Genomic DNA, 113727 nt, shown 5'->3' on the forward strand with positions numbered 1-113727 from the left:
CCGCTCTGATCGGTGAATCTGGGATAGGTGTCGCGCAGGGTCCTGATGCCGTCGGCCGCCGCCCTGCGCGCGGCATCCGTGCTCCCGCCGCACATGGCGGCGATCTCCTTGTACGGCAGGCCGGCCAGGTAGTGGTAGGCCACCGCCTGGCGCTGCCGGTCGGGCAGCGCCTTGAGCGCCCGCCACAGGTCGCCGTCCCAGTCCTCGGGGCGGCCCGCGAGGCCGGCACGCTCAGGAAGCGACTCCACGGGCGTGGGTCTGCGCGCGGCGGCGCGGGTGACGTCGACGGCCTTCCTGTGGGCGATCGTCACCAGCCACGCCTCGACGTTGGCGTCCGCCGGCAGGTCCGGATAGGCCTTCAGCGCCGAGACGAACGTCTCGGACCAGGCGTCCTCCGCGTCCTGAGGCCCGAGTACGGCCCGGCACACGCGCAGCACCACAGGCCCGTATTCGGCCACGATCTGCTCGAACGGTCGTCGCATGGTCACCTCTGGTAGACGCGCGGGCGCCTGGGAACGTGAGATCCGCGGCTCAGAACAGCCTCGCCGCCTTCCGCTCCGCAGGCTCCTCCAGGTCGAGGAGGAAGCGCTTGCGGTCCAGCCCCCCGGCGTACCCGGTCAGGCCGCCGTCCGCGCCGACCACCCGGTGGCAGGGGACGATGACGGAGATGGGATTGCGGGCGTTCGCCGAGCCGACGGCCTGCGCCAGCGAGGCGTCGCCCAGGTGCCGGGCCAGGTCCCCGTACGTGCGGGTCTCGCCGAAGGGGATCTCCGTCAGCAGGCGCCACACCCGCTGCTGGAACTCGTTTCCCCGCGGCGCCAGCGGAAGGTCGAAGCGGGTCCGCGGGCCCGCGAAGTATTCGCCCAGCTGGCGCCGGACCTCGGTGAAGTCCGCGTCGTCGCGGGCTCCCCACTCCCCGGGCCCGGGGCCGCGCAGGTGGCCTTCGAAGTACAGGCCGCACAGCGTGCCGCCCTCGGCGACCGCAAGCAGGTCGCCCACGGGTGACGCGATGACGGTATGGGTCCTGGACATGGTGCTCCGCCCTTTCCGCGGTCCGGGCCGCCTGCGCGGCCGTCTCACACCCTGAAGACGCCCGGCGGCGCAGGAACGTGAGCCTCGGGACGCGAGTTTCCGGACGCGGGCCCCCGGGAAGCGTGACGCCGCGGAGAACGCGACGCCGCGGACGCGCGACCGGCGGCGGTCAGCCGCCGATCCCGGCGTCGCGGGCGCGGGCGATCGCCTCGCCGCGGTGCCGGGCGCCCAGCTTGAGCAGCACGTTGGACACGTGGTTCTGCACGGTCTTGACGCTGATGCCCAGACGCAGCGCGATCGCGTCGTTGTCGAGCCCCGCCGCCATCCGCTCGAGGATACTCAGCTCTCTTTCTGTGAGCTGGGGGAACGGGCCGGGGTCCGCCGCGCCGGCGAACACGCGATCGGCGACCGAGGCGTCGAGGATCGCCTGGTCGGCGTGGACCGCGGCGAGCGCGCGCAGGATCTCCTCGGAGGAGGCGTCCTTGAGCACGTAGCCCCGGGCGCCCGCCCGTAACGCCCTTCTGACCAGCGCGGTGTCGGAGTGCATGGTCAGGACGAGCACGCGGACGTCCGGCGTGCGCCGCCTGATCTGCTCGGTGGCCTCCACCCCGCCGCCGCCCGGCATGTGCAGGTCCATCACCACGACGTCGGGCCGGGTCGCGGCGACCGTCTCGACGGCGGACGCGGTGTCCCAGGCCTCTCCGACGACCTCCGCCTCCGGCACGCTGTCGAGCAGCCGGCACAGGCCCATGCGGAACACCGGGTGGTCGTCGGCCACCACGACCCTCATCGCGCCTCCAGTGGGAAGACGGCCGTGACCGTGGTTCCGTGATCCGTCGTGATCGCGAATTCGCCTCCGATCGAGGCCACGCGCCTGCGCATGGACGAGATCCCGACGCCCGCGACGTAGCCGGGCCCGATGCCGAGGCCGTCGTCGCGCACCTCGATCGTCAGGGATCCGCCGGCCTGTTCCATTCGCACGGCGCAGGTTCGAGCGTCCGCGTGGCGGAGCGCGTTGGTGACCGCCTCGAGGACGACGAGGTAGGCGGCCTCGGCCACGGCGGGCGGCGGGTCGACGATCCCCGAGACGGTCAGCGTGCAGCCGATGTCGAGGGCCGCGCACCGCTGGACGTGCTCGCGCACGGCCGTCACCAGACCGAGGTCGGCGACCGGGCCGGGCCGCACGGCGTCGATGATGCGGCGCACCTCGCGCGCGGCCAGCCGCACCTGGTCGCTGATGATCCGCAGGTCGCGGCCTTCCCGGCTCCCCGGCTCGAACTCCCTGCGTACCCCGTCGAGACCGAGCCCGGCCCCGGAAAGCAGCGGACCGAGGCCGTCGTGCAGATCCTGCCGGAGCCGGCGCCGTTCCTCGGCCGTGGAGTGGATCGTCATCTCCCGTGCCCGGTCGAGTTCGGCCGACAGGCGCGCGGCCGCGAGGGCGGCCGCGATGTGATGGCCGAGTTCGGCGATGAGCCGGCGGTCCTTATCGTCGTACGGCTCCCGCCCGGCCCGCGGGCCGACGACCAGGGCGCCGAGCCGCTCGTCCTGCGCCACCAGCGGCGTGCTGATCGGATCGGGTCCCGGTTCGCCTGCTCGGGCGATCTCCTCCGGCACCCCGTCGGTGAGCAGCGTGATCGTGACGCCGGGGCTGCGCAGCGCGGTCGCCGTCACGGACGCGGACCGGCGGGCGATCTCGCTCACCGTCGACGCCCCCGCCAGCTCCGTCCGCAGCTTCGCCAGCGCGTCGAGCGGGCGGTCGCGGTAGCCGTACAGCAGGGCGCTCATCCTGCGCTGGAACAGGCGGCGCCCGGACTCGACCAGGGCCGCGACGACGCCGGCGGCGAGCAGCGCCACCTGCGGGGAGACGACCTGGCTGAGGGCCGTGCCGAGCACCGCCACCGCGACGAGGTACGCGGAGAACGCCAGGCCGGTGACGGCCAGGTAGACGAACGTGCGCCGGATGACGAGGTCGATGCCGTACAGCCGGTATCTGAGGATCGCGAGGGCGATCGCCACCGTGGGCGCGATCGGGATGAGCAGGAACGCCGTCTGGAGGACGTGGTGGGGCAGCAGATCGACGACGGCCTCGACCAGGACCGCGTAGCCGGCGGCGTACAGCAACAACCTGATCTGCCTGCGGGCGACCTGGCCCGACCTGATCCACCGGACGACCAGGGAAGCGAGGCTGAGCAGTGCGACGACGACCACCAGCAGGCCGACGAGGTCCGTCGTGTCGAAGACGGCGACCAGGATCGTGGCCGCCACACCCGCCCAGACCACCGGCCACCACCGGGGGGTGACCGGGCGGCCGTCGGGGAACAGCGCGGGCAGCACGGTGAACAGCGGTACGACGGAGAACGCCCAGATCCAGCGCGTCACCCAGTCGGCGGCCTCCCATCCGGGCCAGTGGCCGGCCGCGTATCCCCAAAGGAGCACCTGCAGGCCTGCGGCCGCTCCCATGGACAGCAGGACCAGGCCGATCCGGTCGCCCCCCCGGGACCGGATCAGCGCGACTCCCGCCACCGTGTGCACGACGGCCTGCGAGGTGTTCTGGGCGAGCGCCCAGCCCGCACCGGTCGCCCGAAGTACGAGAACGGTGCCGACGGCGGTGAGCACCAGGACCACCGCCGCCACGACCTGGGCCGCCCTTTTCACGGGCTCAGCGTGCGCCGCTGGTCTCGGGCACGGCCAGCGGGGCCGGACGCCGCAGGCCCTGCACGATCAGGGCGACGCCGAACACGGCCAGGATCACGGAGTCGGTGTACTGCACGACGAAGCCCAGCACGAGCCCTCCGATCACGGCGGCGCCCCACCAGCGCGCGCCCTTGTCGAGCAGGAAGGCCACGCCGCTGACCAAAACGCCCAGATAGAAGACGTACGTTAGCATTTCGATCACCATGAAGGCGTCCGGTAGGTCGCCCCTGCCCAGCACGCCGCCCCAGACGATCGCGGCCACGGTCACCACGATGTGTGCGAGCGGCGCGGACGTCTGCATCGCCGCTCCGACGCTTCCCAGACGGCGCTCGCGGTCCCTCCTGCGCGCCCACAACGCGATGAAGGCGAAGGGGAAGAGCACCCAGTACCACTGGACGGTGACCCGGCCGATCCACTGCTCCGGCTCCGGCAGGCCGGCCGAGTGGACGTGGTCGACGATCGCGTACTGCGCAGTCATCAGTGCGGCGCCCAGCAGGAGCGCCGCACCGACGGCCTGCAGAGGGACGCCGGCGAGCCGGTTGACGAGGTTTCGCATCGTTGGCCTTCCTTGTTCGGTTGGCTCCGATGTTGCGTGCGGCCCTTCCCGGGAGGCATCGGGCAGAACTCCCGGCCGTCCGGGAGCTTCCACCGGCTCGCCGCGACTTCCCCCGGGCCTTCTCTGCGCCTGCGCGGGTTCGTTCCCATGAACCGCAACAAATGTTGACAAGCGTCCATTAGGCAACATATGTTGCGTGCCCGTGACCTTGATGGGAGAAGACGAGCAGGCCGGCCGTACCGCGGACGATGTGGCCGGCGAGGGCGGGTTGGCGGCTCTTCGGCGGTTGACCAAGACGATCTCCGCCATGGAGACCCGGCGAACAACGATCATTGAGGAACTGCGCCGCCAGGAGCGGGCAAGCTGGGAAGAAATCGGCCGGGCGTGCGGCATGACCCGGCAGGGCGCGACCCGCCGCTGGTCCCGCCGGCTCCAGGCGGGCTCGTTCGGCGCCGCGGCGGAGGCCTACCATCGGGGGCGTCCCGGATACCCGCTGTCGTCGCTCGAGTGGCTGATACCGCGCGCCGCCAGGCGGGTCCTCGACCTGGGCGCGGGCACAGGGAAGTTCACGCGGCTCCTGGTCGAGGCCGGCCTGAAGGTCTTCGCCGTCGAACCCTCCGAGGGCATGCGCGCCCGGTTGTCCGCCGCCGTCCCTGCCGCGATCGTCCACGAGGGCTCCGCCGAACGCATCCCGCTCCAGGACGGCAGCGTCGACGCCGTCGTCGTCGCACAGGCCTGGCACTGGGTCGACCCCGATCTCGCGCTGCCGGAGGTGGCGCGCGTCCTCGTCCCCGGCGGGACGCTGGCTCTGCTCTGGAACATCCGCGACAACGCCGAGCCATGGGTCGCCGACCTCGACGGCATCCTGCACCAGCACACCAGGCAGGCGATCGACACACAGCCGCCGATCGGCGAGCCGTTCAGCCGCCCCGAACGGCTGGAGATCCGATGGAACCAGGTCATGACCCGGGCCGAACTGCTCGACATGGTCGCGTCCCGCAGCTACGTCATCACCCTTCCCGATCCCGACAGGCTGCGACTGCTGGGCGAAGTGGAGGCACTCCTCGACTCGCATCCCGACCTCAAGGGCCGGAGTGAGATCACCATGCCGTACCTCACTCGGTGCACCCGTGTCCGCCGCCACTGACCGACAGGCCGATCACATGACCGCGTACCCGCTCCCGCCCGAGTCCTTCACCGTCCGCAGGCTGACCGCCGAGGACGCCGAGGAATACCGCGCCTTCCGCCTGGAGGCGCTGCGGCACGCGCCCACGGCGTTCACCTCGACCTTCGGCGAGGAGAGCGCCAAGCCGTTGTCGGCGACGATCGACCGGCTGGCCGCCGCCGGGAGACCCCACGACGCGGTGGTCGGCGCCTACGACCGCGGCCGGAACCTGGTCGGCGTCGCCGGCCTGGCGGTGTCCGCTCGTCGCCAGGAGCGCCACAAGGCGACGCTGTTCGGCATGGCCGTCGCGCCACACGCCACCGGCCAGGGCATCGGGAAGATGCTGGTGAGGCGGATCCTGGACCTCGCCGCCGCCGTCGACGACCTCCTTCAGGTGGGCCTGACCGTCTCCGAGGGCAACCTCCCCGCCGAACGCCTCTACCGCTCGTGCGGGTTCCAGGTCTGGGGTCGGGAGCCGCGGGCGGTCATCAACGACGGAACGGCCATCGCGAAGCTGCACATGGTCCGCATGCTCGACGAACCGGTCCTGCCCTCGGCGATCCGGCCCGGCGCGTTCGCAGTAGCGCAGGGTGTGTGCCCAACGTCGAGGTCATGAGTGCTGCTGAAGGGCACGGCCCGGCGCACGCGGGCCGTTCGCAGGACGGAGGTTTTCCGCGACAGGAACGGTGGCCGGTGAGACGGGGGGCCCCGTCGTCGACGGCATGCCGCCCAGGAGGGAACCTGGGCGGCGTCATCTCACACACAGGGCGAACGTCGCCTGAGAAGGCACTAGACGAGGCGGCTGCGGATCCGCCAGACGGCCAGGAAGAGCAGGAGCGCGGCCAGAGCCGTGAACAGGCCGGCCTCGATGAACTGGAGCGGCCAGAAGTTACCGGCCGGCTGGTAGAGCTGGAAGTTGTAGGCGCCCGGCTCGAAGTCGGCGCAGGGCCCTCCGGGCTGGCCGACCACAGTGGGGGAGCACTGGATCTGCTGGCCTGACGAGACCACCTCACCCGCGGCGTTCTTGATCCCCACCGAGAAGATCCAGTCGCCGAGCGAGGGGTTGGGGCGCTGACCGCCTATCACGGGGAAGGTGCGCTCCAGAGCAGGCAGCACGTGCCCGCGCACCTGCTGGAGCACGACGAAGCGCAGGACGAGGAAGCCGGCGAGCGCCGCCGCCATCGCCGGGAGCACCCGCTGCCAGACGGTTCCCGCGAAGACGCCGAGCGCCACCGCGAAGAGCGCGTACGCCACCGGCACGACGCCCTGGACGTCGAAGCTGAGCTCGCTCAGCCGCCCCCGGCCCGCGTCGTTGAGCGGTTCGAGCCACCACGACACCAGCAGCGCGTAGCCTGCGGAGACCACCGTGGTCGCGGCGATGATCAGGCCGAACTTGACCCAGGCCCAGCGCATACGGCTCACCCCCTGGGTCCACACCAGGCGGTGGGTGCCGTGCTCCAGTTCCCTGGCGACCAGCGGGGCACCCCAGAACAGCCCCGCCAGCAGTGGCAGGAAGACGAGCAACATGCTGAACGTGGTCGCCGTTTCGTAGCGGGTGGTGAAGACGTCGGCGAGGGAACCGCAGTCGGTGCTCCCCGTGAGGAACTCCGCGCTGCCCACCTCGCGCAGGCAGCGCGCGAGCCCGCTGTCGGTGAAGGCGTTCCGCATGGAGATGCCTGTCGGGACCAGCACGGCGGCCAGCGCCGCCAGGCCCAGCGCGGCGACGAGCGCCTGTCTGCGATGCTGCCGCCAGGTCAGCCAGATCATTTCGCGACTCCCAACACGGGCCGGCCGGGAGCCGGCTGGGCGAGATAGGCCAGGACGAGGTCTTCCAGGGTGACGTCGTGCACGGTCCAGGCGGGGTCGGGGATCGGCCCGCTCGTCCGGACCAACAGGGTGGTCTGCTTGTCGGTGTGGCTCTCCCGGATCACCGCCGCCACGCCCGCGATGTCGGCTCGTTGGCGGCGGGGACCGATCAGCGCCTTGTGCTCGCTCACCAGCTCGTCCACGCCGCCGAGCAGCTGCACGTGTGCGGTCTGGAGCACGATCAGGTAGTCGCAGACCCGCTCCAGATCGCCGAGCAGATGGGACGACAGCAGCACGGTGGTGTCGCCGTCGGCGACGGCGCCCATCAGCACCTGCATGAACTCGCGGCGGGCCAGCGGGTCCAGGCTGGCGACCGGCTCGTCGAGCAGGAGCAGTTCGGGCCGCTTGGCCAGCGCCAGGGCCAGCGCGACCTGGGCGCGCTGGCCGCCGGACAACGTCTCGACCCTGCGGTCGAGCGGGAGGCCGAGCCGCTCCATCCGGTCCCGGGCGAGCGGGGTGTCCCAGCGACGGCTGAGCCGGGCGCCCATGGTGATCAGCTCGGCCACGGTGAAGTCCGGGTAGAGCGGGGTGTCCTGGGCGACGAATCCGACGCGGTCCAGCAGGTCGCGGTCGCCGTACGGGCTGCGCCCCAGTACGTGCAGTTCGCCTTCGGTCGGATGGAGCAGGCCGACGGCGAGGTTCAACAGGGTGGACTTGCCCGCGCCGTTCGGGCCGACGAGGGCGGCCACGCGTCCGGCGGGAACATGTAACGAGCAGTCTTTGAGCGCCCAGTTGCGCTTGAACCGCTTGCCGAGGCCGTGTGCCTCCAGAGCCGTGCTCACGCTATTTCCTCCCTTTTCTCGTCGTCTTGAAAGGTGGCGCGCATCGTGGTCTGGATCAGTGCGACCACGTCCTCCTGTTCCAGCCCTGCCGTACGGGCCCTGCGCAGCCAGCCGACCAGTTCGCGGCGTAACTCGGCCTGCCCGGCGAGGGAGGGGCCCGCCAGGGTGCGGCGGACGAACGTGCCGACCCCCGGCCTGCCCTCCACCAGGCCTTCCGCTTCGAGATGGCGGTAGGCCTTCAGCACGGTGTTGGGGTTGATCGCCAGCGACTCGGCCACAGCGCGCACCTTGGGCAGCTGGTCGCCCGGCTCGATCAACCCGGTCCGCAGCCCCTGTTTGACCTGCTGAACGAGTTGCATGTACGGCGCCACCTGGGAGTGGCCGTCAAGCAGGAACTCGATCACTCGGAGATCCTCCTCTCTATTGTCTTATGACAATAGGACAATGAGACAACGATGCGATCGCGAACCTCGGCTGTCAAGGGGTGTTCCGCTGATCGCCGGGCGGGCGTACGGCCGCCAGGCCCGCGCGTGACCGGACTGCCTGCCCGTCAGGTCTGGCCGTATAGTGACATCACGCGTCGTCCGTATCGATCAAAAGGGAGCCATGGCCAAGGTCGGAATCAGCGACGTCGCCGCTCGTGCCGGGGTCAGCGAAGCGACCGTCAGCCGTGTGCTCAACCGCCGTGGCGTGGTCGCCGCCGGCACGCGCAGGGTCGTGGAGGACGCGATCCGCGAGCTCGGATACGACCGCGGAGGGCAGAGCCAGCTGGTCATCGTCTTGACCCCCGGCCTCGCCCAGCCCTTCTTCGGGCGCCTCTGCGAGCTGATCGAGTCGGCGCTGGCTCCCCAGGGGTTCAAGGCGGTCGTGTGCTCCACGACGGTCGGCGGGTTCCAGGAGATCGACTTCATCACCTCCACCATGGACCTGGGGATCGCGGGCGCCGTGTTCGCCTCGGCGAGCAACACGCTGATCGGCGCCGACCCCGCGCCCTACCGGCTGCTGCAGGAACGCCAGATCCCGTTCGTCTCGATGAACGGCGCGATCGAGGGCGTGCCCGCCCCCAGCTTCTCCACGAACGACAAGGTGGCGGCGGCGCTCGCCGTCGACCATCTGTGGAACCTCGGCCACCGCGAGATCGGCATGATCGTCGGCCCGGTCGGGAACCGCCCGAGCGAGCGCCGGCTCGACGGGTTCGTCGAGTCGATGAACGCGCGCGGAGTCGAGGACCCGCAGCGGCTGGTCGCGCACCAGGTCTACACCGTCGAGGGCGGGATGTCGGCCGCAGAGACCCTGCTCGACCAGGGCGCCACCGCGATCGTCGCCGCGAGCGACTACATGGCCCTCGGCGCCATCCGCACGGCGGTCCGCCGCGGCCTGTCCGTGCCGGGCGACGTGTCCATCGTCGGTTACGACGACTCCCAGATCATGGGCTTCGTCGACCCGCCTCTCACGACGGTCAGGCAGCCGATCGAGCGGATCGCCCAGGCGATCTCGTCCACCATGGTGCACCTGGTCAACAGGCGGCCGGTGCCGGCGGGGGAGCTGATGTTCGACCCCGAGCTGATCATCCGCGGCTCGACGGCCGCACCCCGCGCGTAGACCCCCACAGGCCTTCCCTGTTCCGAGGACGGCCCTCGTCACCGTCGCCCGATTCGCCCGCGCCGTGCTCGGCGTGGGCGGCGACCGCCCCCTGCGAGCGTCGCCGTCCTCGGATACGCAGCCGAGGTGTACGTCGGCTGACTGCATGACCTCTGCCGGGCCGTGACGCGAAGTCCTTCTCTGCCACCCGTGCTGCGAAAGACCTGCTGACCAGGCCGTCCGCACGATGCCACGGAACATCCGACGCCATGTTGCCGTCTTGTAATGCACACCTTTGTCGTGCCGTTGACGTGTTTATGACGTGTATGTAACACTCACTTTCCATGACAGGGAAGACGCCGCCCGGCGCGCATGCCGCAGGGCGGGATCTGAATCGCCTATCTGGACATGTTCGGGTTGATTCGAGCATGCGTGATCTTGTCGAGTCTTTCATTTGGGCGTCAGAACGTTCCAATGAGTGGGTTCAGACGGGACGAGATCCCAGATATCTCCCGAGTTACTGGGCCGGCCTCACGGACCGGCCGATGTTCTATTCGAGAGACCTCGCCCACCAAATGCTCGGCGCCCATCTGCTGGGATTGGACGCGGAGAACCTTTCGATGCTCCGGCATTTCGCCGGATCGTCGAACGGCGAACGCGTCTGGTATCCGTTGTGGGCGTTCGAGTTCGACGGCACGCCCGCCGCCATCGACTATCACTCCGACGACGACTTCGTGCGCGAGGTCCCGGCGCCTTTCGAACTCGTGGAGAAGGCGGTCGAGCAGTACCGCTGGACGGCGGACGACAGGTTCCTGCTCGCTCCGGAGATCGCGTCGTTCGTGCGCACCACGATGACGTCGTTCGTCGAGGCCCATGACCCTCTCGGCACGGGCGTCGCCGGCGAACGCGGCACCGGGGACATCTTCCAGGGGACGGCCACCTACAACGAGGTGGACCGGCCGCCGTACCTGCAGGTCGCGGCCGACGGGATCGCGAGCCAGTGGGCGGCGCACCGGGCGCTGGGCTCCGTCACGGGGTCGGCGCTCGACGAGGACTTCGCCGCGTGGAACCGCGAGCGGGCCGGGCGACTGGGCGAGCATTTCTCCAGCTCATGGTGGCTGCCGGACGACCGGCACTACGCGGCGGGCTTCACCGCCGACGGGCCGGTCGGCGGGTTCCGTCTGGAGAGCACGTGGTTCCCGGCGGTCAAGGGGATCATGGGCGTCGACCGCCGATCGGACGCGCACCTCGACTTCCTGCGATCCGGGCTCGAGACGGCGCCGCCGTCGAACATCGAGGCCTTCACCTACCTCCCTGAGGCCTTCCTCCGTTACGGCCGGGACGACGAGGCGCTGCGGTGGATCCGGTTCCTCGCCGGCTCCCGCGCGGACTACCCGGAGGTCCCCTTCACGCACGTCGCCCACGTCGCGGTGGGCCTGACCGGTCTGGAGCCGGGCGCGAAGGAGGGCGTCGTCCACACCCGCTCCCATCTTCCGGCCGGCGAATGGATCGAGGTCGCGGACGTACCGGTCGGCGCCTCCGTCGTCGGAGTGCGCCATGAGGGCAGGCGGAGCACCGAGTTCCAGGTGACCGCGGGACCAGGCGTGACCTGGTCCTCCACCTGGGACGGCGGGCGTGTCACCACGGTCGACGTGCCGAACGGTTCACGCGTACGCGCAGGCGCGGACGGCAGCGTCGTCGTGCTCCGTGAGCAGTGACAGATCACTAACAAAGGAGACCCCCTTGCAGGGAAAGGCACTCGCCACCGTCACGGCCGCCGCCTCGTTACTCGCGCTCGCCGCGTGCAGCAGTGAGCCGAGCGGAGACTCGGCCGGCGCCGGGACCACCACGATCACCTACGCCTTCTGGGGCAACAACGACGAGTCCGCCACCATCAAGTCGATGATCACGGCGTTCGAGAAGGCGAACCCCACGATCAAGGTCGAGGCCAACTGGATCCAGAGCGACTACGAGCAGAAGCTCCAGACGTCGATCGCCGGCGGCGATGCCCCGACCGTGGCACAGATCTCCAACACCGCGTTGCCGAGCTTCGCCAACGCGTTCACGCCGGTCCAGGTCGACTCGGGCGTCTACTACTCTCAGGCCGTCGCGAAGGCCGGCAACGTCGGGGGCACAGACTACGCGGTCCCCTTCGTCGCGAAGAGCAAGGTCATGGCGGTCAACAAGGCCATGTTCGACTCGGCGGGCATCACCGTTCCGTCCGGATCGGCGCCGATCAGCACCCAGGACTTCGTGTCCGCGGCCAAGAAGCTGACGTCCGGGTCGGGGGAGAAGAAGGTCTATGGCTCCGCGCCGCTGTGGTACGACGGCTGGCTGATCGCGGAGGGCGGTTCGTACTACAGCCCGGACGGCCAGACGTGCACCATGGGCAACGCCGACGGAATCCGCGCCGCGCAGACCGTGGTCGGCTCCACCAGGCCCGACGGGTTCGCGCCCAACCCCACCGACGCCCAGGGCCAGGACATGTTCCAGTGGTTCGCGGACCAGAAGGTCGCGATGTTGCCCGACTTCGGCCCATGGAACATCGCCAAGATCGCCGCGCTGGACACGTCGAAGTTCCTCATCGTGCCGATGCCCGGCAAGGGGGAGCCGATGGAGGTCGACAGCCTCGGCATCGCGAAGTCGGCGACGGAGGCGGAGGTCGCCGCGGCGAAGACCTTCACGAAGTTCATGAGCACGAGCCCTGACGCCCAGAACCTGCTGGCGTCGACGACGTCCGCGCTCGGCGTCCCGGTCATCCAGGGATCCCTCGAGTCCTTCAAGGCGATCGCACCGCGAGTGAACCTCCAGGCCTTCACCGACGCGGTCACCAACGCGGTCACCACGCCCTATGTGAAGGACAAGGTGAAGATCGAGAGCACGTTCTCCACCGATCTGAACTCCCGCACCGCGATCGGCTCGGGCAACGAGGACCCGGCGACCGTGCTGCCGGAGCTTCAGTCGCAGTGCCAGCAGATGCTCGACGCGACCAAGTAGTCACCGGAGCCGCCCACAGGTGGCGTAGAGAGAGAAAATCGACATGTCGGACATCGTGCAGAGCCTCGAGGGAGTTCTCGAACGGCTGCACATCGATGTGGGACTTAGGCCCATCCTGTCCTTCGTCATCCTGCTGGCCGCCGTGTTCGCCGTTGTCTACGCCGCCCTGTGGGGGGCCGTCCGGGCACGCTGGATCACGCGGAACACCGCGGCGTTCTGGGTCTTCGTCTCGCCGTGGATCGTCGGCTTCCTCGTGTTCACGGGAGGGCCGATGGTGTACTCCCTGGTTCTGTCGTTCACGGACTGGAACCTCATCGACCCGGCGAAGTTCGTCGGGATCGCCAACTACAGGGAAGCCTTCTCCGATCCCGATCTCGGGCAGGCGCTCAAGGTCACGCTCACGTACGCGGTCGTCAGCGTTCCGCTGCAGACGGTGCTGTCGCTGGCCGTCGCGCTGCTGATGAACATCAAGGTGCGTGGCATCCACGTGTTCCGCACGATCTGGTACCTGCCGTCGCTGGTCACCGGCGTGGCCCAGGCGGTGCTGTTCATCTGGGTGTTCAACCCTGGCTACGGCCTGGCCAACGGGCTGCTCCGCGTGTTCGGCATCGAGGGACCCAAGTGGCTCTTCGACGCGCACTGGGCTCTGCCGACAGTGATCATCATGAGCCTCTGGACGGTCGGCGGGAACATGATCATCTATCTCGCCGGACTGCAGGACATCTCCAAGGAGCTCTACGAGGCCGCGGAGATCGACGGCGCCAACCGGTGGCGCTCCCTGTGGAACATCACGATTCCGCAGGTGAGCCCGGTCATCTTCTTCAACGTGGTCACCGGGCTCATCTACGCGATGCAGACGTTCACCCAGGGGTACGTGGTCACCCACAACGGGGGCGGCCCGGCCGACTCGCTCCTGTTCTACGTGCTTTATCTCTACAACAACGCGTTCTCCTTCTTCCGGATGGGATACGCGTCGGCCCTGGCCTGGATCTTCTTCATCATGATCATGGTGCTCACCGCGGTGGTGTTCCGGGGAAGCGCCTTCTGGGTCTACTACGAATCGCAACGACCGAAGGAGCGAAGGCGGCGTGTCCATGTCGGCTAGCACGAGGGCGCTGACTGCGAAAGGCGGAGGAGGGCCGCGACGCGAGCCGCTCGGGACCCGGATCCTCGCGCTCACCTTGCTCGTGGTCGGGTCGATCGGCTTCGTCTATCCGTTCCTCTGGATGATCGCGACCGCGCTGCGTACGCCGGAGGGCGTCTCGCACGGGGGAGTGTCCCTCTGGCCCATCCAGTGGCAGTGGTCCAACTTCGCCGACGGTCTCGGGTCGTTCCCCTTCTGGGCGTACCTCCGCAATTCACTGCTGAGCACGCTCGTGCCGGTCGCCGCGGTGGTCTTCTCCTCATCGCTGGTCGGATTCGCGTTCGCGCGGATCCGGGCCCGGGGATCCGGCGTGCTGTTCGCGATCGTCCTGTCGACCCTCCTGCTGCCGCAGGAGGTGACCATCGTGCCGCAGTTCATCCTGTTCAAGGATCTCGACATGATCGACACACTGTGGCCGATCATCGTGCCGACCTTCTTCGGGTCCGCGTTCTTCATCTTCCTTTACCGGCAGTTCTATCTGCGGCTGCCGGCGGCTTTGACGGACGCCGCCCTCATCGACGGGGCGGGCTGGTTCCGCATCTGGTTCTCCATTTATCTGCCGCTTTCCCGTCCGATCATCATCGCCACCGCGGTGCTGCAGTTCATGTCGTATTGGAACAACTTCTTCCAGGCCGCCATTTACCTGACGACGGACCGGTGGAAGACGCTGCCTCTCGCCCTGGCCGGATTCCAGTCGGTCAACGGAACGAACACTCCGCTATTGATGGCCACCGCACTGGTGGTGACCCTTCCATGCGTCCTGCTTTTCTTCATCGCCCAGCGTCACATCATCGGCGGAATATCTTTCACGGGGAGCAAATGACCGACGTCGCATCGCCGTCGACCGTTACCTTCTGGCTGCCTGGCACGGCGCAGGCGCCGCCAGAGACGCCCGTCGTGCTGGCCGGGAGCAGTCCCGGCGTCGGGCTCCGATTGCAGGCGACCCGTTCGGCCGGTGTGCGCGTGCGGGAACTCCGCGACGGCGTCTTCGAGATCGTGTTCCCCACGCGCGGTGAGCCGCTCGGCCTCACCGCGACGATCCCCGCGACCGACGCCGCCGCGTGGTGGCGTCCCGGCAGCACGGTGCCGCACGCCACCATTCCGCCGTCATGGGCGGAGTCGGTCGACACGACCGCCCTGCAGGGACTTCCGGTCGGGGCTCTGCTCGCGACGCACGACGTGACGAGGCTGGTCTATGCGGTCGACGCCGGCACGAACGTGACCACCGTGCGGGCCGGTCTCGTGGAGGAGACCGCCGATTTTGCGATCATGGTCGCGGTCGGCGCCACGGATACGTCGGAGCAGGTGAGGCTGCTGCTGGACGCGTCCGGCCGCGGCTTCGCCGAGGCCGTGCCCGAGGCGGGACGGTGGCTCCAGGGAGCGGAGGGCCACCGTGCGGCACCGGGGGCGGAGGATCCGGTCCTGTGCACCTGGTACTTCGCGCACCAGCACGTCTCCGCCGACGCCGTCCTCGCGCAGGCCGACCGCGCCACGGCGATGGGATTCGGCACGGTGATCATCGACGACGGCTGGCAGACGACGTCGCACGGCCGGGGATACGGATCGTGCGGCGACTGGGAGGTCGCCGAGGAGAAGTTCCCCGACGCGGCCGGTCTGGTCGAGGAACTGCGCGGCCGGGGCCTGCGCACCGTCTGGTGGGTCGGCACCCCCTTCCTCGGGAATCAGGCGAAAGCCCGCGGCCTGGGCCTCGCGACGCTGCGCGACCGGCCGGAGCTCGAGGCGGAGGTGCTGGATCCGCGGGATCCGCCCACTCGCGCCTACCTGGTCGGGCGGATCCGCGACCTCGTCGCACGGACGCGGGCCGACGGGCTCAAGCTCGACTTCCTGGAGGAGTTCGCCGACCCCGGAGCGCCGGGGTCCGTCGCCGCGGCCGCCGACACCGTGGCCGAGATCGTCGACACGCTGCGGGCCCTCGGCTCGGAGCCGCTGATCGAGTTCCGTGAGCCGTACGTGCACCCCGCCGTCGGGCGGTCCGCCTCGATGATCCGCGTCGGCGACTGCCCGCTGAACGCGGTCCAGAACCGCATCGGCATCCTCGACCTCCGCCTCGCGCGGCCGGGCACGCCGATCCACAGCGACCCGATCATGTGGGCGGAGGGCGACAGCCCGGAGCGGGTCGCCCATCATCTGATCAATGCGCTGCTGGGCGTGCCGCAGGTCTCCATGGATCTGGCGCGGCTTCCCGAGGACCAGTCCGACGCTCTGGCGTTCTGGCTCGGCGTCTGGCGCGAACACCGCGACCTGCTCCTGCACGGCCGCCTGGTGCCGGAGCGCCCCGACCTGCTGTATCCGGTCGCCGGCGCGCACGAGGGCGGCAGGCACCTCGTCGCGAGGTACGCGCCGCACGCGATCCGGGTTCCCGAGGGGGACTGGACGGAGTTGCTGGTCGCGAACGCCGACGACAGCCCTCCGATCCTGCTGAACGAGGCGGGCGAGATCCGTGCCGGCCTGGAGATCTGGGACGCCAGGGGTCGGCTGCTCGCAGACGGCGACGTCGTCCTGGCCACCGGGCCCCAGGCGCTGACCGTTCCCTCCGGAGGACTCGCCCGGCTGCGCCGAGTCGTCGAGTCGCCCTCGCCGTACCCCGAGCCCGGAAGCGGGGGCGCGTGACGGGAGCCCGCGAGAACGTCAGCGAGGAGGCCCGGCCCGTGCCGGTCCTGCTGGACGTCACCGGTTTCGGGGCGGTTCCCGGGAGCCGGTCGGATGCGGGGCCTGCGGTGGCGGCGGCTTTGGCGGCCGCCGCCGCCGTGGGCGGGCCTGTGGTGGTGCGGTTTGCGCCGGGGGAGTATCACCTGTGGCCGGAGGGTGCGGCGCGGCGTGAGTTGTATGTGTCCAACACGGTGGGGGACGATCCGGCGTTCCGGGTCAAGACGATCGCGTTGTTGATCGAGTCGGTGGACGATCTGGTCATCGTGGGGGAGGGTGCCCGGCTGGTCCTGCACGGGGTGCAGACGACGTTCGCGGTGATCGATTCGCGGCGAGTGCGCCTGCAGGGTCTGGAGTTCGACTTCGCGGTGCCGACGGTGGTCGACGCCACGGTGGTGGATGCGGGCATCGCGGCAGGGCGGGCGTTTCGGGTGATCCGGGTGCCGGAGGCCACGCTGTTCGCTGTGGAGGGTGCTTCGGTCCGCTGGCACGGTGAGGTCGTCGGCTCCGGTGGGGTGGCGTGGCAAGGGTGGGACGCGCTGGATTACACGCAGATCCACGATCCCGCCGTGGGGCGGACGTGGCGCGGTGCCAATCCCCTGTTCGAGCACGTCCGGTCGATCCGGTCGGTGGGGGAGCGTGAGATCCGGATCGATTATGAGCATGCCGAGATGCCGGCCGATGGGGGGCTGGTCTATCAGATGCGGTCGACGACGCGTGATCATCCGGGTGGGCTGGTGCTGGACAGCTCTGAGGTGACGTTGTCGGGGGTGCGGTTCCGGTTCCTGCATGGGTTCGGGGTGGTCGCGCAGATGAGCCGGGACGTCACCGTCGAGCAGTGCGAGTTTCAGACTCCGCCGGGTAGTGGGCGGCACAGTGCGGGGTTCGCGGATTTCGTGCAGTTCTCCGGCTGTTCGGGACAGGTGGCGGTGCGGGATTGTGTGTTCGATGGGCCGCATGATGATCCGATCAACATCCACGGCACCTACCTGCGTGTCGCGGGGCAGCCGGATCGGCGGACTCTTGCGTTGGAGTATGTGCATCGGGAGACGGCGGGGTTCGCGCAGTTCGCGCCGGGTGATGTGGTGGAGGTCGTGGATCGGGCCACGCTCGAGCCGGTCGCGTCGGCGACGGTGGAGCAGGTGTGGCAGCCGAGCGGGCGTGACCACGATCGGCCGTTGCGCGGCATCGTGGTGAGGGTCGATACCGAGTTGCCGGGTGATCTGGCCGGGTGGGCGGCGGTGGAGAACGTGACGCGGACGCCGGCTGTGCATATTGCTCGGAATGTGTTCCGTAATGTGCCGACGCGAGGGGTGTTGGTGACCACCCGGCGTCGTGTCGTCATCGAGGGCAATCGGTTCGAGCGGATGGGGATGGCCGGGGTTCATGTCTCGGGGGATGCGGATGAGTGGTGGGAGTCGGGGCCGGTGCGGGATCTGACGATTCGGGGTAACGAGTTCGTCGAGCCGGGTGGTCCGGCGGTATTTGTGGATCCGAGGAACTCCCGGAGCGGTCCGGGGTGTGCGGTTCACAGTGGTGTGGTCGTCGAGGGCAACCGGTTCGTGCTCGATGGTGTGCCCGCGCTCGATGCCAAGAGCACCCGCGGCATCCGGTTCACGGGCAATCACATCGTCAGGCATGGCCGGGCGATGCCCGACGTGGTCCTGCGCTCGTGCTCCGACGCGGACATCGAGGCGGGCGCCGGGGAACGGCCGCCCCGGGTCACCGAGATCGGATGAGCGGCGCCGGCCACCGGCCGGGGCGTACGGGCGTCACCACGGCGCGTCGCCCGCAAGATCGAAGAAGGTGCCGGTGGGACCGCCAGGGCCGATGATCGCGGCCTGGACGATCACCTCCGCGCCCTGCTCGACCGTCTGGATCCCGTGGCCGCTCAGGCCGTGGAGGTCGGTCGCGGTGAGGCCGGGTTCGACGGCGTTGACGCGCATCTCCGGGAGCCCCTTGGCGTACTGCACGGTGAGCATGTTCACCGCCGCCTTGGACGACGCGTAAAGGGGAAGCGTGTAGGCGCTCTGGGCGCGGCCGGGGTCGGTGACCACTCCGAACGAGCCCAGGTAGGTGCTGACGTTGACGATCACGGGGGACGCGGATCCACGCAGCAGAGGCAGGAACGCCTGGGTGACGCGGACGACGCCGAAGACGTTCACGTCGTAGACGGAGCGGGCGGCGCCGATCGAGACGTCGCCGGGCCCCACCATGCCTTCGAAGATCCCCGCGTTGTTGACCAGGACGTCGAGCCGGCCCTCCGCACGGGCGAGCTCCTCCGCCGCCGCGGCGACGGAGGCGTCGTCGGTGACGTCGAGGAGCACGAACCGGGCGCCCAGTTCGGCGGCGGCCGCACGGCCGCGGCCGGCGTCGCGGGCCCCGATGTAGACGGTGTGCCCGAGCGCGAGGAGCCGGCGGGCGGTTTCGCGGCCGAGGCCCTTGTTGGCCCCGGTGACGAGCGTGACGGTCATCGGTGATCTCCTTCGGTCGCGGATTCCGGCCTCGAGTCTCGATCCCCCGCCTGACCTGCAGGGGAGGCCCCGCTCATCCTGGGATTGGCAGGGACAGTCACGCCCGGCGGAAGGCGGTTAGCCTCGACTCGTGGACACGACCAACGCGCTGGGCGCCTACCTGCGCGCACGACGCGATCTGGTCCGGCCCGAGGACGTCGGCCTGATCGCCGGCGGGCGGAGGCGGGTGCCCGGCCTCCGCCGCGAGGAGCTGGCGATGCTGGCCGGCATCAGCTCCGACTACTACCTGCGTCTGGAGCAGGGACGTGGCCGGCATCCGTCCGCCCAGATACTCGACGCGCTCGCCGGGGCACTGCGGCTCGACGCGGCGGCCACCGCTCACCTGCACCAGCTGGCCCGGCCGAGGGTCCGCCGCAGCCCGCGCCCGCGCGCCGAGCGGGTCCCCGCCGGGATCGCGCAGCTCGTCGACCAGTTCCCCATGCCCGCCTACGTGTACGGCAGATACATGGACGTGCTGGCGGCCAACGCCCTCGCCCGTGCGCTGTCGCCCAACTTCAGGCCCGGCCGCAACGTGCTGCGGCAGGTGTTCCTCGATCCCGGCGATCGCGAGCTGTACCTGGACTGGGAGCGCGCGACGGCCGGGGTTGTGGGCGGTCTGCGCGCCGCGGCGGGGGCAGACCCCGAGGATCCGCGCCTGGCGGCGCTGGTCGGCGAGCTGTCGATCCGCAGCGATCGTTTCCGGACCCTCTGGGCCCGCGCCGAGGTCGGGCATCGCCGGGACGGCACGAGCCACCTGATGCATCCGAAGGTCGGCGAGCTGCACCTGCGGCACGAGAAGCTCGTCATTCCCGGAGCGGACGGGCTGCAGCTCATCATTTACCACACCGAGCCCGGGACGGAGTCGGCCCAGGCACTCGCTCTCCTCGGGTCGATCGCGGCCACCGAGGAGCTCGAGGCGGCCGCGGGAAAGGATGACGCCGTCCGTGGAACGCCGCGGGCGCCGGTCAGTGATCCCCGGGACGCCGGCGCAGCGGGATCGACGTCGTGAGCACGGCGGCGATCGCGAAGCACGCGCCCCCGATCACGTCGACGGGGTAGTGGTAGCCGCTGCCGACGAGTCCGATCCCCGCCATGACGGTCACGACGGCGGCGACGGCCGCGGCCACGGCCCGTGCCGTCCCCGGTGCCGCCAGTACGGCGAGCACGGTGAGCGCGGCGACGAGGCTGACGGTGTGGCCGCTCGGATAGGCGAGGTAGCCATTGAGCGGGCGGTCGAACAGCGGTTTGAGCACCCAGGTGTTCAGCGCCACCGGGAGCAGCGTTCCGGCCAGGCAGAAGGCCGCCGCGTCCCATCGGCGCCGCACCGCGCAGGCGAGGGCCGTCAGTGCGATCAGGGGGATGAGGACGTACGGCTCCGTCGGCAGGAGGAGCAGGCGGAGCAGCAGGGTGTCCCGCGAGAACTCCTCGACGATCCAGCGCTGGAGCCCCCCTTCGACGGGGCCGGGCCGATCTCCGGCCACCCACAAGCCCAGTCCCAGCGTGACCGTCGCCGTGACGGCCGCGCCTGCGCCTTTCCCGCTCATCACGCCTGGACCTTATCCGGGGCGTCGCGGCGCGAAAACGTGGGTGTGACGCGCCCACCTTTCCTGCCGCCGTCTCACCTAGCGTGTTGCGAAGACGCCGCCGTGACGCCGGGCAGCGGGCGGGGCCGACCAGCCCCCGCCAAGGCGCGGCCGCGCGGGTGGGGGAGTCCTTGTTCGAAAGGATCGGCGATGGCGGATTTCAGCATTACCAACGCGAGCGCGGAGGACATCAGACGCATCGGCGGATGGGCCGCCGACGAGGGCTGGAACCCGGGCAGGTCGGACGGGCAGGCCTTCTTCTCCGCCGATCCGCACGGCTTCTTCATCGGGAGGCTCGAAGGAGAGGCCGTGGCGTCGATATCCGCCATCAGGTACGGAACCGATTTCGGGTTCATCGGGTTGTACATCGCCCGGCCGTCGGTCCGCGGGCAGGGCTACGGGATCCAGGTCTGGCGGGCGGGCATGGAACACCTGGCCGGCCGCAACATCGGGCTCGACGGGGTGGTCGAGCAGCAGGACAACTATCAGACGTCGGGGTTCAGGCGCGCCTGGAACAACCTCCGCTTCGAGGGCGTCCCGCTGGGCGCGGACGCGCTGGGCGACGTCACGCTGATCGACGCGCGGGCGGTTCCGTTCGACCGGATCGCCGCCTACGACCGCCGGTTCTTCCCCGCGCCGCGCGACGCGTTCCTGTCCTCGTGGATCGGCCTGCCCGACCGTACGGCTCTCGCGGCCGTGCGCGACGGACGGCTGCACGGTCTCGGCGTCATACGGGCCGCGGGCACGGCGCCGCGCGTTGGGCCGCTCTACGCCTCCTCTCTGGACGTCGCGATCGCGCTGATGAACGCGCTGGCGGCCAGCGTGCCGGGGTCGCCCGTCGTCGTCGACGTCCCCGACATCAACAAGGCGTCGGTGCAGATGATGGAGCGGCTCGGACTGGAGCCGGTCTTCGAGGCGGCCCGGATGTACACCGGTCCCGTGCCCGACGTCGACCTGCCCGGAATCTACGCCGTCACCAGCATCGAACTGGGCTAGGTCCTAGCCGGCCGGTTGTCTCGCGGGCCGGCGCCGGGCGCGGGACCGGATCGCCGCACCGGCGCTCACAGCGAACACCAGCACGTACAGGACGCCCGCGAGCAGCCGTGCCGTGCCGTAGTCGTCGAGCCATCCGGCGCTCCAGCTCAGGAAGGGCAGGTAGACGGCGGAGAAGGCCGCCGGCAGGACCACGAGGTGTCGCCGGCTCGTCTTGGGCCGTTTGGAAGCGAGCATGCCGGCGGCCCCGCCCATCGCGGTGAACAGACCCATCCCCCAGAACACGATCGTCATCAGGCTGTCCTCGGGCGTCCTCGGGCCGGACCCCAGCCACCAGGGCACCAGCAGACTGGCGATCGTGATTACGACCGGCGCGATCGCCCATCCGGTGATCGCCAGGACGACGAGCAACATGACGATCGCGCCGAGGACGGCCATGCCGGTCTCCGCGAGGATCTGAGAACCGGTGGAGGACAACGGCGGGGCCGACGACTCTGACAGGTTGTCCCGGTCGTCGGCGAGCGAGAGCCGGCGCCACTGTCCTGACGGGTCGCGAAGGGCCACACCGTCGGCCCCGTCGGCGACCGCGACGACGTGCCCCCCGGGCACGGGCAGGACGGCCACGGCCATCGAGGCGACCGGGAGCGCCTTCGCGTTCAGGTAAGGAGGCTCGTGGTTCCTCTCCAGCCAGCCCTGCCGGCCCGGTGAGATCTGCCAGTCCACCGACCAGGTCGCTCCGCCGTCGGCGGACCGCTCGACCTTCAGCCGGGGCGGCAGCACCCGATAACACAGCCGCGGCTCACCGGGGACGCAGGCGCGGGTCTGAGGCGGTGCCGAGGGGCGGTCCTCCATACGACGCCACGACCGGCCCTGGTCGTTCGTGACAAGGGCTTCCCTCTGCGGGTCCAGGAACGCGAAGATCTGCCCGTCGTCGGCCTCCACCTGCACGACCGAGGAATCGGAAGGGGCGCCGGCAGCGGAGGTGGCCGTCACCGCCAAGACGGCGGCCGGCAGGGCGAGCACGACCCGGATGGGCCGTACCGTGCGTTCTGCCTGACGCACCGTTCTATCCGAGAAGGCGGGCCGGACGCGTCTCCAGACCAGCCAGGCGAGGGTGAGAGCAGGAAGAGCCGCGAGGTCGGTGGCGTCGGCGACGACCGTGGCGGAGGGGGTGAACACCGCCCACACGCGCTCGGCCGTCTCGGCCCCCGCCGCGGTCGCCTTGACCAGAGCGAAGGCCGCACCCGTCAGCATGATCGCCGCCAGAGCCGCCCAGTCATCAGACCTGGAACGGGACACAGGCACGGGAGGGACACGGTCCGCCGTGAGACGGGCCTTCAGGACCGGAAACCGGGCCGCGGCCGACACGATCGGCGAGAGCAGGAGCGCCAGAAGCGGCGGCGTGACCAACATCCCGGCCACATCGCTGAGTTTGCCGGTGACCGCTCCCGGCCACACGCGTTTGAGCAGGTGGTCGTTGACGATCAGCAGGGCGACCGCGACCAGGGTCACCGGGTGACAGAGCCATGCCACCGGCGTCGCAGGACCTTTAGCGGACATGCCCGCCTCGCTTGCCCTCGTGTGCTCCGGTTACGGACGTAGCCAGATCATCGAGTCGGCCGACGAGACTTTCAAGGGCCGGTCCGACCTTGAACGGCACCGTGATCGTCCGCCGTGCCCGTCGTGCCCGACGACGCGTGGAACGCGTCGAGGGCGATCTCCAGGTCGAGGGACCCGCCCGCCTCGTGCCCGTTGAACTCCCAGGCCCGGATCTCCTTAGGTCCCGCGTAGGCGTGGAAGGCCGCGAAGGCGGTCGCCGGCGGGCACACCTGGTCCATCAGCCCGGTCGAGAACCACGCAGGCGCGGTGGCGCGCTGCGCGAAGGCGATCCCGTCGAAGTACGCCAGGGTCGCGAAGACGTCCGCCACCGCGCCGCGGTGCGTGCCCAGATACCCGGCGATCTCGAGATACGGGCCGTCGGTGCTCTGCCGGACGCCCTGCCGGATGTCGCACAGCAGCGGCGCCTGGAGATGAACCGCGCGCAGATCCGGCACCAGGCCGGCCGCGGCCAGCGCGATCCCGCCGCCCTGGCTCGCCCCGACGACCGAGACCCTCGCGGGATCGACCAGGTCGACGGCGCGCACCGCCTCGACCGCGCGGACGGCGTCGGTGAACACGCGCCGGTAGAAGTACGTCTCCTTCGCGGTGATGCCACGGGTCATGAACCCCGGGTACGACGGACCCGAGCCGACCGGGTCGGGGGTGTGGCCGCCCGCCCACGCCCCGCCCTGGCCCCGGGTGTCCATCAGCAGGTGCGCGTATCCGGCGGAGGGCCACAGCAGGTCCTCCAGCGGGTGGCCGCGGCCGCTGGCGTAGCCGTGGTACTGCACGACCGCGGGCAGCGGGCCGCTTCGGTGGCGGGGGACGCGCAACCACGCCCTGACCGGGTCGCCGCCGAATCCGCGGAAGGTCACATCGAACACGTCGATGGTCCGCAGCCTCGTGGCGACCGGCGCCAGCGTCAGGTCGAGGGGGTGGGACGCCGCGGCGTCGAGGGTGCCGCGCCAGAACGCGTCGAAGTCCGCCGGCGTCTCGTAGCCACTGCGGTACGTCCAGAGATCGGCCTGCTCAGGTCCGGCGGTCATCGGCCCGGTGTCCTCTCACGAATGTCCAGCGACGGCCCGAGGAGGACCTCCTCACCTCCGGCGAGGGTCCGCTCCACGGTCCTGCCGCCCAGGCGGACGCGCACGGTCCGGGTCTCCGCGAGGGCGTTGCGAAGGGTCAGCGAGGTGAGCGCGCCCTGCCGCCAGTCGAGGCCGGCGATCCAGCCGCCGCGGCAGCGGACGCCGTGGGCGGATCCCTCGCTCCACTCCCCGGGGAGGGCGGGAAGGACCCGGATGACCCCGCCGTGGCTCTGCACGACCATCTCCAGCAGCGCCGCCGTGAACCCGTAGTTGCCGTCGATCTGGAACGGCGGATGGGTGCTGAACAGGTTGGGCAGCAGCCCGCCCCACTGCGAGCCGTCGACGGCGACGTTCACCTCGGGGTCGTCGCTGTACGGCCGGGTCGCCTCAAGGAACAGGTCCCGCGCGGCGCGGCCGTCGCCCAGCCGTGCGCGCAGCGCGATCTTCCACGCCCAGGACCACCCCATTGCGCCGGGACCCCGGGCGTCCATCGACCGCTCGGCCGCCGCCGCGAGGTCCGGCGTCTCGACGGGATCGATCTGCCCGAGCGGGTAGACGCTCGCCAGGAACGACAGGTGCCGGTGGTGGGGGTCCTGTTCCTGATGGTCCTCGACCCATTCCCGCAGCCGCCCGTCGGGCGCGATCTGCGGTGGCCGCAACCGCGGCATGGCCGTACGGATCCGGCCGAGGATCGGGTCGTCGAGCCCCAGCGCGTCCGCCGCCTCGAGGCAGTGCGAGAACACCGCGCGGATCAGCGCCATGTCCATCGCGGTGGAGTACGACAACGACTCGGGGGTGCCCCGGCGGGAGAGGAACAGGTTCTCCGGCGAGGTGGAGGGGATCGTGTCCAGCCGGCCGTCCGGGCCGTCGACCAGCCAGTCCAGGCAGAACTCGGCGCAGCCGCGGAGCAGCGGCCACCCCCGGTCGCGGAGGAACGCCAGATCCCGGCCGAACTCGAAGTGCTCCCAGAGATGGTGGGACAGCCAGACCCCGCCCATCATCCAGATCGCCCAGGAGGGGTTCCCGTGGCCCATCCCCACGGGGAGCGCCCAGCCCCACATGTCGGTGTTGTGATGGGTGACCCAGCCGCCTGTGCCGTACAGCTCCCTGCTGACCCTCCCCCCGGTCTGGGCGAGCCGTTCGATGAGGTCGAACAGCGGCTCGTGGCACTCGGGCAGGCCCGCGCTCTCCGCGCCCCAGTAGTTCATCTGGGTGTTGATGTTGACGGTGTAGTTCGACGACCACGGGGGACGCATGTCGGCGTTCCAGATGCCCTGCAGGTTGGCGGGCGGCCCGGCGTCCGGCCGGGACGACGACGCGAGCAGGTACCTGCCCAGCTGGAACATCACCGTGGCGACCAGGCCGTCGTCCTCGCCGCTGAGGACGTCCTTCTCGACGTCGAACGTGCCCGACCGCCGGTCGCCGATCGTGAGCCGCGCCGGGCTCAGCAGGCCGTGCAGGTCGCGCCGGTGCGCCCGCAGCAGTTCCCCTGCCCCGGCCGCGACCGCCGCCTCCGCGTCGCGTACGGCACGGGCCAGGTGGTCCTCCCTGGACGCCGAGCGGACGTCGTCCGCGGGATCCGCCCAGTAGTCGGCGGCACTGGTCGAACTGGTGATGACGATCAGAGCCCGGGACATGCCGCGGACCGACCAGACGCCGTCGGAGGCGGAGACCTCGCCGTCGGCGGCGACGCGCACGGCGGCCGCGGCGAACGGGTCGTAGCCGCCGTCCGCGCCGGCGGCGTACCGCAGGGGCTCGGCGACGTCGGGCTCGTGCATCGGCGCGCCGTCGACGGGGACCTCGACGCCGAGCGTGAGCCCGGCCGCGCCGGCGGCGAGGTGCACCACGCGCAGCGGGGAGGACATCTCCAGCCGCATGTCCGCCGTACCGCCGTCGACGGTCACCTCGACGCAGACGGCCCGTGCCGGCCGGCTCGCCCAGACTCTCCGGCGTACGGAGCGTCCGCCGAGTTCGAAGGACTCGGCGGCCACACCGTCGTCCAGGTTCAGCCTGCGCCCCAGGTAGGCGGCGTCGCCATCGGCCTCCAGAGTCGTCCACAGGTCGAGGAAGGGCAGGTACTCCTGGCTGTAGTCGCCCTCGAAGGACATCAGCAGATCTTCGGCGCGCCGGTGGTCCTCGGCGCGGACGGCGTGTCGCACCTCGGCGAGCCGCTCCGGGCCCGCGCCGGAGGCGACGACCGCGGCGAGGGCCTCGGCCGGGCCCTGCGGGCGTCCCGACCAGATCGTGGAGTCGTTGACCTGGAGCCGGCTGCGGCCGTGCCCGCCGAAGACCATCGCGCCGAGCCGCCCGTTGCCGACGGGCGCGGCCTCGAACCAGTTCGCCGCCGGCCGCGGCCAGGCCAGCACGAGGTCGTCGCCGGCCGCCTTTTCCTCGTCGCTGTGTTCCATGTGGTGCCCCCAGGGAGTGCGATGAAGTCGATGATGCAGGGGCCCGGAACGGCCGCACCCGTTCCGGGCCCCTCTGAGGTGATGGCTACCGGACGCTCAGCGGGTCGCGCCGCAGAGCGGACAGGTCGACGGCGTCGGCCATCGCCCGCATGCCCTTGTCGTTCGGGTGAAGATGATCGCCGTTGTCGAACAACGGGAGCAGCTGGTGCTGGTCGCATGGATCGCGCATGACCTTGTCGAAATCGCTCACGGCGTCGAACTCGCCGCTGGTCCTGATCCAGTCGTTGACGCTCTGGCGTACGGCCTCACCGGCGGCGTCGTACTCGTACCAGCCCTGGTACGGCAGCACGGTCGCGCCGACGACCCACTTGCCCGCCGCGCGGGCCCGATCGATGATCTGCCGATAGCCGGCGATCATGTCGTCCACCGTGACGCCGGTGTGGGCCTTGATGTCGTTGATGCCTTCGAGCAGGAACACCGTGCTGACCCCGGGCTGGGAGAGCACGTCACGCTGCAGTCTGTTCAGCGCGGCCTGGCCGGCGCCGTCCGCGAGCACCTTGTTGCCCGAGATGCCTTCGTTCGCCACTCCCTTCACGGTGATGCCGGACGCGGCCTGGAGTCGCCGGGAGAGATGGTCGGGCCAGCGGCGATTCCGGTCCGCGGTCGACGCCCATCCGTCGGTGATGGAGTCGCCGAGAGTCACCACCGAGCTGATCGCCGTGGACGTCTCCACACTGATGGCGTCCAGCCAGTACCAGGAGCCGATCGGGTCGGTCCAGTTGGCCGCGCCCTCCTCGGCGGCGTGGTCGCCCGCGGCCGCGTAGGAGGTCTGCATGGCCATGCCGTGACCGGTGGTCGGTCCCTGGGCGCCCGTCACATACAGGCTGACGACCAGATCGCTCTGGGCGGCAAGCTCCCCGGGCAGCGGATCGCTGAGCACGGTCTCACCCGCCGGGACGGTGACGGACGCGGCCCCGCGGAAAGTCAGCCGGCGATTGGTGCCGCGAACCAGTTCCGCACCCTGCTTCCGCAGCCCCGCGTAGGCGCTCGCGAAGGTCACGGGGTGCTCACCGAAGGCGTTGGACAACCGGATGCGCATGTCCGTGCCGCCGACGCTGGTGCGCACGATCATCCGGTAGCCGCGGTCGGCCGGCCCGGCATCCTGCCGCTCGGCGCCGGCGCCCCAGGTCACCACGGAGTGCCGGGTCCGCCCGGCCGTGGTCGCCGCGCGTACCCCCTGTCCGGTGATGTGCACCGGGCCCGACCCCATCAGAGGCTCCTCAGCGTGACGGACTCACCGGGCTCGAGGTCGATCCGCCGCGATTCGCCGCCGGCGACGACGGTCGTACTGCGGCCGCCGACGCTCGTCAGCGTCGCCTCGGTGACCTTGCCGTCCTTCCACCTGAGGTCGGCGACGAAGCCCCCTCGGACGCCCACGCCGGACACCGAACCGGAGGCCGCCCAGGCGGCGGGCAGCGCGGGCAGCAGTTCGACGTGGCCGGGCCGGGAGTAGACCAGCATCTCGACGACCGCGGCGGAGGTGCCGAGGTTCCCGTCGATCTGGAAGATGCCGCGGCCCGGGTCGGTCTCGTAGATGTCGAAGAGGTTCATCGCGGTGCCGTTGCCGCCGTTCACCGACGGCTTCAGGTTGGTGATGAGAAGCCGGTACGCCTTCTCCGCGTCCTTCAGCCGGGCCCAGCACAGGCTTCGCCACGCGTTGGCCCAGCCGTAGCTGTCCATGCCTCGCGCGGTGAGCAGCGCGGTCGCGCCGGCGACGACGTCCTTCGAGGTGGAGTCGTCCGGGCGGATCCGGTCGCCGGGGAAGAGGCCGATCAGCGGGGAGAGGTGCCGGTGGGCGGCCTCACCGAGGTCGTCGGCCGACATCCACTCCTCCAGCAGGCCGGTCGTGGGGCTGACCACCGGCAGGTACAGCCGGCCGCGGAGATCGTCGACGGCATCGGCGTGGCCGGTGTCCCTGCCGAGTACCTGGGTGGCGGTGCGGTAGTTCGTGAACAGGGCCCACACCAGTTCCTGCGCGTAGGTGTTGCCCATGGCGTCCTGCGGGCCGTGTTCGGGCGACCAGTCACCGTCGGCGACCAGGACCTCGCGCGCGGCACCGGACGCGTCGGTGACGGTCGCGCTGACGAGGCGGGTCTCCCAGAACTCCACGGCGCCCTTGATGACCGGGTAGACCTTCGCCAGGTAGGCGCGGTCCTGGGTGTACTCGTAGTGCTCGAACAGGTTCTGGCAGAGCCACGCGTTGCCGGCCGGGTGCCACCACCAGCCGCTTCCGCCGAAGGGGTTGGTGGAGAAGCCGACGGCCCAGCCGGCGATCCTCCCGCTGGAGTTGCGGAACCTGTTGGCCGGGTCGCCGAACACCCGCTGGGTGACATCCGTCCAGCACGGCAGCTGCGCGACGCAGTAGTCCGCGAAGGCGTCGAAGCAGTCGGACAGTCCGGCCCGGTCGGCCGGCCAGTAGTTCATCTGGATGTTGATGTCGGTGTGGTAGTCGCCCATCCAGTCTGGGTCGTTGTCGTCCAGCCACGGGCCCTGCAGGCCCATCGGCAGGCCGCCCCGCGACCCGGAGATCATCAGATAACGACCGAACTGCAGGTACGCGGCCTCGAGTTCCGGGTCGGGGACGTCGTCCCGGTGGCGCGCCTGCGTTCGTTCCCAGGTGTCCAGTTCGCGCTGCGCGACGGACGACGTGCCGAGGGCGATGCCGAATCGTTCGAACACCGGCCGGAAGTCGGCGACGTGGGCGCGCAACAGATCGTGGGCGGACTTCCGGGTCAGCGCCCCGGCCTTGGTCCGGGCCAGGTGCTCGGGGTCCAGTGACGGGTCGCGAAACCCGGTGGTCGAGTCGGGGGCGTAGTCGGTGCCGCCCGTGACGACGACGGTGAGATCCCGGCAGCCGGTGAAGGAGATCGACGTGCCGTCGACCGCGATCTCTCCGGTGCCGCTGTACGCGGTGACCGCGGCGCCGTACCGCAGGCCGTTGGCGAGGGAGGCGCCGAACGACGCGGAACGGCCCGCGCCGTCGACGGTGGTGGACTCGCCGTGGGCGCCCGCCAGGGAGACCGTGCCGGTGTACGCGCCGTGGCCCTGCTGGGAGAAGTGCAGAACGAGGGCGTCGTCGGGGCGGCTGGCGAAGATCTGCCGCCGGTAGGTGACACCGTCGACGTCGTACTCGGCGGTGACCAGGCCCTGGGCCAGGTCGAGGGTGCGGCGGTAGTCGCCGACGCCGCCGAGGTCGTGACCGGGGATGTCGACGGCGAGCGTGGCCAGCATGGTCAGGGAACCGAAGTCGTCCCGGCCGTAGGGGAGCTGGCCGTCGCTCTGCGGCGTGTCGTTGAGACCCCCGGTCCACAGGGTGGCATCAGTGATCATCAGGAGTTCACGGGCGGGATCGTTGCTCACGAGCGCCCCGAGGCGCCCGTTCCCGATGGGCAGTCCCTGCTCGATCATGGAGGTGGCGGAGCCGGGCGCCCGCCACCAGAGCTGGTGCTCGGCGGCGTCGTCCGTCGCGAGCAGGGGCGACTCGGTGTTCCGGATGTCCACTTCGGTGCTCCAACTGGGGGTCCGGCAGGCACGGCCCGGCGGGATCGCCGTGCCGCGCCGGGTAGGTCAGGGGGTCGCGGTGCGCGGGGGTGGTGCCTGTTGCGATGGGGCCGGCCGGGTGGGCTCAGGGAGCCACGAGCGACTGGATGCTCACCGCGGCCGCTCCGCGTGCCCATTGCTCGAAGGGCAGCGGGCGGATGGACAACGGGCACTCGACGGCGGCGCCGAAGGCCTGACGTTCGAAGCCGGTACGGATGTGCCGCTCGAACAGGTCATAGGCGGCGAGGCCCTCGCCGGAGACGACGATCCTGGCCGGGCCGACCAGGTTGGCCACGGCCGCGATGCCGAGCCCGATCGCCTCGCCTCCGCGGGCGAAGACGGCGCCGATCCGCTCGTCGCCGGCGCGGGCGAGGGCGACGGCGTCGTCCATGGTGAGGTCGGACCGGCCCGAGGCCTGTCTGGCCTGCCGGACGATGGCGGGTGTGCCGGCGATGGCCTCGACGCAGCCCCGGCTGCCGCAGTGGCACTCGGGGCCGGTGGCGTCGACGCCGATGTGGCCGATCTCGCCGGCGACGCCGTGTGAGCCCGAGACGATCCGGCCGTTGACGACCAGGCCGCAGCCGATGCCGCTGCCCACGGTGACGAGGGCGAACGACTCGGCGCCCACGCCTTCGCCGAACCAGTGCTCGGCTGTGGTCAGCGCCTTCACGTCGTTCTCCACCGTGACGGTGAGCCCGGTGACCTCCGCCGCGCGCTCGCGCAGCGGCACGTTGTGCCACTGGAGGAACGGCGAGTACCTGACCAGGCCGGTGGCCCGGTCGACGTCGCCGGAGACGGCGAGTCCCAGTCTGCGGGTGCGGGGCCGGTAGCCGCCCGGGCCGTCAAGGAGGTCGCCGACGAGGTGGCCGAGTTCGGTCAGGACGGCGTCGACGCCGGGGTCGGTCAGCGGCCGGTGGGCCGAGGCCCGCACGTCCGCGCACAGGTCGATGACCACGCCGATCAGCTCGTCGCCGGTGATCTTCACGCCGACGAAGTACTCGCGGTCGGCCTGCACGGCCAGCGGGCTGGCGGGCCGTCCCGCGCCGGGACCCGTCCGTTCGGTGGCGGCCAGCTCCTGCAGGTAGCCCATCTCGATGAGCGGCCGCGCGGCCTTGGTGACGGCGGCCGAGGACAGTCCGAGCCGCCGCGCTAGGCTGACCCGGCTGAGCGGCCCCTCGGTCAGGACGGCCGTGAACACGGCCGTCGCCGCCGGAGTCTCCGTGAGAGCGCCCGTGCCGGACTCGGTAAGCATGGCCCGAAACGTAGGCGTAATAATTTCCTTCGTCAAGTATTGATTTGCCTGCCGAACGAGTCCTACGCTCGGCGGCACTCACCGGCCTGCCCGCTCGATTCAGAGGACCAGATGCCCTCAGTGCTGTTCCACCCCGACCACCGCCTGTGGCTGTTGCGCGGCGCGACCTCGGCGTACGCCATCCGGCTCGCCGAGGACGACAGCGTGCGGCACGTCCACTGGGGTGCCGTGCTGACGCTCGACCAGGCGGCCGAGCTGCCCGAGCGCGTGTCGCCGGCGGCGAGCAGTTTCGAGGCTGAGGCCGGCGTGGACGAGCTGGCGGTGGAGGGCGGGGCCCGCTTCGGTCCGCCCAGCCTACTGGTCAGGTTCGCCGATGGCACGCGTGGCGTCGAATGGCGCTACACGGGCCACGACATCGACGGCGGCCACCTGCGCATCCACCTGCGCGATCGGCACTACCCCCTGCACGTGACCCTGAACTACCGGATGCACGGCGACGGCGACGTGATCGAGCGGTGGACGAACGTCGAGAACCGCGGCGACGACGCGCCGGTCACGGTGCTGCGGTGCGACTCGGCCGCCTGGGCGGCGCCGCACCGGCCGCACTACCGGATGAGCCACCTCGTCGGCGGCTGGAACAGCGAGTTCCAGGTCAGGCGCACCGACGTCCCCGTGGCCGAGACGGTCCTGACCAGCCGGCGCGGCATGACGAGCCACCACGCCAACCCCTGGCTCGCGGTCGACGACGGCACCGCGTGCGAGGACCACGGCGAGGTCTGGAGCACCGCGCTCGCCTGGAGCGGAAGCTGGCGGATCTCCCTGCACCGCGACCCTGTCGGGCGGACCACCTGGACGGGCGGGTTCGGCCATGAGGGCCTCAGCTGGTCGCTGGCGCCCGGCGAGGCGCTGGAGACCCCGGTCTTCGCCGGCCTCTACACGGCGAACGGGTTCGGCGCGGCCAGCCGAGCCTGGCACGCCCACGTCCGCGCACACGTCCTGGCCCACCCCGACGAGACCCGGCCCGTGCTCTACAACTCCTGGGAGGCGACCGGGTTCGACGTCGACGAGGCCGGTCAGCTGGCGCTCGCCGCACGTGCCGCGAGCCTCGGCGTCGAGATGTTCGTGATGGACGACGGCTGGTTCGGCGGGCGCAGGAGCGAACGCGCCGGCCTCGGCGACTGGACGCCCAACCCGGACGGCTTCCCCTCGGGCCTGGGCCCGCTCGCGGCGGAGGTGCGCCGCCTGGGCATGCGCTTCGGCATCTGGGTGGAACCCGAGATGGTCAACCCCGACAGCGACCTCTACCGGGCACACCCCGACTGGGTGCTGCACATGGCCAACCGCGACCGTACGGAGATGCGCCACCAGCTGGTGCTCAACCTCGCCCGGCCCGACGCCGCCGCGTGGACGCACGCCTGGCTGGACCGGCTGGTGGCCGAGCACGCGATCGACTTCCTCAAATGGGACGCCAACCGTCCCTTCACGGAGGCGGGCTGGCCCGGCCACGAGGACCCCGACCGGTTGTGGATCGAGCACACGCGGTCGGTCTACCGGATCATGGACAGGCTGCGGGCCGACCACCCGGGCCTGCGCATCGAGGCGTGCTCCGGGGGCGGCGGCCGGGCCGACCTGGGCATCCTGGCCCGCACCGACCAGATCTGGGCGTCGGACAACACCGACCCCGTCGACCGGATCGGCATCCAGCACGGCTTCAGCCAGCTCTACCCGGCGCAGGTCATGAGCGCCTGGGTGACCGACAGCCCGAACGTGGCCACCGGCCGGCGGACTCCGCTCCGCTTCAGGTTCCACGTCGCCATGGCAGGCGCCCCCGGCATCGGCGGCGACCTCACCACGTGGACGCAGGAGGAGCTGAAGGAGAGCGCGGAACTGGTGGCCGCGTACAAGCGCATCCGGCACGTCGTCCAGCACGGCGAACAGCACCGGCTGCGCGGCGACGGCACGCTGGCCGGCGTGGAGTACGTCCGGGAGGACGAGCACGTGGTGATCGCCTGGTGTCCCACCCGGGCGTTCGGGCACACCCCGGCCCCGTTGCGCCTGGCCGCCGTACGGCCGGACGCCGTCTACCGTGACCTGGACACCGGGGCGACGTACCCGGGAGCGCTGCTGCTGCAGTCGGGGCTGCCCCTCGGGCTGCCGCCGGGCGACCACGCCAGCGCCCTCGTCCGCCTGCGACGGGCGGACCAGGTATGAAAGCTCCTCAGGGACGCACGCCCCTCACCACCATTGGAGATCCCATGGCATCGCACAACCCGACGCCGTTCCTCGAGTCCCGGCTGGATCGGCGCACGTTGTTGAGGGGGATCGGCGGCGGGGCCGCCGCGCTCGCCGCGGCGCCACTGCTCGCGGCCTGCAGCGGCGGCCCCGCACCGACTGACCCGGCGGCCAGGGCGACCTCGCTCGGGTCGGGGCTGTCCGACCCGGTCCCGAGGAGCGCCATCCAGGCGATGGTCGACGCGTTCACCGGCAAGTCCGGCGCGACCGTGAAGACGAACGTGATGCCGCGCGCGCAACTGGTCGACAACATCAGCTCGTACCTGCAGAGCAACCCCGAAGACGTGATCACCTGGTTCGCCGGCTACAAGATGCGCTACTACGCGGCCAAGGGCCTGCTCGCGCCGGTCGACGATGTGTGGGCGCAGATCGGCGGCAACTTCTCCGAGGGCCTGACCAAGGCGTCCGAAGGCGAGGACGGCAAGAAGTACTTCGTGCCGAACTACAACTACCCGTGGGGCTTCTACTACCGCAAGAGCGTATGGCAGGAGCGCGGCTACGAGATCCCGGGCACCTTCGACGCCTTCCGCGCACTGTGCGAGCAGATGAAGAAGGACGGCCTGATCCCGATCGCCTTCGCCGACAAGGACGGCTGGCCGGCGATGGGCACGTTCGACTACATCAACATGCGCACGAACGGCTACCAGTTCCACCTCGACCTGTGCGCCCACAAGGAGTCCTGGGACCAGCAGAAGGTCAAGGACGTCTTCGACAACTGGAAGGCGCTGCTGCCGTACCAGGACGAGGCCGCGCTCGGCGCCACCTGGCAGGAGGGCGCCCGCACGATGACCGGCAAGAAGGCGGGCATGTACCTGATCGGGGCGTTCATCGCGCAGGACGTCACCGACAAGGAGATCCTCGCCGACCTCGACTTCTTCCCCTTCCCCGCCATCGCGGTGGAGGGCACGGACGCCATCGAGGCCCCCATCGACGGGTTCGTCCTGGCGAAGCGGGCCGGGTCCAACAAGACGGCCAAGGACATGCTGGCCTTCTTCGGCAGCGGCGCCGGTCAGGACGCGTACGCCGCCAAGGACTCCTCGAACCTGCAGACCGCCAAGGACGCGGACACCGCGTCGTTCAGCGAGCTCAACAAGAAGGGCGCGGCGGCGATCGCCGGCGCCAAGTACATCAGCCAGTTCTTCGACCGCGACGCCCTGCCCGCGATGGCGAACAACGTGATGATCCCCGCGCTGCAGGGCTTCATCAAGGACGGCACCATCGACACCCGCGCCATCGAGGCGCAGGCCAAGTCCCTGTACGCGGCCGAGTGAGCCGATGAGCGTCATGCCGCAGACGACCCTGCGCTCGGCTGCCGCCGCACCCGGTGTGACCGCGCCTCCCGCGCGGTCACGCCGGGTACGGCGGCTGTCGGGGCGGGATCGCCTCGTGCTCGGCCTGATGGTGGGCGTGCCCACGCTGATTCAGGCCGTGCTCGTGTGGATCCCCACGCTCCTGTCGGTCGGGTTGTCGTTCACCAGGTGGAACGGGCTCGACCTGGCCGACATCCGGCCCGCGGGCCTGAGCAACTACACCTACGCCGTGGAGGAGTACCCGCCGTTCTGGCCGGCGCTGGCGCACAACATCATCTGGCTGGTCTTCCTCGCCCTGATCGCCACCCCGATCGGGCTGCTGCTCGCCGTGCTGCTCGACCAGAAGATCCGCGGCACCCGGCTCTACCAGAGCGTGTTCTTCACGCCGGTCATGTTGTCGATGGTCATGGTCGGGATCATCTGGCAGCTGGTCTACGCCCGCAACGAGGGCCTGCTCAACCACCTGCTCGGCACCGCGGGCACGTCCGGCGCCGTCGACTGGTTCGGCGACTCCGACGTCAACCTGTGGGCGGCCCTCGTGGCGACCACCTGGCGGCACGCCGGCTACGTCATGGTGCTCTACCTGGCCGGGCTGAAGGGCATCGACCCGAGCCTTCGGGAGGCCGCCGCGCTCGACGGAGCCAACGGCCGGCAGACGTTCTTCCGGGTCGTCCTTCCGGCGATGCGGCCCATCAACATCGTGATCGTCGTCATCACGATCATCGAAGGGCTGCGGGCCTTCGACATCGTCTACCTGATCAACAAGGGCACCAACGGGCTCGAACTGCTCAGCGTCCTGGTCATCCAGAACCTGGTCGGCGCGGGCCAGGTGATCGGCGTCGGGTCGGCTCTGGCGGTCATCCTGCTGGTCATCTCGCTGGGCCCCATCGTCTACTACCTGGTCCGCACGTTCCGGAGGGCTGACTGATGACGGCGACAGCGCCGATCGCGCCGGCGCCCGGCCGACTCCGCCGGCACTACGGCACCCACCTGTTCCTGGTCGTCATGGCGATCATGTGGCTGGTGCCGCTGCTGTGGACGCTCTACGCCGCCCTGCGCCCGAAGGCGGTCACCGACAAGTACGGGTACTGGAGCCTGCACGGACCGATCAACCTGGACAACTTCACGGCCGCATGGAGCCAGGGCGGCATGGCGACGTACTTCGGCAACACGCTGCTCATCACCGTCCCGTCGGTGGTGCTCACCCTCGGGTTCGCCTCGATGATGGCCTTCGCGGTGAGCCGTTTCACCTGGAAGTTCAACCTGACGCTGCTGATCCTTTTCACCGCGGGCAACATGTTGCCGCCACAGGTGCTCGCGGCCCCGCTGTTCGAGATGTTCAAGCACACGCCGCTGCCGTACTCGATCAGTTCGTCGGGCACCCTGCTGGACACCTACTACGCCGTCATCGCCGTCGAGGTGGCCTTCCAGATGGGCTTTTGCACGTTCGTGCTGTCCAACTACATGAAGGCGCTGCCGTCCGGCCTGACCGAGGCGGCCCGGGTGGACGGCGCGAGCGTGTGGCAGCAGTACAGCCGCATCATCATGCCGCTGACGCGCCCGGCGCTCGCCGCGCTGGGCACGCTGGAGGTGGTCTGGCTGTACAACGACTACTTCTGGCCGCTGTTGTTCATCCACAGCGGCGACCGGCTGCCGATCACCACCGGCATCACGAACCTGCAGGGGCAGTTCCTGCTCGACTACAACATGATCGCGGCGGGGGCGACGATCACCGTCATCCCGACCCTGGCGGTCTACCTGGCCCTGCAACGGCACTTCGTCGCCGGTCTCACCCTCGGCGCCGGCAAGGGCTGAGGCCTGGGCGCCTGACGGCGCGGCCGGCCTGGATCAGTGGCCGTCCGCGGCCCGGTGGGCGTGATCGGCGTGCTTGTCATGTTCGGCGTGGTTGGCATGGTTGGCCGCGGCGATCACCTGCGTCAGCATCTGGTGGAGACGCTGAAGCTCGGACAGCTCCATTCCCAGGCGCCCGACGATCGCCGGGGGGATCTTCTCGGCCTCGTCGCGCAACCGCCGCCCCTCCGGGGTGAGGGTCACCGCGAGAGAACGCTCGTCGCCGCTGGCGCGCAGTCGCTGCACGAACCCGTTGGCCTCAAGGCGCTTGAGCAGCGGTGAAAGCGTGGCGGGCTCCAGCTGGAGCAGTCGGCTGAGGTCCTTGACCGACAGCGGCGCGTGTTGCCACAACGCCAGCATCACCAGGTACTGGGGATGGGTCAGCCCCATCGGCTCCAGCAGGGGGCGGTAGACCGCGATCACGCTGCGTGACGCGACGGCCAGGGCGAAGCAGACCTGGTTCTCCAGGGCCAGCGGGTCGGGAATGTCGCCAAGGTCACTCAAGAGGCACCTCCATGGGCGGCGGACTGCCATGCTATAACAGTTAGTGTGCAAACAGTTAGTGCACTAATCATAGGTCGGTCAGCGGCGGCATCTTTCTCCGATGCCGCCGCCCGTCGTCGGAGAGAGATGCCATGACCCGCTCCAACGTGCTCGTCGACGCCGCCTGGGTGCTGGAGCGTCTCGACGACTCCGGCGTCGTACTGGTCGAGGTCGACGAAGACACCAGGGCCTACGACAGGAGCCACATCCGCGGAGCCGTGAAGATCGACTGGAGGGACGACCTCCAGGACCCGATCCGCCGCGACTTCGTCGACAGGAGCGGATTCGAGGCCCTGCTGTCGCGTAAGGGCATCGCGAACGACGACACGGTCATCCTCTACGGAGGCAACAACAACTGGTTCGCGGCCTACGCCTACTGGTACTTCAAGATCTACGGCCACCGGGACGTCCGCCTGCTCGACGGGGGACGCAAGAAGTGGGAGCTCGACGGCCGCGAGTTGTCCGGCGAGCCCGTTCGGCGCCCCGCCACGGACTACCGCGCCCAGGAGCCCGACACCTCGATCCGTGCCTTCCGTGATGAGGTCATCGCCTCCATCGGCGTCAAGGCCATCGTCGACGTGAGATCTCCGGACGAGTTCTCCGGCCGGATCCTCGCTCCCGCGCACTTCCCGCAGGAGCAGCCTCAGGTGGCCGGCCACGTTCCCACGGCCAGGAACGTCCCGTGGTCCAAGGCCGCCAACGACGACGGGACCTTCAAGTCCGACGAAGAACTCCGGCGCCTGTACGGCGAGGCGTCGGTCGACCTGGAAGCAGCGGAGACCATCGTCTACTGCCGCATCGGCGAGCGCAGCGCCCACACGTGGTTCGTCCTGAGCGAGTTGCTCGACCGGCCGGGAGTCAAGAACTACGACGGCTCATGGGTCGAGTACGGCTCACTCGTGGGCGCCCCGGTCGAGCGCGGGCCCGCAGCCTCGTGACGCCGTCGTCCCGCACCAGCGTCCGGGAGGACGGCTGGATGAGCACTCACTCCACCAAGGGAGCCGCCATGCCTCTGCAGAGAAGGAAGCCGCTGGAGGAGCGGATCGCCGAACGCCAGGCGCGACGGCCTCCGCTGCGCGAAGGGAAGGACTTCGAGCACGGACCCGCCAAGTTCCTGTTCATCTTCCTCATCGTGTTCGTCGTCGTGCTTCACTTCATCGGCCTCGCGGTCCTCATGGTGCTGGACATGTGACCGCTCATCGCGTGCCGGACAGGGGACGGCCCGCCTCCTGGGGGTCGGGGCCGGGATCGGGCGTCACGGGCTCACTCCTGCCGGCCCGGCCGGCCTCCAACTGGGCGGCGAACGCCAGGCCGAGCAGCAGGGCCGTCGAAGTGAGGAACGACCACAACAACAGCGCCATGACCGCGGTGAGCGGGCCGTACATCGCGCCGAACGTCCCGCTGCCCGCCGTGTAGAGCGCCAGCAGGTAGGTGAGCGCCATCCAGAGGAGCACGGCGACGGTCGCGCCGACCGCGAGCCACGTGTGGGCCGGCTGGCGGCGTCTCGGTGACGACCGGAACAGCACGGAGATCGACACGACGGCGAGCAGGAAGCCGAGCGGCCAGCGCAGCCACTGCCAGACCGCCCGGGGAGTCGCGCCCCACCCGTAGACCGCGGCCGCCGCCTCCCCGGCGGCCGCGCCGCCGACGAGGACGACCAGGCCGATCCCCATGAGGAGACCCGCCGTCACGGCCATCAGCAGCGCCCGGCCGTACTTGCGCAGGAACGGGCGGTCCCGCTCGACGCCGTAGATCCGGTTGGCGCCACGCTCGAACTGGGCCATCGCGCTCGTGAGCGACACGAGGGCCGTCACCAGGCCGAACCAGAGCGCGAGCGCCTCCCCGGCGCCCCCGCCGCGCCGCCCCGGCGACAAGGTCTCCTCGATGATCCCGCCGCCGCCTCCCGGCGCCAGGCGCCTGAGGGTGAGCTCGAGGACCTGCCCGATGTCCGCGTGGTTGAGCGCCGAGCTGAGACCCACCACGGCGATGGCCCCCGGGATGATCGCCAGACAGACCTGGAACGCCAGGGCGCGGGCGTTGCTCATGCCGTCGCCGTACCTGAACCGCAGGAAGGAGTCGCGGACCAGTTGCCGGCCGCCGTACTGCCGGATGGTGGCGTAGGCGTCGTCGGCGGAAAGCTGCTCTCCGGTCATGTCCCGGGTCTCCGGCACCGTGGTCGCGGTTCCCACGCTGTCATCACCTCCGCCGCCGGGCACGCAGCCCGCCCGGGCGGTCCGGGTCCGGTGGTGTCCGCATCGGCTTCCGCTGCCCCGGAGACGGCAGGTCGAACATTCCCGAGAAAACAGTCATGTCGGACTCGTGGTCGTGGTGCCGGTGTCGGTGTGACCGCCGCCCCGCCCGGGCGCGACGTGTACGCGAACGTCAGTCGAACGCCGCGAGATGGCGCTCGCGCGCCCGGGCCAGATGCTCCCGCATGGCTGCCTCCGCGCCGTCAGGGTCGGCGGCCTGGATGGCGGCGGCGATGCGCCGATGCTCCTCGACGGTCGCGCTCGCCTGGGCGTAGGGGAAGTAGCGCCGGTGCAGGTGCAGGTGTGCGTGCAGCCGGTCGATGCCGTCGCGGAGCAGGCCGTTGCCGGAGGCCTCGGCGACGAGGTCGTGGAAGCGGGCGTCGAGGGCCGTGAACGCGGCATGCCAGCCGTCCGGGTCGTCCTCCTGTGGCGCGACGGTCGTGGCCGCCTCGGCGGAGACGGCCTCCCGGTGTGCGGCGTCGGCCCGTTCCGCGGCCCACCGGGCCGAGGTGCACTCCAGCAGCGACCGCATCTCGAACATGGCGTCGAACTCGGCCCTGGTCAGCAGCGGGCTGACCGTGTAGCCGACGAGGGGGCGCTTGCGGACGAGGCCGTCCGCCTCCAGGCGGGCCAGCGCCTCGCGGATCGGAGTGGGTGACACCGCGAACTCGCGGGCCAGTGCGTCGATGTTGATCCGGTCGCCGGGGGACAGGCTGTGCTCGAGCACCAGGCCCTTGAGCGCCTCGTACACGTCCTCGCCCAGCGTCGAACGCCGGAACCTGATCTGGTCTGGGCGTGCCATCGGGCTCCTTCCGGCAGCCGGCTCGATTCCATGAATGTTAGGGGCGATCCGAGGAGCGGCTATACAGCCATGAAATATCCTATAGGATCCACGATGACGTAAAAGGGGCGTCGTGATCCGGGCCACGAGGTGCCCACCGCGGCAGAGGTCGCGGCGCGTCCGGAGTCCGTCCCGTCTCAGCGAGGAGCTTCGTTGCCCACGATCAGTCACGCCGAGGCGTATCTCGTCGACCTGGAGGTCGAGACCGTACGCACCGACGCGGTCCAGTCGTTCCTGAAGCAGGAGACCGTCTTCGTCGAGATCGGGACCGACGACGGCGGCGCGGGAACCGGTTACTCCTACACGATCGGCACCGGCGGCACGGCCGTGCTCGCCCTGCTCCGCGACTACCTGTTGCCGCGGCTGGCCGGCGCGGATCCCCGGCGGGTGGAGGCGGTGTGGCGGGACCTGTTCGCCGCGACCCGGGCCACCACGGTGGGCGCGATCACGTCCCTGGCGCTGGCCGCCGTGGACACGGCGCTGTGGGACTGGCGCTGCCGTGACGCGGGTCATCCGTTGTGGGTCCTCGCGGGAGGCGCGAAGGACCACGTCCCGCTCTACGACACCGAGGGCGGCTGGCTGCATCTGAGCACGGACGAGCTGATCGCGGGCGCCAAGGAGAGCCAGGCCGCGGGCTGGCGCGGGGCCAAGCTGAAGATCGGCCGTTCGCCGGTGGAGGACGCCGAGCGGCTGGCCGCCGTGCGCGCGGCCGTCGGACCCCGCTTCGACCTGATGCTCGACGCCAACCAGTCGCTCACGGCGGCCGAGGCCGTACGGCGGGCGAGGCTTCTGGAACCGTCCGACCCGTACTGGTTCGAGGAGCCGCTGCCCGCCGACGACGTCTCGGGGCACGAGACGCTGGCCGCGGCGAGTTCGATCCCCGTCGCCGTCGGCGAGTCGATGTATTCGGTGGCGCAGTTCCGCGAGTACCTGCACCGGGGCGCGGCGGGCATCGTCCAGGTCGACGTGGCCCGCATCGGCGGGATCACCCCGTGGCTGAAGGTCGCGCACCTGGCCGAGGCGTACAACGTGCCGGTCTGCCCGCACTTCCTGATGGAGCTGCACGTGAGCCTGTGCTGCGCGGTGCCGAACAGCGGTTACCTGGAGCACATCCCGCAACTGCGGGCGATCACCCGTGCGGAGATCGAGGTGGTGGACGGGCAGGCCCTGGCGCCGGCCGCTCCCGGACTCGGCATCGAGTGGGACCGCGACGCGATCGACGACCGCAGGGTGGGCTGAGCGCGCGGGCCACGCCGGCCGGTGATCATCTGCCCGTGGGAGTCACTACGATCACACGTGACCATCCGCACCCGGGCAGGAAATCAGGAGTCCCCGTGGCCTGGCGCGACCGTGTTCGCACCGTAGTTGAAGCCCCCAGAACGCAGCATGTGATCACCGTGGTGATCCTGATCAATGCGGCGACACTGGGACTGGAGACGTCCCCGGCGCTGATGAGGGCCCATGGCGGCCTGCTCACGATCGTCGACCACGTGGCCCTGTACGTCTTCGTCGCCGAACTCCTGGCCAAGCTGTACGTCTACCGGCTGGAGTTCCTGCGCGACCCCTGGAACATCTTCGACAGCGTCATCATCGGCACCTCCCTGCTGCCGCATTCGGGTGAGCTGTCGGTGCTCCGCGCGCTGCGGATCATGAGGGCGCTGCGGTTGATCTCCGTGGTGCCCAGCCTGCGCCGCGTCGTCTCCGCGCTGCTCGCCGCCGTGCCCGGCATGGCCTCGATCGCCGTGCTGCTCAGCCTGGTCCTCTACGTCGCCGCGGTGATCTCCACCAAGCTGTTCGCGGCCACGACCCCACACTACTTCGGCGACCTGGGCACCTCGTTGTTCACCCTGTTCCAGGTGATGACGGGGGAGGCCTGGTCGGACGTCGCCCGCGAGGTCATGGCCGTCCATCCGGCCGCCTGGATCTTCTTCGTCGTCTTCATTCTGATCTGCACCTTCGTCGTGCTGAACCTGTTCATCGCCGTCGTCGTACGGGCGATGGAGGACGACCACGCCAGGGAGGCCGGGCAGGCCCGCGAGGCCGAGCAGCACACCCTTGAGGGCGTCATGGCGGAGCTCAGGGCGTTGCGGGCGGAACTGCGCGACTCGCGGCAGGAGCAGGAAGGGGCCGCGCTCAGCCGGTGAGGGCTTCCCCGGCGGGCCTACGCCCTGATCGGCAGGCCCGCGGTGAGCCCGCCGTCCACCGTGACGACCTGCCCGGTCAGATAGGCGCACGCGTCGGACGCGAGCAGGACGATGACGGCCGCGATGTCGTCGGGGCGGCCGAAACGGCGCTGGGGGATGACCTCCAGGACCGCCGACCGCACCTCGTCGGTGCCCGTGGCGCGGTGCATCATGGCGGTCTCGGTGAATCCCGGGGCCACCGCGTTGACGCGGATACCCGAGGCGGCTCCTTCGAGGGCCGCGACCCTGGTCAGGCCGATGACGGCGTGTTTGCTGCCGACGTAGACCGAGGCCGAGGTCAGTCCGATCTCTCCGTAGACGGACGTGATGTTGACGATGCTTCCGCCGCCTTGGGCCAGCATCGCCCGGAACTCGTGCTTCATGCTCAGCAGCATGCCGAGCACGTTGGTGTCGAAGGTGTCCGCGTAGCTCTCGGGGGTCTGCTCGACGATCGGGGCGATCCGGCCCTCCGTCCCCGCGTTGTTGACGGCGACGTCGAGCCGGCCGAACCGCTCGACCGCCTGATCCACCAGGCCTTCGACGTCCGCTTCGTGGCGCACGTCGGCGCGGGCGAACACCGCTTCCGTGTCCAGTGCGCGCAGTTCGCCGGCCAGGGCCTCGCCCGCGTCCTCGTGCCGTCCGGAGACGACGAGTTTCGCGCCGTTCTTCGCGAAGGCGAAGGCGGTCGAGCGGCCGATTCCGGTCAGCGCGCCGGTGATGAGTACGACGGGAGTGGCCATGGCCGTGGTCCTTCATCGTCGTGCGCCCGGAGCCGCCGGCGGGCGGGCGCGTGCGGCTGTGGACGGACCGGCGGGCCCGCCCGGATCTGAGTCGACGAGCCCGATGTTGCCCGCGAGGCCGCACGGCAACCCGGCTTGCCGAAACAGGGTGAAATCATGGCGAATCTCTGCCTACTCGGAGACGGAGCCCAGCACCGGAGATCAAGGGATCGGCGCCGGTGCGATCGAGGTGACAGGCGTTCTCCACGAGATCGCGGCCGGGAAGACGCGGACGGCGCGGCTGGTTGAGGGGAGCGGGCCGCCCCACGAGCGGCGGCCCGTGGAGAGAGGAAGGGAAGCGGTGTCCTACGAGGAGTTCCAGCGCGGTCAGATGTTCTTCGAGGCCAAGGATTACGCCGAGGCGAGCCGCATTCTCGCGCCCGTCGCCGAGGGGGAGCCGGGCAATCGCGCGGTGGTCGAGCTGCTGGGACGCGCGTATTTCCACAGCGCCCAGCTCGGCCGGGCGGAGGACGCGTTCAGGAGCCTGGTCGAGCTCGACCCGGTGAACGGCTGGGCATACGAGGCCCTGGCCCGGACGCTGGAGCGCCGCGGCCGGGCGGACGAGGCCGGGCGGTACCGCAAGCTCGCTCTGGCCATGGGGACGGAGGAGACCGGGGAGATCGAGGTGTCCGTCTCCGCAGCGGACCTGGTCATCGGGAGCTGAGCGCCTCTCCGGGGCTCTCACGCGAGGCCGGGCGTCCGAGGCTCCCGGCCTCCTGAGCCCCGGGGGTCGGGGGCCTTCTAATGTGTCCCATATGGAACTCAGCGGAACAATCACCACTGACCGGCCGCTTCTCGTCCTCGCCGTCCGCCAGGAGGCGCAGTTCCTGGACGGCGGCCTGCCGGTGCTGCTGACGGGCATAGGGAAGGTCAACGCGGCGTCCGCGCTCGCCGGGGTGCTGGCCAGAGGTCCCCTGCCGTCGTCGGTGATCAATCTGGGGACCGCCGGAGCGCTCCGCTCCGGCTGGACGGGCACCCACGTGGTGAGCACGGTGTTCCAGCACGACCTCGACACGGACGTCCTGCGCAGCCTCACCGGCGAGACCTACGGAGCCCCCCTGACCCTGGCCGGCGACGGGCCCGTCCTCGCGACGGGCGACTCCTTCGTCGCCGACGACGCCGCGCGGGACGCGCTCGCCGCCCGTGCCGATCTGGTCGACATGGAGGGATACGCCGTGGCCTCCGCCGCCCACCAGGCGGGCGTGCCCATCCGCCTGGTCAAGCACATCAGCGACGACGCGGGGGAGGGCGCCGTGAAGACCTGGCGCGAGTCCGTCGCCGACTCCGCCCGCGCCCTGCACGACTGGGTGGTCAAGAACGTCCTGTGACCCCGCGCCGCGGACGCGCGGATCGCGATTCCCCCGCCGGTTTCCCCACAGATTCCCCAGGCCGATCGACAGCCGGAAACGGAAGGGGAGAACAGTGAATCTCGAACCTGAGCGGGTGATCACAAGTCCCGCGCGTACGGCGCGACGGCTCAGGAGGGCCGCGCCTGTCCTGGCGCTCGTCGTTGCCGCCACGTCCGCGGCGGCCACGACGGCGGTCGCCCAGACCGGTGGCACGGCGTCCGGCAGGGCGGGCGGCACACTCGGCGCCACAGTCGGCCGCACAGTCGGCGGCACGGCGGCGGACCCGGTCCCGCTCGCGGGCTGCCCGTCGCCCGGACGCGTCAAGCCCACGGTCGTCCTCGTGCACGGCGCGTGGGCCGACGCCTCCAGCTGGAACGGCGAGGTGAGATCCCTGCAGCGGGCGGGCTATGCCGTACGGGCCGTGGCCAATCCGCTCCGCGACCTCACGTCGGACGCCGAGACCGTGGCCGACTTCCTGAAGACCGTGTCCGGTCCGATCGTGCTCGTCGGGCACTCCTACGGGGGCTCGGTGATCACGAACGCCGCCGCGGGCGTGCCGAACGTCAAGGCCCTGGTGTACGTCGACGCCGCGGCTCCCGACGTCGGCGAGACGAACGGGCAGCTCAGCGGCTCCGACTCCGATCTCAACGGGGATCCGGCCACCCTCTACGACAAGGTGCCCTATCCCGGAGCTCCCGCGGGAGCGGCCGATCTCTACCTCAAGAGGAAGGTCTTCGTCCGGTCGTTCGCCTCGGATCTGCCCCGGCGCACCGCCGTCCGGCTGTGGGCCACCCAGCGGGCCGCCTCGACCAGCGCGTTCACGACGCCGTCGAAGGCCGCGGCGTGGAAGACGATCCCGTCCTGGTTCTTCATCAGCACGGGCGACCGGATCATCACCCCGTCGTCGCAGCGGGCCATGGCCCGCCGGGCCGGCTCGAAGGTGACGGAATTCAAGGGCGGCTCACACCTGACGCTGATCTCCCACCCGGAGGCCGTGACATCCGTGATCGGATCCGCCGTCTGCTCCGTACGCTGACAGACTTAAAACGCTTCTGACCTGCTGTTTCTTACGCGGGCCGCATGAGGAACGCTCTTGGAGACTTCCTCCGGGCGCGGCGCGCGGCGATGCCTGCCGACGAGGCGGGTCTGCCCGCCGGCGGCGATCTCCGCCGGACGCCCGGGCTGCGCCGCGAGCCGCCTGCGCGCTAGTTCCCGACGCCCGTCCACTTGGGGCCGAAGTGACCGCTCGTCACAACACGGATCACGACGAGATGCGGTGCCGACCTGCGCGTCTTGCCGACCCTTTGCCGCCACCGCCGTCAAGGACGCACGGCCCGAGCCGGTGGTCAGCGGAAGGAGCGGCGGTAGGCGGCCGGGGTGGTGGCGAGGGCGTTGCGGAACCGGCGGCGCAGGTTCACCGCGGACGAGAGGCCGACGCGCTGGGCGATCGTCTCGACCGGGAGGTCGGTCTCCTCCAGGAGCGCGCGGGCGCCTGCGATGCGACGCTCGAGGAGCCAGCGGCCGGGGGCGATGCCGAGCTGCTCCGTGAAGTGGCGGCTGAGGGTGCGCGGCGAGGTCCCCGACCAGGCGGCCATGTCCTCCAGGGTGAGCCGCCGGTCCAGGTTGGCGGTGACCCAGTCGAGCAGCGGGGCGAGGGAGTCGGGGAGCGGGCCCGTGGTTGGCAGCGCGGGAAACTGGCGCTGGCAGCCCTCCCGGTGCGGGGCGGCCGCCAGCTGACGGCCGATCCGCATCGCCAGGGCGGCGCCGTGTGCACGCCTGACCTGGTTGAGGCACAGGTCGACGGTGGTGGCCGTGGCGCCAGCGGTCGCGACATCGCCGTGGTCGACGTACAGCACGGTGGCGTCGGCGCGGACCCTCGGGTACCGGCGGGCCAGTTCGCCGCTGAGCTCCCAGTGGACGGCGGCGGTGCGGCCGTCGAGCAGGCCCAGACCGGCCGGGATGTGGATGCCCGAGCAGATCCCGACGATGCGCGCGCCGCGGGCGTGGGCGGCGAGGACGGCGTCGCCGAGTTCGGGGGAGATGTCCGGTCCGGGGCACCAGTTCGCGATGAGGATCGTGTCGGCCTCCGCCAGGGCCTCCAGGCCGTCGGTGACGAGGATGTCGGCGCCCATCGTGGTGGCGATCGGCCCGGGCCGTTCCGCGCAGAGCCGGAAGTCGTAGAGGTGGGGGATGTCGGGGCCGTGGTAACCGAACACGGCCGACGCGCTGGTGATCGGATACATCTCCTGCGGCGGGCCGACCAGGGCGACCACTCGGTGCTTCATGGCAGGAATGTACTCAATGATGTCGTAAGCGACGCCTGTGCGAGGCCGGTCGGCTGTCCAGGATGAGTGGTCATGGAGATCGCCGCATGACCACGACCCTCGACCGCGAGGCGAAGGAGCGTGTCACTGAACCGCTCTGGACCAGGGATTTCTCGCTCTACTTCACCGCCAGGGTGGTGTCGCTGCTGGGCGACGCGATGTTGCCGGTCGCGGCGGCGCTCGCGGTGGGGGCGATCTACGGGGTCTCGGGGGTGGGGTACGTTCTCGCCGTCTGGACGGCGCCCTTCGTCCTGTTCGTTCTGTTCGGCGGGGTCTTCGCCGACCGGGTCGGCGCACGCGCCATGATGGTCGGCGCCGACCTGGTCCGGGTCCTCACCCAGGGCGTGCTGGCGGTCGCCTTCTTCACCGGAGTCCCGCCGTTGTGGCTGCTGATGGCCGCCTCGTTCCTGTCCGGCACGGCCGCCGCGATGTTCGAGCCCGGCGGCAAGGGCATGGTCCCGCTCGTCGCCAGGGACCCGCAGCGTGCCAACGGCACTCTCAAGATCGCTGAGGCGGCAACGCAGCTCGGCGGCCCGGTGCTGGCGGGGCTCCTGATGGCGTTGACCGGCGCGGGCACGGTCTACGCCTTCGACGCCGGCACCTTCCTGCTGAGCGGCCTCTGCCTGGCACTGATCAGGTTCGGTCCCCGGGCCGGCGTCGCGGCCGGTGCCGGTGAGCGCTCGACCGTCCTGCTCGACCTGCGGCGCGGATGGGTGGAGTTCCGCTCACGGAGCTGGATGTGGTCGGTGATCCTGGTCTGGGTCTTCTTCGGCATGCTCGTCTTCGGCCCCTACATCCCGCTGGGCTCCCGGCTGATCGGCGACCGCCTCGGCGAGGCCGCGTACGGCTGGGCGATGGCGGGCCTGGGCGCTGGCACCGTGATCGGAGGCTTCGTCGCGATCCGCTTCCGGCCCGTCCGCCCGCTGGCCGCCGGTGGTGTCGCCATGATCGGCTTCGCCTTCATTCCGCTGTCGGCCGCCCTGGAGCTTCCGCTCCCCGCGGTGATGGCCGGCCACCTGATCGGCGGAGCCGCGTGGGCCTTCTGGTCGGTGATGTGGTCGACCAGCGTGCAGACCCAGGTGGCCCCCGACGTGCTCAACCGCGTCACCGCCTACGAGGTGGCCGGGTCGGTCTCCGGAGTGGCCGTGGGCCAGGCCCTCGTCGGCCCGGTCTCGGCGGTCGTCGAACCGCGCGACCTGCTGTTCCTGTCGGCGGGCGTCAGCGCCGTCGTGTGCGCGGCGCTGCTGCTCATCCCGCCGATCCGGAGGCTCCGCCGGGTGTGACCGGCCCCGCTCGCACGGTCAGATCGCCGCGCGCCCACCGTCGACCGAGAGCGTGGCCCCGTGGATGTTCGAGGCGTCGTCGCTGGCCAGGAACACCACGGCGGCGGCGACCTCGGCAGGCGTGCTCGCCCGCCGGGAGGGCATCGCCGCGATCATCGACGCCAGGCGATCCTGAATGCCGGAGATCTTCTCGGTGAGGGTCGGGCCGGGGGCGACGGTGTTGACCCTGACCCCCGCCGGCCCGTACTCGGCCGCCCACGACTTGGTCAGCGAGTGGACGGTCGCCTTGGTGGCGCTGTAGAGGGCGGAGTGGGCCGAGCCGAACAGGCCGTTGATCGAGCCCATGTTGATGACGGACCCGCTGCCGCGCGCGGCCATCTCCGGGGCGATGAGGCCGGTGAGCAGGAAGGCGGCCTTCACGTTGACGCGCAGCGCCTGATCGATCAGTTCCTCCTCGACCTCCGCTGTCGGAGCCGGGTCGATCAGCAGCGCCGCGTTGTTCACCAGGATGTCGAGGTCGCCGCCGGCGGCCTCGCCGGCCGCGTGAGCGAGCTCGCGGATCGCGGCCGCGCCCCGGCCGAGGTCGGCGGCGATGAACGTGGCACGCCCTCCCGCCTGCTCGATCGAGCCGACGGTCCGCTTCCCTCCTTCCACGTTGCGGCCGGTGACGATGACGTGCGCCCCTTCGGCCGCGAGGGCCTGGGCGATCGCCACTCCGAGGCCGTCGGTGGAGCCGGTCACCAGTGCGGACCGGCCCTGCAGTCGTGCGGTCATGTGCTGCTCCCCGATAAGAGTCGAACGATAGGAGTCGAAATGGACAGCTCGAACGTCGCACCATAAAATTGGACCGGCAAGTCCAATCGAGAGGTGTGCGATGTGACCCGGGAGCTGACCCCCAAGGGGAGCGCGACGCGGCAGCGGATCATCGAGGGCGCCGCCGCGGAGATCCGCGAGCTCGGCGTCGTCACCACCACGCTGGACGACGTGCGGAGAAGGACGGCCACGAGCAAGAGCCAGCTGTTCCACTATTTCCCCGGAGGCAGGGAGGAGCTGCTCCTCGCCGTGGCGCGGTACGAGGCCGACCGCGTCCTCACCGACCAGCAGCCGCAGCTGGGCGATCTGACGTCCTGGCACGCCTGGGAGGAATGGCGCGAGGTCCTGATCGAGCGCTATCGCCGGCAGGGCTGGAACTGCCCGCTCAGCGCCGTGGTCGCGCAGCTCGGCCGCAGCACCCCGGGAGCCCGGGCGGTCGTCACCGAGATGCTCGACCGATGGCAGGCGGAGATCGCCGCGGGCGTGCGCGCCATGCAGGCCCAGCACGAGATCGACGCCGAACTCGACGCGGACCAGACCGCCGCCGCGCTCCTGGCCGGCATCCAGGGAGGTGTGGTGATCATGCTCTCGACCGGCAGGCTCACCCACCTGGAAGCCGCACTGGACGTGGCGATTCGGCGCCTTCGCGACAGCCGCCCAGCGGACGAGCGGCGGACTGTCCGGGCGAACGGCTAACGTGCGGATCGTCATCCGCATGCCGACGGAAACCGTCTCGGGACCGGAGTCGACAACTACTTCGACGGCGACGGCGCCGCGTCCGACGTGTGGTCGAGCTTCGAGATCCCACATCGGAGCCGGGTGTTCCATCAAAAGCCCGGTTTCGCGGCGGGTTACAGGCGGGACTTCTGTGGCTGGAACTTCTGCGCGCCGCTCACGACGACGGGCTGTCCCCCTCCCGGGCGCCCGCCGAGCCGGCCGGGCTCTCGGAGGGCGACGGCCCGGGCCTGCTTCACCTGACCTCGCTGCGAGAGCTCGCGAGCGGGAGCTGAGACCGGTCTCGTCCCGCACGTGCCCGCCGACCCGGCGCCGACCCGTGCGCACCGTCGAAGACGTGGCTCGGCACAGGTCGGCGCTTTCGGGGAGGACCGCCCGGTCTCAGTGGCGATGGTGGTTGTCGGGCTGGGCGGGGTCGCCCGGGTGTTCCAGCCCGGGCACCAGGCGGAGCCGGTACGCCCGGGCATGGTCGAGCCAGCGGACGAAGGCCAGGCGCCTGGCCGCGTCCAGCAGCAGGCCGCCCGGCTCGGGCGCGGTCGCGGGCTCCCGCGTGCCGAGGAGGGTCACGGTGAACCCGTCCACGGTCACGGTCTGCCCCGGAGCGGCCTCGGCGAGGGCGGCCGCGAGCCGTGCCGGCAACGTGCCGGGGGCCGCGTCGAAGTCGCCGTCCGCCGTGGACAGCCGCCACTCGGGCTCGGCGGGAGGCCGGGCCGTCGCAGCCGCGTAGGCCGCTGCCTGTTCCCCGGGCACCGTCGCATCCGCGGTCACCGCCGCGTAAACGGCCCGTACGGCGCCGCTGCCCTCGAAGGCGGCGGCGGTGATCGAGCCGAGCTCGACGGCGGCGCGCTGGTCGAGCCGCACGGGCGCAGCCCCGCCGCCCACGTCGAGCCCCCGCTCGGCCGCCTCCGCCTCGCACAGCAGCTCGGTGAGCATGACCTGGGCGACCCAGCGCGTGAGCTGCCTGTCCTCGGCGCTGCCCGGCTCCGGCAGCGCGGAGGACCGCGGCCCGCCGCGCAGGGCGGCGAGCCGGCGGTCGAGGTCGGCACGCGGCAGCGGCCGGCCGTCGAGCCAGCCGAGCACGGGTCCGACGCCAGGCGCGGACGGTGCACCGTCCACGGGGGACGCCGCGTGTGCGTGGTGGTGCCCATGCCCGTGCCCATGCCCATGGCCGACGGACGAGGCCGCAGCAGACACCGCAGCAGACACCGCAGCAGACACCGCAGGAGTCACCGCAGGAGTCACCGCGTGCGCCCGGCTCATGGGGCCACGACCAGCTCGACCGTCGGGGCGTACTGGCAGCGGCCGAACCACATCACCTTGGCCAGCGCCCAGTAGGCGCCGGGGTCGGCGTCGCGCGGCACCGTCACGTCGAACGCCGCCGTGTCCGTCGCGCCCGCCGCCAGGGTGAACCCGCGTACCGGAGCGGTGACCGCGTCCCACGTCCCCCAGGGCGACACGACCTGGAGCTCACCGCGGATCTCGCCCCGGGTGCGGTTGGCGAGCGTCACTTCGAGCACCGCACGGCCACCGGGAGCGACCCGCACGGTCGTGGAGACGACGTCGACCGACAGGCCCGTGTCCCTTGCCGTCGCGGCCGTCGTCCCCTGAGCCGCCGCCCAGTCCTCGGGGATCTCGCCCGGCACGGGCAGAAAGGCGGAAAGGTCGCCCACCGCGATCGTCGCGACGTCCTCGACGTTCTGGCCGTCGTGGTCGATGCGGGCGGCGAGGAAGTACAGCCCCGGCTCGGCGCCGGCGTGCGGGGTCAGCGTCACCGGGAACCGCACGTGACCGTCGGGCTCGAGCCGGTACGGGCGACGGGCCGGGATCACCGACCACCCCTCCGGGGCGATCAGCTCGGCTGTGCCCTCCACCGGCGCGTCCCGCAACTGCGAGGCGATCACCACGGACGCCTCGACGGGCTCGCCGTCCGTACGGAGCAGTCCGGGGGAGACCGCCACGGACACGGGCAGGTAGCCGATCGGGGCGGGACCGCGGTTGTGCAGCCAGTACCGCGCGTGGACGGGCTGGGCGGCCTCCGCGGCCGGGCCCAGCGAGCCGTCGCCCCGGCGGGCCGAGCCGTCGAGACCGGCCGGCACGCCGATGACGGTCGCGACCTCGCTCCCGGAGAGCTCGACGGCCCCCGTGAGCGGCTCGCCCCTGCGCTCCAGCAGGTCGGCGGAGTACATTCCGCTGAAGGAGAGCGCCCCGTCGAGCGTCGCGGCCGACCCCTTGCCGGTCGACTCGACGAGGCGCAGCGTGACGCCGCGTGCCGGGTCCTGTGCTTCGGCGGAGCCGCGGGCGATGGGGTCGCCGCTGGGCTTCACCGTGCCGAGGAGCACCTCACGGGCGGGCTCGACCCGCACGTACGACCGGGTGGCGGGCAGCGGACCCTCGTGGGCGCCGGCGACGCGGGCGTACAGCGGGTGGTTGAACTCCTGCCCCTGCGCGGGGAGGGTGATCGCGCGCCAGTCGCCGTCCCCGGAGACGAGCGCGTAGGAGAAGTCGTGCGACCAGTGCTGCAGCTGGAAGGACGTGCCGTCGGGGGCGGTGCGCTTGGGCGGGTCGATCCACACGCCCGAGGGCCAGCCGGTGCACGAGCGCATGAGCGACAGGTGCAGGGCGCCGGTCGGGTCCACGGCGAACCCGGGCAACCCGTACGTCAGCAGGGCGACCGTGTGATCGGTGAGGACCTCGGACGCGGGGATCGGCCTCGGGGAGACCGCGGAGACGCGGGCGTCCGCGAGGTCGTCCGCGAGGGCGGCGGGATCGGTGACCACGAGGGACGGCAGCGCCCTCAGGTCGCGCAGATCGGCGTTGGGCTGCCACATCTCGTGCAGCGGCTTGTCCGCGGGGACCCAGACGCGGCCGTGCCTGGCCAGCGTGGCGGCGTAGTCCGCGCCGGCGCGCTCGAGCAGGTCGCGGGTGGCCTCGTTGGCCTCGGGCCCGCCGATCAGGACGCGGAAGTCCGGGAGGTTGGAGTCGACGTCGAGCCAGCCGTACCTGGCCCATTCCGCGCTCGCGGTCGTCGCGGTCACGCCGACCTTCGCCAGGGCGACCACCAGGTCGCGCGCGGCGGGGGCGTCGGCGAGCGACGGCACGACGACCTCGGCGACGCCGAGCGCGCGCTCACCCAGCGGCTCGCCGTCGGAGTCGGTCAGCGAGACGCGGGCGGTCGAGCTGAGCCCGAACCAGGTGTTCGCCGGGTTGTCGAGCGTCCACGGCGCGTCGGCGACGTCCACGTCCGGCAGGGCGAAGCCCCGCCCGACGACGGCGTCGGCGACCTCGCTCACGGGTAGCGCGCCCGGCAGGTCCACCGGGAACCGCACCCGCAGCAGCCGATCGGCGCCCGCGTGGTCGACGACGCGGGTGCCGCAGTCGACCCGGTCGACGCCGTGCCACAACGTGACGGTCTGCCGATAGTTCAGGCCGTCGACGGTGCCGGTGACGACGAGGCGCGAGCCCAGCGGGCTGGTCTCGGCCCGGACGGTCGCGGGAGTGTCGGAGGAGCCGACGACCGGCCCGCGCGGCACCAGGTGCCACGGGCCCTCGCCGAAGTCGGGGTGCGCCGAGTACTCCTCGTACACCCGCAGTTCGTTGGCCACGTGACCGTCGCGGACCAGCTCGCGGCCTGACGCCTTGTCGTAGACGCTGCTCAGCCCGCCGCCCCTGGCGGCGTCCGCGCTCACGCGGTAGCGGGCGTTCTCGATGGTCCCGCCGTCGACCGGGGTCCACACGGGCTCCGCGGAGGACGCCCCCGGCAGGAGCCGCCACGTCCGCCAGCCCATGGCGGGCACGGCGTCGGCGAAGAACCGCAGGGTGCCCCGGTCGACCACGCACGCCACCTCCGCGCCCGTGTCGTCGAGGACGCGCCCGCCTTCGACGTCGTGCGGGAGACGTACGGTGACCAGGGCCGAGCGGTCGAACGACAGCGTGTTCGCGACGACGAGGGGGACGCCGTCGCCGGTCGTGTCGATCCGGCCCGCGAGGGCGTCGAGTGCGGTGTCCCGAACAGTCGCGGCGAGGTCGTACGCCTCCCGCCAGCCGGACAGCAGGTCGATGTAGACCTGGTCGGACTCCGACCCGGTGATCGCGTCGTGGTGGGCGCCGTAGGCGAGCTGGCGCCACACCTTGTCGAGCGCCGCGCCTGGGTAGGCGCCGAGGCCCTCAAGCGAGGCGAGGGTGGCGAGCTTCTCCGCGTCGACGGCGGCGACCTCGCCCGCCCGCTGGGCCTGCTTCGTGTCGATGTACGACACGTCCTTGCCGGTATAGATGGGGTTCATGTCACGGGTCTGGGGGCTCGGCCGGCGGCCGGTCGCCTCCAGCTCGGCCCGGACGGCGTCGAGGAAGTCGCGCGGCGTGCCGCAGACGAACCTCGGCCACACGTACTTGGCCGCCCACGAACGGTGGATCTCGGTGACCCACTTGTTCGGCGGCGTGTAGTCGGTGCCAACAGGCAGCAGCAGGTTCCTCGTGGCCCCCACCGGCTTGAGCTTGGCGTACAGCTCGTAGACCGCGCGCTCGGCCGACTCCAGGTCGGGGGAGGAGTCCATCCACCAGCCGGCGGAGTAGTGGTGCGGCATGAAGTGGGTGAGCACCCCGCGGCCGGACGGCGAGATCCACTCGAACTCGCTCGGGAACTGCATGACCCGCGCGTCGTTCTTCGACTCGCGGAAGTTCTTCTGGATAGGCCCCCACTGGTGGAACGGCCCGCGCGCCCACGCGGAGCCGGTCAGCCCCGCGGCGTCCAGGTAGCCGGGGAACTGGGGGTCGTGGCCGAAGACGTCGAGCTGCCAGGCGGTCTGCGGGTCGCCGCCGAGAATGTCCCGCTGGTAGCCGACGCCGTAGACGATGTTGCGGATGGTCGTCTCCGCGCCGGTGAGGTTGGTGTTCGGCTCGTTGTAGGTGCCGCCGACCAGCTCGACCTGGCCGCGCTCCATCAGCACACGCAGGTCGGCCCGGCGCTCGGGGTGCAGGTCGAAGTACGGCTTCAGGTAGTCGATCTCCGCCAGCACGAACTTGTAGACCGGGTCGCGCAACGCCAGGTCGAGGTGCGCGTCGACGAGCGCGAAGCCGTTGCGCTCCCACAGCGGGCGCGTGGTCGCGTCGCCGGACAGCAGCTCCCACGGCGAGGTGTAGGCCGCCTGGGTGTTCCACCACACCGGGTCGTAGTGGAAGTGCGAGACCAGGAACATCGTCCAGCCGGGCTCGGCCACGGTGACGGAGTCCTCGGTGCTCGCATCCCCGGCCGTCACGGTCACCGGCAGCTCGGCTCCGGCGGCCGCGCCGGCGATCTCGAGGGGGACCTCGACGACTCCCGTGCCGGTCGCCTCGCCCGAGACTCCCGGCCCCGCGACGGTGACGAGGACCGGCGGCCCCTCGATCGTCACGCGGAGCACCTGTCGCGGCGCGTCCTCCGTGCCCACGAACAGGTCGGTGGATTCCACGGCGGTGATGGTGACCGGCACGTGCGTCAGTCCTTTCTATCGGTGAGCCGGCCGTCCCGGGTGGGGACGGCCGGCGGGTGGTGCGGGGGTCAGGCTCCCCAGGCCTCGAACTCGTTGATGCGGGCCGCGGGGTCACTGCCTTGGGTGGGCTTCGTGACGTTCAGGCGAACGTATCGCGCGCTGACCGACACGGGAGAGGTGGTGATCGCCGACGTGTTGCCGGTGACCGTCACAGCGGTGGTCCACGCGTCGGAGGCCGAGGACCGGACCTGGATGGTGTAGTCGCTCGTGTTCGACGACGCCCCCTCGCCTCCCGCCTCGGCGTGCTTCACCACGAACCGGTTGATCGACCGGACCGATCCGAGGTCGACCTCCAGCCACTTGTCGGCGGTCAGCGCGCACCACTTGTCGGCCACGTTGCCGTTGACGGCCTTCTCCGGGCCCTCGCCGGCGTTGCACATGCTGGAGGCGGTCGCCGGCTGGTCGAGCGCGAGGTTCGTCTCGGTCGGCGGCGTCCCGGTCCAGGCCACCGTGGTCCGGGCGGCGTGTGAGCGGCCGTACTCCGTGGAGACCGCCTCGACCTCGATGGTCGTGGACGTCTCCGCGCCCGCCCGGTCGAGCCGCGGGACGAAGTAGACGGTGTTGGGGGTGGCCCCGAGGTAGGTGCGGGTGCCGTCGGCGTTGCGACGGTACACGTCGTAGTGGTGCACCGAACCGTGCGCGGACGGCTTCCAGGACAGGCGCAGCGACTTGCGGGTGGCCGTCACGTCCGTCGTGCCCAGCACGGTCGCCTTCCTCGGCGGGGCCGGGCGCTCCACCGAGCCGTCGTACACCGCGATCTGGCCGACCCGCACGTCGTAGGAGTCGACGGTCGCGGGCGCGGACGCCTGCAGGCCGATCTGGGCGATCGTCCGGCCGGCGAACTTCGACAGGTCCAGCGTCCTGCGCTCCCACCCGGTGCCGCTCGTCGGGCCGAGGTCGAGCGTGGTGAACTTCGTCGGCGCGTCGGCGAAGGCGATCGCCGCCTTCAGGTTGGTCGGCCCCGCGGCGGGGGTCTTCACCACGACCGACAGCTTGGTGCTGCGGGCGACCGGCAGCTTGGTCTCATAGAGCCGGACCGTGTTGGCGGCGTCCAGCCTGCCGGTGAGGCGCAGCGACGAGCCGCCCTCGTAGGCGTCGCCGAAGTCGAGGGACGGGGTGAGCCTGGAGCCGTCGGACGTCACGAGCCAGCGGTAGGTCGGCAGCACGTCCTGCAGGGAGAGGTTGTTCCAGCCGCCGGTGCGCACCCGCACGCCGCCGACGTTGTAGAAGTCGCCCTGCCCGGTGTTGAAGCCGGTGACGAACGGCTTGGCCGTGATCGGCGTCGACTCGGCGACGTAGGTGGCCAGGCCCTTCCACGACGAGGTGGTGGAGGTGTTCGAGGGGTCGGCGTTGGCGCCCACCCAGTAGCGGGAGTCCCTGTTGTAGAAGTCGGCCCGGCTGGTGGACGACTTCCACGTCCACTCGGGGCGGTAGAGGCCGAGCGAGGTCACGTGCGGCTGCCCCGCGGGGAACACCGCGTCCCAGGAGACGAAGGTGTTGTATCCGTTGGCCTCGGTGTCGATGCCCGAGTACAGGTCGTACTCACTGCGGCCGAGCGCCTGGGCGGTGGACCGCGAGGAGGACAGCCCGGAGGCCGACCACCAGAAGTTGAGGAACATCGAGTCCGACACCTTGCGCGGGTCGGACAGGAACGCGTCGTTCTCCGGGGTGAGCGCGTTCTGCCAGTTGACCTGGCCGCCCTCGGTCATCGCGTCGTACCACATGAAGCCGACCGACGGGCTCCTGCCCTTCGCGTACTTGACGAGGTCGCGCATCGACGTCGCCAGCGCGGTGTCACCGCCCTCGGTCTCCTGGTTGATGAACCAGCCGTCGAACCCGTAGTACTTCGCGACCTCGACGAGCTTGTCGGCGACGGGGAAGCGCGATCCCGACTTCTGGGTGAAGTCCTTGACCCACTGCAACTGCCCGCCGTACACGCCGGGCGGGAAGAAGACCGTGCCGTAGACCTTGACGCCGTTGCGGTGCGCGGCGTCGATGACCGTGGCGTTCGGCGCGAGGATCAGGCCCTCGCTCGCCGATCCGCCCCAGAAGACCAGTGTGTCGACGTACTGCCAGTAGCCGAACGCGTAGTAGTTGGCGTCGAGCGCCCCCTGGGAGGGGTTGTTCGAGGTGGGCGCGAACGAGACCAGCGACGCCACGCGGCCCTCTCCCGCGCGGGCGTTCGCGTTGGCCTTCAGCGACGGGTCGCCGACCCGCGGCCGCAGGGGCACCTGGGATCGGTTGAACTTCGCGTCGGGATCGTCGGCCGGGTTCCAGTTGAGGATCGTGTTCGGGTACCAGTAGGAGGCGTACGGCTGGACACCGCTGCCGCCGGGCGCCGCGGGACCCTGGTGGGTCGTGGAGCGGGCGTCGGCGGGCCCGGTACCCAGAGCGGTACCGAGTGCGGTTGCCGTCACGGCCGCGCAGAGCACGGCCAGCAGGCGTCGTCGCATGTGGGGGGTTCCTTCCCGATGGCGGGGACGGGGTGTAGCCGCCCTGGTCCCGCCGGGTCGCGGCGGGACCAGGGCCTTACCGCTGGTCGTGGATCACGCCGTGGTCAGGACGGTGTCGATCCCGCGAGCGGTGAGGTACTCGGAGTCGGCCGCGCGGTCGGCGCCGACGATCGCGAGCGGGCCGGCCTGGCGCAGGCGGACCCACTCGCTGTGGAAGGGGCTGCCCGGCGCGACCTCTCCCCGCCGCTCGGGCTCGGTGCGCAGATCGACGTCGCACACCAGGGCGGGCCGCGACGAGAGGGCCGGGCGGCTCGAGCGCCGCTCGCGGACGATCGCGGCGAGTTCCCGGGTGGCGGGCTTGATCTGGTGGTCGACGGTGAACAGGCCCAGGTCGTACTCGCGGTCGGGGAAGTCGGCCAGGCTCCGGTCGAGGTCGTGCGAGCACCACCAGGTGACGCCCCACAGGGCGGGGTTGCGGGTGACCGCGTCGAGCATGTCCCGGACGAAGGCCGGCGCGTCGTCCTCGCCGATGTCCGGGCGGGGCGCGCCCACTTCCTGCAGCCAGACCGGCCGGGCCGGGTCCGACGCGGTCGCCGCCGCCAGTTCCACGAGGTAGTCCTCGTGGGAGACGGTGGCGGGGCCGAGGGGGCCGTCGATGGCCGAGACGCCGTTGAACACCCAGGAGTGCACCGTCGTCAGGTCGCCGAGGTCGACGTTGTCGGCCGCGGCGAACGGGTGCCCGGGGTCGTACCACGTGCCGTCGTACAGCGAGTACAGGCTGAGCAGCCGCGGCGCCGCGGTGCGGGCGACCTCGATCAGTTCGGCGGCCCACTGCGAGGACGCCTCCAGGGTGGTGGCGTTCGAGGGCCACAGGTTGTTGACCTCGTTGCCCAGCGTCACGGCGAAGACGTTGGCGCGGGTCGCGACGGCCCGGGTGAGCCGGTCGACGTACTCCGCGATGCCGTCGCGCACTGCCGCGTCGGTGAACAGACTCCGCTGGTGCCAGGTCAGCACCCACGACGGCAGGAAGTCGAAGCTGGACAGGTGGCCCTGGAGCAGGTCGACCGAGACGTCCAGGTCGAACTCGGCGGCCACGTCGATCAGCGTGAGCAGGTCGTCGACGCCACGTTGCCGGATCAGCGTCCGGTTGGGCTGGATCCACGGCCAGATGGGGAACACCCGGACGTGGTCGAGCCCGATTTCCGCCAGGTCGGCGAAGTCGCGCCTGGCCGCGTCGGCCGAGAAGTCGAGCCAGCTGTAGAACCAGCCCGACGAGGGCACGTAGTTCGCTCCGAAACGCAGAGTGGATGGGCCTGGTGGTTGCGGTGTCACTCGTCCTCCGGCTGCGGTGGCGCCAGGCAGGGATCGCCAGGCGCTTCGACCGCCCGCAGCCTAAACCGTTTTAGCTGTCCCTGCCAAGGGCCGGGGGCGCCGTGCTCTCCCTGACCGCCAGTCGCGGCGTCGGAGTCCTGCGGTCCCTTTGCAGGCCCGGTTCGGCGACGATGGCCAGCAGCGTCTCGGCGACCTCGGTGCCGAGCGCGAACGTGTCACGCGTCAGCGCGGTCAGCGCCGGATGCACGATGCGGGTGAGCACCGAGTCGTCGAAGGCGACGATCGACAGGTCGCCGGGGACCGCCACCCCCATCTCGCCGGCGACCCCCAGCCCGGCGACGGCCATCAGGTCGCTGTCGTACACGATCGCCGTCGGCCGCCGGGGCCGTGACAGCAGCATGCGGGTGGTGGCGGCGCCCTCGGCGTCGCTGAAGTCGGTGGGCAGCGAGGAGACCTCCGCCAGGCCGAGCCGCCGCGCGGAGTCGCGCAGCGCGCGCATGCGGCGCTGAGTGTGCTGGAAGGCGGGAAGGCCGGCGACGTGGGCGATGCGCCGGTGGCCGAGCGCGGCGAGGTAGTCGACGATCGACAACATCGCCTCGCGGTCGTCCGCCCACACGCTGGACAGCGAGCCGTGGCGGCCGGGGCCGCCGAGCACCACCGCGGGCACGCCGAGGCCCTCGACCACGTCGACGCGCGTGTCCCTGACCTTGAGGTCGACCAGGATGAACCCGTCGACCCGGTGCTCGGAGGCCCAGCGCCGGTACACCTCGATCTCGGCCTCGGTGTCCTCGACGACGAGCAGTTCCAGCGCGACGGAGTGGGCCGACAGCCCGGCCTGCAGCCCGGACAGCAGTTGGGCGAAGAACGGCTCGACTCCGAGGGTGCGCGCCGGGCGGGCGATGACGAGCCCGACGGCACCGGCGCGGGCGCCGCCCAGGGCACGGGCCGCGGTGTGCGGCCGCCAGTTCATCTCCTCGGCGACCTTCAGGATGCGAGCTCTGGTGGCCTCGCTGACGCCGGGACGGCCGTTGAGCGCGAACGACACCGCACCCTTGGAGACCCCGACACGGCGGGCGATGTCCTCGATGGTCGGTCGCGCCACGGCTGTGCCTTTCTTCGTTCGTGCTGGTCGGCACGTTGCAACAGGAGCCCCCGACAGGTGCATTATCGCCAGGTGCACGCCGCTGCGGGGCCCCGCGCGGGAGCGCGTCGCGCCGATTCCCGCGTCTGTCACGGGTTCGCGTCATCTCTTGACACCGAAGTCTAGTGGGGGGATAGTCCCCAGTCACTAGAGCGGTTTAGTAGTCGGGTCACAGCGGACGGGGCCGCCGGGCGTCGGCTCAAAAATTCCGGATCGCTCAGCGCATGGCAGGAGAAGTGATGCGAATTCATGGGATAAGGCTGGTCGCCGCAGCGGCGGGGCTGGCGGCGCTCGCGGGATGCGGGCTCGGAGGGGCCGAAACGTCGAGCACCCCGACCGCCAACGCCTCGGGCGCGGTGACCGGCAAGGTGAGCCTGCAGACCTGGGCGCTCAAGCCCAAGTTCACCGACTACGTGCAGGGCGTCATCGACTCGTTCGAGAAGAAGTACCCCGGCACCGAGGTGGAATGGCTCGACCAGCCCGGCGACGGCTACGCCGAGAAGGTGCTGAGCCAGGCGTCGGGCGGCAGCCTGCCCGACGTGTCGAACCTGCCGCCGGACTTCGCGCTGCCGCTGGTCAAGCAGGGCCTGCTGCTCGACGTGGCCAAGGCCGACCCGAAGGTGACCGAGGAGTACGTCCCCGGAGGCATCGACGGCTACAAGTACGCCGGCTACGAGGGCGTCTACGGCTACCCCTGGTACCTGAACACCGACGTCAACTACTGGAACTCCGAGCTGCTCTCGAAGTACGGGCTCGACGCGAAGACGCCGCCGACCACGCTCGACGAGCTCATCACCGCGGCGAAGACGGTGAAGGACAAGTCCGGCGGCAAGGTCTTCCTCATGAGCCGCAAGCCGACGCTCATCGACCTCACCAACGCCGGCGTCCCGATCATGTCGCCGGACGGCAAGAGCTTCACCTTCAACACCCCCGAGGCCGCCGCGATCCTCGACAAGTACCGCGACGCCTTCAAGGACAAGTTGATGCCGCGTGACGTGCTGACGACCAAGTACGCCGGCAACACGCAGCTGTTCAACTCCCAGACGGTGGCGTGGACCACCGCGGGCGGCAACTACATCACCAGCCTCGCCGCCGAGGGCAACCCGACGCTCGCGCCCAAGGTCGTCCCCTCGCAGGCGTTCGGCACCCCGCCGCTCTACGTCCAGGGACTGTCGATCTCCAAGTCGACCAAGAACCTCCCGGCCGCGATCGCGCTGGCCCGCTGGGTCACCAGCGCGGAGAACCAGGCCGCCTTCGCGCACCTGGTCAACATCTTCCCGAGCACCAAGGCCTCGGCCGACGACCCGTTCTTCAGCAAGAGCGACGGCACGAACTCCGGCGACGCCAAGGTGATCGCGTTCAACTCGCTCTCCACGGCGAAGATCCTGCAGCCCGTCCAGGTCACGCAGGCGATGGCCGACTTCGTCGACCAGCAGTTCGCCCTCGCGATCAACGGTGAGGAGCCGTCGCAGAAGGCGCTCGACGACGCCGTCGCCAAGTGCAACCAGCTTCTCAACGGCTGACGTCACGCTCGCCCGCGTACGGGGACCCGCCTCATCAGGGGGTCCCCGTACGCGGCGCGCAGGAGATCAAATGACACACAAGCGCTGGTTCACCCCATGGCTGCTCATCGCCCCCGCGGCGGTGTGGCTCGTGGTCTTCAACGCCGTACCGGCGATCAACACGCTGATCCTCTCGTTCACCAATGCCAGGCCCCTGGGCGGCGGGCAGTTCATCGGGTTCGGCAACTACACCCGCATGCTCGACGACCAGCAGCTCGTGGACGCGCTGATCAACAGCATCGTCTACATGGTGGTCTGCGTTCCGCTGCTGACGCTGCTGCCGCTCCTGCTCGCGGTGCTGGTCGAGAAGAAGCTGCGCGGGATCGCGTTCTTCCGCATCGCGTTCTACACCCCCGTGATCGCCTCGGCGGTCGTGGTCGCCCTCATCTGGGGCTGGCTGCTCAACGACCGGGGAGTCATCAACGGGATGGCGGAGGGGCTCGGGTTCCTGAGCGGCCCGTTGCCGTTCCTCACCGATCGCTGGCTGCTGCTGTTCAGCGCGATCAGCCTGACCGTGTGGAAGGGCCTCGGGTACTACATGATCATTTACATGTCGGCGCTCGGCAACGTGAGCCGTGAGCTCCACGAGGCCGCCGCCGTCGACGGGGCCGGGCCCGTCCGCCGGTTCTTCTCCGTCACCGTGCCGGGCGTGCGCAACACGATGCTGCTCATCTCGGTGCTGATCTCCGTCTTCGCGCTGCGGGTCTTCTCCGAGCTGTACATCCTGTCGAACGGCACCGGCGGGCCTGGAGGCCGCGACATGTCGCTCGTGATGCTCATCCAGTTGTACGGCCAGGGCCTGACCGGGCACCTCGGGTACGCCTCCGCGCTGAGCGTCCTGCTGTTCGTCGTCACGGTCGGCCCGATGTTGTTCCTGGCGCGGCTCAACCGGAAGGAGTCGTAGCGATGGCCCGGAGTGGTCGCGGGTTCAACACGATCTCGCCGGCGGAGAAGGTGCTCCGATACGCCCTTCTCCTGGTCGTGCTGGTCATCACGGTGGGCCCGTTCCTGTGGCAGCTCTCCACGTCGCTCAAGGGCGTCACCGAGGACGTCTTCACACAGACGCCCACCTTCGTCCCCCAGCACCCGACGTTGTCGAACTACACCGAGGTCGCCAAGACGATCCCCGTCTGGGCGTACGCCGGCAACTCGCTGATCGTCGCCGTGCTCGTCGTCGCGGGGAACGCGATCGGGGCGACGCTCGCCGGGTACGCGCTGGCCAAGCTGCGCTTCCGGGGCTCGAAGCTGGTGCTCGGGCTCTTCCTCGCGACGCTGATCCTGCCGAGCGAGGTCACGATCATCTCCCAGTACGTCATCGTGCGCGGGCTCGGCTTCTCCGACTCGCTGATCGGTGTCGCGCTGCCGGGGGCGATCCAGATGCTCAACGTGCTGCTGATGCGCACGGCGTTCCTGTCGATCCCGGCGGACGTCGACGCCGCCGCGATCATCGACGGGGCAACCGCGTGGCAGCGCCTGATCCGCATCGGCCTGCCGAACGTCAAGGGCATGCTGAGCGTCGTGGTGATCTTCTCGTTCATCTTCGCGTGGGACGACTTCCTCTGGCCGCTGATCGTGCTCACCGATCCGGACAAGTACACGCTCACGGTCGGGTTGCAGTACCTCAACGGCACCTTCAGCTCCAACCCCCGCCTCATCGCCGCGGGCACCATGATCGCCTTCCTGCCGATCGTGGTGATCTTCGCCCTGCTTCAGCGGTTCTTCTTCAAGGGCGTCGACGCGGGCGCGATCAAGGGCTGAGACCTGCCGTACGGCGACCGCGTCCCGGTCGGGCCCGCCCTTCGCCCTCCCGGGCCGGTCGCCGTACGGCTCGACGCTCGACTGGCCGGGGTCCCACATGAGGGTCCCACGGCGCCTCCGCGTTCTCAGCGCAGGACCGCGCCGGCGACGGCTTCGTTGATCCACTTCTCCCATCGGTCGGGCGTCCATCCGCGCTCGACGGTGAGCAGGAAGTAGACCTCGTGGCTGACGAGAGTGAAGACGATGTCGGCCGCTTCCTGGACGGTCAGTTCCGGCCGGAGGGCCTGCTTGTCCCCGAGTCGCTCCACGAGGGCATGGTGGGCGACGAAGCGTTGCCGCTGGTTGGTCTCCCACTGTGCGGCCATCTCGGGGTCGGCGCCCGCGGCGTCCCGGATGATCTTCATGATCGGTGCGACGCGGCTGAAGATGACGCGACTGTTGCTCAGCCAGATGGCCAGCGCCCGCCGGCCGTCGGGCTCCTCGCGCACCTGCCGCACCCACGGCCGGTCGAGCATCGGTATCGGCTCGTCGTCACCGACGGCCAGGACGTCGACGACCTCCTTGAGGACCGTGGCCTTGTTGCCGAAGTGGAAGTACACGGTCTGCACCGCGACCCCTGCCGCGCCGGCGATTTGATCGAGAGTGGTCGCCGCGTATCCGTTTCGCAGGAACAGCTCCCGGGCTCCGTCGACGATCCGGCGCCGTGTCGCCTTCGCCTGGGCGGCCCGGCGGGTGCCGCCTCGGGCCCCGCTCTTGACGGAGTCGCTCATTCGATAGAGGCTACTCTAAACAGTTTCGCTAGAGCTAGCTCTAGCGAGCTTGTGTCGGAGGTGGTCATGGACCTGGCGCTCAGCGGCTTCCACCACGTCAAACTGCCGGTGACGGATGTGGTGCGCAGCCGCGACTGGTACGAGCGGGTGCTCGGCCTGCGGACGCACATGGAGTTCGTCGAAGAGGGCACGCTCATGGGAATCGCCCTGTGTGACGCGAAATACATGCTGGACCTGGCCATACGGCACGACCCGGTAAGAGCGGCTGCGCTGGCCGGATTCGATCCGATCGCCTTCCGCGTGCCCCGCACCCGCGACCTGGACGCCTGGAAACGGAGGCTGGACGATCTGGCCGAACCGCACGGCGGCATCGTCACCGGGCACGCGGGCCAGGTGCTCATCGGCCTGCACGATCCGGACGGCATCGAGATTCGGCTCTACGCCCCGGGGGGATCCGATGAGCTTTGACCCCAGCGGTTACCTGCTCGGTCCCGACGACGGGCCGGACCTGTGGTTCCTGGATACCCGGATGAGCGTGAAGGCCGGGGCGGACCAGACCGGGGGAGCCTTCACTCTCATCGAGTGGTCGGCGCCGCCGGATTCGGGCCGCCCCTGCACATCCACGACCGCGAGGACGAGGCGTTCTACATACTCGACGGTGAGATCACCATCGACTGCGGCGACCACCACTGGACCGCCGGACCCGGCGACTTCGCGTTCCTGCCGCGCGAGATCCCGCATGCCTTCGTCGTCACCGGCGGACCGGTCCGCGGCCTGCAGCTGACCACCCCGTCCGGGTTCGAGCAGTTCATCGCTGAGATCGGCCGCCCCGCTGAACGGCCCGGTCTACCGGCTCCGGCCCCGCCCGACGTCCCCCGGCTGATCGAGGCCGGCAGGCGTTACGGCCACCGGATCCTCGGCCCGCCCCTCGCTCACGGCTGAGCCGCCCCCTCCTTTCCTCGGGCCGGACGTCCCTGCCCGCCGGGCGCCGTCAGTTGGACGAGGAAGGCCTGCGCGCCCGACACCCGGACCCGCTGGACGTGGACAGGGGTGAACCCCTGCCGGAGTGCCGCGGACAGGTCGTCGGCATCCGGAAGCAGCACCACGGCCGTCCCGTCCGGCGCGAGGACTCGGCGGAGTTCCGCCCACCAGCGGGACGTCGACCCGGCGAGCAGCCCTCGGGCCCCGACCTGGCCACCCCATGGCGGGTTGCTCAGCACACGGTCGACGCCGCCGTCCGGGATCGGGAGACGCCCGGCGTCCGCACGGCCGATGGAGACGGGCAGGCCCGCGGTGTTCCCTTGGGCCGCCCGCACGGCCTCCGCGGACAGATCGACGCCGACGTACCGGGCCTCCGGCTGCTGGGCCGCGGCCTCGGCCAACAGGGTCCCCGCGCCGCAACACGGGTCGAGAACCGTGTCACCGGGACGGATCCCGGCCATCCGGGCCATCGCCGCGGCAAGCGGGGGATGCAGGGTCCCCGGGACGGAACACCTCTTGTACGGGCGCCGATGCAGGGGCCGGTCCGCGATCCGCAGCAGCAGGCTGGCCCGCGTGCCGTCGAGCGTCACGCGCCATCCGCTGGAACCGGCGGGCGGAGCGGTCCCCGCCCGCCGCGAGTGGTAGCCGGTGCCCAGCCTGCCCGCGAGCGCTCGCCCGACGGCGTCCTCGACGTCGTAACGGGTGAAGTTCCGCCTGCCGAGGAACGACGCCGACACCTCGACGCCGGTGAGCGCGCCCGGCCCGCCGTGCCCGTCGCGCAGTGGCAGCAGCGCGCCGAGGTCGGCCGAGCCGGCGAGCCGGGCGAGGGCTCCGACACCCTGCCGGCCGGTGCCCACGTCGGCACACTGCGCGGCGAGCAGGAACACGTCGTCCGCGGTCCGCAGCACGGTGGGCCGCGGCCGCGATCGGCATGCCAGGAAATGGACCTCGCGGTGCCCCAGATAGGTGATCACCCCGAGTCCGAGCTGGAGCACTTCGGCGGCGACCGTCTGCTCCAGCCCGTGGACGCACCGCGCCACCATGCTCGCCGCCGTGTCGAGACGGCAGGAGCACGGGGACGCGGAACAGTGAGAGAACGCGCGACTGCGCATGAGGATCGTTCTTCTTCCGCGTCGGCCCGGGGCAGCGCTGCGCCACCCCGCCTCGTCGGCGACGGGTCTTCCCTCGCTTCGCCGACGGCGCCTAGCGGAGGTGGAAGAAGAACGTGAACGTCACAACTCGTGATCGTAGGACGCGGGGATCGGCCCGCTCAACCCGATATCCGCGCGCGTCGCCGGCGGGGAATGCGGCACGCCGCCGGATGGTTTGCGTCGTCGGCACGCCGGGGGCGTGCGTGAAGGAAGGGTGGGAAGCCATGAAGGTCCGCCGGTCTTTGCGGTCGTTGAAGTCGAAGCCCGGGGCGCAGGTCGTCCGCCGGAGGGGCAGCGTCTTCGTCATCAACAAGAAGGACGCCCGGTTCAAGGCGCGTCAGGGCTGACGCGACGGCCGCACGTCCAGTGCGCTGCTTCACGATTCGGCGGGTCGTCGCCGCGCTCGCCGCGGTGACGACCCGCAGCTCTCCGGCGGACGGTCGGTAGAACTTGGGCTTTTCGACGTCGGTCTGGTGAGGATCGGCTGTTGATCGATCATTCACCGAGATCAGCAGGGAAGGACCCTCTGTACCCGACGCCTGCCTCGCGTCGCTCAAACTGGTCGCACACGTGAGTCTCTTGGACCCATTCGGTCAGCGCGGGCAAGATCTCGAACATGTCGTGTTTCGTGGTTATCCGGCGGTAGGCGTCCTTGGCGTCGCGGAAGCAGGCGAGCCCTCCGAACAAAGGGCTGCCGCCTGGCTGGTAGTCCGACCATGCACAGGCGATGCACGTTCTCGTATAGGTTCCGCGTGGCACTTGCCGATGAAGTGCCTCAAGGGCCACCTCGAACCAGCCGGATGCATGTGCCGTGTACGTCGACCCGCCGAACTCCAGCAGTACCGAGACGGTGTCGCCGGCAGCGCGTCGTGGCGGGGCTCCGAGTATGAGATGGCAACCAAGCTGACCGTCGACGACAGCGCCGTCTGCGACCACCGCTATCGGAATCGTCCAGACGAGCTCACAGGCACACAACGCTCCGTGGTCGATCGTGAATGCCGTTTCATCCGGTAGGTCGGTCGCGGCTTCTAGGTCATCGAGATGCGAGCCTGTGAACTCGATCCCGCGGATGGTGACGGTGAGCTGATGGCCGTCATTCCTGATTGACACGCGCTCCTCGCCGCCGCGATCGCGATACCAGCCGTCCCATGCCACTGTCACAGCCCACATCCGCGTATCCGGTGACCTTGCTGCCGACTGTAGCCCCGGTCGGGGCTCCTGCGTGGCTCTGTTTTTCGGCCCCAACAGCGTACTGAGGTTGCCGGGGCGTTCTTGATCGCCAATCACGCTAACGTGTCCGTGACTCTTTGCGGCTGATCATTTTGTCGGCCTCGATCGGTAGCGTCCTGCGTACTTCCAGTGCAGGTACGTCATCGGCTGAGAGGGCGAATCGTGGGCGGTTCAACGTGGGACTACTTCACGCCATATCAACAGGATGCTTCGGCTGCCCTTGCTGCGGCGCATGAACGCGCATTCAGCGAGGGCGACTACTTCTGGCTCTACGACGGGCGCTGGGGACTTCATGAGCGACCTCGACCTTCCACGATTGAGGAGTTGTGGGAGGACGAGGGCGTACGGCATTCGTTCACTCACTCGATATTGGACATCTTCAGTGTTCTCGACGAGGGCGAACAGCCCGAGGTCTGCTCAGCCAGGCCGCTTACGCCTGGGGAGATACTCAGAGTGCTCGGTTCGTCGAGGCCGACGCGTGCCACCTTCGAGAGCAGATATGAGCGGGCGTATGGAGACCTGGACAGCCTGATCGAGGACCGCGGCCACGCGTGTTACACCGTCTTGTATGACGAGCACCGGCAGCCCAGCGAGATCGTGTTCTGGGGAGTTACCGGGGATTGACCGACGGGTTGTGGCACCGGGCGGAGCACTTCCGCCCGAGGGCGATGGCCGATTCGGCGTCCTGTACTTCAAGGTCGATGAGGCCGACGAGCTGATCACTCAGGGCAAGGCTACTTTGGAGCGAGTCGAACTGCACCGCCTCGGGGCCGTCGGCCATCGTCAGGCTGCGCCAGGCCGAAAATGCTCAGTATGGTGTAGATCGTGGCATTGATGTTCGATCATGTGACTTTGGGGCAGCGCATCCTGTTCGGCACGGGCGCGGCCGCCGACAATGCAGTCGCGGCGGTGGAGGAGTTCGGGGCGCGGCGGATCCTGCTCGTCCACGATGCCTTCGCCGTCGCGCTCGCCGACGCCATCGCCGAGCGTGCCCCGGTCGTGCGGCGCGTCGATGAGATCGTGCAGCACGTCCCGGTCGAGAACGCCGAGAGGGCGACGGCGGCTGCGGTCGCCGCCGGCATCGATGCGATCGTCGCCATCGGCGGGGGCTCGGCGACCGGTCTGGCGAAGGCGGTGGCGCTGAGGACCGGCGCCCCGATCGTGGCGATACCGACGACGTTCGCCGGGTCCGAGGCCACCGACGTGTGGGGGATGACGGAGGGACAGCGCAAGACGACGGGAGTGGACCCCAGGGTGCTGCCGAAGGTCGTCGTCTACGACGCCGCACTGAGCGCCAGCCTGCCGGCGACCGTCGCGGTGGCGTCCGGCCTCAATGCGGTGGCGCACGCCGTCGACGGGTTCTGGGCGCCGCGCGCCGACCCGATCAACCGCGCGCTGGGCACCGAGGGGCTGCGGGCGCTCTTCTCCGGACTGCGCGGCCTGAACGCCGACCCCGGTGACCTCGACGCGCGCGAGCAGACCCTGTACGGCGCCTACCTCGCCGCAGTCGCATTTGCCTCGGCCGGCTCCGGGCTGCACCACAAGATCTGCCACACCCTCGGCGGGGCGTACAACCTGCCGCACGCCGAGACGCATGCGATCGTGCTGCCGTACGTCACCGCGTTCAACGCCCCCTTCGCGCCGGATGCCGCCGAGCGCGTCCAAGAGTTGCTCGGCGTGCGGAACGCCGCGGCCGGGCTCAACGCGCTGCGTGCCGAGCTCGGCGCACCGGCTTCACTCGCCGCCATCGGGGTGAAGGAGTCCGATATCCGCCGGGCGGCGGAACTGGCCCTGCCCGCGGTCCCGCCGTCCAACCCTCGACCAGTGACCGTGTCCGACCTGGAAGGCATTATGCGTGCCGCATGGGTTGGCGAGCAGATCGTATAAATGAAGCTTGAGACCACGACTAACCAGATCTCGCCCGAGCGGACCGCTCGCGAAGAAGACCTCATCGCCCAAGTTGTGCAGACGTTTGAGAACACCCCCGGCGAGCGCACGAAATATCTGCTGGAGAAGCCTGTGAAGCACCTCCACTCGTACGTGCACGTGGTGCGGCTCACCGAGGCCGAGTGGAACACCGCAGGAGCACCTGCGCCTCAGTCTCCGGCTGAGGCGGGCGTGTCATCCGCGAAGTCGAAGCTCAGCCACCGGTCGGGACGCGCGGTGAACAGCACGAAGGTGCCGGCCGGGTCGGAGGTCTCGGCCTCGGCGAAGGCGCGGGCGAGGTCCGGCGGCAGGTAGCGGGAGGTGATGGCCGTCACTTCCTCGACCGAGGGCGTCCAGTCCTCCTCCACCACCGTGCACTCGACCGTGACGTATTTGTAGGGGAACTCGGCCTGTTGCACGCAGAAGCTCAGGGTCCCCGACCGCTGGAGCAGCCGGGTCTTGCGTGCGACCCGGCCGTGACTGCCGGTGAAGAAGGTCAGGTTCCCGCCGGGCGTGTAGGCATACCAGACGGGCACGGTGAGCGGGGGACGGGCGTCGTCCGCGGCGACGCTGAGGACGCCGACGTGCGGCAGGGCGAGGAAGTGCTCGCGCTCGGGGGCGGTGAGGGTTCGGGCCATGGCTGCCTCCTGGGCAAGCGGTCAGGGATCACGGATCGAGGGCGGGAGGGGTCACGGCCGCGGCGGGGTGGGGTACTCGTCGCGCGGCCGGAGCCGGCTCATCGTCGGGTCCTGCGGCCAGCCCTCGGGGGAGTCCTCCCACTCCTCCTGACGTCCGTAGGGGGTGAGGTCGAGCAGGTTGAAGTCGAGCCGGAGCCGGTCGACCCCGCGGCCGCTGGTGTAGTAGGTGCGGAAGACCTCAGCGCCGTCGCGTAGCAGCACGCTCAGCCCGAAACCGTCGCCGAGCCCAAGGTCGTCGTAGAAGTCGTCGCCGGCTGAGTACCAGGGCACGGTCCAGCCCATCCGCCGCCGTACGACGTCGATCTCGTCCTGTGGCGCGCGGGACATCAGAATCAGCCGGGTGTGCCGGGCGTTGAGGTGGGACTGGTCAGCGATGTTGTCGGTGAAGGTGGCACAGCCGGTGCACAGCCAGTCCTGCCTCGGGGCCTGCATGAAGTGGTAGATCACCAACTGGCGGTGGCCTTCGAACAGGCCGGGCAGATCCACCGTCGAGCGGTCCGGGGCGGTGTAGCGGTAGCCCTCGGCGAGGCGGACCATCGGCAGCCTGCGTCGTTCCGCGGCAAGCGCGTCCAGTGCTCGGGTCTGTTCCTTCTCCTTGACCAGCAGCGCCTCGCGCGCGGCCTGCCATTCCTGTGTCGACACGATGGGGGGACGGTTCACGCGTGCTCCCGTTGTGCGTCTCTTAAGGGAACTTACGGTGCCGACGCTAGCAGAGGTCCGTTCCCTCAGGGAACCCTCTCGATTATCATCGAGCTCATGCAGCGAACCCGGTTTGGCGACATGGCCTGCTCGATTGCGCGCACACTGGACGTGATCGGCGAGCCATGGTCGCCGCTGATCCTGCGCAACGTCATGGTGGGTATCGGCCGCTTCGACCACCTCCAGCAGAGCCTCGGCATCTCCCGGAAGGTGCTGACTGAGCGGCTCAGATGGCTCGTGGACAACGACGTGCTGGAACGGCGGCAGTATTCGGAGCGGCCGCCCCGGTACGAGTACGCGCTCACCGTCAAAGGGACCGAGTTGTGTGACCTGCTGATGGTGATGGTGCGGTGGGGAGACCGCTGGGCGGCGGGCGAGGCGGGGCCGCCGGTGCTGTACCGGCACCATGCCTGCGGGGAGATCGGCCACGTCGAGCTGCATTGTTCCGTGTGCGACCGTCCCATGGACGTCACCGGCATCGACATCCTGCCTGGTCCGGGAGCTGCCATCACCGCCTGACTCGTCCCCCTTCATGGCCCGGCGATCACGCGGATCACTTGGACTGCTCCCTCAGAGGGGAGTGATCGTCTTCGGGGCTTCCGCGCGAATGACAGCGGACGAGGCTAGCGCCGCCTCAACTCGCAGACCAGCACCAATCACGGCAGTACCACGCCGGCCAACTTCCGCGGAGCCGTCTTCGAAGATCCAGAGTTCGGATGGCTACGCTGAATCCGCAAGCTGGAGGAGGTTGCGATCTGTATGGAGGACGGCCACGGGTCCGGACGGTCTGAGCAGGAGGACCCGCTCGGAGCCGAATGGGACAGGCACCGCCCCGCGGTTTTCGGTGTGGCCTACCGGCTGCTGGGGAGTGTGGCCGATGCCGAGGATGTGACCCAGGACGTGTGGCTGCGGGCGGCCGGAGCGGATCTGCAGGACATCGGTGATTTGCGGGCCTGGCTGGTGACGGTGGCCGCGCGACGGTCGTACGACATTCTCAAGAGTGCCCGTTTCCGCTCGGAGACCTATGTCGGGCCGTGGCTGCCGGAACCGCTGCTGACAGGGCCGGACGCGTCGCGGCCGGTACTCGTCGACGAGTCCGTCAGTTCGGCGATGCTGCTGATCATGGAAGAGCTGAGCCCGCCGGAGCGGGTGTCCTTCGTCCTGCACGACGTCTTCGGTCTTGAGTTCGGCCGGATCGCCGAAGTGCTGGACGTCTCCGTGCCGAGTGCCCGGCAGCTCGCCTCGCGGGCACGACGGCGGGTGGCCAAAGCGAAGCAGTCCACGCCGCAGGCGTCGAAGGCGGAGCGTGAACGCGTCCTCATGGTCTTCCGCGCCGCCTACGAGGCCGGGGACCTGGCCGGCCTGGTCAGGCTCCTGCACCCGGACGCCGTCTACGTCACCGATGGCGGCGGCAAGATCTCCGCAGCACGCAAGGTCATCCACGGCGGTGAGCGCGTCGCCGAGGTCATGGTGCGTGTGGGGCGCCAGTGGCACCCGGACCGCATCGACTTCGCCGAGGTCGGCGGCGAGCTCGCCCTCGTGTTTCACCGGGACCGCCGGGTCTACTCCGTCGACACGGTCCAGATCGCAGACGGTCTGATCACCGCGTACCGCAGGGTCATCAATCCCGACAAACTCGTGCGCGTCTGAGCTGTCACACCCGGAGGGGCTACCTCGTCTCCCTGATGAGAACGCAGAACGGGCGACGAAGGATACGCGAGAGCAGGTGAGATCGAACATGCGGAACGGCATCGATCCACCTGCAGCCGCTATGAGCCCTGCCCGCTAGCGGGCGGTGCGCTGGGTCGCTCCTCCCCAGTAAGGATCTGTATGCAAGCCATCACTGTACGAGACCGTAACGCCGGTCTCGCCGGGATGTCCCTGACGGACATGCCCTACCCCCATGCGTCCGAGAACGACGTCATCGTGCGGGTGCACGCCGCCGGCTTCACCCGTGGCGAGCTGGACTGGCCCGCCACGTGGACCGATCGCGCCGGCCGCGACCGGACGCCGACCGTGCCCGGACACGAGTTGTCCGGTGTCGTCGTAGAGCTGGGGTACGGCACCACCGGCCTGAGCGTTGGACAGCGGGTGTTCGGCCTGGCCGACTGGACCCGTAACGGCACGCTCGCGGAGTACACCGCGGTAGAGGCCCGCAACCTCGCCCCGCTGCCGGCGGACATCGACCACACCGTGGCCGCCGCGCTGCCGATCTCCGGGCTGACCGCCTGGCAGGGCCTGTTCGACCACGGCCGCCTCACCACAGGCCAGACCGTCCTGATCCATGGTGCCGCGGGCGGCGTCGGCTCGATCGCGGTACAGCTCGCCCGCGAGGTCGGCGCCCGCGTGATCGGCACCGGCCGGGCCTCCGACCGGGAAAGGGCACTCGCACTCGGCGTTGACACATTCATTGACCTGCAGACCGAGAGGCTCGAGGACGCCGACGAGGCCGACGTCGTGTTCGACGTGATCGGCGGCGACATCCTCGACCGCTCGGCCGCCCTCGTGCGGGCCGGCGGCACGCTCGTCACCATCGTCATGCCGCCCAAGGTCCAGCCCAAGGACGGGCGGGCGGTCTTCTTCGTCGTCGAACCTGACCGCGCCCGGCTCACCGACCTTGCCACGCGGCTGAGGGAAGGTCGGCTCAGGCCGTTCGTCGGTGCTGTGCGGCCGCTCGCCGAGGCACCCGCCGCGTTCGCCCCTAGCAGGCGCACCCCCGGCAAGACGATCATCCGCGTCGCGGAAGACTGAATCAGGAGACCCATCATGATCGGAATGCGGATCGCCGCCGGCCTCCTGGCTGTCGCCACGCTGACCGCGGCCACGGCCTGCTCGACCTCCGACCAGCCCGCCCACGCCAAGGGGCCGACCGCGGCCGCGGCATCGACGCGCCCCGCCGAAACCCTCAAACCGCTGCTCCAGCAGGCCCTTCCGAATGTGAAGGGCAAGACATTCACGTCGGCGGTCGTCGACCTCCCGCCCAACGCACGCGCGATGCCGCACCGGCACGGCCAGGCGTTCGTCTACGCCTACGTCCTGGACGGCACCGTGCGCAGCCGGCTCGACGACAAGCCTGTGACCACGTACCACCAGGGCGAGAACTGGGTCGAGCAGCCGGCCGCCCACCACGTCCTCACCGAGAACCCCAGCCCGACCAAGCCGGCCAAGCTCCTGGTCGTCTTTGTCTCCGGCACCGGAGACAAGCTCAAGGTCGACGATCCGAGGTCATAGCCCGGGGCACGCAGCGGGCGGCACCCGGCCGCATTCAAGGCCCTCGTCGCCCTGTCGCCGGAGGCGGAAGAGGCCGCCTAGCTGACCATGATCCACGAGGAAGGCAGGACCGCTCGCTGTCCTCGAGTCCTCACGGACGAATGCGGATGATCGTCTTCCCCTTGCGTCGTTCGGTCGGGTTGAGGGCGGAGACGGCATCGTCGAGGGTCGAGACGTTGCCGATGTTCGTCCGCAGTCGTCCGTCCCGCACCCGCTGGACGATCTCACTCAGTTGGGCACGATCGGACTCGACAACGAAGTCGACCGCCAGGCCGTCGGCGGGCCGCGCCTCGGGCGGCCCGACGACGGACACCAGTGTTCCTCCGGCTCGAATCAGGCCTGCGGACCGCCTCCCGATGCCGCCGCCGATGACATCGAAAACCAGATCGACTTCGCCGACGTCTTCCAGCGCGTCGTTCTCAAGGTCGACGAACTCCTGCCCGCCGAAGTCGAGCACCGCCTGACGGTCGGCGGCGCGTCCGGTGCCGATGACGTAGGCGCCGGCCTCTCGTGCGAGTTGCGTCACCATCGACCCGACTGCGCCGGCCGCGCCGTGCACGAGGACGCTCTGCCCCGCCTGAAGGCGGCCGTGCTCGAACAGTCCCTGCCACGCGGTCAGGCCCGAGATCGGCAGGCTCGCGCCCACCGTGAAGTCGACGTCGCCGGGCAGCGGCGCGAGGTTGCGTGCCTCTACGGCCGCGTACTCCGCTAGGGTGCCGTCGCGAGTCCAGTCCGTGAGGCCGAACACCCGCTGTCCCACAGACAGTCCCGTCGTGCCATAGCCGAGAGCGGTGACCACTCCGGCCAACTCGTGTCCAGGGATCGACGGTGTTCGGTCACGGTCGAGGCGATCGGTCCAGGTCGAGGGCCACGCCATCTCAGTCGGGACGAATCCCGACGCATGAACCTGAACGACGACGTCGTTAATCGCTGGCTGCGGCTCGGGCCGCTCCGCCAGCGTCATCCCGGCCGTTCCCGCAGCCTGGTCTGTCACCACGATCGCTTTCATGGGATTGCCTCCTCGGTCATTTGTCTCTTTGGTGGAAATGTCGCAGGGATGGAAAGCCCGTTCGGCATCTAGTGCCAGGGGCCATGGGGCGCAGCCGTCGATCTGGACAGCGCCGGCCGGCCGAGGCGCGTGCATCGATGGGCGCGTGTCGCTCACAGACGAACGCTGATGATCGCCTTTCCCGGATGATCGTTACAGCTAGTTGTTGTAACGGAACGCATTGGGCACTAGCATAGTGGACGAAATCGTCCAATCTTGTCAGTGCAGTGGCTGTTCGTGGAGTTGTGCAGCCAGCTTGGCCTACCCCTCGTATCGAGGTGATGTACACGCCCAGCGAGACCATCAGGCTCCACGCCCTTCCGATAGGCCTCAAGGGGTGCCGTTCAAACCGGACGGAACAGGGCGTTGAGGTGATGTGGACGCCCGGGTGGCATGCGTTTCCTAGCGATCGACGTGCGATGCAGGTGCTCCGACTTGGGAGAGAAGTATCCATAAATGATCCATCATGTCCGTTTTATGGAGGCTGACACGCTCTACGGCGGAGGGACGGCTGAGTACATCGCCCGGGCGCGCGAGCGCTTCTTAGAAAGCGGCACCGTGCCTGTGATGCAGGTGCGCCCCGCCATCGTGGAGTCGTGGCACCGTTCTTGCTTGTCCGGAGTGAGCTACGACGATCTCAACCCGCCGTATTTCGAGGATCTCGACACCGAAGGACGGCTCGTGCTCGCCGCGAAGCCGGTGCTGGATCGGCTGGAGCAGACGCTGCTGGATGCCCCGGCGAGCCTGATCCTCACCGATGCTCAGGGGCGGCTCCTGGATCGCCGCGTGGACCACGGATCCTTCAGACGGCACCTCGACAGTCTCTGGCTGGCTCCGGGGTTCAGCTTCGCCGAGGAGCACGTCGGCACCAACGGCATCGGGACCGCGCGCGAGACCCGGCAGATCACTTTCGTGGGCGGAAGCGAGCACTTCGCCGCGCCGTTGCACGCGATGGCGTGTGCCACCGCTCCGATCACCGACCCGCTGACCGGGAGGCTGGCGGGCCTTGTGGACATAACTTGCCGGTCGCCTGGCGACGGCCCGGTGATGTCCGCTGTGGTGTGCGGCGCGGCCGGGGACATCGAGCGGCGACTGCTGGAGCTCGGCTCCGAGCGCGAGCGGATACTACTGAAGGAGTTCATGGCCGCCGAGCGCCACGGCGGTCAGGCGATCGTCGCCGTCGCCGACGATCTGACGATGGCGAATCGTCGGGCCGTCGACCTGCTCGAGCCTTCGGACCACGCGATTCTGCGGGACATGGTGGCCGACCTGTTGCGCGCGGGCGGGAAGCACGCCATCAGTCTTGTTCTGTCCCGTGGCGAGCAGGTCAGGATCCGCTTCAACCCCGTCGAGGCGAACAGTGCCGTGGTGAAGATCTCCCTCACGGACGGCCACCGGTCGACGCCCCGACCGCGGATACGACCCGCCGATCTGAAGCTGGCCGGCACTTCAACGGTATTCGCCAATGTCTGCGCCGACCTGGCGATGCACCGCCAGACATATGCACAGGTGCTCCTTGAGGGCGAGCCGGGAGTGGGCAAGGTGGCGCTCGCCAGGGCCGCCCATTACCGGTACTCGCCGGAGCGACCGTTCATCGTGATTGAGTCCGACGCCGACGTGGCCGGCCGGTGCCGGGCGGCTCGCGGCGCCCCTGGAGGCACCGTGGTCCTGCGCCATGTGGAATCGTTCACCGGCGACGCACGCGCAGCGGTGATGGACTGGCTGGACACGATCGCCGAAGACGCGGATCGAGTCTGGGTGGTAGCCACCGCCGACATCGGCGCCGAACTCCCCGAGGACCTGCCCGGCAGATTGCCGGCGACGCTCACCGTGCCGCCGCTGCGCCACCGCATCGAGGATGTACGGGAGTTGGTGCCTGCGCTGCTGAGCACCTTCGCCTCGGGCCGGTCGGTCTCGTGCGGCCCGGCGGCCATGCGGGTGCTCCTCCGCGCGACATGGCCCGGCAACGTGACCGAGCTCACCCAGGCTCTCCGTCACGCCCTGACCCGACGGCGGGTCGGGCAGATCCAGCCCGAAGACCTTCCGGAGTCGTGTCACGCCACAGGGAGCCACGTCCTCACCCGATGGGAGACGATCGAGCGCGACGCGATCATACGTGTGCTGCTGGAGACACATGGCGACAAGGCCGCGGCGGCCGACCTGCTCGGCATCTCCCGGGCCACCATCTACCGCCGGATCAACGCGTACGGCATCACGACAGCCGAAACACGCTCAGAATGAGACATCTCGTACCCGGGCTGATCAGGTTGTTTGGCTGTATGAAGACAACGTCTTAATTAGGCGTTCACTCGGACCCTCGGCCGACGGCGCCGCCAGGTCGCGCGTGACGTGTCGCAGGACTCGCAACAGATCCTCCAGGGCCTGACATCGGCAAAGGATCATCGCCTAGATCTGGGATTGCACGAGTGTGCGAACCGTAGCTGGTTTGCTCCGGTAGTGCGCGGCATCTCCCATCCCTGGGTCCAACCACCATCTCACTCCACACATCACAGCCCCAGGGCTCGTGGGGTCAACCGGATCAGAGTGTCGGAGCATGAACGCGAAGAACAAATGTTCGATCGTCGCACGCATCACGCTGTTCACCGGCGTGGTGGCCGCCATACTGTCCACGCTGCTGGCCGTCGTCATGATGGTCGCCATCCATAGTTTGGCCACTGGCTCGCTCATCCGGGAGGTCCACGCGATCAGCGGTCGGGTGGCCCAGAAGGTCGAGCAGTACGTCCAGGGCTACGTCGAGCTACCGGGTAGTCAGGTCCGCAACATCCAGATCGTCGATCCGCGGGGGCAGGTGGTCGCCTCCACAACAGCGCTACGCGGCAAGCCACCCATGGCCGAATTCGGCCCGGGCAGCCAGGGCAGCAAGCAGGCAGTCGTGTGCGATGGGGTGTTCGGGGCCGACAAGTGTGACATCGTGGTCGCGCAGTCGGCCCGCTGGCATCAGCTGAACTGGACCGTCTATGCCTCCTCACCTGTTGTGCCCTGGTGGATCGATCCGCAGTTCGCCGGCCTTCTCGGCGGGTCCGCGATCATCTTGGTCGTGGCCGTCACGTACCTCGCCAACCAGATCGCCATCGCGTCCCTCCGGCCGGTTGGTGCCATTCGACGGGAGCTCGACGAGATCAACGCGACCTGTCCCGGGCGCCGGGTACCGGTTCCGATTGGCAAGTGCGAGATCTCCTATCTGGCCAAGAGCATCAACCACACGCTGACCCGCCTACAAGGAGCGATGGAGCGGCAGCGCCAGTTCGCCGCGGACGCCTCCCACGACCTGCGCAGCCCTATCGCCGCGATGCGCGCAGAGGTCGAGGATGCGATGTTGGCGTCCCCAGAGGGCACCATGAACAGGACGGGGCGCGCCGTTCTCTCAAGCTTGGACCGGCTTGAGGCGATCGTGTCCGACCTGCTGACCATCGCCAAACTGGACGCCGGCGCGGCGTGTAATAACGACCCGGTCGACCTGGCCGAGCTGGCGGAGGCAGAGTGCGGGAGGCGTCACCATGTGAGCAAGACGATCGTCTGCCGCCTCGAACCCGACGTGGTCGTACTGGGCGACCGGCTGCGCCTGGGCCGCCTGCTCACGAACCTACTCGACAACGCCGAACGTCACGCCGAAAGCACGATCACGGTCAGTGTGCAGCAGGCCGACTCCAACGCCCGGGGCTTCCCGTACGGCGTCGCGGTGCTGGAGGTGATCGATGACGGGCCGGGCATCGAGCTGGACAAGCGCGAGCTGGTGTTCCAGCGGTTCGCCCGGCTGGACGCCGCCCGCAACAAAGACGCCGGGGGCACCGGGCTCGGCCTGGCGATCGCCCGCCAGATCGCCGAGGCGCACGGTGGCACCCTGCGGATCGAAGACAGCGACTGCGGTGCCCGCTTCGTCTTGCGCCTCCCGCGCCACCGGGAGACCGACCCGCACACACAGGATCCAGGCCAGATGTCCATGACGTAGGCGGCGGGGGGTCGGGGAGTCAGCGACTCACGGTCACTCGACACACCCGGTCCAGAGTCGACCCCTGGCCCGCACCCCCCATTTTCCGAGTCCGGACGGCAAGAACAGCAGCCTGTTCTCAAACTCACAGCGTGGGTTCGCATGAACGGCGCACTGGCCCCGCAGGAACTCTCCGGAGGGTCGCAGATGGCCTGCTCGTCACCGCGGCGCGCCGGGAATGCGCCAGGGCGGCGCGCTGGCCCGTGACGACCACAGGAGGGGGCGGCGGCTGACAGTTCATCGAGTTGGTCAGATCGCCGTCGATGCTCAGCAGGGACTCGCCGACGACGGGGTTGGGGAACAGCTAGTACCACCATTCCGGCGCTCGGTTGGAGGTGAGGATCGATGAGCCGGCAGTATGGGGAAGCCTGATCATCTTCTAGATGATCGGGCTTTCCGCTTGTCTGACCGTCGCCTGACGGTGGGCCAGAGCCGGCCGTTCGGTTGCTGCTCAAGGGCCGTGACCGGGCAGCTCAGCGAGCTCAGGCTCGGACGCGAGGTCGCGATGACTTGAAGTCTTCGGCAAGGCGATCAAGGGGGCACTGCCTCCTTCTCCCGTACTTGCTGCCCCTGACCAGGTCGGCGAACAGCTCTCAGCTCGTCAGTCTTTGAGCGGGGCCCCGTGTTGCAGCGTTGCGACGATGGTGTCGGCGACATCTTGCAGGTGCTCGACCTGGAGCGGCGTCAGGTCTGCGAGGACGTGAGCCCGGACGGCGGCGATCTGCAGAGGGCCAATGCGCCGGACCAGTTGCAGGCCGTCGTCGGTGAGGACGGCCTGTTGGGCTCGTCCCGGCTCGGGCGTCGGCTCGCGGCGTACGAGCTGGGCGCGCTCGAGCGCGCGCAACGCATGAGAGATCCGGCTCTGCGAGTACTGCAGTGTGTCGGCGAGCTCCTTGAGTCCGACCGTGCGGTGCGGAGCCTCGGACAGGAGCACCATGACCTTGTAATGCGAGTGGGGCATGCCCGCATCGGCCTGGACCTGGCGCTCCAAATGGAGATCCACCAGATGGATCATCATCGCCAGCGAGCGCCATGCGGCGAGCTCCGGGGCGCTGAGTCTGGCCGTCATTGCAGCATCTTCGCAGATCCGATCGGACGGCGTGGGAATGGACCCAACGAGTTGAATGTTAAAGTCACTTAGCGACTTGAAGTTTCAAGTCGCATCGCGACCGAGGGGTCACGAGAGAGGAGTACTGACGATGTCCAATCAGCTGGCCGGGCGAGAGTACCTGTTCGACCTGGGAGAGCTTCAGGTGCGCTACCGCTTCGACTCTGCCGAGTCGGCCACGTTCACGGTGGTCAACGGTGCGGGCCTGGCGCCCGATGGCCACACGGAGACCGTCGACATCACGGTCAAGGAACTGCGTTCCGGGCTGTACCTGAACAGCTGGCGCGAGGAAAGCGGCGCGACGGTGACCCACGTGGAGGACTTCGCCAACGGCGTCCTGTACTCCAACGTCACGGTCGACGGCCAGATCTACACCTTCGTCGGATCGATCAAGGAGGCATGACCATGGGCAACAAGGACATCGTCCTGACCGCGATGCATGAACTGTTCCACCAGAAGGACCTGACCGCGCTCGACCGGTACTGGGGCGAGCCGTATGTGCAGCACAACCCCACGATGCCCAACGGACTGGACGGGCTGCGTGCCATCGTCCCCAATCTGGACGGGTTCTCCTGGGAACCGGCGCGCGTCGTCGAGGACGGTGACCTGGTCATCACACACAGCCGGGTACACGGCTGGGCCGAGCACCCGGTCGTCATCGCCGACATCTTCCGGCTCGAGAACGGCCGGATCGTCGAGCACTGGGATGTCGTCCAGGCGGAGGTCCCCGCCGAGTCGTCCGCCAACGGCAACCCGATGGTGTAACCGCAACGCAGTCGTACGCCGGCCGGCGGTGCTCGCCGCCGGCCGGATCTCCGATCGATAAGGACTGACAACAGCTCAATGAAGATTGCCATTTACGGAGCCGGCGGCATGGTCGGCAGCCGGATCGCGGCCGAGGCCGTCGATCGCGGCCACGACGTGATCGGGGTGACCCGGTCCGGTGGCGTCCTGCCGGGCGGCGTTCGGGCCTTGCGGGGAAGCGCGACCGACCCGTCCATCACCAAAGCCGTGGCCGACGAGGCCGACGCCGTGGTGTGCGCGATAGGGCCCGACGACTACCTGGACGCCATCGCCACGTTGGCCACAACTGTCGGCCGGAAGCGGTTGCTGCTGGTCGGCGGCGCTGGAAGTCTCATCGTGGACGGGCAGCGCGTGGTGGATTCGCCGGACTTCCCGCCGCAGTACCAGGCGGGAGCGCTGATCATCGCGCAGGGGCTGGACTACCTACGAGAACTGGGCGACGGCATTGAATGGACGATGCTCTCACCCGCCAAGGAGATGGCACCGGGCGAGCGCACGGGAACCTTCCGGCTCGGCCTCGATGCACCGGTCGGTGACCGGATCTCGGCGGAGGATTACGCGGTCGCACTCGTCGACGAGATCGAGCACCCGGTCCACTACCGTCGCCGATTCACCCTCGGCTACTGACAGTGATGCTGTGGGTGAGGGCCTCCCGTCGCTCACCGCCGAGCGAGCCGCGAGCGCCGATGCTCAACCGGGCGCTCAGATCGAGGCGTACCTCCCCGTAGGGGCGGATCGACCGTCACGACCGAGCACCTGGAACGGCTCTAGGCCATGTGGACTTGGCCTGTGTCAGCTCCCGGTGCGAGGGTCGATCAGGTCGATCGTCTCTATGGACGGGACGCTGTCCTGCAGCACCGAGCTGATGAGCTCGCGGAGCTGGTGGGGCGGGATGATGCACTCCCAGCAGGTCTTGTCGCCCCCCACCAGGCGGAGTGTCAGCTGCGACTCGGTGGCGGACTCGACCTTCAAGTCGGCACCGTCGGCCTGGAAACCCTGGCGGAGCCCGTCGAGGGCCTTCTCGAGATCTTCCCTGGCGCTCATGCCGCCTCCCCTACCAGGGCCGCGGCCACCGAGTCTACGATCTTGGCGGCCCGCTGCCTGAGCTCGTCGTCGCTGATCGCCGCGATCGGATGCTCGACTTCCACGAACTGCAGGTCTGGCCTGCCGAACGCCTTGGCGTGCGCGATGGCCGAGTTCATGAATACGGACGTGTGGATGGCGACCGTTGGGATACCTCGTGTCTCGAGTGCGACGGCGTCGCGCACGCATCCAGAGGTGCACGACCCGCAGGCTCCGACGCCGGTGACGACGAACTCGTACTGACTCGCCAGGTCGTCCAGCAGTGACGGGTCGGCCGGGCGTGAGTAGACCAGCTTGCGCGCCATCCCGAATGGGCGCACACCGTAGTGCTCCTCGAGCATGGTGCCGACGTGGCGCAGCAGGGGGCCGGCATTGCCTTTGGTGTTGTCCAGCAGCACGCCCCGCGCGCCGGTGAGTTCGGGAAGGCGGGGCGCGACGGAACCGGAACCTCTTGCCGTCGCGGTCGGGTCGATCAGTCCGAACGACGATGTCAGGATGGCCGCGGCACGGGCCTTCCGGTCTTGGTCAGCTTTGACGGGACACACATTGCTCACCTCTCATATCTCGATCTTGCGAGTTACCGACCGGGTGCCCCAGCCGGGAAGGTAGGCGGAATGGCGGCCCGGGCCGCCGGCCACGATCACCACGATGTCGGTGACCCGGCGGGCGACGGGGATGCGTGAGTCCGGGTCGTCTCGGTCAACCCAGCGTGGCCAGGTCGTGTAGTTCTGCGTGTTGCGGCCGTGGATGCCGCCGGCCTTGATCTCGGCGTGCCCTCGGGTCGCGTTCTGGAAAAGGAAGTGCTGTACGTCCGCCTTTGTCCAGCCGGACGACGCGATGATCTGCGCGTGTTCCGGGCACAGCACCACGAAGCTCTCGCCCTGGATGAAGATGTGGTTCGAGCCGAGGTTCGTCATCATGCTGGCGACGGTCTTGAGAATGTCGAACGGGTTGTCGGCCGCCTGGTTGTTGATGTTCTGCGGCCCCTCGGCGCCGTACAGTGTGACCGCGCTGTCGGTGCTCCGCAGCCCCCGGTCGACGTGCAGTCCCGGCCAGGGAGACGCCTCCTCGTTTTCCCCGATGCAGAAGCTGAACTTCCCGGGCTGGCCGAGTGTCGCCTTGTCGGTCTCACCGGGACGGGATCCGCCGATGTTGACCAAGGCGAGCTTCAGCGCCCTCCCCAAGGTCGCGTTCGCCCGCACGCCCTGCCCGAAAGTGTTCGCGCCCGAGTTGATCCCCAGCTCGTTCCGGATCGGCCCGTGCAGGATCATCAGAGGCGATGCCATGTGGGTCGAGCACTGAATTCCCCCGATGTTCATCGCCGGATCGGTGGCGGCTTCCAGTGCCGCGATCAGCACCGGCATGTGTTCCGGGACACAACCGGCCATTACCGCATTGGCCGCGATCTTCTCGACCGTCGCAGCCCCGCCAAGAGGGGGTATTTCGGCAATTAAATCGCCGGATTTCCGGCCGCTGTGCTCCACGAATTCCGCGACCCGCAGGGCGGTCGGTGGAATAACGGGAAGGCCGTCAGTCCAGCCTGCCCTGAAGCAGGTCTCTAACAATTCCAGCACGTCGGATGTGACGATTCCGATGTCGGATGTCATTTGTTTCCCCCTCGGATTCCATGTCCCTTCCGCGAAGAAGGGGCGCCGTCGGACACCACACTCCATTGTCTTAAGAATCTTGTTTGCCGAGCAGGCATCAGCGCGCTACTCTCGAATCTAACAGCCAGTGGAAACGAGGGTCAAATGATGACTGGACAATCGCGCGAAATTCATTTCCGCATGACGGGATTCGTAAATGAATAAAGCACTGAACGCGGTATGCCCGATACTCGTGCAGTTCGCCGCGGTCGCGCGCGAGGGCCAGATAACCCGGGCGGCGGCCGCGCTCGGCGTCCCTCAGCCAACCGTCACCCGTCACCTCGCGCGACTGGAAAGCGTGCTGGGAGTCCGCCTGTACACCAGGGGACCGGGGGGAGTCACGCTCACCGCAGACGGCGAGATGCTCCTCGAACCAGTTGAGCAGGCGCTGGCCCTGCTGCTCAGCGGCGTCAGCCGACTGGAGGCCGCCGGTCCCGGGGAGCAGCGAGTCTCGCTGGCATTCCTGCACACTCTCGGCGAAGAGACGGTGCCGTCGCTGTTGCGCACGTTCGGCGAGATCACTCCGCACGCGACGTTCTCGCTGATCCAGGACAGTGCTAATGGTCTCCTGCAGCGCCTGGCCGACGGGGAGGCCGAACTGTGCCTGACATCCCCGCTGCCGGACGACCCCGCCCTCAACGTGGTACGCCTCGGCGTGCAGCGCCTGGTCCTGGCGGTGCCGGAGCATCACGACCTCGCGCGGGAACCGGCCACGGCTCTCGCGGCGGCCGCCAGCGAGGACTTCGTGACCCTCGAACCCCGCAACCACATGCGCAACATGGCCGATGCCCTCTGCCAGGCCGTCGGATTCGAGCCGCACATCACATTCGAGGCGTCCGGCGTCAGCACCCTCCGTGGCCTGGTGGCGGCAGGACTGGGCGTGGCGATCGTCCCCGCGGCGCCCTCGCCGGCTGCGGGCGTGGTGGAAGTGCCCCTTGCCGACAAGGGCGCCTACCGCGAGATCGGCCTGGCATGGCGGCGCGACATCAGCTTGCCGGGACCGGCCGACGAGTTCCGCCGCTTTGTCATCGACCGGTTCCGCTCCGAGCCCTTCACGGTGCGCGACGGCATAGAAGCAGGAGGTACGCAGGGTGAGCAAGATCGCTGAGTCCGCCGGCGCGGCCGTCGCCGACATCACGGACGGCCGGACAATCGCGATCGGCGGGTTCGGGCTCTGCGGAACACCATCAGCCTTGATCGAGGCGCTACTGCAATCTGGCGCGACTGATTTGCACATCATCACGAACAACTGCGGTCCCGACAGCTCGGATGTGACCCGCCTTCTCCGGGCCGGCCGCGTCCGCCGCGTCAGCGCCTCCTACATCGGAGATAATTCAGAATTCCTGAACAGCTACCTGGGCGGGGCCATCACGGTGGACCTGATCCCGCAGGGAACCCTGGCCGAGAAGCTCCGTAGCGGCGGCGCCGGAATCCCCGCCTTTTACACGCCCACCGGTGTCGGGACCGCCGTCGCTCAGGGCGGCATTCCCGTGCGGTACGGAAGCGGGAGCGGGTTCGCCGCGGAGTATTCGGCGCCCCGACATGTCGCCGAGTTCGACGGGCGTGAATACCTGCTCGAGCGGAGCCTCACCGCGGATTTCGCGCTGGTCCGGGCCGAAACCGCGGACACGATCGGGAACTTGCGCTTCCGGGGGGCGGCGCGGAATTTCAACCCGCTGTGCGCGATGGCCGCCCGCGTCGCCATCGTCGAGGTTCAGGAGGTCGTGGAGGCAGGCGGGATTCCCCCCGATGACGTCCACCTGCCTGGCGTGTTCATCTCGCGTGTGGTGGACCTCGGAGGGCGCATGCGGAAGCCGATCGAGCGCCTCAGGACAACCGATCCCGTTCCGGCGGGCGGCGGGAGCCACGGGCTATGACATGGTCACGCGACGAAATGGCCGCCCGTGCCGCCGCCGAGCTCACGGACGGCCAGCATGTCAATCTGGGAATCGGGATCCCCACGCTGATCACCGGCCATCTCCGTGATCGCGCGATCATGCTCCATTCCGAGAACGGGATCATGGGGCTGGGCGGCTACCCGCTTCCGGGGGATGAGGACGCCGACATCATCAATGCCGGCAAGGAGACGGCCACGACGGTCGCCGGCTCGTCGTTCTTTGATTCCGCGATGTCGTTCGCGATGATCCGCGGAGGTCATATCGAGGTGGCGATCCTCGGGGCCATGCAGGTCTCTGTCGCCGGAGACCTCGCGAACTGGACCGACGATGGAGCCAGGGTCAAGGGGATGGGCGGCGCGATGGACCTCAGTGTCGGCGCGAAGAAGGTGATCGCCGTCATGACTCACCGCACCCGTGAAGGGCAACTGAAGCTTGTCCGGGAGTGCAGTCTGCCGATCACTGCCCGTGCAGCAGTCAGCACGGTCATCACTGACATCGGCGTGTTCGACGTGCGGGAGGATCACTTCAGGCTCCGGGAGATCGCACCGGGCGTGCCCGCACTGGATCCGGAACTGTCCAGGATGCTGCGCCCCGGCCGGTGACCGTGCCCGGATGCAGGTCAAATGAGTGAGCTGACGCCCGCGGACTCCGCTTGAAGTTACGGCAGAGGAACAAGAAGATCGCATTGAGTGACCTGGCCCGCGAACTTCGAGTAGATCACAAAGCACTTGGAGGTGCAGCGATGGACACATCCGCGTATTTGAAGGCCGTTGTCGAGCAGACGATCACGTTTGCCGATTGGGTGGACGGCCGGGATGCGGCGGCCCCGGTGCCGACATGTCCGAAGTGGACGCTGGCCGATCTTGTCGACCATGTCGGCGGGACACAGCGGATGGTGGCGATGCTCGTGGGTGAGCAGATGACCGAGCCGAGCAGGGCGTACGCCGGCTACGTTCCGGGCCCGGCCGATTCGAGCCAGTGGCGCGCCTGGCTGAGCGACGGCGCGGCCGAGGCGAGACAGGCGTTCGCATCGGTCGCCGATGACACGCCGGTGTGGGATCCGTCGGGCTGCGCCGCAGGCGTGCCGTTCTGGTCACGTCGGCTGTTCGGCGAGGCTTGCTTGCATCGTGCGGACGCGGCTGCGGCGCTCGGCATGCGGTACAAATTGGCGCCGGAGCTTGCCGTTGCGGCCATCGAGGACTGGCTGGACACGATGACTTCCCGCGGCTACTGGGAGAACAAGCCGGGCTTCGCCGATGCGATGCGCGGGGGCGGTCAGACTCTGCATTTCCACGCGACCGACGCGCCTGGGGAGTGGGTGGCACGCCGGGAACCGGACATGGTCGTGCTGGAGCGCACGCACACCAAGGCGGACGTCGTGGTACGCGGCCCAGCCGTCGAGCTCCTGCTCGTGATCAGCAGGCGTCGCCCACTGGATGCGGCTCCCACGCTGGAATTGCAGGGGGATCGAGCGCTGCTCGACCACTGGATCGAACACATGGACTGGGTCACCAACGGCTGACCCACGCTTGGATACAACCTCGCGCCCAGCGTCGCCATCGCCTCCAACGAGAGCCTCAGCGGCTGGACCAAGACCTTCACCGACCCCCGCCTCTGCGCCGCGATCGTCGACCGACTCACCTTCGGCGGCAACATCATCGAAACCGGCACCGACTCCTGCCGCCTCGCCCAGACCCGTGCAGCACGCCGGCCCTGACTGCCGGCGGACACCGAAAACCGGGTCTGATGCCGATTTCGTGATGGATTCACTGGCCGTGATCTTTGGGGCTGCCGGTCAGGCGATCCAGGGGGGTGTGATCTTGTTGTCGGCGTCGCCGGGGGTCCAGGCGTGAGCGTCGGCGGGAGCCGTGACGATGGCCGTGTAGCCCTGGGGGCCGGCAATGAGCTGGCGGGTGACGTGGGCGGGTAGTACGGCTGTGTCGCCGGGGCCCGCCGTGGAGGTTTCGCCGCCGAGTTCGATGGTCGCCTCCCCTTCGAGGAAGGTCCAGATCTGTTCGACGTCGAAGATGTGGGCGGGGCCCTTCACGTCGGGTTTGACCTCGGTGCGCCAGATAGAGGATCGCGCACCGCCCAGGGTCGGCGAGGCGAGGGTGGTCATGACGGCGTTCGGGGTCTCAGATCGACGGCTTTCGGCATGACGGACGAGCGTCACGGTTCACATCCCTAATATAGACAATGTCGTTGTCCATATGGTTAATGAGGTTGTCCATCGTGTCAAGCGATCTGCCGGGCTTCGAATTGCCGCTGCGGCTGCTGCTGGGGTTTCGGGCGCTCATCGACGAGCTGCATGAGGAGCTCGCCCGGCAGGGCCATCCGCAGATGCGGCCCATGCACGGGTTCATCTTCCAGGCCATCATGCGGGCCGGCGGCCCGTACGGGGCGACGGCCGCCGACCTGGGCCGCGCGCTGGGCGTCTCCAAGCAAGCGGCGGGCAAGACCATCGGCATGCTGGAGGGTCTCGGCTATCTGCGGCCCGGGTACGATCCTGGCGATGCGCGCCGTAAGACGTACACGCTGACCCCGCACGCCTACGACGCGCTCGAGCGGTCGGAGCAGATCTTCGAGGACCTGCGCGACCAGTGGGCCGAGACCATCGGCGAGGACCGGCTGCGGGGCATGGTGGAGGACCTGCGCAAGGTCACGCCACCCGACGCTTTCCGCCTCGACACGCCACAGTGGTTCAACTCACCGTGACGATCCCTTTGAACAACTCAAGTCCACACGCCAGACGCAGTGCGGTCATTGCTCCCAAACATTGATCACAGCTCCGACCACCCCATGCGGTCAGAACCCGCGAACAAGCGTGACGACCCCGACCGCAGTTTCGCGATCTTCAGTTCCAAGTCCCCGGCCGCAGTGGTCAGCAGCCGGTCCCGGTGACCGTTGCGGTGGGTGGTTCGCTGATCGGAGCGTTGGTGCGGGGCGGCGCCGATCACCGCGGTCGCCTCGGCCTCGATAAACGCTTGCAGCACGGCTGTAGACCGTGGCGGATGACGTCGTCGGCGTCGGCGGCTTTCAAAGACTCCAACAGGTCGAGCAGGGCAGACTGATCCAGAGCCATCGAGTGGTGTCCTTCGCGAGAACCCTTGGTCGGGAACTCGCTGACCGTCACACGATGGCTCGCCCCATGTCCGGGGCTTGCGTCAGCAGCTTGGAGTTACACCACCCGAGGGGACGCCACCCCGGCGAGGCGTAGCAGGTCCCGAAGGGGCGTTCTCACATCGGAAATCTCGCCGGTCCCTGAAGACTCCTGCGAGAAGCCGCACCGCCGGCAGACGCGTTGGCCGCCCTCTCGCGACGCCCTATGAGCGGTGACCCGGCGCCTGGCACGGTCGGCGAATATGGCGTCTCATTCACTCGCGCGACGGCCGCGATGTCTGCTTTGTAGTGTCCGTGAAATGTGAGACGGCCGAAAGGGGGTGCCAGCACCCCTAGGCGTCAGGACCCCAGTGCTGCACTATGACGAAAACGAGCTCGGGCGCCCTCCTGCCACCACTCGCGAGAAAGGCGTTGCATCGGCGATCTCGCGCGACTCTCGCGAGTATTCACCGGGTCCGCAGACCGTTGAGGCCCCACTGGGATCGCTGTGATCAGAGAGCGCCTATAGCCGTAGTCCTCGAATACAAGGAGCACACGATGGCCATCTCGTTGACCGCATCTCCGGACGCGCCGCTCATCGAGCCGGGAACCTCGGCGCCGGTGTCCGTGCAGTACATTAACACAAACGGTTTCTTCGAGATATTCCTCTGGGAACGCATTGTCGGCGAGAAATGGCAGTTAATCGATCTGGCCTCTCGCGTGACCGACCCGATCCACGATGTGACAAAGGAAGGGATCATATTTCAGCGCATCGGCGCCGGGCAGATCTATCAGGTTCGCATGTATCACGAGAAGGACGCCAACCCGAACGAGCCGGACATGCCGCGCCCAGACGCGCAGGTCACAGTGGTCGGGCTCGCCAAGGGGCCCGATCCCGCGAATCTCGCCGAGACCCAGGAGATGGGTGTGGGTGGCACCTGGGCGTCCTGGCACATCACGACGACGGTTCCGACCTTCTTCACCGTCCAGGTCAGCGCTGCTCCTCCCGAGGTGGACGGCGATGGAATGCCCTTCTTCGTCAATCCACTGGCCTTCGGTGCAACGAACGCCTTCGACACGAATCATTTCCTGGAGGTGGCGTCGTGGGACCTGGTGCCGGGAAATAGCTACCATGCTCTGGTCCTCTTGAGCAACGAAAAGGGTGAGTGGCAGGTCCTTCAGTTCGCTCTCCAGACGAAGCTTCGGAAGGTGACGATCGTCCTCGACGAAATCCATGTCATTAATGACGGCGACTTCGGGGACAACAAGGCGCGATTCAGTGTCTGGGTGAAGGAAGGAGGGAAGGACGTCCGGGGATTTAATCTCCCTGAACGCGAGATATCGGACAGGCCGGATCCGGGCAAGGAATGGCAGGAGCATATTAAGTTGCCGGCAGATTGGTCGCCGGTCGTCATCGGCCCGGCGCAGGTAACACTAGAGAACGCCACCGTGTCGATCTTGACCAGGGGTGTCGCGCCAGTCGTGATCGGGAAGGATCAGATAGCCGGGAACTTCGTGGGCGCCAAGGCGTTTCATGATGCCCTGTTTCGTTTCGGGATCGGTTCGGCAGACGAAGAGGTCCAGGGCGCGCAATTGACGACGCGAGCGATTCATCTGTCAAGCGACGACGAGTTCGAATACAGTGTCACGGCATTCTTCACGGTTGAGTACGTCTAGATCGCGGCTTCGTTCGCCTCTGGATGCGATATCTGGCCGCAGGCAGAGCCCGCTACTCGGGGCGATGAATCTCTGAATGGGGCGGTGGCCCGGCGGTAGCGCCGGGCTGCCATGAGCTTGGCGGAATGGCTGGGCAGGACCGCCCCCAGGAGATCCGGACGCCCGCAACCGTCTGGCTCGGCAGGCCGGTGTGACGATCTCCAGTTTGGAGACGTTGCCCACGGTCTTGCCGTACGCCGGCGCCGTGGACCCGCAGAAGTTGTTCCCGATCATCCGCACGGGCGTGCACCGGCATGAGTGGAGGGGCGCGGCCCGAAGATCAGTCGCGTCTCCTCCGCCTTCCAGGCCGGCGCAGAGATCGGATGAAGGGGTCTTCCAGAAGCAGCGCCCGACACTCTGATCTCCGGACGATGGATCTCGCCGAGAAGCCGGGGTTCCACGCTGTGAACAGAAGATCGTCTGTGTGTTGACAGGCGAACGGATTCGTGGGATCACAAACGAAAGATCCGATCCGTGAGCGCTCACGGGAGCGCTACCGGATGAAGCCCACCGGATCCCACCCCCCAAGCAAGGAGCCCAGATGGCCGGTACGACCACTCGGAGGAGGCGGTTCGCCGCCGCGTTCGTCGCGGTGATGTCCCTCCTCCTCGGCATGTCACTCGCGACCCCCGCGCGAGCCGATCTCCAGAACCCGCGTCAGGCGTTCCTGCGCTCGTCCGTGTCGGGGTTGTTTCTGCACTGGGGGCTGCGCACGTCGCCGCAGCACACCAACTGCGCCCAGTGGGAGGCGGACGTCACCAACGGCGGCTGGACCCCGGGCTACTGGGTCTCCGAGGCCCAGAAGCTGCACGCGCAGTACATCGTTCTCGCCGCCTTCCACAGCCGGCTCGGGTACGCCCGGCCGTGGCCGTCCTCGATACCCGGAAGCTGTCGCACGTCCCGCGACTTCCTCGGTGAGCTGATCAGCGCCGCGAACGCGCAGGGCCTGAAGGTCATCCTCTACATGACCGACGACCCGCAGTGGCACAACGAGGGACTGAGCTCGGGTGACTGGCTCGACTCCGCGGCCTACTCCACGTACAAGGGCCACACCGTCGACCTGACCACCCGGGATGGCTTCGGCGAGTTCAGCTACGACAACATCCTTGAGGTCACGAACCGCTACCCGAACCTGTCCGGGTTCTGGATCGACAACGACAACGCGTACTGGGAGAGCCACGACCTGTACGAGCAGATCTACCAGCTCCGCCCGAGCTACACGATCAGCAACAACAACGAGGACACGCCGATCATGGACATGATCAGCAACGAGCAGAAGACCGGCATGTCCCCGAGCTACGACTACCCGCAGGCGGTCTACACGGCGGCGCCGCGGCTGATCGAGGCCGACTTCAAGCTCCCGTCGACCGGCGCGTGGTGGTACGACGGGTCCAATCCCTCGGTCGACCGCAAGCTCACCCTCGGCCGTCTGGTCACCAACGCCGGTTCCTCCATCAAGGCGCTCATGGCGGAGACCGCGCAGGTCAACGGCAAGTTCCCGTCGAATCAGGAGGCCTTCAACGACTTCGCCGACGACTACCTGGACCAGATCTGGCCGTCGCTGAACGGCACCGAGGGCGGCGGGTACATGTACGGCGGCCTCAAGCCCGGCTTCTGGAACAACGGAGCCCACGGCGTGACGACGATCAGCAAGACCAATCCGAACCTGCACTACATCCACGTCGTAACCCCGCCGTCGGGGAGCACGCTGCAGGTGCGCGACAACGGGTACCGGATCACCGGCGTGACCAACCTGCGCACCGGCGCCGCGCTGAGCTTCACCCAGGCCGACGGCACTCTGACGATCAGCGGCGTCTCCGGCTGGGATCCGTACGACACCGTCTTCAAGGTCACCTCCAGCGGCCGGGAGGGCGTCTACACGGGTGTCACGGTCGGCGCCACCGCCTCGGCGAGCGGGCACGCCGCGTCGGCCGCGGGCGACGGGAACTACCTGACCTACTGGGACAGCAACAAGACCACCCCGGTTTCGCTCACCTATGACCTGGGCTCCGCAAAGGCGGTCCGCTACATCGGGATCAACCAGCGGGAGGACTCGGTGAGCTACGCCCGGTCGGACACCGAGCAGTCCGCCCGGATCCAGGACTATCGGGTGTACGTCTCAAGCAACGGCACGAGCTGGGGGAGTCCGATCAAGACGGGCACCCTGCTGAGCCAGCGCGGGGTGCAGTTCATCGATCTGCCCGCCACCACCACGCGGTACGTGCGGCTGGAGGTGGTCGACACCTACGCCGCCTCGACCGACACCACCCGCTACAAGCGGCTGCGCGTCGACGAGACCTGGATCGGCGGCTCCTACGCCGGGAGCGGCGCGGGCGGGGGGACCACCTCGATCGAGGCGGAGACCGGCACGCTGAACGGCTCCGCGGTGGCCGCCGCCTGCGCGACCTGCTCGGGCGGCGCGAAGGTGCGGTTCATCGGGAACAACTCGGCGAACCACGACACCCTGACGGTCAACGCCGCCACGGCGGGCACCAGGCAGCTCACCGTGTACGCCGAGGTCGATGGCACGCGGTCGTTCTTCGTCAGCGTCAACGGCGGCACGGGGGCCGAACTCCCGATGACCGGTTCGAGCTGGTCGACTCCCACCACCGCGACCATGAACGTCAGCCTCAACGCGGGCGCCAACACTCTGCGGTTCTACAACAACGGAGCCAACGCGCCCGACCTCGACAAGATCACCATCAGCTGATCGTTTCAGTGGGCCCCCGGTGCCGCCCCCGGGGGCCCGCTGGCGTCAGGGGTCTCGGGTCGTCGTGACGGCCAGGCCCCCGCACCGGCCGGGTCCCGTCACACGACCACGAGGGTCCCCTACGGTGTGAAAGGGGTCGCTGGAGGCACCGAGGACAACACGCGACGGGTGGTCTCGAGGCCCCAGTCGTCGAGGTCGGCGATCCTGTCGGAGGTCGCGCGGAGCCCGCCGAACCGCTCGACGGTCGCGGTCCACTCCTCCCGGCGCTGTACGGCGGGGCGGACGATCAGGCAGTCCGGGTCGTTCACCCACAGGCGGCCGTGCTGCCAGGATCGGCCGGTCGTCGAGAGCACGGCGGCCTGTTGTGAAGGGTCGGACAGGTCACCCGTCCCCGCGTCGTAGGCCGCGGCGATGTCGGGGGAGACCCGCATGGCGTCGACGAGGCCGGCGCTCGGCAGGATGGGGGCGCCGCTGCCCAGCACGTACGATTCCGGTCCTGCCGCCTCGCGGACGAGCGCCAGCCCCTCCCGGTACGCGGCGATCGGCGAGGCCCCGGAACGCCGCGGCCCGGCCAGCGCGCCGGCGTACAGGAAGTCGAGCTTGAAGTAGTCGAACCCCCATCCGCGCAGAGTCTGGAAGACCTCACGGAGATAGGCGGCCGCGCCCGGGTGCGTGACGTCGAGACCGTACAGGTCCTGGTTCCAGTTGTGGCCGGCGTCGCCCACCAGCCACTCGGGATGCCGGCGGGCGAGTTCGCTGCGCGCCCCGACCAGGAACGGCGAGAGCCACAGCCCCGCGCGCCTGCCCTCGGCGTGGATCCGCGCGGCCGTCTCCGGGATCGAGGAGAAGCGACCCGACGGCGTCAGCCAGTCACCGATCTCGGCCTGCCAGCCGTCGTCGATCTGGACGACGTCGACAGGCAGGTCGTGTTCGCCCACCGCCCGGAGGTTCTCCAGGACGTCGTCCTCGGTGACGTCCTCGTAGTAGTGGTACCAGGAGCACCACACGGTGGGCGGTCTGCGCAGCGGGCCCGTGCCCGCCTCGGCGGCGAAGCCGTCGGCCCAGGCGCCGAGCGCGGCGTCGAGCGGGCCGGGGAAGGTCTTCTCGACGACCTCGTCCGGCCGGTCGGCCGTGATCACCATCTGGTCGTCCACCAGGCGGGCCCGGATCGAGGGGACCGTCGCAAGACCGTCCCTGGCGGCGAACAGCCGTACCGGGCCGTCCGGCTCGGGGGCCACCGCGAGCAGTCCCTCGCCCTGGAACCCGTCGGCGGGGGCGGGGAGCCCCGGCCGGTAGCGCATCGTCTGCATGACCTGCTGCACCGGCTGGAAGCCGCGGCCCCCGACGGGGAGCGCCGAGGTCGGCGTCCAGCTCTGCCAGCCGTGCGCGTGCACCAGCCCGCGTGCCGGATCGACCGGGATCTCGGCGATCGGATGAAAGATCATCCTTTGGTGGCTCCTCCCGTTAGGCCCTTGACGAAGTGCTTCTGCAAGAACAGGTAGAAGATCAGCACCGGCAGCGTGGCCAGGAACATCAGCGCGAAGACCGTGCCGAAGTCGGCCTGGTACTGGCCGATGGACCGGTAGATGCCGGTGGTGATCGTGGTCCCCTGGGACGGCCCGAGGATGACCAGCGGGTTGATGAAGTCGTTCCAGATCCACACGCCCAGGAAGATCAGGACGCTCGCGGTCGCCGGCCGCAGCAGCGGGAACACCACGCGCCAGAAGATGCGCGAACGGCTCGCGCCGTCGATGGCCGCGGCCTCCTCAAGCTCGATCGGGATGCCGCGGAGGAATCCGGTGAACACGAAGACGCCGAACGGGATGTAGTACCCGACGTTGAACAGGACGAGGCCCTGCAGCGTCGTCATCAGCCCGAGGGCCCGGAGCACCTGGGTGATCGGCATGAGGATCACCTGCGGCGGGATCATCAGGCCGGACAGCAGCAGGAGCATGGCCACCCGGGCCCACCGGCTGCGCGACCGGGCGAGGAAGTGCCCGAGCATCGCCGACAGGACCGTCAGCAGGATGATCGACAGCGTCGTCACCACGATGCTGTTGGTAAGGCTCGCCCAGAACAGGTTGTCCGTACGGCCGAGCAGCCCGGTGATGTTCTCCAGGGTGGGCGGGTCCGGCAGGGACGCCGGCGACTGGGTGATCTTCTCGCCCTGCTTGAACACGTTGACGAGGATCATGTAGAGCGGCACCAGGAAGAACGCGCTGATGACGAGCGCGACGACCGGCCGCAACCACGGCAGGCGGGAGTCCTTCACAGGTTCACCTCCCTGCGGTTGAGCACCTTGAGCGTGACCCCGGCGGCGGCCGCGATGATCACGAGCATCACGATGGCCATCGCGGACGCGTAGCCCTGCCGGTTGGCCACCAGTCCGGTCTGCAGGACGTCATAGGCGATGGTCGCGGTCGTCCCGGTGCCGGGACCGCCGTGCGTGATGACCTGGATGTGGTCGAAGACCTTGAACGCGGTGATGAGCAGCACGACCGTGTTGATGGTCAGCGAGGGCGCGAGCAGCGGCCAGGTGATCGAGCGGAACCGCCGCACCGGGCCGGCGCCGTCGATGGACGCGGCCTCGGCCAGCTCGTTGGGCACGCCCTGGAGCCCGGCCAGGTACACCACGACGCAGAAGCCGAGCATCTGCCAGGACAGGATGATGGCGATCGAGTACAGCGCGAGCCGGGGATCGGACAGCCAGCCCGGCGGCTGTTCCACCCCGAGCGCCCGCAGCGTCTGGTTGACCAGGCCCTCGTCGTCCAGCATTCGCGTCCACACGACGCTCACGACCACCGAGCTGAGCACCATCGGGGTGAAGAACACCGTGCGCAGGGCGTTGTAGAGCCAGCCCTTGCGGTCGAGCAGGACGGCGATGCCGAGCCCGGCCACATTCGGCACGATCACCACGATGACCGTGAGAATCGTGGTGACCCGCAGCGAGGTGAGGAACTCGCTGTCGGTGAACAGCAGCCGGTAGTTGTCCAGCCCCACGAACCTGGTCGGGGGGTTGAACGGGTTGTGGTTGGTCAGGCTGTAGCCGAAACTGATCGCGATCGGCGCGAGTACGAAACAGGTGTAGACGAGCAGACCCGGCGCCCCGAACAACGCGAACGACCGCAGCCGTTCCGCCCGCGGCAGGCGGGGCCTCCGCGACCCGGGGGTCGCGGAGGCGGGGACGGGTGTCGTCCTTACGTCGACTGCCATCGGTCAGGACGCCTTGGCCCACTCGTCGTCGAGGGACGCCAGCACCTGGTCGACGGTCTTGTTGCCGGTGATGAGGTCCTGGGCGCCTGCCCGCCACTTGTCGACCACGCCGGGCAGCATGCCGTCGTCACCGGCCTCCCAGCTGAACGCCTGGGTGACGGTGTTGCTCTTCACGCCCTCCTGGTAGAGGTCGTAGCCGAGCTTGAAGACCGCGCCGGTGTCGGCCGGGGGCGTGTATCCCTTGATCGCGGGGTAGAGCCCGTCGTTGTGCACGGAGGCGTCCAGGTTGGTCTGGTCGAGCGTGTACGCCAGGGCGAACTCCTTGGCCTCGGGCAGGTTCTTGGCCGTGGCGCTCACCGACAGGCCGCCGCCGGTGAAGGCGGGCACGACCACGCTGCCGTCGTCGGTCGGCCAGTTGAACGCGCCGATCTCCCACGAGGGCTTGCGCTTGGGGTCGTCGCCCGCGGCGGCGAACCAGTTGCCCATCGGGTACATCGCGCCCTTGCCGTCGAGGAAGGCCTGCTCGGTCGCCGCGTAGTCGCGCGAGACGTCCTTCTTGTCGAGGTAGCCCTGCTTGGCGAGCTCGGCGAACTTCTCGGTGGCCTTCTTGAAGTCGGGGTCGGTGAACTTCACCGTCCCGGCCCGCCGCTTGGCCATCCAGTCGGGGGTCTTGGCGTACACGTCGGTGGCGATCGTGGCCGTCCAGGCGAGCGTGGAGGCGAAGGGGTCCTTGCCGCCGCCGATCACGAACGGCGTGATGCCCTTCGCCTTGAGCTTGGCGGAGTCGTCGAGCAGCTCGGCGTACGTCTTGGGCGGAGCGGTGATCCCCGCCTTGGCGAACAGGTCCTTGTTGTAGTACACGACCGGGATCGTCTGGGTGTTGGTGGGCAGCTGGTAGATCTTGCCCTGGACCGCGCCGTTGTTGGGGAAGTCGAAGTCCTTGAGCTCGTCGGGGGTGAAGGCGGCCATGGCGCCGCTCTCGGCGAACCCGGCGGGGGAGACCGCGATCATCACGTCGGGGAACTGGCCGGACGCCAGCAGCTGCTTGGCGTAGGAGACGCGGTCCTCGGTCGGAGCGACCAGCTTCTTCACGGTGATGTCGGGGTACTTGTCGGTGACCCGCTTGATCGCCGTGTCCCACACCTGGGGAGTCATGTTGGGCGTCTCGAAGACCAGGAAGCTGATCTCCTTCTTGCCGGCGCCGCCGCTCGACTGCGCGGTCTGCTGGTCGCCGACGCTGCACGCGCCGGCGACCATGGTCGTGACGATAGCCGTCAGTAAAGCTTTGTGCTTCATGACGATGTGCCTTCCGATGAGTGATGAGGGGTGATTTCTGACGCCGCTGGACGCGGCGAGGCGGTCCCCGACGTTGCGCGGGCCGTCCTGCGGCGCACGGTGACGTCGGTGGAGAGCCCGGGCCGTTCTTCTGCGTGGGAGGGGAGGCGGACGCCTTCTGTTCCGCCGAGTGACTCCCAGATGCCGTCCAGGTAGGACTCCGCGAAGTCGCAGAACGCCTCCTGGCCGGGCGCGAACCTGCCGCCGTGCCGCGCCCCGAACCCGAGCAGCGACTTGGTGGAGGAACCGGCGTTGGCGACGATCCGCCCGACGACCTGCTCGTGGTCGACCTCGGGATCGGAGCCGTCGTACCACCACCCGCCGTCGGCGACGGTGAAGGCGGACTCGGCCACGCGCGGAAGCGGCCCGTACGCGGCGAGGGCCGGGACGACGACGTCCATGGCCGTGTCCCCGCGCGGGACGTCCGGATCGTTGCAGGCCAGGATCCAGTCGGGCCGTTCCGCCCGGATCCGGTCGTAGAGGCCGCTCCGCCTCCAGTAGGCGTTCTCCTTGTCGATCCAGAATCCCGCCAGATCCGGATGACGCCGCATGACCTCGGCGAAGTTGTCGGCGGCGAACTCGCCGAATCCGTCGCGGGTGGTCAGGTCGACAGGTCGCCCCTTGTAGGCGGAGTAGGCCGTCGAGTCGAGGGACTCGAGGCCGTCCTCGTCGTGCCACTTGGGGTCGTCGGTCATGTAGAGCAGGACTCTAAGGCCCCGGGCTTCCGCGGCGGCGACCAGCTCCCCCAGGAAGTCCCGCCGGGTGGCGGGGCTGCCGGGGATCTCCGACGGCCAGGCGCGGACGTAGCCCAACCTGCTGTGGAACGACGCGAGCACCATGTAGCCGGCGTGCAACTGGACGGCCCGGTCGAGCCAGTGGTCCGGAGTCCACCCGTCGGCCGTGACCCGGTCCTCCCAGGCCCGGACGTCCGTGTACGGAGGCGAGGTGCGCATGCCCCAGTGGAGGAGAAGGCCGAGCACGCCGTCCCTCAGCCACCTCTGACGGCCGAGGGCCAGAGCGGCGAGGTCGGCGCCGGAGGCCTGGACGAGTTCATTCCGCCGGATCATTGCACCTCCTCGTTACCGCTCACGTGAGCGTTCACGGAGACATTCATGCAACAAGGCGCGAATGTCAAGAGTGAGCGATCAGGCAGAGGCCCGCACGACCAGTTGCGGTTCGATAACGGCCTCGGGGATCTCGTCCTCGCTCATGCCGCCGAGCAGCAGCGCCGCCTGCTCGACGGCGATCTCGCCCAGCCGGCGCTTGTCGATGTGGAGCGTGGTCAGCGGAGGTTCCACGAGTTCGCCGATGCTCAGTCCGTCGAAGCCGAGGAACGCGCAGTCCTCCGGCACGCGCAGGCCGAGGGCGCGGGCCCGGAGCTGGGCGCCGATGGCGATCAGGTCGTTGTAGGCGAACACCGCCGTGACGTCCCGGTGCGCCGACAGCAGCCGCTCCATCGCCACCGCGCCGCCGTCGATCGAGTTGTGGGCGGGCTGTATCCAGTCGATGTCGACCGGGATCCCGCGCTCGCCCATCACCTTGAGGTACAGCTCGCGCCGGGTGTTCGGCGCCTCGGCCGACAGGTACGCCTCGTCGTCCAGCATCGCGATCCGGCGGTGTCCCCGGTCGATCAGGTACTCCAGGCCCCGCCGTGCCCCGCCCTCGAAGTCGATCCGCACGCCGGGCACCGCAGGGGCTCTGCCGCCCTTGTCCAGCAGCACGAACGGGAGGTTGCCCGCCGTCGCCTTGGCGATCGCCTCGTGATGGAGCAGGAAGGCCACGCCCGCGTCCACCTGGTCGAAGAGCATGTCGACGACTTCCAGTTCCTTGCGGCGCTCGGAGCCGGTGTTGTAGACGACGACCTGCCACCCGCGGCGTTCGGCGGCCTCCAGCACCCCCGCCGTCACCTCGGGGAAGAACGGGTTCAGCACGTCGGCGATGACCAGCCCGACGGTGATCAGATCCTGGCGGACCAGGCCCCGGGCGAACCGGCTCGGCCGGTATCCCATCGCCTGGGCCGCCTCGAGGACGCGCCGGCGGGTCTCGGGATCGATCTCGGACTTGTTGTTGATCGCCCGGGACACGGTCTGGCGGGAGACTCCGGTCGCCTGGGCCACTTGGTCGATGGTGACCCGAGGTTTTCTGTTGGTCGGCACGTTGGGACTGTAACCTCCCTGGACGCCTTCGGCGTATCGGGCGGCCCACATGGGTGGCATCTCCTGGCCCGCTGACCTCCACACATCCGATGTATCCGGGGTCGTCTGCCCGGGTTCTCGCCCGGACTGACCGTTGACAGCCACCTCGGTTGTATGGGATCACAGTCCACAGATCCAATCTTTGCGATCCGAAAAGCTGGCCGTGAGCGCTCACGGCGGTCGGCCGGATCGCGCGCGGCGACGCGGATCCGAAGATGGTGAAGGTCGTCGGAAACGCCCCCGTGAGCGCTCACGGGGGTGCCACAAGGACAGTCGAGATCGCAGGCTCGAAGGAGTTCCCCATGGTCAACGCCTTATCCGGCGACGGCGATCAGGTGAGGAGGCGAAGGCGGCGTACGGTCGCGGCGGCGATCGCCGCGGTCCTCGCCCTCGCTCTGAACATGATCACTATCAGTCCCGCCCGTGCTGATCTGCAGAATCCGCGTCAGGACTTCCTCCGCGATTCGGTCGGAGGCCTGTTCCTGCACTGGGGCGAGCGCACCGCGCCGCAGCACACCGACTGCGCCCAGTGGGAGGCCGACGTCACCGACGGCGGCTGGACCCCCGACTACTGGCTGGACGAGGCGCAGAAGCTGCACACGCAGTACATCGTGCTCGCCACCTTCCACAGCCGCCTCGGCTACGCCCGGCCGTGGCCGTCCGCCATCCCGGGCAGCTGCAGCACCAAGCGGGACTTCCTCGGCGAGCTGATCAACGCGGCCAAGCCGCGGAACATGAAGATCATTCTGTACATGACCGACGACCCGCAGTGGCACACGCAGGGCCTGACGACCGGCGACTGGCTCGACTCGGCCGCGTACTCCGCGTACAAGGGCCATGACGTCGACATCACCACCCGCGACGGGTTCGGCGAGTTCAGCTACGACAACTTCTTCGAGGTCATGGAGCGCTACCCCGACCTCGGCGGGTTCTGGATCGACAACGACAACGCGTACTGGGAGCGCAACCACCTGTACGAGCAGATTCACCAGTTGCGGCCGAACTACACGCTCAGCAACAACAACGAAGACACGCCCGAGATGGACATGGTCAGCAACGAGCAGAAGACCGGCATGTCCCCGGCGTACGACTACCCCCAGGCGGTCTACACGTCGCAGCCGCGGCTCACCGAGGCCGACTTCAAGCTCCCCACGACCGGCAACTGGTGGTACGACGGGGTCGACCCGGCCGTCGACTACCGGGTCTCGCTCGGCCGGCTGATCACCAACGTCGGATCCTCCGTCAAGGTGCTCATGGACGAGCAGGCCATGGTCAACGGCCGCTTCCCGAGCAAGCAGGAGGCGTTCAACGACTTCGCCGACGACTACCTCGACCAGATCTGGGAGTCGCTGAGCGGTGTCGAAGGCGGCGGCTACATGTACGGCGGCCTCGAGCCCGGCTTCTGGAACGACGGCGCGCACGGCGTCACCACGATCAGCCGGACGGACCCGAACCTCCACTACGTCCACGTCGTGACCCCGCCGGCCGGCACCACCACGCTGAAGCTGGGCGACAACGGTTACAAGGTCAAGAGTGTGACCAACCTGCGCACCGGCGCCAAGCTGAAGTTCTCCCAGTCGGACGGCACCCTCGCCATCACCGGGATCTCCGAGTGGGATCAGTACGACACGGTCTTCAAGATCACGACGAAGGGCCGGGAGAAGACCCTCTCCGGGGTCACCGTCACCGCCACGGCGTCGGACGACGGCCACGACGCCGCCGCCGCGGCCGACGGCGACTATCTGACCTACTGGGACAACGACAAGACGTTGCCCGTGTCGCTCGACTTCGACCTCGGCAAGGCCAGGAAGGTCTCCTACATCGGGCTCAACCAGCGTGAGGACTCGGTGAGCTACGCGCGGTCGGCGACCGAGCAGTCGGCCCGCATCCGCGACTACCAGGTGTACGTGAGCAAGGACGGCGTCGACTGGGGCACCCCGGTTCTGAGCGGCACCCTGCCCAGCGAGCGGGGCGTCGAGATCATCCGGCTGCCCGAGACCAAGGCGACCAAGAAGGCCGCCCACGTCCGGCTCGAGGTGCTCAGCACGTACGCCGCCGCGACCGACACCACCAGGTACAAGCGGCTGCGGATCGACGAGGCGTGGCTCGGCGACCGGTTCACCAGGCACGGCAAGCCGATCAAGGATGAAGATGGTGACGGCGGAGGCGTCACCCTGCCGGTCTTGATCGAAGGAGAGAGCGGCGTGCTGAGCGGGTCGGCCAGAGCCGACACCTGCGCGGCCTGCTCGGGCGGCGCGAAGGTGCGCTTCATCGGCAACAACACGTCCAACTACGCGACGTACAACGTCAACATGCCGGCCGCGGGTGACAGGCAGTTGACGATCGCCGGGACGGTGAGCGGCACCCGGTCGTTCTCCGTGAGCGTCAACGGCGGCCCGGCCGTGACGGCGACACTCACCGGCACGACCTTCGACACTCCCATCACGACGACCGTCACGGTGCCGATGAACGCGGGATTCAACACCCTGAAGTTCTTCAACGACACCGCCAACGCCCCTGACCTGGACAGCATCACCATCAGCTGACCAGGCGGCCCGCCCGGAAACCTCCCCTCCGGGCGGGCCGTTGTCAGCCGGCGTCCTCGGTGAGCCGGCGCCACTCGGCGTTCGCCGCGGCGGTCCACCTGGCGTGCTGCCGCCGGAACAGGCTCGCGGCCCGGGCGCCGCTCCAGTGTGCGGGCAGCAGTTCACCGGGCAGTTCGGGATCGTCTGAAGGGAACCTGCGCCAGGAGTGCACCAGCTCGGCCACCCGCACCAGCGGATCGCGGGACGGCCGGCGCGCGAACTCGGCGAGGAACCGCTCGTAACTTCTCTCGATGGCGTCGAGATCCCACGCCTGCCTGACCATCCCCGCCAGTTCTCCCGCCCGGTGCTCCGCGAGGAAGATCTGGGCCTCGTCGAGCACGCCCGCCTCATCGAGGACCCGTTCCGCCTCGGCCGCGCGGTCGCGATGGGTGCTGATCCACACGCCGGGAGCGGGGCTGCCGAAGCCGGCCCAGCCGAGACGGGTACGCAGCAGGTGCCGCGTCGGCCGGTCGCTCTCCGGCACCCGCGCAAGGACGAGCAGCCAGCCGCCGTCCCATTCGCGCTGCAGTCCCCGGAAGCCGTAGATGCGCTCGGCGCCATCGGTGAGCAGGCGTTCCGCGTCCGGGGTCAGGCTCCACAGCGTGCGCCGGCCCACCCGCTCCGAGGCGAGCCAGCCGTCGGCCGCGGTCCGCATCAGCGCCTGTCTGCTCGCCTTCTCCTCGACGCCCAGCCGGCCGAGCACGTCGATGAACGCCGACGTCCACGCCGATCCGCCCGAAGGCAGGACGAACTCGCCGAGCACGGTGAACAGCAGCCCCCGGGCGCTCTCCGCGCCGGCGGCGTGCCTGCGCGACACCGTGGGTGACGCGGCGGCCGTGGTTACCGTGGTGCCCGCGCTTCCCGCGCCGGCGTCGGTCGTGGTCAGGGATGCCGGTGTCGACACTCGATCCTCTCCCGTCGTCCGACGCGACATTCTACGGGCGGCTGACAGCCTGTCGGAGATGTGTAGAAGTTCCCGTCAAAATGCTACAGGCGGTTGACGGATCACAAGATGAGTGTGGAGCATGAGCTGACGGTCGGCATGGTGACGGGAGAAGGATCCATGACCATCACGGCAGGGGCGTCCGGCGCGCCGGAAGACGTGCGGCCGCAGGAGGATCCCGGTCCGCGGTCGGCGGTCGGCTTCCAGACACACCCGTCGCGGTACCGCCACTGGCACCTGTCCGTCGAGGGACCGATCGCGACCCTCACCATGGACGTCGACGAGCAGGGCGGCCTCGTCCCCGGATACGAGCTGAAGCTGAACTCCTACGACCTGGGTGTGGACATCGAGCTGTACGACGCGGTGCAGCGGCTGCGGTTCGAGCACCCCGAGGTCCGCACGGTCGTGGTGACGGGCGGCAAGGAGAAGGTCTTCTGCGCGGGCGCGAACATCCGCATGCTCGCCGCCTCGACGCACGCCTGGAAGGTGAACTTCTGCAAGTTCACCAACGAGACGCGCAACGCGATGGAGGACGCGAGCGCCCACTCGGGCCAGACCTACCTCGCCGCGCTGAACGGCACGGCGTCGGGCGGCGGCTACGAGCTGGCCCTGGCGTGCGAGCACATCATGCTGGTCGACGACCGCTCGTCGGCGGTCTCCCTGCCGGAGTTGCCGCTGCTCGGCGTCCTCCCGGGAACCGGCGGCCTCACCCGGGTGGTCGACAAGCGCCACGTGCGGCGCGACCTCGCGGACTACTTCTCCACCAGGTCCGAGGGGGTCGGCGGCAGGAAGGCCGTGCAGTGGCGGCTCGTCGACGAGGTGGTGCCGCGCCCCAGATGGGAGGAGACGGTCGCGGAACGGGCGGCCGAGTTCGCGCGGACGTCGCCCCGCCCGCAGGACGCGACGGGCGTCGCGCTCACCCCGCTGGACCGGACGCGGACCGCCGACCGTGTCTCCTATCGCCACGTGACCGCCGTCCTCGATCGGGACCGCGGCTGCGCGGAGATCACCGTGACCGGGCCGGACGCCGAACCGCCGCGGACCGTCGCCGGGGTACACGAGCAGGGCGCGCGATTCTGGACGCTCGCAGTCACGCGGGAGCTCGACGACCTCATCCTCGATCTGCGCACCAACGAGACCGAGCTCGGCACCTGGGTCCTGCGCACGAAGGGCGACCCGGCGCTGGTCCTCGCGTACGACGCCCTGCTGCTCGACCACGCGGGCGACTGGCTGGTCAACGAGATCGTGCTGTACCTCAAGCGGACGCTCAAACGGCTGGACGTGACCAGCCGCAGCATCATCGCGCTGATCGAGCCGGGCAGCTGCTTCGCCGGCTCGCTCCTGGAGCCCGCGCTGGCGGCTGACCGCTCCTATCAGCTGTCCGGTGTCTTCGAGGAGGGGGATCCCGCCGCCGAGCCGGCCACGGTCACCGTCGGGCCGATGAACCTGGGGCCGCTCCCCATGGGCAACGGCCTCACCCGCCTCGGCACGAGGTTCTGGGGCGACGCCGACGCGCTCGCCGCGGCCACGGCGAACGCGGGGGAGGCGCTGGAGGCCGAGGACGCCGAGCGGCTCGGGCTGGTCACGTTCGCCCCCGACGACATCGACTGGGCGGACGAGGTGCGCATGGCCATCGAGGAACGGGCCAGCTTCAGCCCGGACGCGCTCACCGGCCTGGAGGCCAACTACCGCTTCGCCGGTCCGGAGACGGTCGAGACCAAGATCTTCGGTCGTCTCGCCGCGTGGCAGAACTGGATCTTCTACCGCCCCAACGCCTCCGGCCCCGACGGCGCGCTGCGCAAGTTCGGCACCGGACAGCGCGCCGACTTCGACAAGAAGCGAGTGTGACGCCGTTGCCCGCCCCCGCCGACTATTCCGAGAAGATCCCCAACAACGTCGATCTGCACGAGGACCGCCGGTTGCAGCGCGCCCTCGAGTCCTGGCAGCCCAACTTCCTCACCTGGTGGGAGTCGATGGGCCCCACGCTCCCCACCGAGGACGTCTACCTGCGCACGGCCGTGAACGTCGGACGCGAGGGGTGGGCCCACTTCGGGCACGTCGCGATGAGGGACTACCGCTGGGGCATCTTCCTCGCCGAACGCGACCGCGACCGGCGCATCGCCTTCGGGCAGCACCGGGGCGAGCCCGTGTGGCAGAAGGTGCCGGGGGAGTACCGCGCCGACCTGCGGCGCCTGATCGTCATCCAGGGCGACACCGAACCGGCGTCCGTGGAGCAGCAGCGCAACCTCGGCGCCACCGCGCCCAGCCTCTACGACATGCGCAACCTGTTCCAGGTCAACGTCGAGGAGGGCCGTCACCTGTGGGCGATGGTCTACCTGCTGCACGCGTACTTCGGCAGGGAGGGCCGCGAGGAGGCCGAGGAACTGCTGCACCGCAACTCCGGCAGCGAGGAGTCCCCCCGCATCCTCGGGGCGTTCAACGAGGAGACCCCGGACTGGCTGTCCTTCTTCATGTTCACCTACTTCACCGACCGGGACGGGAAGTACCAGCTCGGCACCCTCAAGGAGAGCGCGTTCGACCCGCTGTCGCGCACGTGCGAGTTCATGCTCAAGGAGGAGTCGCACCACATGTTCGTCGGCACGACCGGCGTCGACCGCGTCGTCGAGCGGACCGCGCAGCTCATGCTGGAGCACGACACCGACGACGTCGGCGGCCTCGGCGGCATCCCGCTGAACGTGATCCAGAAGTACCTGAACTTCCACTACTCGGTGTCGCTCGACCTGTTCGGGTCGGAGACCTCGACCAACGTGGCCAACTACTTCACCGCCGGGCTGAAGGGGCGCTGGTCGGAGGAGCGCCGCCGCGACGACCACCGCCTGACCGACGACTCGATCATGGTGGACGCGGTCGTCGACGGCCGCATCGGCCAGACAGAGGTGTCCGCGCTCGTCGGGCTGAACAGCGACCTGCGCCGCGAATACATCCGCGACTGCCAGAACGGCGTCAACCGGTGGAACCGCATCCTGGAGGAGGCCGGGTTGCCGCAGCGGCTCCGCCTGCCGCACACCGCGTTCAACCGGCGGGTCGGCGCGTTCTCCGGAATCGAGGTCACCCCCGAGGGGGAGGTGCTCCCGGCAGAGGAGTGGGAACGGCGCAAGGGCGCCTGGCTGCCGACGGACGTCGACAAGACCCACGTCCGCTCGCTGATGCGGCCGGTGCACGAGCGGGGGAAGATCGCGGCCTGGATCGCGCCGCCGCGTCAGGGAATCAACGGCAAGCCGTTCGACTACGACTACGTCCACCTCGCCTGAAGCCGGACGGTGCGCAATGACCGATCTGTTCAACGCCTGCACGTACCTGCTCGACCGGCACGTCGACCGCGGAGACGGCGAGCGCCTGGCGCTGACCGGCGAGCAGGGAGACGTCAGCTACGCCCAGTTGCACGACCGGGTCCGGCGCACCGCCGCCGGGCTGCGCCGCATCGGCCTGCTGCCCGAGCAGCGGCTGCTGATGTTCATGGCGGACTCGCCCGACTTCGTCGTGGTGTTCCTCGCCGCCCTGCGCATCGGCGCCGTACCCGTGCCGGTCTCCACGATGTCGCGCGCCGGCGACCTGGCCGAGTTGCTCCGCGACTCCCGCGCGCGATTACTGGCGTTCTCGCCGGAATACGCCGAGGTCGCCGTGGCGGCCGCCGCGGACGCCCCGGAACTGACCGGACTCCTCGTCCGGGAGGCCGCCTCCGTGGTCGGGGCCGCCGGCCTCCCCGTGCACCTTCTCGGCGACCTCGCGGCCGGCGACGCCGGTGACGTGGTCTACCCGGCCGGCGCGGACTCGCCGGCCTTCTGGCTCTACACGTCCGGGACCACGGGGACTCCGAAGGCCGCGATGCACCGGCACGGATCCATCCGCGTGGTGTGCGAGACCTACGGCAGCCAGGTCCTCGGCATCCGCCCCGGCGACCGGTGCCTGTCGGCGGCCAAGGCGTTCTTCGCGTACGGGCTGGGGAACTCGGTGCTCTTCCCCCTGGCGGCCGGCGCGTCCGCGATCCTCGAGGCCGCGCCCTCACGGCCCGACACGCTGGCTGCGCGCGCCCGGGAGCACGGCGCGACGCTGTTCTTCGCCGGGCCGACGTTCTTCGCGAACATGTTGCGCGCGGGCCTGCCGCAGGACGCGCTGGGCGGGGTACGGCTCTGCGCCTCGGCGGGCGAGGCCCTGCCCGCCGCCCTCTACCAGCGGTGGACGTCGCACTTCGGCGTCGACATCCTGGACGGCATCGGTATGACGGAGATGTTGCACATCTTCCTGTCCAACCGCGCGGGCGCCGTACGCGCGGGCACGACGGGCGTCGCGGTGCCCGGCTACGACCTGCGCATCCTCGACGACGAGGGCCGGGAGGCGCCGGTCGGCACCCCGGGGACGCTGTTCGTCCGCGGCGAGTCCACCGCCACCGGATACTGGTCGCGCTACGCGGCCTCCCGGCAGGTCTTCCAGGGCGAGTGGCTGCGCACCGGCGACACCTACGTCCGGGACGCCGACGGCTACTACACCTGCCTCGGCCGTACCGGAGACATGCTCAAGGCGAGCGGGATCTGGGTCTCGCCCGCCGAGGTCGAGAACCGGCTGCTCGCGCACGAGGCGGTCGCCCAAGCGGTCGTCGTCGCCGCGCGCGACGGCGACGGCCTGGAAAAACCCGTCGCGTACGTCGTGCTGAGCGAGGGGCGTACGGCGGGTGCGATCGAGCTGATCGAGTTCTGCCGCGCGGGCCTGCCGTCGTTCAAACGCCCACGCAAGATCGTCTTCGTCGACGGCTATCCCACCACGGCGACCGGCAAGATCCGCCGTGTCGAGTTGCGGGCCATGGCCGCCGAGGTGCTGCTCGACCCGGCCGAGGAGGTCACGCTGTCGTGAACGTCACAGGAGCCCGTCCCGCCGGCTTGGTCGAGGTGCGCTGATGCTCGACGGCCGTCCGCTCGTCGACGTCCACCTGCACGCCGCGCGGCTGCCCACCCTGAAGCCGGCGTGGCGGCAGTGGGCGCACGACTTCGGCGGGACGCCGGTGCTCGAGCGCGTCTACGACGCGGAGGGCGCCGTCGACCCCGTGCGGTTCGACGCGTACCTCGAGGAAGAAAGGGTCGACATCGCCCTGGTGCTGGCGGAGTACAGCCCCAAGGTCACCGGGATCCAGCCGATCGAGGACCTGCTGCCGCTGACCGGGCACAACCCCGGCCGCGTGCGCGCGATCGCGAACGTCAACCCGCATCTCCACTATCCCGTGGAGGAGGAGCTCCAGCGCCAGATCGAGCTGGGGGCGGTCGCATGCAAGATCCACCCGGTGCACGCGGGCGTGGCCGCGAACGACCGGTCGCTGTATCCCGCCTACGAGTTGTGCCAGTCGCTCGGCATCCCGCTCGTCGTGCACTGCGGCACGAGCATCTTCCCCGGCTCGTCCAATTCCTTCGCCGACCCGATCCATCTGGACGACGTGCTGCGGGACTTCCGCCGGTTGAACATCGCGCTCGCGCACGGCGGCCGCGGCTGGTGGTACGACGCGGCGGCGTTCATGGCGCTGTCCGACGAGCGGGTCTGGATCGAGTTGTCCGGCCTGCCCCCGTCACGGCTTCGGGAGTACTACGCGAGGCACAACTGGGACCGGCTCGTCCGCCGGATGATCTTCGGCACGGACTGGCCCGGCATCCCGGGGATAGCGAAGAACGCCCGGGCGATCGCCGCGCTGTGCCCGGACGAGGAGACCGCCGCCCTCGTCCTCGCCGGAAACGCCGTCCGCGTCTACAACCTCAAACCCACGTGGTGATCACGCCCAGCCACACATGTGGTGATCGCGCGCAGCCGCACACATGTGGTGATCATGCACAGGTTCGCGGATCGGCGGCCTGGGCTGCGTCGACGCATGTGGTGATCATGCGCAAATTCGTAGGAGTACACGTCTACCTGCGGCGACGCCTGTCGTGATCATGCACGATGCATGCCGACGCGCGTACGGCTTGGCCGTGTCGGCCGCATGACGCACGACCTCTGTGCCGCCAGATGCCCTCGCGAGGGGGATTGCCGCCTGCGGGGGCACGGGCCGGCCCGGTGATGACACCGGGCCGGCGGCCCGATGGGTCAGTGCCCGTGGCCCGAGTGGCCGTTGTCGTGATGGTCGTCCTTGCCGTCGTGGCCGTTGTCATGACCCCTTCCGTCATGACCCTTGCCGTCGTGCCCGTTGCCGTGCCCGTTGCCGTGCCCGTTGTCGTGGCCGTGGTCGTCGCGGCCGTGGTGCCAGTCGCGGGAGAAGTCCCGCTTGTTCAGGTCGTGCTGCCGGGCGTAGGAGGTCGAAACGGCCTTCCACTTGCCGCCGGTCCACCGGTAGAACTTGTTTCCGTCGAAGCGGTAGTGCACGCCGTGGCCGGAGCTGTACCAGTCGCCGTGGCCGTTGTAGCGGTACCACCACCGCGTGCCGTCCCAGCGCTGAGTGTTGCTGTTGTGCCGCACCGTCTGATGGCTCGCGGAGACGGTGGCGTGGCTGACGCTCTCGACCGTGGCCGCAGAGGCGGCTCCGCTCGTGGCGAAGACGACCCCTCCTGTGACCGCCAAGGTAGCCGCCGCGGTCGCGAGGCGCCGAGTGATCTTGCTCATGGTCTTTCCCCCTGGTGAGCACGCGGGTCCGGTGGTTCCAGACGTTGCACGTGCTCTCTGTTACGCCTGTGTTAACCGGGCACGGCCGGGGTCAATTCCAATTCATCCCATGATGTGATGATCGTCACGAATGCGTAGCTTTTACCTTTTTGGGGGAATTCGATCGTCGGCGGGAGCGGGCCGCCGTCCATCGCGGCGATCTTGGCATCGCCGACAAATCTCCGGCGACTTTTTCGTCGATCAGATCATCTGTCCGGCCCGGCGAGCCCTGGCAGCGTTGTACGGGGAGCACCCGGCAGGGGCGTCTCCCGGTACGGAAGGAGTCGTCGATGAGAGACGGTATGAACGCCGGCGTGTCGGTCACCGGGCTCGGCGCCACCACGCCGCTGGGCGGAGACGTGGCCTCCACGTGGGGCGGCATGCTGGACGGACGTTCCGGCATCACCCTGGTGGAGGAGGACTGGGCGGCGGACCTGCCCGTCCGCATCGCCGGCCGGATGCGGGTCGATCCCGCGGAGGTGCTGGGCCGGGTGCCCGCCCGGCGGCTGGACCGCTGCCAGCAGGCCGCGCTCGTCGCCGCGCGCGAGGCGTGGGCCGACGCCGGCGCCCCCCAGGTCGAGCCGGAGCGGCTGGCCGTCGTGATCGGCACGGGGGTCGGCGGGGTGCTGACCACGCTCGCCCAGGACGACCTCATGGAGGATTCCGGCCCGCGGAAGGTCTCGCCGTACACGGTGCCGATGCTGATGCCCAACGGCCCCGCGGCCGTGGTCAGCATCGAGTTCGGCGCCCGTGGTGGAGCCCACACGCCGGTGAGCGCGTGCGCCTCGGGAGCGGAGGCGATCGCCATGGGTCTGGACCTCATCCGCCTCGGCCGTGCGGACGTGGTGATCGCGGGTGGCGCGGAGGCGTGTGTACATCCGCTCACCCTCGCCGGATTCGCCCAGGCCAGGGCCTTGTCCAGGCGCAACGACGCACCCGAGGAGGCCTCCCGCCCGTTCGACTCCGGGCGCGACGGATTCGTCCTCGGCGAGGGTGCGGCCCTGGTGGTCCTCGAACGTGAGGAGTTCGCCGCCGCCCGCGGGGCCCGGGTGCACGCCACGCTGGCGGGCGCGGGCACCACGTCGGACGCCCACCACATCACCGCCGCGGACGCGGCCGGCCAGGTGCGCGCGATGAGAACGGCCCTGGCGTCGGCGGGGCTGGACCCGATCGACATCGGTCACGTGAACGCCCACGCCACGTCGACTCCGACCGGCGACCTCACGGAGACCCTCTCGATCACCGAGGCGCTGGGAACCCATCCGGCGATCACCGCCACCAAGTCGATGACCGGGCACATGTGCGGGGCGGCGGGGGCCATGGGCGCGGTCGCCGCGATCCTCGCCATCCGGGACGGGGTGGTCCCGGCGGTCCGGAACCTGGCCGACCTCGACCCCCAGATCAAGCTCGACATCGTCACCGGGAGTCCCCGCCAGGGCCGGTGGAGGGCGGCGGTGGCCAACTCCTTCGGATTCGGCGGGCACAACGCGTCCCTCGCGTTCACCGTGTGATCACTGGCGCCATGCCGGAATGAGGTCCGTGAACTTCACGTTCTTCGCATCGGCGGATATCACGGAATCCCTCGGAGGCATGGGAATGGCGCACGTCAGAGAGCTCTACCTCACGGCGGCAGAATCGGCGGCGAAGCTGCTCGCCGCTCCTGAGGTGGCCGCCGCCTGGCGGGAGCCGAGTGCGCTGCCGAAGCTCAGCGTCAACGGGCTTGCCGGCCATCTGGCCGGGCAGATCTTCGCCCTGCCGAAGGTGCTGGGCGAGCCCGTTCCGATCGAGGAGACCATCCCGATCCACGACTACTACGCGCGGGCGAGCTGGATCGGGTCCGACCTCGACGACCCGTTCAACGTGAACATCAGGACCAGCGGCGAGAAGGACGCAGGCGAGGGCCCCGCGGCGCTGGCGGACCGGGCCGGCGTCGTCGTCAGGGACCTGCGGGCCGCGCTGCCGGCCGCGCCTTCGCGGCCGGTGCGGCGTCCGACCTGGGGGCCCTGGTCGCTCACTCTGGACGACTTCGTGACGAGCCGGCTGCTGGAGATCGTCATCCACTGCGACGACCTGGCCTACAGCGTGGATCTGCCCACGCCCGAACTGCCCAAGGAGGCCGTCGAGACCGTCGTCGACCTGCTGGCGCGGATCGCGATGCGACGGCACGGCGCGACCGGCGTGGTGCGCGCGCTCAGCCGGACGGAGAGGGCGCCCGTCTCGATCTCCGCGCTCTGACGGCCTTGGGCCGGTGGGCTCAGCAGGGGCCCGGTACCGACACGATGGGGTCGTACGGGCGAGGTGCCCTGGCCGGTGCGTCAGGTGGCAGGTTCAGGCAGAAGGTCTTCCCGTCGGACAGCGTCAGAGAAACGAAGTCGGGATCGGCGGGGAACGTCACCGTGGCGCCGGGCTCGACTGAGGCGGCCACCTGCCCGGCGACCGTGCGCGGTTTCCGGGCTTCCGTGAAACTCAGCTGCAGGATTTTCCCCGTGATGATGTTCGCCTTCGCCATGTCGGCACCGGTGTCCTCCGGGACCGATGGTGAGGGAGACGGCCGGGTGATTCTGCGCTGATCGGCTTCCTGGTGGTGAAGGAAGGCCGCGAGGCCACCGGTCAGCGCGAAGACCACCAGCGCGCTTGCCACCCAGCTCATCCGTGTGGCGGCGTAGGCGGCATCGCTCGGCTCAACGGCGTCCGGATTGCGGTGGCGCCACGCGGTGAACGACCACCAGCTCTTCTTCGGGTCGATCAGGGCGACCAGCAACATGACGACCCCGACGGCTGCTCCCGCTATCAGCACCACCCCGGTATCGAAGTCCGCGCCCGGAAAGCCGCCAGGAGGGACATAAGCCACGATCTTGTGCTGCATGATCGGACACTACCTCCGGTCGTCCGGTTCCGATCATGGAGGAGGCAGGGTGCGTGGCCGCGGATTCGCCTACCGTGTCGACCGCGTATGTCGAAACGGCGCGCACGGCTCCGACTGATTCAACGACGGCGCCCGGGCGGGCGATCGATCGAGGGATCGGAGAGCGGCAGAGCATGGATCAGCAGAGATCGGCACAGGGGAAGGGCGCGCGGGCCGTCATGGACTATGAGCGCCACCGCGTTGAGATCGTCGCGCAGACCGGCCTGCT

104 protein-coding genes and 2 pseudogenes (2 of these 106 running past the window's edge) are annotated in these 113727 nt (G+C 69.5%); 58 read left to right on the top strand and 48 right to left on the bottom strand.

Annotation, left to right across the window (positions count from 1 at the left end; genetic code table 11):
- From Pka01_RS10345 to Pka01_RS10365, 5 genes are all read right to left on the bottom strand, one after another.
- Positions 1–482, bottom strand: the 5' portion of a protein-coding gene (locus Pka01_RS10345; protein ID WP_203882441.1) for an RNA polymerase sigma factor. The gene continues 13 nt to the left of window position 1, outside the view; only the first 482 of its 495 coding nucleotides appear in the window; it begins with the start codon at positions 480–482; the stop codon falls past the left edge of the window.
- Positions 483–531: 49 nt separating this feature from the next.
- The gene (locus Pka01_RS10350) at positions 532–1032 is read right to left on the bottom strand and encodes a methylated-DNA--[protein]-cysteine S-methyltransferase (RefSeq protein ID WP_203882442.1); all 501 of its coding nucleotides are present in this window, start codon (positions 1030–1032) and stop codon (positions 532–534) included.
- A gap of 169 nt (positions 1033–1201) precedes the next feature.
- Entirely contained in the window at positions 1202–1822 is a 621-nt protein-coding gene (locus Pka01_RS10355) for a response regulator transcription factor (RefSeq protein WP_203882443.1), read from the bottom strand.
- A complete protein-coding gene (locus Pka01_RS10360) occupies positions 1819–3687 on the bottom strand; it encodes a sensor histidine kinase (protein WP_203882444.1) in 1869 nt (622 codons plus the stop codon). Before Pka01_RS10360 ends, Pka01_RS10355 begins: the two co-directional genes overlap by 4 nt.
- A 4-nt stretch (positions 3688–3691) precedes the next feature.
- Positions 3692–4282 carry a hypothetical protein gene (locus tag Pka01_RS10365; RefSeq protein WP_203882445.1) on the bottom strand — a complete coding sequence of 197 codons (591 nt, stop codon included), beginning with the start codon at positions 4280–4282 and terminating at the stop codon, positions 3692–3694.
- Positions 4283–4478: 196 nt separating this feature from the next.
- Between Pka01_RS10365 and Pka01_RS10370 the strand changes: the two genes are divergently transcribed.
- Positions 4479–5429, top strand: coding sequence for a methyltransferase domain-containing protein (locus Pka01_RS10370; protein ID WP_203882446.1), 951 nt, complete (start codon positions 4479–4481; stop codon positions 5427–5429).
- Between the two features lie 16 nt (positions 5430–5445).
- Entirely contained in the window at positions 5446–6063 is a 618-nt protein-coding gene (locus Pka01_RS10375; protein WP_203882447.1) for a GNAT family N-acetyltransferase, read from the top strand.
- A gap of 173 nt (positions 6064–6236) precedes the next feature.
- On the opposite strand, the gene Pka01_RS10380 is transcribed toward Pka01_RS10375, so the two are convergent.
- Genes Pka01_RS10380 through Pka01_RS10390 form a run of 3 tightly spaced genes read right to left on the bottom strand, consistent with a single transcriptional unit; the run spans position 6237 to position 8499 of the window.
- Positions 6237–7214: an ABC transporter permease gene (locus tag Pka01_RS10380; protein ID WP_203882448.1), complete on the bottom strand. Its 978-nt coding sequence runs from the start codon at positions 7212–7214 to the stop codon at positions 6237–6239.
- Complete coding sequence (locus tag Pka01_RS10385) at positions 7211–8095, bottom strand: ABC transporter ATP-binding protein (RefSeq protein WP_203882449.1); 885 nt, start codon at positions 8093–8095, stop codon at positions 7211–7213. The genes Pka01_RS10380 and Pka01_RS10385 overlap by 4 nt, the downstream gene beginning before the upstream one ends.
- Positions 8092–8499, bottom strand: coding sequence for a GntR family transcriptional regulator (locus Pka01_RS10390; protein ID WP_203882450.1), 408 nt, complete (start codon positions 8497–8499; stop codon positions 8092–8094). Before Pka01_RS10390 ends, Pka01_RS10385 begins: the two co-directional genes overlap by 4 nt.
- Before the next feature lie 202 nt (positions 8500–8701).
- Here Pka01_RS10390 and Pka01_RS10395 point away from each other — a divergent pair, with 202 nt between their 5' ends.
- From Pka01_RS10395 to Pka01_RS10425, 7 genes are all read left to right on the top strand, one after another.
- The gene (locus tag Pka01_RS10395) at positions 8702–9697 is read left to right on the top strand and encodes a LacI family DNA-binding transcriptional regulator (RefSeq protein WP_203882451.1); all 996 of its coding nucleotides are present in this window, start codon (positions 8702–8704) and stop codon (positions 9695–9697) included.
- 524 nt (positions 9698–10221) lie between these two features.
- On the top strand, positions 10222–11394 hold the full coding sequence (locus Pka01_RS10400; RefSeq protein WP_203882452.1) for a hypothetical protein: 1173 nt from the start codon (positions 10222–10224) through the stop codon (positions 11392–11394).
- 25 nt (positions 11395–11419) lie between these two features.
- A complete protein-coding gene (locus tag Pka01_RS10405) occupies positions 11420–12673 on the top strand; it encodes an extracellular solute-binding protein (RefSeq protein ID WP_203882453.1) in 1254 nt (417 codons plus the stop codon).
- A 43-nt stretch (positions 12674–12716) separates the two neighbouring features.
- Positions 12717–13778 (top strand): carbohydrate ABC transporter permease, encoded by a 1062-nt coding sequence (locus Pka01_RS10410; protein WP_203882454.1) that lies wholly within the window; start codon positions 12717–12719, stop codon positions 13776–13778.
- A complete protein-coding gene (locus Pka01_RS10415; protein WP_203882455.1) occupies positions 13768–14640 on the top strand; it encodes a carbohydrate ABC transporter permease in 873 nt (290 codons plus the stop codon). Before Pka01_RS10410 ends, Pka01_RS10415 begins: the two co-directional genes overlap by 11 nt.
- The gene (locus tag Pka01_RS10420) at positions 14637–16448 is read left to right on the top strand and encodes an alpha-galactosidase (protein ID WP_203882456.1); all 1812 of its coding nucleotides are present in this window, start codon (positions 14637–14639) and stop codon (positions 16446–16448) included. Before Pka01_RS10415 ends, Pka01_RS10420 begins: the two co-directional genes overlap by 4 nt.
- Positions 16449–16486: 38 nt before the next feature.
- Positions 16487–18223 carry a right-handed parallel beta-helix repeat-containing protein gene (locus Pka01_RS10425; RefSeq protein WP_203882457.1) on the top strand — a complete coding sequence of 579 codons (1737 nt, stop codon included), beginning with the start codon at positions 16487–16489 and terminating at the stop codon, positions 18221–18223.
- A 33-nt stretch (positions 18224–18256) separates the two neighbouring features.
- Here Pka01_RS10425 and Pka01_RS10430 read toward each other — a convergent pair whose 3' ends face one another.
- The gene (locus tag Pka01_RS10430) at positions 18257–18958 is read right to left on the bottom strand and encodes an SDR family NAD(P)-dependent oxidoreductase (RefSeq protein WP_203882458.1); all 702 of its coding nucleotides are present in this window, start codon (positions 18956–18958) and stop codon (positions 18257–18259) included.
- 130 nt (positions 18959–19088) lie between these two features.
- Between Pka01_RS10430 and Pka01_RS10435 the strand changes: the two genes are divergently transcribed.
- A complete protein-coding gene (locus Pka01_RS10435) occupies positions 19089–20006 on the top strand; it encodes a helix-turn-helix domain-containing protein (RefSeq protein ID WP_203882459.1) in 918 nt (305 codons plus the stop codon).
- Here Pka01_RS10435 and Pka01_RS10440 read toward each other — a convergent pair.
- Positions 19963–20541 (bottom strand): phosphatase PAP2 family protein, encoded by a 579-nt coding sequence (locus Pka01_RS10440; protein ID WP_203882460.1) that lies wholly within the window; start codon positions 20539–20541, stop codon positions 19963–19965. The genes Pka01_RS10435 and Pka01_RS10440 overlap by 44 nt on opposite strands.
- 189 nt (positions 20542–20730) lie before the next feature.
- Here Pka01_RS10440 and Pka01_RS10445 point away from each other — a divergent pair, with 189 nt between their 5' ends.
- Positions 20731–21576: a GNAT family N-acetyltransferase gene (locus tag Pka01_RS10445; RefSeq protein WP_203882461.1), complete on the top strand. Its 846-nt coding sequence runs from the start codon at positions 20731–20733 to the stop codon at positions 21574–21576.
- Between the two features lie 3 nt (positions 21577–21579).
- Here the strand turns inward: Pka01_RS10445 and Pka01_RS10450 are convergent, their stop codons facing one another.
- From Pka01_RS10450 to Pka01_RS10475, 6 genes are all read right to left on the bottom strand, one after another.
- Complete coding sequence (locus Pka01_RS10450) at positions 21580–23106, bottom strand: hypothetical protein (RefSeq protein WP_203882462.1); 1527 nt, start codon at positions 23104–23106, stop codon at positions 21580–21582.
- Positions 23107–23204: 98 nt separating this feature from the next.
- On the bottom strand, positions 23205–24218 hold the full coding sequence (locus Pka01_RS10455; RefSeq protein ID WP_203882463.1) for an acetylxylan esterase: 1014 nt from the start codon (positions 24216–24218) through the stop codon (positions 23205–23207).
- Entirely contained in the window at positions 24215–26665 is a 2451-nt protein-coding gene (locus tag Pka01_RS10460; RefSeq protein ID WP_203882464.1) for a glycosyl hydrolase family 95 catalytic domain-containing protein, read from the bottom strand. Before Pka01_RS10460 ends, Pka01_RS10455 begins: the two co-directional genes overlap by 4 nt.
- A gap of 85 nt (positions 26666–26750) precedes the next feature.
- A complete protein-coding gene (locus Pka01_RS10465) occupies positions 26751–27935 on the bottom strand; it encodes an SGNH/GDSL hydrolase family protein (protein ID WP_203882465.1) in 1185 nt (394 codons plus the stop codon).
- Positions 27935–30226: a glycosyl hydrolase family 95 catalytic domain-containing protein gene (locus tag Pka01_RS10470; protein WP_203882466.1), complete on the bottom strand. Its 2292-nt coding sequence runs from the start codon at positions 30224–30226 to the stop codon at positions 27935–27937. The genes Pka01_RS10465 and Pka01_RS10470 overlap by 1 nt, the downstream gene beginning before the upstream one ends.
- Positions 30227–30350: 124 nt before the next feature.
- Positions 30351–31517, bottom strand: a complete 1167-nt coding sequence (locus Pka01_RS10475) for an ROK family transcriptional regulator (protein WP_203882467.1) — start codon at positions 31515–31517, stop codon at positions 30351–30353.
- 111 nt (positions 31518–31628) lie between these two features.
- On the opposite strand from Pka01_RS10475, the gene Pka01_RS10480 reads away from it, so the two are divergent.
- From Pka01_RS10480 to Pka01_RS10495, 4 genes are read left to right on the top strand one after another with little or no spacing between them, the layout of a single operon-like run.
- A complete protein-coding gene (locus tag Pka01_RS10480; protein WP_203882468.1) occupies positions 31629–33728 on the top strand; it encodes an alpha-galactosidase in 2100 nt (699 codons plus the stop codon).
- Positions 33729–33772: 44 nt separating this feature from the next.
- Positions 33773–35080, top strand: coding sequence for an ABC transporter substrate-binding protein (locus tag Pka01_RS10485; protein ID WP_203882469.1), 1308 nt, complete (start codon positions 33773–33775; stop codon positions 35078–35080).
- Between the two features lie 13 nt (positions 35081–35093).
- Positions 35094–36047 carry a carbohydrate ABC transporter permease gene (locus Pka01_RS10490; protein ID WP_239114874.1) on the top strand — a complete coding sequence of 318 codons (954 nt, stop codon included), beginning with the start codon at positions 35094–35096 and terminating at the stop codon, positions 36045–36047.
- The gene (locus Pka01_RS10495) at positions 36047–36934 is read left to right on the top strand and encodes a carbohydrate ABC transporter permease (RefSeq protein WP_203882470.1); all 888 of its coding nucleotides are present in this window, start codon (positions 36047–36049) and stop codon (positions 36932–36934) included. The genes Pka01_RS10490 and Pka01_RS10495 overlap by 1 nt, the downstream gene beginning before the upstream one ends.
- 33 nt (positions 36935–36967) lie before the next feature.
- Here Pka01_RS10495 and Pka01_RS10500 read toward each other — a convergent pair whose 3' ends face one another.
- On the bottom strand, positions 36968–37504 hold the full coding sequence (locus Pka01_RS10500; RefSeq protein WP_203882471.1) for a MarR family winged helix-turn-helix transcriptional regulator: 537 nt from the start codon (positions 37502–37504) through the stop codon (positions 36968–36970).
- A 101-nt stretch (positions 37505–37605) separates the two neighbouring features.
- Between Pka01_RS10500 and Pka01_RS10505 the strand changes: the two genes are divergently transcribed.
- Both Pka01_RS10505 and Pka01_RS10510 read left to right on the top strand, forming a co-directional pair.
- Positions 37606–38451 (top strand): sulfurtransferase, encoded by an 846-nt coding sequence (locus Pka01_RS10505; protein ID WP_203882472.1) that lies wholly within the window; start codon positions 37606–37608, stop codon positions 38449–38451.
- 68 nt (positions 38452–38519) lie between these two features.
- Positions 38520–38705: a hypothetical protein gene (locus tag Pka01_RS10510; protein ID WP_239114876.1), complete on the top strand. Its 186-nt coding sequence runs from the start codon at positions 38520–38522 to the stop codon at positions 38703–38705.
- Positions 38706–38709: 4 nt separating this feature from the next.
- On the opposite strand, the gene Pka01_RS10515 is transcribed toward Pka01_RS10510, so the two are convergent.
- Both Pka01_RS10515 and Pka01_RS10520 read right to left on the bottom strand, forming a co-directional pair.
- Positions 38710–39702: a YihY/virulence factor BrkB family protein gene (locus tag Pka01_RS10515; RefSeq protein WP_239114877.1), complete on the bottom strand. Its 993-nt coding sequence runs from the start codon at positions 39700–39702 to the stop codon at positions 38710–38712.
- A 193-nt stretch (positions 39703–39895) separates the two neighbouring features.
- A complete protein-coding gene (locus Pka01_RS10520; protein WP_203882473.1) occupies positions 39896–40564 on the bottom strand; it encodes a GntR family transcriptional regulator in 669 nt (222 codons plus the stop codon).
- A 192-nt stretch (positions 40565–40756) separates the two neighbouring features.
- Between Pka01_RS10520 and Pka01_RS10525 the strand changes: the two genes are divergently transcribed.
- Together Pka01_RS10525 and Pka01_RS10530 are read left to right on the top strand one after the other, a co-directional pair.
- The gene (locus Pka01_RS10525) at positions 40757–41842 is read left to right on the top strand and encodes a mandelate racemase/muconate lactonizing enzyme family protein (protein ID WP_203882474.1); all 1086 of its coding nucleotides are present in this window, start codon (positions 40757–40759) and stop codon (positions 41840–41842) included.
- Between the two features lie 149 nt (positions 41843–41991).
- Positions 41992–42747, top strand: coding sequence for an ion transporter (locus Pka01_RS10530; protein ID WP_308442228.1), 756 nt, complete (start codon positions 41992–41994; stop codon positions 42745–42747).
- A 17-nt stretch (positions 42748–42764) separates the two neighbouring features.
- On the opposite strand, the gene Pka01_RS10535 is transcribed toward Pka01_RS10530, so the two are convergent.
- Positions 42765–43526 carry an SDR family NAD(P)-dependent oxidoreductase gene (locus tag Pka01_RS10535; protein ID WP_203882476.1) on the bottom strand — a complete coding sequence of 254 codons (762 nt, stop codon included), beginning with the start codon at positions 43524–43526 and terminating at the stop codon, positions 42765–42767.
- Between the two features lie 370 nt (positions 43527–43896).
- Here Pka01_RS10535 and Pka01_RS10540 point away from each other — a divergent pair, with 370 nt between their 5' ends.
- The 4 genes from Pka01_RS10540 (at position 43897) to Pka01_RS41210 (ending at position 46123) form a co-directional block, all read left to right on the top strand.
- Complete coding sequence (locus Pka01_RS10540; RefSeq protein ID WP_203882590.1) at positions 43897–44229, top strand: tetratricopeptide repeat protein; 333 nt, start codon at positions 43897–43899, stop codon at positions 44227–44229.
- Positions 44230–44320: 91 nt separating this feature from the next.
- The gene (locus tag Pka01_RS10545; RefSeq protein ID WP_203882477.1) at positions 44321–44893 is read left to right on the top strand and encodes a nucleosidase; all 573 of its coding nucleotides are present in this window, start codon (positions 44321–44323) and stop codon (positions 44891–44893) included.
- Between the two features lie 94 nt (positions 44894–44987).
- Positions 44988–45950 carry an alpha/beta hydrolase gene (locus Pka01_RS10550; RefSeq protein ID WP_203882478.1) on the top strand — a complete coding sequence of 321 codons (963 nt, stop codon included), beginning with the start codon at positions 44988–44990 and terminating at the stop codon, positions 45948–45950.
- A gap of 44 nt (positions 45951–45994) precedes the next feature.
- Complete coding sequence (locus tag Pka01_RS41210) at positions 45995–46123, top strand: hypothetical protein (RefSeq protein ID WP_275414446.1); 129 nt, start codon at positions 45995–45997, stop codon at positions 46121–46123.
- Positions 46124–46260: 137 nt separating this feature from the next.
- On the opposite strand, the gene Pka01_RS10555 is transcribed toward Pka01_RS41210, so the two are convergent.
- Positions 46261–47199, bottom strand: a complete 939-nt coding sequence (locus tag Pka01_RS10555; protein WP_203882479.1) for a GlxA family transcriptional regulator — start codon at positions 47197–47199, stop codon at positions 46261–46263.
- An 86-nt stretch (positions 47200–47285) separates the two neighbouring features.
- Here Pka01_RS10555 and Pka01_RS10560 point away from each other — a divergent pair, with 86 nt between their 5' ends.
- A complete protein-coding gene (locus Pka01_RS10560) occupies positions 47286–48521 on the top strand; it encodes an MFS transporter (RefSeq protein WP_203882480.1) in 1236 nt (411 codons plus the stop codon).
- Positions 48522–48539: 18 nt separating this feature from the next.
- Here the strand turns inward: Pka01_RS10560 and Pka01_RS10565 are convergent, their stop codons facing one another.
- Positions 48540–49295, bottom strand: coding sequence for an SDR family NAD(P)-dependent oxidoreductase (locus Pka01_RS10565; protein WP_203882481.1), 756 nt, complete (start codon positions 49293–49295; stop codon positions 48540–48542).
- 102 nt (positions 49296–49397) lie between these two features.
- On the opposite strand from Pka01_RS10565, the gene Pka01_RS10570 reads away from it, so the two are divergent.
- Positions 49398–50030 (top strand): TetR/AcrR family transcriptional regulator, encoded by a 633-nt coding sequence (locus Pka01_RS10570; RefSeq protein ID WP_203882482.1) that lies wholly within the window; start codon positions 49398–49400, stop codon positions 50028–50030.
- 420 nt (positions 50031–50450) lie between these two features.
- On the opposite strand, the gene Pka01_RS10575 is transcribed toward Pka01_RS10570, so the two are convergent.
- From Pka01_RS10575 to Pka01_RS10595, 5 genes are all read right to left on the bottom strand, one after another.
- Positions 50451–51185, bottom strand: coding sequence for a DUF7158 domain-containing protein (locus tag Pka01_RS10575; protein ID WP_203882483.1), 735 nt, complete (start codon positions 51183–51185; stop codon positions 50451–50453).
- 140 nt (positions 51186–51325) lie between these two features.
- Positions 51326–55534 (bottom strand): glycoside hydrolase family 38 N-terminal domain-containing protein, encoded by a 4209-nt coding sequence (locus tag Pka01_RS10580; RefSeq protein ID WP_203882484.1) that lies wholly within the window; start codon positions 55532–55534, stop codon positions 51326–51328.
- Positions 55535–55602: 68 nt separating this feature from the next.
- Positions 55603–58047: an endo-beta-N-acetylglucosaminidase gene (locus tag Pka01_RS10585; RefSeq protein WP_203882485.1), complete on the bottom strand. Its 2445-nt coding sequence runs from the start codon at positions 58045–58047 to the stop codon at positions 55603–55605.
- Between the two features lie 93 nt (positions 58048–58140).
- A complete protein-coding gene (locus Pka01_RS10590) occupies positions 58141–59379 on the bottom strand; it encodes a glycoside hydrolase 5 family protein (protein WP_239114878.1) in 1239 nt (412 codons plus the stop codon).
- Between the two features lie 70 nt (positions 59380–59449).
- Positions 59450–60481: a LacI family DNA-binding transcriptional regulator gene (locus Pka01_RS10595; protein ID WP_203882486.1), complete on the bottom strand. Its 1032-nt coding sequence runs from the start codon at positions 60479–60481 to the stop codon at positions 59450–59452.
- 278 nt (positions 60482–60759) lie between these two features.
- Here Pka01_RS10595 and Pka01_RS10600 point away from each other — a divergent pair, with 278 nt between their 5' ends.
- The 3 genes from Pka01_RS10600 to Pka01_RS10610 all read left to right on the top strand — a co-directional run bounded on the left by Pka01_RS10600 (position 60760) and on the right by Pka01_RS10610 (position 63840).
- Complete coding sequence (locus tag Pka01_RS10600; protein ID WP_203882487.1) at positions 60760–62043, top strand: ABC transporter substrate-binding protein; 1284 nt, start codon at positions 60760–60762, stop codon at positions 62041–62043.
- A 70-nt stretch (positions 62044–62113) separates the two neighbouring features.
- Positions 62114–62986 carry a carbohydrate ABC transporter permease gene (locus Pka01_RS10605; RefSeq protein WP_203882488.1) on the top strand — a complete coding sequence of 291 codons (873 nt, stop codon included), beginning with the start codon at positions 62114–62116 and terminating at the stop codon, positions 62984–62986.
- Between the two features lie 2 nt (positions 62987–62988).
- Complete coding sequence (locus Pka01_RS10610; protein ID WP_203882489.1) at positions 62989–63840, top strand: carbohydrate ABC transporter permease; 852 nt, start codon at positions 62989–62991, stop codon at positions 63838–63840.
- Positions 63841–63965: 125 nt separating this feature from the next.
- Here the strand turns inward: Pka01_RS10610 and Pka01_RS10615 are convergent, their stop codons facing one another.
- Positions 63966–64610 carry a TetR/AcrR family transcriptional regulator gene (locus tag Pka01_RS10615; protein ID WP_203882490.1) on the bottom strand — a complete coding sequence of 215 codons (645 nt, stop codon included), beginning with the start codon at positions 64608–64610 and terminating at the stop codon, positions 63966–63968.
- A 66-nt stretch (positions 64611–64676) separates the two neighbouring features.
- Between Pka01_RS10615 and Pka01_RS10620 the strand changes: the two genes are divergently transcribed.
- The gene (locus Pka01_RS10620; protein WP_203882491.1) at positions 64677–65078 is read left to right on the top strand and encodes a VOC family protein; all 402 of its coding nucleotides are present in this window, start codon (positions 64677–64679) and stop codon (positions 65076–65078) included.
- A gap of 114 nt (positions 65079–65192) precedes the next feature.
- Positions 65193–65552: a cupin domain-containing protein gene (locus Pka01_RS10625; RefSeq protein WP_203882492.1), complete on the top strand. Its 360-nt coding sequence runs from the start codon at positions 65193–65195 to the stop codon at positions 65550–65552.
- Here the strand turns inward: Pka01_RS10625 and Pka01_RS10630 are convergent.
- Positions 65543–66634 (bottom strand): methyltransferase domain-containing protein, encoded by a 1092-nt coding sequence (locus tag Pka01_RS10630; protein ID WP_203882493.1) that lies wholly within the window; start codon positions 66632–66634, stop codon positions 65543–65545. The genes Pka01_RS10625 and Pka01_RS10630 overlap by 10 nt on opposite strands.
- Positions 66635–66966: 332 nt before the next feature.
- Here Pka01_RS10630 and Pka01_RS10635 point away from each other — a divergent pair, with 332 nt between their 5' ends.
- Positions 66967–67089, top strand: a complete 123-nt coding sequence (locus Pka01_RS10635) for a ribosomal protein bL36 (RefSeq protein ID WP_203882494.1) — start codon at positions 66967–66969, stop codon at positions 67087–67089.
- 148 nt (positions 67090–67237) lie between these two features.
- Here the strand turns inward: Pka01_RS10635 and Pka01_RS10640 are convergent, their stop codons facing one another.
- Positions 67238–67903, bottom strand: a complete 666-nt coding sequence (locus Pka01_RS10640; protein ID WP_203882495.1) for a DUF6304 family protein — start codon at positions 67901–67903, stop codon at positions 67238–67240.
- Positions 67904–68134: 231 nt separating this feature from the next.
- On the opposite strand from Pka01_RS10640, the gene Pka01_RS10645 reads away from it, so the two are divergent.
- Together Pka01_RS10645 and Pka01_RS10650 are read left to right on the top strand one after the other, a co-directional pair.
- Entirely contained in the window at positions 68135–68596 is a 462-nt protein-coding gene (locus Pka01_RS10645; RefSeq protein ID WP_203882496.1) for a hypothetical protein, read from the top strand.
- Between the two features lie 210 nt (positions 68597–68806).
- Positions 68807–69859 carry a maleylacetate reductase gene (locus Pka01_RS10650; RefSeq protein ID WP_239114894.1) on the top strand — a complete coding sequence of 351 codons (1053 nt, stop codon included), beginning with the start codon at positions 68807–68809 and terminating at the stop codon, positions 69857–69859.
- Between the two features lie 209 nt (positions 69860–70068).
- Here the strand turns inward: Pka01_RS10650 and Pka01_RS10655 are convergent, their stop codons facing one another.
- Positions 70069–70536, bottom strand: coding sequence for a pyridoxamine 5'-phosphate oxidase family protein (locus Pka01_RS10655; RefSeq protein WP_203882498.1), 468 nt, complete (start codon positions 70534–70536; stop codon positions 70069–70071).
- 51 nt (positions 70537–70587) lie between these two features.
- On the bottom strand, positions 70588–71256 hold the full coding sequence (locus Pka01_RS10660; protein ID WP_203882499.1) for a DUF899 domain-containing protein: 669 nt from the start codon (positions 71254–71256) through the stop codon (positions 70588–70590).
- A 96-nt stretch (positions 71257–71352) separates the two neighbouring features.
- On the opposite strand from Pka01_RS10660, the gene Pka01_RS10665 reads away from it, so the two are divergent.
- The 4 genes from Pka01_RS10665 (at position 71353) to Pka01_RS10680 (ending at position 74526) form a co-directional block, all read left to right on the top strand.
- Positions 71353–71814, top strand: a complete 462-nt coding sequence (locus Pka01_RS10665) for a winged helix-turn-helix transcriptional regulator (RefSeq protein ID WP_203882500.1) — start codon at positions 71353–71355, stop codon at positions 71812–71814.
- Between the two features lie 240 nt (positions 71815–72054).
- Positions 72055–72945, top strand: coding sequence for an RNA polymerase sigma factor SigJ (gene sigJ / locus Pka01_RS10670; protein WP_203882501.1), 891 nt, complete (start codon positions 72055–72057; stop codon positions 72943–72945).
- 180 nt (positions 72946–73125) lie between these two features.
- Positions 73126–74046, top strand: a complete 921-nt coding sequence (locus tag Pka01_RS10675) for an NADP-dependent oxidoreductase (protein WP_203882502.1) — start codon at positions 73126–73128, stop codon at positions 74044–74046.
- Positions 74047–74061: 15 nt separating this feature from the next.
- Positions 74062–74526, top strand: a complete 465-nt coding sequence (locus Pka01_RS10680) for a cupin domain-containing protein (RefSeq protein ID WP_203882503.1) — start codon at positions 74062–74064, stop codon at positions 74524–74526.
- A 130-nt stretch (positions 74527–74656) separates the two neighbouring features.
- Here the strand turns inward: Pka01_RS10680 and Pka01_RS10685 are convergent, their stop codons facing one another.
- On the bottom strand, positions 74657–75730 hold the full coding sequence (locus Pka01_RS10685) for an NADP-dependent oxidoreductase (RefSeq protein ID WP_239114879.1): 1074 nt from the start codon (positions 75728–75730) through the stop codon (positions 74657–74659).
- 360 nt (positions 75731–76090) lie between these two features.
- Between Pka01_RS10685 and Pka01_RS10690 the strand changes: the two genes are divergently transcribed.
- Positions 76091–77854 carry a sigma-54-dependent Fis family transcriptional regulator gene (locus Pka01_RS10690; protein ID WP_203882504.1) on the top strand — a complete coding sequence of 588 codons (1764 nt, stop codon included), beginning with the start codon at positions 76091–76093 and terminating at the stop codon, positions 77852–77854.
- A 313-nt stretch (positions 77855–78167) separates the two neighbouring features.
- Positions 78168–79583 (top strand): sensor histidine kinase, encoded by a 1416-nt coding sequence (locus Pka01_RS10695; protein ID WP_203882505.1) that lies wholly within the window; start codon positions 78168–78170, stop codon positions 79581–79583.
- A 640-nt stretch (positions 79584–80223) separates the two neighbouring features.
- Here Pka01_RS10695 and Pka01_RS10700 read toward each other — a convergent pair.
- Positions 80224–80691, bottom strand: a complete 468-nt coding sequence (locus tag Pka01_RS10700; protein ID WP_203882506.1) for a MarR family winged helix-turn-helix transcriptional regulator — start codon at positions 80689–80691, stop codon at positions 80224–80226.
- Positions 80692–80821: 130 nt separating this feature from the next.
- Between Pka01_RS10700 and Pka01_RS10705 the strand changes: the two genes are divergently transcribed.
- The 3 genes from Pka01_RS10705 (at position 80822) to Pka01_RS10715 (ending at position 82161) form a co-directional block, all read left to right on the top strand.
- Positions 80822–81133, top strand: coding sequence for a MoaF-related domain-containing protein (locus Pka01_RS10705; protein ID WP_203882507.1), 312 nt, complete (start codon positions 80822–80824; stop codon positions 81131–81133).
- A gap of 2 nt (positions 81134–81135) precedes the next feature.
- Positions 81136–81495: a nuclear transport factor 2 family protein gene (locus tag Pka01_RS10710; RefSeq protein WP_239114880.1), complete on the top strand. Its 360-nt coding sequence runs from the start codon at positions 81136–81138 to the stop codon at positions 81493–81495.
- A gap of 78 nt (positions 81496–81573) precedes the next feature.
- On the top strand, positions 81574–82161 hold the full coding sequence (locus tag Pka01_RS10715; RefSeq protein WP_203882509.1) for an NAD(P)-dependent oxidoreductase: 588 nt from the start codon (positions 81574–81576) through the stop codon (positions 82159–82161).
- 165 nt (positions 82162–82326) lie between these two features.
- Here the strand turns inward: Pka01_RS10715 and Pka01_RS10720 are convergent, their stop codons facing one another.
- The 3 genes from Pka01_RS10720 to Pka01_RS10730 are packed head-to-tail and all read right to left on the bottom strand — an operon-like array spanning position 82327 to position 84224.
- Positions 82327–82578, bottom strand: coding sequence for a NifU family protein (locus tag Pka01_RS10720; RefSeq protein WP_203882510.1), 252 nt, complete (start codon positions 82576–82578; stop codon positions 82327–82329).
- The gene (locus tag Pka01_RS10725; RefSeq protein WP_203882511.1) at positions 82575–83162 is read right to left on the bottom strand and encodes a UGSC family (seleno)protein; all 588 of its coding nucleotides are present in this window, start codon (positions 83160–83162) and stop codon (positions 82575–82577) included. Before Pka01_RS10725 ends, Pka01_RS10720 begins: the two co-directional genes overlap by 4 nt.
- 12 nt (positions 83163–83174) lie before the next feature.
- Positions 83175–84224 carry a hypothetical protein gene (locus Pka01_RS10730; protein ID WP_203882512.1) on the bottom strand — a complete coding sequence of 350 codons (1050 nt, stop codon included), beginning with the start codon at positions 84222–84224 and terminating at the stop codon, positions 83175–83177.
- Between the two features lie 196 nt (positions 84225–84420).
- Here Pka01_RS10730 and Pka01_RS10735 point away from each other — a divergent pair, with 196 nt between their 5' ends.
- The 5 genes and pseudogenes from Pka01_RS10735 to Pka01_RS10755 form a co-directional block, all read left to right on the top strand.
- Positions 84421–85371 carry a LysR family transcriptional regulator gene (locus Pka01_RS10735; protein ID WP_203882513.1) on the top strand — a complete coding sequence of 317 codons (951 nt, stop codon included), beginning with the start codon at positions 84421–84423 and terminating at the stop codon, positions 85369–85371.
- The gene (locus Pka01_RS10740) at positions 85355–86140 is read left to right on the top strand and encodes a CoA transferase subunit A (RefSeq protein ID WP_203882514.1); all 786 of its coding nucleotides are present in this window, start codon (positions 85355–85357) and stop codon (positions 86138–86140) included. The genes Pka01_RS10735 and Pka01_RS10740 overlap by 17 nt, the downstream gene beginning before the upstream one ends.
- Positions 86137–86763: a 3-oxoacid CoA-transferase subunit B gene (locus tag Pka01_RS10745; RefSeq protein ID WP_203882515.1), complete on the top strand. Its 627-nt coding sequence runs from the start codon at positions 86137–86139 to the stop codon at positions 86761–86763. The genes Pka01_RS10740 and Pka01_RS10745 overlap by 4 nt, the downstream gene beginning before the upstream one ends.
- Before the next feature lie 140 nt (positions 86764–86903).
- A complete protein-coding gene (locus Pka01_RS10750; RefSeq protein WP_203882516.1) occupies positions 86904–87683 on the top strand; it encodes a maleylpyruvate isomerase family mycothiol-dependent enzyme in 780 nt (259 codons plus the stop codon).
- Between the two features lie 27 nt (positions 87684–87710).
- Positions 87711–87878, top strand: a pseudogene (locus tag Pka01_RS10755) (ATP-binding protein); the annotation flags it as partial.
- Positions 87879–87956: 78 nt separating this feature from the next.
- Here the strand turns inward: Pka01_RS10755 and Pka01_RS10760 are convergent.
- Positions 87957–88280, bottom strand: coding sequence for a cupin domain-containing protein (locus tag Pka01_RS10760; protein ID WP_239114882.1), 324 nt, complete (start codon positions 88278–88280; stop codon positions 87957–87959).
- A gap of 113 nt (positions 88281–88393) precedes the next feature.
- On the opposite strand from Pka01_RS10760, the gene Pka01_RS10765 reads away from it, so the two are divergent.
- Positions 88394–88876, top strand: coding sequence for a MarR family winged helix-turn-helix transcriptional regulator (locus Pka01_RS10765; protein WP_203882518.1), 483 nt, complete (start codon positions 88394–88396; stop codon positions 88874–88876).
- 113 nt (positions 88877–88989) lie between these two features.
- On the opposite strand, the pseudogene Pka01_RS40710 reads toward Pka01_RS10765, so the two are convergent.
- A pseudogene (locus tag Pka01_RS40710) lies at positions 88990–89243 on the bottom strand (transposase); the annotation flags it as partial.
- A 575-nt stretch (positions 89244–89818) separates the two neighbouring features.
- Between Pka01_RS40710 and Pka01_RS10775 the strand changes: the two are divergent.
- Both Pka01_RS10775 and Pka01_RS10780 read left to right on the top strand, forming a co-directional pair.
- A complete protein-coding gene (locus Pka01_RS10775; protein ID WP_203882520.1) occupies positions 89819–90937 on the top strand; it encodes a hypothetical protein in 1119 nt (372 codons plus the stop codon).
- A gap of 580 nt (positions 90938–91517) precedes the next feature.
- Positions 91518–93686, top strand: a complete 2169-nt coding sequence (locus tag Pka01_RS10780) for a discoidin domain-containing protein (protein WP_203882521.1) — start codon at positions 91518–91520, stop codon at positions 93684–93686.
- Between the two features lie 119 nt (positions 93687–93805).
- Here the strand turns inward: Pka01_RS10780 and Pka01_RS10785 are convergent, their stop codons facing one another.
- The 6 genes from Pka01_RS10785 to Pka01_RS10810 form a co-directional block, all read right to left on the bottom strand.
- A complete protein-coding gene (locus Pka01_RS10785) occupies positions 93806–95131 on the bottom strand; it encodes a glycoside hydrolase family 36 protein (protein ID WP_203882522.1) in 1326 nt (441 codons plus the stop codon).
- On the bottom strand, positions 95128–95958 hold the full coding sequence (locus Pka01_RS10790; protein ID WP_203882523.1) for a carbohydrate ABC transporter permease: 831 nt from the start codon (positions 95956–95958) through the stop codon (positions 95128–95130). Before Pka01_RS10790 ends, Pka01_RS10785 begins: the two co-directional genes overlap by 4 nt.
- A complete protein-coding gene (locus tag Pka01_RS10795) occupies positions 95955–96899 on the bottom strand; it encodes a carbohydrate ABC transporter permease (protein WP_203882524.1) in 945 nt (314 codons plus the stop codon). The genes Pka01_RS10790 and Pka01_RS10795 overlap by 4 nt, the downstream gene beginning before the upstream one ends.
- A 3-nt stretch (positions 96900–96902) precedes the next feature.
- Positions 96903–98156, bottom strand: a complete 1254-nt coding sequence (locus Pka01_RS10800) for an ABC transporter substrate-binding protein (RefSeq protein ID WP_203882525.1) — start codon at positions 98154–98156, stop codon at positions 96903–96905.
- A gap of 35 nt (positions 98157–98191) precedes the next feature.
- The gene (locus Pka01_RS10805; RefSeq protein WP_203882526.1) at positions 98192–99301 is read right to left on the bottom strand and encodes an alpha-L-fucosidase; all 1110 of its coding nucleotides are present in this window, start codon (positions 99299–99301) and stop codon (positions 98192–98194) included.
- Between the two features lie 78 nt (positions 99302–99379).
- Positions 99380–100390: a LacI family DNA-binding transcriptional regulator gene (locus Pka01_RS10810; RefSeq protein ID WP_203882527.1), complete on the bottom strand. Its 1011-nt coding sequence runs from the start codon at positions 100388–100390 to the stop codon at positions 99380–99382.
- Between the two features lie 341 nt (positions 100391–100731).
- On the opposite strand from Pka01_RS10810, the gene Pka01_RS10815 reads away from it, so the two are divergent.
- Positions 100732–102975, top strand: coding sequence for a discoidin domain-containing protein (locus Pka01_RS10815; RefSeq protein ID WP_203882528.1), 2244 nt, complete (start codon positions 100732–100734; stop codon positions 102973–102975).
- 43 nt (positions 102976–103018) lie between these two features.
- Here Pka01_RS10815 and Pka01_RS10820 read toward each other — a convergent pair whose 3' ends face one another.
- A complete protein-coding gene (locus Pka01_RS10820; RefSeq protein ID WP_239114883.1) occupies positions 103019–103918 on the bottom strand; it encodes a PaaX family transcriptional regulator in 900 nt (299 codons plus the stop codon).
- Between the two features lie 108 nt (positions 103919–104026).
- On the opposite strand from Pka01_RS10820, the gene boxC reads away from it, so the two are divergent.
- From boxC to Pka01_RS10840, 4 genes are read left to right on the top strand one after another with little or no spacing between them, the layout of a single operon-like run.
- Positions 104027–105805 carry a 2,3-epoxybenzoyl-CoA dihydrolase gene (gene boxC / locus Pka01_RS10825; protein ID WP_239114884.1) on the top strand — a complete coding sequence of 593 codons (1779 nt, stop codon included), beginning with the start codon at positions 104027–104029 and terminating at the stop codon, positions 105803–105805.
- Positions 105802–107229, top strand: coding sequence for a benzoyl-CoA 2,3-epoxidase subunit BoxB (boxB, locus tag Pka01_RS10830; protein ID WP_239114885.1), 1428 nt, complete (start codon positions 105802–105804; stop codon positions 107227–107229). The genes boxC and boxB overlap by 4 nt, the downstream gene beginning before the upstream one ends.
- A 16-nt stretch (positions 107230–107245) precedes the next feature.
- A complete protein-coding gene (locus tag Pka01_RS10835; protein ID WP_203882530.1) occupies positions 107246–108826 on the top strand; it encodes a benzoate-CoA ligase family protein in 1581 nt (526 codons plus the stop codon).
- 43 nt (positions 108827–108869) lie between these two features.
- Positions 108870–109730 (top strand): amidohydrolase family protein, encoded by an 861-nt coding sequence (locus Pka01_RS10840; protein ID WP_203882531.1) that lies wholly within the window; start codon positions 108870–108872, stop codon positions 109728–109730.
- 311 nt (positions 109731–110041) lie between these two features.
- On the opposite strand, the gene Pka01_RS10845 is transcribed toward Pka01_RS10840, so the two are convergent.
- Positions 110042–110554 carry a hypothetical protein gene (locus Pka01_RS10845; RefSeq protein ID WP_203882532.1) on the bottom strand — a complete coding sequence of 171 codons (513 nt, stop codon included), beginning with the start codon at positions 110552–110554 and terminating at the stop codon, positions 110042–110044.
- 329 nt (positions 110555–110883) lie between these two features.
- Between Pka01_RS10845 and Pka01_RS10850 the strand changes: the two genes are divergently transcribed.
- Entirely contained in the window at positions 110884–112104 is a 1221-nt protein-coding gene (locus tag Pka01_RS10850) for a beta-ketoacyl-[acyl-carrier-protein] synthase family protein (protein WP_373318123.1), read from the top strand.
- 85 nt (positions 112105–112189) lie between these two features.
- Positions 112190–112828, top strand: a complete 639-nt coding sequence (locus Pka01_RS10855; protein WP_203882533.1) for a maleylpyruvate isomerase N-terminal domain-containing protein — start codon at positions 112190–112192, stop codon at positions 112826–112828.
- A 19-nt stretch (positions 112829–112847) separates the two neighbouring features.
- Here Pka01_RS10855 and Pka01_RS10860 read toward each other — a convergent pair whose 3' ends face one another.
- Positions 112848–113459, bottom strand: coding sequence for a DUF6199 family natural product biosynthesis protein (locus Pka01_RS10860; protein ID WP_203882534.1), 612 nt, complete (start codon positions 113457–113459; stop codon positions 112848–112850).
- Positions 113460–113632: 173 nt separating this feature from the next.
- On the opposite strand from Pka01_RS10860, the gene Pka01_RS10865 reads away from it, so the two are divergent.
- Positions 113633–113727, top strand: the start of a protein-coding gene (locus Pka01_RS10865; protein WP_239114886.1) for a maleylpyruvate isomerase family mycothiol-dependent enzyme. The gene runs 727 nt beyond the window's last position; 95 of the gene's 822 nt are visible here — the first part of the coding sequence; the start codon lies at positions 113633–113635; its stop codon lies off the right edge, out of view.

Source organism: Planotetraspora kaengkrachanensis, from assembly GCF_016862895.1.
Lineage (GTDB): Bacteria > Actinomycetota > Actinomycetes > Streptosporangiales > Streptosporangiaceae > Planotetraspora > Planotetraspora kaengkrachanensis.

Bases quoted from the DNA above. Each gene is read 5' to 3' on its own strand.
- Pka01_RS10350 (WP_203882442.1), bottom strand. From the start codon at position 1,032: ATGTCCAGGACCCATACCGTCATCGCGTCACCCGTGGGCGACCTGCTT.
- Pka01_RS10355 (WP_203882443.1), bottom strand. From the start codon at position 1,822: ATGAGGGTCGTGGTGGCCGACGACCACCCGGTGTTCCGCATGGGCCTG.
- Pka01_RS10365 (WP_203882445.1), bottom strand. From the start codon at position 4,282: ATGCGAAACCTCGTCAACCGGCTCGCCGGCGTCCCTCTGCAGGCCGTC.
- Pka01_RS10375 (WP_203882447.1), top strand. From the start codon at position 5,446: ATGACCGCGTACCCGCTCCCGCCCGAGTCCTTCACCGTCCGCAGGCTG.
- Pka01_RS10380 (WP_203882448.1), bottom strand. From the start codon at position 7,214: ATGATCTGGCTGACCTGGCGGCAGCATCGCAGACAGGCGCTCGTCGCC.
- Pka01_RS10395 (WP_203882451.1), top strand. From the start codon at position 8,702: ATGGCCAAGGTCGGAATCAGCGACGTCGCCGCTCGTGCCGGGGTCAGC.
- Pka01_RS10400 (WP_203882452.1), top strand. From the start codon at position 10,222: ATGTTCTATTCGAGAGACCTCGCCCACCAAATGCTCGGCGCCCATCTG.
- Pka01_RS10410 (WP_203882454.1), top strand. From the start codon at position 12,717: ATGTCGGACATCGTGCAGAGCCTCGAGGGAGTTCTCGAACGGCTGCAC.
- Pka01_RS10415 (WP_203882455.1), top strand. From the start codon at position 13,768: ATGTCGGCTAGCACGAGGGCGCTGACTGCGAAAGGCGGAGGAGGGCCG.
- Pka01_RS10420 (WP_203882456.1), top strand. From the start codon at position 14,637: ATGACCGACGTCGCATCGCCGTCGACCGTTACCTTCTGGCTGCCTGGC.
- Pka01_RS10430 (WP_203882458.1), bottom strand. From the start codon at position 18,958: ATGACCGTCACGCTCGTCACCGGGGCCAACAAGGGCCTCGGCCGCGAA.
- Pka01_RS10440 (WP_203882460.1), bottom strand. From the start codon at position 20,541: ATGAGCGGGAAAGGCGCAGGCGCGGCCGTCACGGCGACGGTCACGCTG.
- Pka01_RS10445 (WP_203882461.1), top strand. From the start codon at position 20,731: ATGGCGGATTTCAGCATTACCAACGCGAGCGCGGAGGACATCAGACGC.
- Pka01_RS10455 (WP_203882463.1), bottom strand. From the start codon at position 24,218: ATGACCGCCGGACCTGAGCAGGCCGATCTCTGGACGTACCGCAGTGGC.
- Pka01_RS10460 (WP_203882464.1), bottom strand. From the start codon at position 26,665: ATGGAACACAGCGACGAGGAAAAGGCGGCCGGCGACGACCTCGTGCTG.
- Pka01_RS10465 (WP_203882465.1), bottom strand. From the start codon at position 27,935: ATGGGGTCGGGCCCGGTGCACATCACCGGACAGGGGGTACGCGCGGCG.
- Pka01_RS10475 (WP_203882467.1), bottom strand. From the start codon at position 31,517: ATGCTTACCGAGTCCGGCACGGGCGCTCTCACGGAGACTCCGGCGGCG.
- Pka01_RS10480 (WP_203882468.1), top strand. From the start codon at position 31,629: ATGCCCTCAGTGCTGTTCCACCCCGACCACCGCCTGTGGCTGTTGCGC.
- Pka01_RS10485 (WP_203882469.1), top strand. From the start codon at position 33,773: ATGGCATCGCACAACCCGACGCCGTTCCTCGAGTCCCGGCTGGATCGG.
- Pka01_RS10490 (WP_239114874.1), top strand. From the start codon at position 35,094: ATGCCGCAGACGACCCTGCGCTCGGCTGCCGCCGCACCCGGTGTGACC.
- Pka01_RS10495 (WP_203882470.1), top strand. From the start codon at position 36,047: ATGACGGCGACAGCGCCGATCGCGCCGGCGCCCGGCCGACTCCGCCGG.
- Pka01_RS10500 (WP_203882471.1), bottom strand. From the start codon at position 37,504: ATGGCAGTCCGCCGCCCATGGAGGTGCCTCTTGAGTGACCTTGGCGAC.
- Pka01_RS10505 (WP_203882472.1), top strand. From the start codon at position 37,606: ATGACCCGCTCCAACGTGCTCGTCGACGCCGCCTGGGTGCTGGAGCGT.
- Pka01_RS10510 (WP_239114876.1), top strand. From the start codon at position 38,520: ATGCCTCTGCAGAGAAGGAAGCCGCTGGAGGAGCGGATCGCCGAACGC.
- Pka01_RS10520 (WP_203882473.1), bottom strand. From the start codon at position 40,564: ATGGCACGCCCAGACCAGATCAGGTTCCGGCGTTCGACGCTGGGCGAG.
- Pka01_RS10535 (WP_203882476.1), bottom strand. From the start codon at position 43,526: ATGGCCACTCCCGTCGTACTCATCACCGGCGCGCTGACCGGAATCGGC.
- Pka01_RS10540 (WP_203882590.1), top strand. From the start codon at position 43,897: ATGTTCTTCGAGGCCAAGGATTACGCCGAGGCGAGCCGCATTCTCGCG.
- Pka01_RS10545 (WP_203882477.1), top strand. From the start codon at position 44,321: ATGGAACTCAGCGGAACAATCACCACTGACCGGCCGCTTCTCGTCCTC.
- Pka01_RS41210 (WP_275414446.1), top strand. From the start codon at position 45,995: ATGAGGAACGCTCTTGGAGACTTCCTCCGGGCGCGGCGCGCGGCGATG.
- Pka01_RS10555 (WP_203882479.1), bottom strand. From the start codon at position 47,199: ATGAAGCACCGAGTGGTCGCCCTGGTCGGCCCGCCGCAGGAGATGTAT.
- Pka01_RS10560 (WP_203882480.1), top strand. From the start codon at position 47,286: ATGACCACGACCCTCGACCGCGAGGCGAAGGAGCGTGTCACTGAACCG.
- Pka01_RS10565 (WP_203882481.1), bottom strand. From the start codon at position 49,295: ATGACCGCACGACTGCAGGGCCGGTCCGCACTGGTGACCGGCTCCACC.
- Pka01_RS10585 (WP_203882485.1), bottom strand. From the start codon at position 58,047: ATGCGACGACGCCTGCTGGCCGTGCTCTGCGCGGCCGTGACGGCAACC.
- Pka01_RS10600 (WP_203882487.1), top strand. From the start codon at position 60,760: ATGCGAATTCATGGGATAAGGCTGGTCGCCGCAGCGGCGGGGCTGGCG.
- Pka01_RS10605 (WP_203882488.1), top strand. From the start codon at position 62,114: ATGACACACAAGCGCTGGTTCACCCCATGGCTGCTCATCGCCCCCGCG.
- Pka01_RS10610 (WP_203882489.1), top strand. From the start codon at position 62,989: ATGGCCCGGAGTGGTCGCGGGTTCAACACGATCTCGCCGGCGGAGAAG.
- Pka01_RS10615 (WP_203882490.1), bottom strand. From the start codon at position 64,610: ATGAGCGACTCCGTCAAGAGCGGGGCCCGAGGCGGCACCCGCCGGGCC.
- Pka01_RS10620 (WP_203882491.1), top strand. From the start codon at position 64,677: ATGGACCTGGCGCTCAGCGGCTTCCACCACGTCAAACTGCCGGTGACG.
- Pka01_RS10630 (WP_203882493.1), bottom strand. From the start codon at position 66,634: ATGGTGGCGCGGTGCGTCCACGGGCTGGAGCAGACGGTCGCCGCCGAA.
- Pka01_RS10635 (WP_203882494.1), top strand. From the start codon at position 66,967: ATGAAGGTCCGCCGGTCTTTGCGGTCGTTGAAGTCGAAGCCCGGGGCG.
- Pka01_RS10650 (WP_239114894.1), top strand. From the start codon at position 68,807: ATGTTCGATCATGTGACTTTGGGGCAGCGCATCCTGTTCGGCACGGGC.
- Pka01_RS10655 (WP_203882498.1), bottom strand. From the start codon at position 70,536: ATGGCCCGAACCCTCACCGCCCCCGAGCGCGAGCACTTCCTCGCCCTG.
- Pka01_RS10665 (WP_203882500.1), top strand. From the start codon at position 71,353: ATGCAGCGAACCCGGTTTGGCGACATGGCCTGCTCGATTGCGCGCACA.
- sigJ (WP_203882501.1), top strand. From the start codon at position 72,055: ATGGAGGACGGCCACGGGTCCGGACGGTCTGAGCAGGAGGACCCGCTC.
- Pka01_RS10675 (WP_203882502.1), top strand. From the start codon at position 73,126: ATGCAAGCCATCACTGTACGAGACCGTAACGCCGGTCTCGCCGGGATG.
- Pka01_RS10680 (WP_203882503.1), top strand. From the start codon at position 74,062: ATGATCGGAATGCGGATCGCCGCCGGCCTCCTGGCTGTCGCCACGCTG.
- Pka01_RS10690 (WP_203882504.1), top strand. From the start codon at position 76,091: ATGGAGGCTGACACGCTCTACGGCGGAGGGACGGCTGAGTACATCGCC.
- Pka01_RS10695 (WP_203882505.1), top strand. From the start codon at position 78,168: ATGAACGCGAAGAACAAATGTTCGATCGTCGCACGCATCACGCTGTTC.
- Pka01_RS10700 (WP_203882506.1), bottom strand. From the start codon at position 80,691: ATGACGGCCAGACTCAGCGCCCCGGAGCTCGCCGCATGGCGCTCGCTG.
- Pka01_RS10705 (WP_203882507.1), top strand. From the start codon at position 80,822: ATGTCCAATCAGCTGGCCGGGCGAGAGTACCTGTTCGACCTGGGAGAG.
- Pka01_RS10710 (WP_239114880.1), top strand. From the start codon at position 81,136: ATGGGCAACAAGGACATCGTCCTGACCGCGATGCATGAACTGTTCCAC.
- Pka01_RS10715 (WP_203882509.1), top strand. From the start codon at position 81,574: ATGAAGATTGCCATTTACGGAGCCGGCGGCATGGTCGGCAGCCGGATC.
- Pka01_RS10720 (WP_203882510.1), bottom strand. From the start codon at position 82,578: ATGAGCGCCAGGGAAGATCTCGAGAAGGCCCTCGACGGGCTCCGCCAG.
- Pka01_RS10730 (WP_203882512.1), bottom strand. From the start codon at position 84,224: ATGACATCCGACATCGGAATCGTCACATCCGACGTGCTGGAATTGTTA.
- Pka01_RS10735 (WP_203882513.1), top strand. From the start codon at position 84,421: ATGAATAAAGCACTGAACGCGGTATGCCCGATACTCGTGCAGTTCGCC.
- Pka01_RS10745 (WP_203882515.1), top strand. From the start codon at position 86,137: ATGACATGGTCACGCGACGAAATGGCCGCCCGTGCCGCCGCCGAGCTC.
- Pka01_RS10750 (WP_203882516.1), top strand. From the start codon at position 86,904: ATGGACACATCCGCGTATTTGAAGGCCGTTGTCGAGCAGACGATCACG.
- Pka01_RS10760 (WP_239114882.1), bottom strand. From the start codon at position 88,280: ATGACCACCCTCGCCTCGCCGACCCTGGGCGGTGCGCGATCCTCTATC.
- Pka01_RS10775 (WP_203882520.1), top strand. From the start codon at position 89,819: ATGGCCATCTCGTTGACCGCATCTCCGGACGCGCCGCTCATCGAGCCG.
- Pka01_RS10780 (WP_203882521.1), top strand. From the start codon at position 91,518: ATGGCCGGTACGACCACTCGGAGGAGGCGGTTCGCCGCCGCGTTCGTC.
- Pka01_RS10785 (WP_203882522.1), bottom strand. From the start codon at position 95,131: ATGATCTTTCATCCGATCGCCGAGATCCCGGTCGATCCGGCACGCGGG.
- Pka01_RS10795 (WP_203882524.1), bottom strand. From the start codon at position 96,899: ATGGCAGTCGACGTAAGGACGACACCCGTCCCCGCCTCCGCGACCCCC.
- Pka01_RS10800 (WP_203882525.1), bottom strand. From the start codon at position 98,156: ATGGTCGCCGGCGCGTGCAGCGTCGGCGACCAGCAGACCGCGCAGTCG.
- Pka01_RS10805 (WP_203882526.1), bottom strand. From the start codon at position 99,301: ATGATCCGGCGGAATGAACTCGTCCAGGCCTCCGGCGCCGACCTCGCC.
- Pka01_RS10815 (WP_203882528.1), top strand. From the start codon at position 100,732: ATGGTCAACGCCTTATCCGGCGACGGCGATCAGGTGAGGAGGCGAAGG.
- boxC (WP_239114884.1), top strand. From the start codon at position 104,027: ATGAGTGTGGAGCATGAGCTGACGGTCGGCATGGTGACGGGAGAAGGA.
- Pka01_RS10835 (WP_203882530.1), top strand. From the start codon at position 107,246: ATGACCGATCTGTTCAACGCCTGCACGTACCTGCTCGACCGGCACGTC.
- Pka01_RS10840 (WP_203882531.1), top strand. From the start codon at position 108,870: ATGCTCGACGGCCGTCCGCTCGTCGACGTCCACCTGCACGCCGCGCGG.
- Pka01_RS10845 (WP_203882532.1), bottom strand. From the start codon at position 110,554: ATGAGCAAGATCACTCGGCGCCTCGCGACCGCGGCGGCTACCTTGGCG.
- Pka01_RS10850 (WP_373318123.1), top strand. From the start codon at position 110,884: ATGAGAGACGGTATGAACGCCGGCGTGTCGGTCACCGGGCTCGGCGCC.
- Pka01_RS10855 (WP_203882533.1), top strand. From the start codon at position 112,190: ATGGCGCACGTCAGAGAGCTCTACCTCACGGCGGCAGAATCGGCGGCG.
- Pka01_RS10860 (WP_203882534.1), bottom strand. From the start codon at position 113,459: ATGCAGCACAAGATCGTGGCTTATGTCCCTCCTGGCGGCTTTCCGGGC.